The following is a 100,206-nucleotide window of genomic DNA, read 5'->3' as shown; positions in this document are numbered from 1 at the left end:
CTCCGGCCGGCCGGGCGCCGAGCGCGACGAGGATAGCGTCCGCCGTACGCCGGCCGATCCCCGGCACCTCGACGATCTCCTCCACCGTCGCGGCCTTGAGCCGCTTGACGGAGCCGAAGTGGCGCAGCAGCGCCTTCCGGCGCACGTCGCCGAGGCCGGGCACCGAGTCCAGGTCTGACACGGTCATCCGCTTGGAGCGCTTCTGCCGGTGGTACGTGATGGCGAAGCGGTGGGCCTCGTCACGTACCCGCTGGAGCAGGTAGAGCCCCTCCGAGGTACGCGGCAGTACGAGCGGGTACTCGTCGTCGGGCACCCAGACCTCTTCGAGCCGCTTGGCCAGCCCGCAGACCGCCACATCGGTGACGCCGAGGTCGGCCATCACCCGGGCGGCCGCGTTGACCTGCGGCTGACCGCCGTCGACCACGAGCAGGTGCGGCGGGTACGCGAACTTGCGCGGCCGGCCGGTCTCCGGATCGATGCCGGGGCGGGCCCCGGCCTCGGGGGCGACCGGCTCCGCTACGGTCACCTCCGTACCGGCCGACTCGGCGAGCGCCTGCTTGTACCGGCTGAACCGGCGGCGCAGCACCTCCGAGATGGCCGACACGTCGTCGGTGGCGCCGTTGATCGCGAACCGCCGGTACTCGCTCTTGCGCGCGAGCCCGTCCTCGAACACGACCATGCTCGCCACCACGTCGGTGCCCTGGATCTGGGACACGTCGTAGCACTCGATCCGCAGCGGCGCGGTGTCCAACCCGAGCGCGTCGGCGATCTCCTCGAGGGCGCGGCTGCGGGTGGTCAGATCGCCGGCACGGCGCAGCTTGTGCTGGGTCAGCGCCTGCTGCGCGTTGCGCGCGACGGTCTCCTGGAGGGACTTCTTGTCGCCCCGCTGCGGTACCCGGATGGTGACCCGGCTGCCACGCAGCCCGGACAGCCAGTCGGCGAGGGCGTCGACGTCGGCGGGTAGCTCCGGTACCAGCAGCTCACGCGGGATCTCGCCGCCACCCGTACCGGTCTCGCTCTCCTCCCCGTACACCTGCGAGCAGAAGTGGTGGACGAGGTCGCCGGGGCTGAGGTCCTCGGTCTTCTCCACGACCCAGCCCCGCTGGCCGCGCACCCGGCCGCCACGCACGTGGAACACCTGCACCGCGGCCTCCAGCGGGTCGTCGGCGAACGCCACCACGTCGGCGTCGGTGCCGTCGCCGAAGACGACGGCCTGCTTCTCCATCGCCCGGCGCAGTGCCGTCAGGTCGTCTCGCAGGCGGGCGGCCCGCTCGAACTCCAACTCTGCCGAGGCGGCCTGCATCTCGCGCTCCAGCCGCTTGACCATCGAGTCGGTCCTGCCGGCCATGAAGTCGCAGAAGTCGAGCACGATCTGGCGGTGCTCGTCGGCGCTGACCCGGTCCACGCACGGCGCCGAGCACTTGCCGATGTCCCCGAGCAGGCACGGGCGCCCGATCCGGCTGGCCCGCTGGAACACGCCGGCCTTGCAGGTACGCGCCGGGAAGACCCGCAGCAGCAGGTCGAGGGTCTCCCGGATGGCCCAGGCGTGCGCGTAGGGCCCGAAGTAGCGCACCCCCTTGCGCTTGGCCCCGCGCATCACCTGCAGGCGCGGGTACTCCTCGTCGAGGGTCACCGCGAGGTACGGGTAGGTCTTGTCGTCGCGGTAGCGGACGTTGAACCGCGGGTCGTACTCCTTGATCCAGGCGTACTCGAGCTGGAGCGCCTCGACCTCGGTGCCGACGGTGACCCAGTCGACGGAGGCCGCGGTGGTGACCATCTGCTGGGTACGCGCGTGCAGCGTCCAGACGTCGGCGAAGTACGAGTTGAGCCGCTGCCGCAGGCTCTTGGCCTTGCCGACGTAGATCACCCGGCCGGACGGGTCACGGAACCGGTAGACACCGGGCTCTTCGGGAATCGATCCCGGGGCGGGGCGGTAAGTGGACGGATCCGGCACGCTAGTGAGCGTAGCCCGCGGGTACGTCAAGATCGCTGTCTGCGGGTGCCCGGCTTCCCGCAGGCGAGCCGGGCAGCCCGCGACAGGGATCCCTGCGACCGGGATCAGGCCAGGACGATGCTGTCACCCTGTACGTTGACCGGCTTGGCCGCGAGCGGTGCCTTCGCCGGGCCGCCCTTCACCGAACCGTCGGCCGCCGAGAACTTGCTGCCATGGCACGGGCAGTTGATGGTTCCGTTGGCGACGGTGGTGACCAGGCAGCCGGAGTGGGTGCAGACGGCGGTGAACGCCTTGTACTCGCCGGCGACCGGCTGGGTCACCACGAGCTTCTGGCTCTCGATGACCTTGCCACCGCCGACCGGGATCTCGTTCGTCTTCGCGAGCGCGGCGCCGGCCTGCTGGCCACCCTGCTGCTGGCCAGAAGCGGCGGGTGCGCTGGGTGCGCCGCCGCTGCTGTCGGTGCCCGTGTTCGGAGCCGGGCTGGAGGTGTCGCTGCCGCAGGCGGCCAGTACAGCCGCCGCACCGACACCGGCGGCACCGGCGATGACGCCACGCCTGGTGGTTTCGCTCATCTTGCTCCTCATGCTCGGGTGGGCCTCTGTCGTCCGTACCTACGCAGCCGCGTGCCGACCGGTTCACCGGGGCACGCGGCCGCCGTCAGGCTCTCACGCCTCCACAACGGCCCCGTCGCCGTTGTGGGGAGATCAGTGAGGCCACCCGGGACCACCCCGGTACGGGGGTGGGCCCCCTTACCGCGCGGCGGTCGCCCGCTTCGTGGCCTTGCGGACGGGCGCCTTGGCGACCTTGGTCGCCGTGGTCGCCGCCGCCTTGGTCGCCTTGGTCGCCTTGGTCGCCGCCGCCTTCCGGGCCGGGGCCTGGCCGGAGCCGTTGGCCTTGGCGGCGCGCTCCTGGGCGCTGCCGCCGGTCGGCTGGCCGTCGAGGTCCAGCACCTCGCGCAGGAACGCACCGGTGTGGCTCTCGGCGATCTCCGCGACCTCCTCGGGCGTACCCATCGCGACGACGGTGCCGCCCCGGTGGCCACCCTCCGGACCCATGTCGATCAGCCAGTCGGCCGTCTTGATCACGTCGAGGTTGTGCTCGATCACGATGACCGTGTTGCCCTTGTCGACCAGGCTCTCCAGGACCAGCAGCAGCTTGCGGATGTCCTCGAAGTGCAGGCCGGTGGTCGGCTCGTCCAACACGTACACGGTCCGGCCGGTCGAGCGCTTCTGCAACTCGGCGGCCAACTTGACACGCTGGGCCTCACCGCCGGAGAGCGTCGGCGCGGGCTGGCCGAGCCGGACGTACCCCAGGCCGACGTCGACGAGCGTCTTGAGGTGGCGGTGGATCGCCGGGATGGACTCGAAGAACTCGGCCGCCTCCTCGATCGGCATGTCCAGCACCTCGGAGATCGTGCGGCCCTTGTAGTGGACCTCGAGCGTCTCCCGGTTGTACCGGGCGCCCTTGCACACCTCGCACGGCACGTACACGTCGGGCAGGAAGTTCATCTCGATCTTGATGGTGCCGTCACCCGCGCAGGCCTCGCACCGGCCGCCCTTGACGTTGAACGAGAACCGTCCCGGGCCGTAGCCGCGCACCTTCGACTCGGTGGTCTCGGCGAACAGGCGCCGGATGTGGTCGAAGACCCCGGTGTACGTGGCCGCGTTCGACCGGGGGGTGCGCCCGATCGGCGACTGGTCCACGCCGACGACCTTGTCGACCTCGTCCAGACCGGTGACCCGGGTGTGCCGGCCGGGGACCATGCGGGCGCCGTTGATCTGGTTGGCGAGCACGGCGTGCAGGATGTCGTTGACCAGCGTCGACTTACCGGAGCCGGAGACGCCGGTGACCGCGACGAACTGGCCCAGCGGGAACGACACGGTCAGGTTGCGCAGGTTGTTCTCGCGCGCGCCGTGCACGGTCAACTCCCGGCCGGTCGTACGCGGCCGGCGGACCGTCGGCGTCGGGATGGCGCGCCGCCGCGACAGGTACGCCCCGGTCAGCGACTCCTCGTTGGTCAGCAGGTCGGCGAGGGCGCCGCTGTGCACGATCTTGCCGCCGTGCTCGCCCGCGCCGGGGCCGATGTCGACGATCCAGTCCGCGGTACGGATGGTGTCCTCGTCGTGCTCGACGACGATCAGGGTGTTGCCGAGCTTCTTCAGCCGGACCAGGGTCTCGATCAACCGGTGGTTGTCGCGCTGGTGCAGCCCGATACTGGGCTCGTCCAGCACGTAGAGCACGCCCACGAGGCCGGAGCCGATCTGGGTGGCCAGGCGGATGCGCTGCGCCTCGCCACCCGACAGGCTGCCGGCCGGCCGGTCCAGCGACAGATAGTCGAGCCCGACGTCGACCAGGAAGCGCAGCCGGGCGTTGATCTCCTTGAGCACCCGCTCGGCGATCAGCTTCTGCCGGCCGGTCAGCTTCATCCTGCCGAGGATGTCGGCGGCCTCGCCCACCGACAGGCCGCACAGCTCGGCGATGCTGCGCCCATCGAGGGTCACCGCGAGGATCTCGGGCTTGAGCCGGGCACCGCCGCACGCGCCGCACGGCACGTCGCGCATGTACCCCTCGTACTTCTCCCTCGACCACTCCGACTCGGTGTCACCGTGCCGGCGCTCGATCCACTGCACCACACCCTCGAAGCCGGTGTAGTAGGAGCGCTCCCGCCCGTACTTGTTCCGGTAGCGGACGTGCACCTGGTCGTCGGAGCCGTACATGATCGCCTTCTGCGCGCGGCTGGACAGCGCGCGCCACGGCGTGTCGAGGCTGAAGCCCTGCTCGGAGCCGAGCGCTTCGAGCAGACGCAGGAAGTACTCCAGGGTGTGGCCGCCCGACCAGGGCTGGATCGCCCCTTCCCGGAGGCTGCGCTCCGGGTCGGGGATGATCAGCTCCGGGTCGACCTCCTTCTTGGTGCCGATACCGGTGCACTCCGGGCAGGCGCCGAACGGCGAGTTGAACGAGAAGCTGCGCGGCTCGAGGTCGTCGATGGCGAGCGGGTGCTCGTTGGGGCACGCCAGGTGCTCGGAGAAGCGCCGCTCGCGATGCTCGTCGTCCTCGGCGAGATCGACGAACTCCAGGATGACCACGCCGCCGGCGAGCTTGAGGGCGGTCTCGACCGAGTCGGTCAGCCGCTGCTTGGCGCTGCTCTTCACGGCGAGGCGGTCGACGACCACCTCGATGGTGTGCTTCTCCTGCTTCTTGAGCTTCGGCGGCTCGGTCAGCGGGTACACCACGCCGTCGACCCGGGCCCGCGCGAAGCCCTTGGACTGCAGCTCCGCGAAGAGGTCGACGTACTCACCCTTACGCTCGCGCACCACCGGCGCGAGTACCTGGAAGCGGGTGCCCTGCTCCATGGCCAGGACCCGGTCGACGATCTGCTGCGGGGTCTGCTTGGCGATCGCCTCGCCGCAGACCGGGCAGTGCGGCTCGCCCACCCGGGCGTACAGCAGCCGCAGGTAGTCGTAGACCTCGGTGATCGTGCCGACCGTCGAGCGCGGGTTGCGCGAGGTCGACTTCTGGTCGATCGAGACCGCCGGGCTGAGGCCCTCGATGAAGTCCACGTCGGGCTTGTCCATCTGCCCGAGGAACTGCCGGGCGTACGACGACAGCGACTCGACGTAGCGGCGCTGGCCCTCGGCGAAGATCGTGTCGAAGGCAAGGCTGGACTTGCCCGAGCCGGAGAGCCCGGTGAAGACGATCAGTGCGTCCCGAGGAAGCTCAAGGCTGACATCGCGCAGGTTGTGCTCCCGCGCTCCGCGAATGATCAGTCGGTCGGCCACAGCCCGCCCATCAGTAGTTGATCTGTCCCGATTGACACCCATCCGGATGCCGCAGCAACTGTAGCCGCGGGGTATGACAATTTCCGTCTCACGCCGGCCAGCCGCTGTCCACCAGGGTACTGACCACCCGTCCGACTGAACCCCGGCCCTGAGAAGGCGTGCGCCCGGGATCTGTGCGGATCTCGGGGCGGCGACCTACGGGCGGGCCCGGCCGCGTCGCTCCTGCTTCGGCACCCACGCCCAGCTCGCCCCGGCCTCGGCCGCCAGCCGGTCCTGCCGGCGCCGGCTCTCGGCCGACTGCTCCCGCATCAGCTTGCGCCAGCTCGCCAACCGGCGCGGCGCCAGCTCACCGACCTCGATCGCGGCGCGGACGCCGCAGTCCGGCTCGGCGTCGTGCCGGCAGTCGCCGAACCGGCACCGCGCGGCCAGGGCCGCCACATCGGCGAAGGCGCGGTCGAGGCCGAAGCCGCCCCCGAGACCGGAGCCCGGGACGGAGTCACCGCCGATCATGCCGACCGCGCGTATCCCCGGTGTATCGATCACCACACCCCCGCCCGGCAGCGGGATCAAGGTACGGAAGGTGGTGGTGTGCCGGCCCCGTCCGTCGGCGCGCAGCGCCTGCGTCGTCAGGACCGTCGTCCCGGCGAGCGCGTTGACCAGGCTCGACTTGCCCGCCCCCGAGGGGCCGAGCAGGCCGAGCGTGCCGCCCTCCGGCAGGTACGACCGCAGCTGCGCCACGCCGTCACCGGTACGCGCGCTGACCGCGTGCACGGGTACGCCCGGGGCGACCGCCGCGAGCTGCGCCACCACGTCGTCGGGGCGCGGCACGAGGTCGGCCTTCGTCGCGATCACGATCGGCCGGGCGCCGGACGAGTACGCGAGGGCGAGCAGCCGCTCCATCCGACCGGGGTCGGGCTCCGGGTCGAGCGGCTCGACGACGGCCGCCACGTCGAGGTTGGCGGCCAGCACCTGGGCGTGGGAGGCGGCCCCGGCGCTGGCCCGGACCACGGCGGTGCGCCGGGGAAGCACCGACTCGACGGTCAACCGCCGGTCGGGCCAGGTGTGTACGACCACCCAGTCGCCCGCGCACGGGAGCACGACCGGGTCGGCCGCCGCGGCGGCGAGGATCGAGCCGGCCAGGCTGGCGCGGGCCGCGCCGGAATCGCCCAGGACGGTACAGACGCCACGATCGACCCGCAGAACTCTGGCCGGCCGCCGGCCTCGGCGGTCGTAGGCGGCGTAGGCGCCCGCGAAGTACGGGTCCCAACCGAGGGACCGCAGGTCGAACGTCATCGTCTTTCCTGTCTGTCATGGCTTTGCCGGTGCCCGGACGAGGCGGGGCGTGATGCCCCGTCCGGTGGGACGATGAACGCGTTCGCCACCGACGGTAGGTGCCGGCCGGGCCGAGCGAAACCGAATATCGCGGGCGGCGACGGTCGTCGAGAGCGCCCGACCGGGGCGGCTTACAGTGTGGAGATGACCGCCGACCCGCTCGTACTCCTCCCCGAGGTCGACCGGGCAACGGCCCGGCTGCTCGCGACGGTGCGCAAGCTCGACGACGCCGCCGTCGGGGAGCCCTCGCTGCTGCCCGGCTGGACCCGCGGGCACCTGCTGACCCACCTCGCGCGCAACGCCGAGGCCTGCGTCAACCTGCTGACCGGCGCCCGTACCGGTGTCGAGACCCCGATGTACCCCAGCGACCAGGCGCGCGAGGAGGCCATCCAGGCCGGCGCCGGCCGCCCGATCGCCGAGCACGTCGCCGACCTGAGCGCGTCGGCGGAGCGCCTGGACGAAGCGGTGGCGCAGATGCCGCCGGTGGCGTGGACCGCATCCGTACGCTGGCGCGGCGGCCACACCAGGCCCGCCGCCTACATCCCCTGGGCCCGGCTGTGCGAGGTGGAGATCCACCACGTCGACCTGGATGCCGGGTACCGCCCCGCGGACTGGCCGGACGCCTTCGTGCACCGGCTGCTGCACGACCTGGCCGCCGACCTCGCCGACTCGGTGGCCCCGGTGCGGCTGCACGCCGCCGACCTCGATCACGAGTTGACCATCGGAGCCGATCCCACCGTGACCGTGAACGGGACCGGGCACGCGATCGCCTCCTGGCTCAGCGGCCGCTCGGACGGCGCCGACCTCACGGTCACGCCCCCGGGGCCGCTGCCGACCGTACCGATCTGGAAATGAGGATGCGCACGTGACGTACACCGGTCAGGTCTCACCCGGCGGTCCGCCGGACGTCCGGGAACTCGCCGAGCTGACAATCGTCAAGGTGTCCGTCGGCCCGATGGACAACAACGCGTACCTGCTGCGCAGCGCGGGTGAGCAGTTGCTGATCGACGCGGCCAACGAGCCCGACCGGCTGCTGTCGCTGCTCGGCGCGGGCGGGCTGTCCACCGTGGTCACCACGCACCGGCACGGCGACCACTGGCAGGGCCTGGTGGACGTCGCGGGGATCACCGGCGCCGAGTCGCTGGCGCACGAGGCGGACGCGCCGGAGATCCCGGTCGTGACGCAGACGCTGACCGACGGCGACAGGGTACGGGTGGGAGACGCCGAGCTGGAGGTCATCCACCTCGTCGGCCACACACCCGGGTCGGTCGCGCTGCTCTACCGCGACCCGGGCGGGCACCCGCACCTGTTCACCGGAGACTCGCTGTTCCCGGGCGGCCCCGGACGCACCACCAACCCGCAGGACTTCGACTCGCTCATGACCGACCTGGAGAACAAGATCTTCGGCCGGCTGCCCGACGACACCTGGTTCTACCCGGGGCACGGCAACGACAGCACGCTCGGCAAGGAGCGGCCCTCGATCCCGGAGTGGCGCGCCCGCGGCTGGTGACGACGAGACGGCGGCGCCACCGAACGCATTCGGTGGCGCCGCCGAATCTTCCCCGCCGACGGGGGTAGGGCGGCGCTGCCGACGCGTCGTCACCAGCACTCCACGGGGCCGCGATGATCTATGGGTACCCCGACCACCCCACCGTGGTCGCCGGGGACCGCCTCACGCTGCGGGTGTCGACGGACGCGCCCCGGTTCCGGGTCGACTTCCACCGCTGGGGCGACCGCGTCCGGTTGCAGGGGCGGTCGCCGTGGTGGCCCGGGCGCCACGTGCCACCGCACCCCCCGTACCAGGACTGGGGACGGTCCGGCATCGGCCTGCACGGGGAGGAGCTAGCGGGCTGGCCGGCGTACCCGTTCACCGTTGCCCGTGACTGGCCGCCGGGGGTCTACCTCGCGTCCCTGGTGGAGAATGACGGGCGAGGTGTCCCCGGTCCGGACTCCCGCCATGCCAGGGCGCTCTTCGTGGTCCGGGCGCCCGGTGTCAAAGCCCGAATCCTGTACAAGCTGCCGCTGCTGACCTACCACGCGTACAACCAGGTGACCCCGCGGCCGTACGAGCCGGCGACGCGACGGGGCGGCTGGTCGCTGTACACCGTGCCGGGGCTGGACAAGCTGGCGCTACCGGTGCCGCCGTCGGTGTCGGTACGCCGCCCCGGCGGCGGTGTGGGCGGTACGCCCTGGGACATCGGGAACGTCGACCCGTACGACCCGACCCCCCGCCAGACCTTCGCGCACTGGGACGCGCCGTTCATCGCCTGGCTGGAGCGCACCGGACACCGCGTCGACTACTGCACCGACCTCGACCTCCACCGGTTCGGCGCCGACCTGCTGCGCCGGTACCGGCTGCTGCTCAGCGTCGGGCACGACGAGTACTACAGCGACGCCATGCGGGCCAACGTGGAGCGCTTCGTGCGCGGCGGCGGCAACGTCGCCTTCTTCGGCGGCAACACCTGCTGGTGGCGGATCACGTTCGACGACGACACCAGCTTCCGCCGGGAGAGCTTCTGGTGCGACGTACCGGACCCGGAGAACTCGCTGACGGGCGTCAGCTTCCGCAACGGCGGGGAGCGCGACGGCGACCGCCACCCGGTCCCGGTGGGCTACCGGGCCCAGCACACCGACCACTGGGTGTACGAGGGCACCGGTCTGCGCGACGGGGACACCTTCGGCGACCGGCCGGACGAGTACCTCGTCGGGTACGAGTGCGACGGGGCGCACTTCGACCGGGGACGGCTGCGGCGCGGCCTGCCGGTACGGCCGACCGGCGACGACGGTACCCCGGAGGACTTCACCATCCTCGGCGTCGGGGACGTGAGCGGCAGCGGGTGGGGGCGCGGGAACCGGGCGGCCACCATGGGGCTGCACGGCGGCAACGGGACCGTCTTCACCGCCGCCACCACCGACTGGGCCCGGCTGCTGGGCAGCGGGCGGTCGCCGGTGGTCGAACAGATCACCCGGAACGTGGTCGAGCGGCTGGCCGATGGGTCACCCCCATGACAGACGCTGCCCCGGACGCATCTCGATCATCTCGACGCCGGTCAGCCCGATCCCGTCCAGGGCCTCGCGGAACCGGGCCGGCACGGCCTGCGACCCGGGCGCGATGCCGTAGTGCATGGGCGCCACCCGGTCGACCCCGAGCAGGCGGGTGGCGACCGCGGCCTCCGCCGGGCCCATGGTGTGGTGGTCGCCCATCGGCAGCAGGGCCAACTCCGGCCGGTACACCTCGGAGATCAGCTCCATGCCGGGGAACGCGGCGGTGTCCCCGGCGTGGTAGATCCGGCTGCCGTCGGAGAACTCGAGGACGAAGCCGGCGGCGACGCCGACGTACGCCCCGGGGTCGGCGTCCACGCTCGAGCTGTGCTCGGCCGGCGTCATGGTGATCCGTACCCCCTCCAGGGTGACGATGCCGCCGACGTTCATGGTGCGGATGTTCCTGAGCCCCTTGGCGCTCAGCCAGTTACCCAGCTCCGCCACGGCGACGATCTTCGGTGTCCCGCGCCCGGCGACCCGGAACACGTCACCGAGGTGGTCGTGGTGGCCGTGCGTGATCAGGATGAGGTCGACCTCGCCCACGTCCTTGGCGTCGTCCGGGCAGAGCGGATTGCCGTAGGTCCACGGGTCGACCAGGACCACCTTCGACTCGGGGGTGACGAACCGGAACGTCGCGTGCCCCAGGCAGGTGATCTCGACGGCGTCCGTCATGGCGTCGGCGGCTCCACCCGTTTGCGGATGAGGAACGGCGGCATGGCCAGGGCGTGCATGGCGGTCCCCCGCAGGCACGCCAGGGCGTCCTGCGGCGTCTCGGCCAGCGGGTCGCCCTTGCCGTTGAGGGAGGTGTTGAGCAGCACCGGACAGCCGGTACGCGCGGCGAAGGCCCGCAGCAGCGCGTACAGGAAGGGGGTGTTCGTGGCGTCCACGGTCTGGAGCCGCGCCGTCCCGTCCACGTGCGTGATCGCCGGCAGCGCCGTGCGGTACTGCGGGCGGACGTCGGCGGCGTACTGCATGAACGGGGCCGGCCGGTCCACGTCGAAGATCGTGCTGGCGGCGTCGGCCAGCACGACAGGGGCCAGCGGGCGGAACCACTCCCGACCCTTGACCTGCGCGTTGATGAAGTCCCGCATGTCGGGGTGGCGGGCGTCGGCGATGATGCTCCGGTTGCCCAGCGCCCGCGGCCCCGACTCGCTGCGGCCCTGGTGCAGCCCGACCACCCGGCCGGAGTCGAGCAGGTCCACGATCCGGTCGACCAGGTCCGCCGGCTCCTCGACGACCAGCTCCGGGGGCGCGGCCCGCACCGCCCGCCGTACCGCAGCGGCGTCGGGGTCCGGGCCCAGGAAGTCGTTGGCCCAGCGGAAGCCGCTGGCGCCGCCGAGACAGTCGATCATCCCGTACAGGGCGGAGCCGAGCGCGGTACCGCCGTCGTGGGGGCTGGGTGGGATGAACAGGTCGCCGAACCGGCTCTCCCGCAGCAGCCGGCCGTTGGCCGAACAGTTCAGCGCGGTCCCGCCGGCGAAGCAGAGGTTGGCCGCGCCGGTCTCGCCGTGCAGCCATTCCGCGGCCCGCAGCACCGCGGTCTCGAACGCGCGCTGCCCCGCCGCCGCCAGGTCCGCACAGTCGTCGAACGACCCGGTCCCCTCCTGGAGGAACGCGAACCGGTCGCGCTGGGCGAACAGCTCCATCCACTCGTGCGGGATGGCGACCCGGTACTCGTCGATCTCCAGGTCGGGCAGGCCCAGCGCGTACGGGCGGCCGAACGGTGCCAGGCCCATCACCTTGCCCTCGTTGCCCTCGCCCGCCGGGAAGATGGTCCGCGTCAACAGGTAGTAGAAGCAGCCGAGCCCGGCCGGTTCGGCCCAGCGGCCGTGCCAGAGGTGCTTGCCGACGCACTCGACCCGCCCCCGCTCGCAGGTGTAGAACGACGCGACCTCCAGCAGCTCCGGGGTGGCGTCGACGGACGGGAAGGGCTCGGTGATGTCCTTGACCCGGCTGCCCTGGGCGTCCACCACCATGACGGCGGCCCGCTCGAACCCGGACGGATAGAAGGCGCTGTACAGGTGCGCGAGGTGGTGCGACACCGTGGCCACCCGTACCCCGTCGCGGAACGGCACGGTCCGGACGAGCTCCTCGCGGTAGGCGGGCAGGTGTTCGACCTCGTCGTCGGACGACCAGCACTCGACGACGAGGTCGACGGGCTCCCGCAGGCGCGGCAGCGCCGGCGCGTACAGGCTGCGCAGGTCGCCCCGGCGCCCCCAGTGGTGCTTGCGGCGGGACAGCCGCTCCTTCTGGAGGCTGTACACGGCCGACCCGCCGCTGACCAGGGCGATGGACGCGTCCTGGGTGCGGTTGATGCCGACAACAGTCGTCACTCGGGCCTCCCCTCGCGGACCTTCGGGTCGCCGGACCTACCCGGCGGGTACGGGACGCAAACCGGTGCTCAGGTGCGGTCGAGCCGAGGGAAGACGATCTCGTGGAGGACCAGCCGGACGACCGCCGCGATCGGAATGGCGATCAGGGCACCGACGATGCCGAGAGCGGCACCGCCGATCAGCACGGCGACCAGGGTGGCGGTCGCGGGCACGTCGACGGTGCGCCCGATGATCCGGGGCACCAGGAGGTAGTCCTCGGCGTGCTTGTAGACGACGAAGTAGACGGCCGTGGCGATCGCGACCGGTACCGAGACGATCAGCGACACGAGCGTGACGATGATTCCCGCGGTGACCGCGCCGACCACCGGAATCAGGTCGAACAGCCCGACCATGAGCGACAGCAGCAGCGGGTACGGGACGTGCCAGAAGACCAGCCAGGCGAACGCTAGGGCGGCGGCGATCAACGAGGTGATCAGGTTGCCCAGCACGTACCCGCCGATCTTGGCGAACGCCTCGTCGCCGAGCAGGATCGCGCGCGGGCGCCGCGACGCGGGTACCAGCCGGAAGAACAGCCGGCGGATCCGGGGCATGTCGGCCAGCAGGTAGACGGTCAGCACCAGCAGCGTCAGCGCGGAGACGAGAGCGTCGAACACGATGACGCCGGCGCCGAGCAGCCCGCCGAACAGCTTGGTGCCACCGGCGGCGCTGAACATCTGGGTCACGTGTTCGCGGACGTGGTAGTGGGTCTCCAGCCGCCCCAGCGTCGAGCTGTGGTTGTTCAACTGCTTCCAGTACGCCGGAAGCTCCTTGACGAACTGCTCGGTCTGGGCCACCAGCGGTGGAATCGCCGCGGCGAAGAACCCGAGGATCCCTCCGACCACGGCCAGACTCACGATGGTCACAGCGGCCCAGCGCGGCAGCCCCCGGCGCGTCAGCCACTGCACCGCGGGGTCGAGCCCTATCGCCAGGAACAGCGCGAGCACGATCAGCGCGATCACCCCGCCGGCCCGGAACAGGAACTGGAGGATGATGTACGTGGTCGCCACCCCGGCGGCGCCGAGCAGGCCGACCACGTACGGGGAGCGCCGGTTGATCGGCGGACCGGGCGGCCCCAGTTCGGGCGGGGGCTGTTCCCGGCGTAGCGCCCGCGCCTCGGCCTCGGCGGCCCGCTTCACCTCGACCTGATCGGTATCGGACAGTGCGGGGTCGCTCGCCGGGAGGGTGGTCTCCGCCACCCGGTCCGGACCGTCGCGTTCCCCCCGCTCTGCTGTGCCGTCGTGAGCTGGCACGGGACCCACCTCCGCGTTACCGCCCGGTGGTCTACCCGCTCATCGGCATCCGACACGCCAGTTTGCCGATCTCGGACTGCCCCTGGGGTTGAAGGGTTCCATTTGCGGTAGTAGTCGCCAGACGCGTCTCCGAGCCATCCGGCGTTTCCGAGCCGTCCCGCGTTTCCGAGCCAACCGAGGAGGCCGGCCATGACAACCCAGCGCCGCGACGACACCAGGCCCCAGTCGGTCAAGGAACGGCAACTCGACGCGCACCGGGTCGACCGGCGGGACAGTCACATGACGACCGACCAGGGCATCCCGGTCGAGGACACCGACAACTCACTCAAGGTCGGCGAGCGCGGGGCGAGCCTCCTGGAAGACTTCCACCTCCGGGAGAAGGTCACCCGGTTCGACCACGAGCGCATCCCGGAACGGGTCGTACACGCCCGCGGCTCCGGGGCGCACGGCTACTTCCAGGTGTACGACGACTCGCTGGCCGAGTACACGAGGGCGGAGTTCCTCCGTGATCCGGTGGCGGAGACGCCGGTCTTCGTCCGCTTCTCGACCGTGCAGGGCTCGCGCGGCTCGCCGGACACCGTCCGCGACGTCCGGGGCTTCGCCACGAAGTTCTACACCTCCCAGGGCAACTTCGACCTGGTCGCCAACAACTTCCCGGTCTTCTTCATCCAGGACGGCATCAAGTTCCCCGACGTGATCCACGCGGTCAAGCCGGAACCGCACAACGAGATCCCGACCGGCGCCTCGGCGCACGACACGTTCTGGGACTTCGTGTCGCTGCAGCCGGAGACCATGCACACCGTGATGTGGCTGATGTCCGACCGGGCCATCCCCCGCAGCTTCGCGATGATGCAGGGCTTCGGCGTACACACCTTCCGGCTCATCAACGACGACGGCCGGTCCACCTTCGTCAAGTTCCACTGGACCCCGAAGTCCGGCGTCAACTCGCTGGTCTGGGACGAGGCGCAGGAGATCGCCGGGCATGATCCGGACTTCAACCGCCGCGACCTGTGGGACCTGATCGAGGCCGGCCAGTTCCCCGAGTACGAGTTCGGGGTGCAGCTCATCCCGGAGAGCGACGCGGACCGGTTCGACTTCGACCTGCTCGACCCGACCAAGATCGTACCGGAGGAGGAGGTACCGGTACGGCCGGTCGGGCGGCTGGTGCTCAACCGCAACCCGGACAACTTCTTCGCCGAGACCGAGCAGGTGGCGTTCTGCGTGCAGAACGTGGTGCCGGGGATCGGCTTCACCGACGACCCGCTGATGCAGGCGCGGCTCTTCTCGTACCTCGACACGCAGCTGACCCGCCTGGGTGGCCCGAACTTCGCCTCGATCCCGATCAACCGGCCGATCGTGCCCGTGCGCCACACCGAGCAGGACGGGTTCCACTACGACGAGGTACCGCTGCGGCAGGCCAACTACGTGCCCAACTCGATCACCGACGGCTACCCGAAGCCGCTCGGCGAGAACGGGTACGTGCACTACCCCGAGCACGAGGAGGGGCCCAAGCTGCGCCGGCGCCCGGAGAGCTTCGCCGACCACTACAGCCAGGCGACCCTGTTCTGGAACAGCATGTCGCCCTGGGAGAAGAAGCACATCGTCGAGGCGTACCGCTTCGAGCTGGGCAAGGTGGCCCGCCGCTACATCCGGGAACGGGTCGTCGACCACCTCACCCACGTCGACCACGACCTGGCCGTCGCCGTCGCCGCCGGCATCGGGGTGGCCGAGCCGGCCAAGGCAGTCGACAACCACGGCCGCAGCTCACCGGCGCTCAGCCAGACCAACAAGACCGGGGACAACGGGATCAAGGGGCGCAAGGTGGCGTTCCTGGTCGCCGACGGGGTCGACCGGGCGAGCGTGATGGTGCTGCACGAGGCCCTCGAACGGGAGGACGCGGTGGGTGAGCTGCTCGCACCGGCGGACGGGGAGGTCCGGACGGCGGACGGCTCGCCGCTGGCCGTGGACCGGGCGATGAGCACCGTCGCCTCGGTGCTCTACGACGCCGTAGTGGTACCGGACGGGGCGGACGCCGTGGAGAAGCTCCGCACCAACGCGTACGCGCTGCACTTCGTCGCCGAGGCGTACAAGCACGCGAAGCCCCTGGCCGCGCTCGGTGCGGGTACCACGCTGTTCGAGACCGCCCACCTGCCGCCGTTCGCCAACGGGATCAACGGCAACGGGGCGGCCGCCGGCGTGATCGCCCGCGCGGAGTCCGGTGCGCCGACCGACGAGTTCGTGGCGGCGTTCATGAAGGCCCTCGCCGCACACCGGTTCCACGAACGCCCGGTCGAGACGGTCGTCGCCTAGCTCTCGGCCGTGGCCACCCGGCGCCGCTGGGTGTCCACGGCCGCCGGGGTGTGGCAGGGTTGCCGGCGTGCCGAGCCGCCCCTCCCCCGCCGACCTCGCCGCCGCAGCCGGGCGGGTGATCCCCGACGTCATCGCCCCGGACCTTGACGTCCTGTTCTGCGGCATCAACCCCGGACTGTGGTCGGCCGCGACCGGGCACCACTTCGCCCGGCCCGGCAACCGGTTCTGGCCGGCCCTGCACCGGGGCGGCTTCACGCCGCACCAACTACGCCCCGACGAGCAGGAACAGCTGCTCGGGTACGGGTTGGGCATCACCAACCTGGTCGAGCGGGGTTCGGCCCGGGCCGACGAGCTGACCTCCGAGGAACTGGTCACCGGCGGCGCGGCGCTGGAGGCGAAGGTCCGCGAATACCGGCCACGCTGTCTCGCCGTACTGGGGACCGGCGCGTACCGGGTGGCGTTCGGCGACCGCCGGGCGAAGGTCGGGCCGCAGCCGGCGCGGATCGGCGGAACGCCGGTGTGGGTCCTGCCGAACCCGAGCGGCCTGAACGCGCACTACTCGCTCGACGCGCTGGCGTCCGAGTTCGCCAAGCTACGCGAGGCGAGCCTCGCCGATCGGGGAGATCCGCGCTCTGGCGATGGCGCGTTAGGGCACCCTAAGGCATAAGCTGAACGGGTGACTGAGCAGCTGGACGAGGCAACCCTCGCGTTCGCGCACCGCATGTTCGACCTGGCCCGCTCCGGGCACACCGAAGAACTCGCCGCGCAGGTCGACGCCGGTCTGCCGGTCAACCTCACGAACGACAGCGGCGACACCCTGCTGATCCTCGCGGCCTACCACGCCCACCCCGACACCGTCGCCGCCCTGGTACAGCGGGGGGCTGACGTGAACCGCGTCAACGACCGGGGCCAGACGGCGCTGGGCGCCGGGGTGTTCCGCCAGAACCGGGAGATCGTGACGACGCTGCTGGCAGCGGGTGCCGACCCGGACGCCGGCCGCCAGTCGGCGATCGCCACCGCCTCCTTCTTCGACCTTCCGGAGATGCTCGGGCTGCTGCGCGGCACGCCTGCCTGATCAGTACCGGACGGCGACGCCGCCGTGGTGCGAGCAGGTGCCTCGGCGGCCGCGGGTACGCCAGCCGCCACTGTGGACAGCCGCCGGCTTCGTGGCGCCGGTGATTCCGATCATCCGATGTGAACGGCCGCGCCGTCACGACCAGCCCATCGGCGTTTGCGACCGCGTGAATCGGGACAACTACCCGCCATGACCGACATCGAAAGGCTCGTCCACGAGGAGTGGACCGCCGTCGAAGCCGACCGCCGCATCACCATCTCCGATCCGGCCGACGGCTGCGAGCTCTTCGCCGTGCCGGTGGCCAGGCCGGCCTCGGTGGACGCGGCGGTCGGCGCGGCGCGCTCGGCCGCGGCAGCGTGGGCGCGCACCCCGGCGGGCGAGCGGGCGGCGGCCGTACACCGGGCCGCCGACGCGGTCGCGGCCCGCGCCGACGATCTGGCCCGGCTGACCACCCTGGAGATGGGCAAGCCGCTGGGCGACGCCCGCGGCGGGGTCGACGCGGGCGTGGGGACGCTGCGGCAGTACGCCGAACTGGGCCCGGTGCACCGGGGCCGGTCGCTCAACGGCGAAGTGGGGGCCACCGACCTGATGGTGTACGAGTCGAGGGGCGTCGTCGCGGCGATCACCCCGTGGAACGACCCGGTCGCCGTCTCCTGCGGGCTGATCGGCGCGGCGCTGGTCACCGGGAACACCGTGGTGTACAAGCCGAGCGAGCGCACCCCGGCCACCGGCTGGCTGCTGGCACGCATCCTGTCCGAGCACCTGCCCGAGGGTGTGCTCACCCTGTTGCTCGGCGACGGCGAGGTCGGCGCCCGACTGGTCGACGCCGGGGTCGACGTGGTCGCCCATGTCGGTTCGACCGCGACCGGGCGGGCCATCGCCCGCGCCTGTGCCGGTACCGGTACCAAGGTGCTGCTGGAGAACGGGGGTAACGACCCGCTCATCATCGACGCCGACGTCGACCCTGAGTGGGCGGCGGAGCAGGCGGCGCTCGGGGCGTTCGCCAACGCCGGACAGATCTGTGTCGCGGTGGAGCGGATCTACGTGCACGAGGCCGTCGCCGAGCCGTTCCTCGCCGCCCTGGTCGCCAGGGCGCGGTCGTTGCGGACGGGGCCGGGAACGGAGCCGGCGACCCAGCTCGGGCCGCTGGTCGACCGGCGGATGCGCGACCACGTACACGGGCACGTAGCGCAGGCGGTCGCGGCGGGCGCGAAGCTGCTCACCGGCGGTGAGGTACCGGAGGGGCCCGGCTCGTTCTACCCGGCCACCGTGCTCACCCACTGCACCGACGACATGGCGGTACTGCGGGAGGAGACGTTCGGGCCCGTCGCCCCGGTCGCGGTGGTCGCTACGTTCGACGAGGCGCTCGAGCGGGCCTGCCAGGGCGAGTACGGCCTGGCCGCGAGCGTCCTCACCCGCGACCTGGCGCACGCCACCCGAGCCTGGCGGGAGCTACCCGTCGGCACCGTGAAGGTCAACAACGTGTTCGGCGGGGCGCCCGGCGGCGCCGCCCATCCCCGCCGTGCCAGCGGCCAGGGGTACGGCTACGGTCCGGAACTGCTCGACGAGATGACCCAGACCAAGGTGGTCCACCTGGCGACCCCGCCGTCGTGACCCGAACGGCCCGCCGCGGTGACCTCGCCTGACGGAGGTCACCGCGGCGGGCGTTGTCAGCGCGGTCGCAGGTTGTTCACAGGTCCCGCAGTCGCTGCGGGTCGACCTCCCGCTCGGGAAAGCGCCGGAGGTACTCCCGCTCCAGCTCGGACGTGCGCCGGTCGTGGTTGGTCAGCGCGTCCTCCGACCCGTGGCGGAACGTCAGATGCCTGGTGTCGTGCAGCCTGCGCAGCTCCCGAAGCAGGTCGTCCGTGCTCAGTGCCGCGGGGTCGACCCCCAGCCCCGGCCGGGCCACATCGTCGGGCGTCTCGTGGTACCTCACATCCATCACTGTCCTCCCGTCACGGCAACTGACCATGACGTATACCCCGCCCGGGCCTGTCACATTCGGGGATTAGCGCACGCCACCACGGGGAAACATCAGGTAGTGCGCCGAGAGGAGCGACGATGACGGACGTGATCAACCGAGAGCGGGCAGCGCAGCGCGCCGATGGCCGCTCCACAGCCGAACTGGTGAAGTTGGCATCGGAACAGATTTCGCACCTGGTCCGCGATGAACTGCGACTGGCGCAGGCCGAGCTCACGGCCAAGGGCAAGCAGGCCGGGATCGGCGCGGGCATGCTCGGCGCCGCCGGCGTCGTGGCTCTGTACGGCGGGGCCGCGCTTCTGACAACGGTGGTGCTCCTGCTCGCCCTGGTGATGCCCGCCTGGCTGGCCACGCTGATCGTCGGGGTCGTACTGCTCTTCATCGCCGGTGGCATGGCGCTGGTCGGGCGTGCCCGGATCCGCAAGGCGACTCCGCCGGTGCCCAAGCGCACCGTGCACAGCCTGCGCGAGGACATCGACACCGTGACTGAGGCGGTCAAGGAGAGGGGACATCGATGACGACGCCGGGCGCGCGGGACGGCGCGGAGGTGTCGCACAACGGTCCGGCCGACGTGGACGAGTTGCGCGCGGACATCGCGCAGACCCGCGCCGAACTCGGCGAGACCGTCCAGGCTCTGGCAGCCAAGGTCGACGTGAAGGCCCGGCTGCAGGAGACCGCCGACGGCGCGAAGGCCCGGCTGCGGGAGGGGCTGGTGGAGGCGCCGGAGCGGGCGCAGCACCTGGTCACCCGTACCGGCACGGCGGTGCGCCGTAACCCGGTGCCGTACCTCGTGGCGGCCGGCGCAGCGGCGTTGATCGTACTGCTGGTGCAGTGGAGGAGGAGCAGTCGTTGAACAAGGTCCTGTACAAGCCGCTCGGTCTGGCCTTCGGTGTGGCGGGTGGCGTCCTGGCCGGCATGGTGTTCAAGCAGGTCTGGAAGCTGGTCGCCGGGGAGGAGGACGCGCCCGACGCCACCTCCGAGGAGTACGGCTGGGCGGAGGTACTGGCCGCGGCCGCGATCCAGGGCGCGATCTTCGCCGTCGTGAAGGCCGCGGTTGACCGCGGCGGCGCGGCCGGCGTCCGCAAGCTGACCGGGGAATGGCCGGGCTGACGGTCCGTCGTCACTGTGAACGGGGTGGTGAACGGGGTTCACCACCCCGTTCGCACGCCTCCGACCGGCGGTAACGCAGGCGGAATAGCCTCATGATCGATGCTGTTCCGATTACAGTACGTCAACAGGCTACCGTTGACGCAGTCAGCGCGTTGTCCGCAACCGGTCCGGTGATCCTCCCCGCGGCCCGGACGGCGCAATCCGCCCCGGCGTCGGCCGGTGATCACACTCAGGACTATACGACCTATGCAGACCCGCTCCGATCTCCGCAACGTCGCAATCGTCGCCCACGTCGACCACGGTAAGACCACCCTGGTCGACGCCATGCTACGGCAGTCCGGCGCATGGCACTCCCGGGCCGAGATGGCCGACCGGGTCATGGACTCCATGGACCTGGAGCGGGAGAAGGGCATCACGATCCTCGCCAAGAACACCGCGGTCCGGTACCACCGGCCGGACGGCGAGGACGTCACCATCAACATCATCGACACCCCCGGCCACGCCGACTTCGGCGGCGAGGTCGAGCGTGGCCTCACCATGGTGGACGGCGTCATCCTGCTCGTCGACGCGAGCGAGGGCCCGCTCCCCCAGACCCGGTTCGTGCTGCGCAAGGCGCTCAAGGCCCGGCTGCCGATCATCCTCGTCATCAACAAGGTCGACCGTCCCGACGCCCGGATCAAAGAGGTCGTCGACGACACGTACGAGCTCTTCCTCGACCTTGACGCGGACGAGGCGCAGATCGACTTCCCCATCGTGTACGCCTGTGCGCGGGACGGACAGGCGTCGCTCAACCAGCCGGAGAACGGCGGCCAGCCGGACTCCGACAACCTGCAGCCGCTGTTCCAGACGCTGCTGGACACGATCCCGGCGCCCTCCCACCACGAGGGCTCGCCGCTGCAGGCCCACGTGACCAACCTGGACGCCTCGCCGTTCCTGGGCCGGCTCGCGCTGTGCCGGGTGCACGAGGGCACCATCCGCAAGGGCCAGACCGTGGCCTGGATGCGCGAGGACGGCGCAGTCGAGCGGGTACGCATCTCCGAGCTGCTCATGACCGAGGCTCTGGAGCGCAAGCCGGCCGAGGAGGCGGGGCCGGGCGACATCATCGCCGTCGCCGGCATCCCGGAGATCATGATCGGTGACACCCTCGCCGACCCGGAGAACCCGCAGGCGCTGCCGCGGATCACCGTCGACGAGCCGGCCATCTCCATGACCATCGGCACCAACACCTCGCCCCTCGCCGGCCGGGTCAAGGGCGCCAAGGTGACCGCGCGGCTGGTCAAGGACCGCCTCGACCGGGAGCTGATCGGCAACGTCTCGCTGCGCATCCTGCCGACCGAGCGCCCGGACGCCTGGGAGGTCCAGGGCCGTGGTGAGCTGGCGCTGGCCATCCTGGTCGAGCAGATGCGCCGCGAGGGCTACGAGCTGACCGTCGGCAAGCCGCAGGTCGTCACCCGCGAGATCGACGGCAAGACCTGCGAGCCGGTCGAGCGGCTGACCATCGACTCGCCCGAGGAGTACCTCGGCGCGATCACCCAACTGCTGGCCACCCGCAAGGGGCGCATGGAGCAGTTGATCAACCACGGCACCGGCTGGATCCGGATGGAGTGGCTGGTCCCGGCACGCGGCCTGATCGGCTTCCGTACCGAGTTCCTCACCGACACCCGTGGCACCGGCATCCTGCACCACGTCTTCGAGTCGTACGAGCCGTGGTTCGGCGAACTGCGCACCCGGGCGAACGGCTCGCTGGTCGCCGACCGGGCCGGGGTGGCCACCCCGTTCGCCATGATGAACCTCCAGGAGCGCGGCACGATGTTCGTCGAGCCGACCACCGAGGTGTACGAGGGCATGATCGTCGGCGAGAACTCCCGCGCCGACGACATGGACGTCAACATCACCAAGGAGAAGAAGCTCACCAACATGCGCGCGTCCACCAGCGACGAAACCGAGAAGCTGATCCCGCCGCGCAAGCTGTCGCTCGAGCAGGCCCTGGAGTTCTGCCGCGAGGACGAGTGCGTGGAGATCACCCCGGAGGCCGTGCGCATCCGCAAGGTGCACCTCGACCAGAAGGAGCGCGAGCGGATCTTCCGCCGCCAGCAGCGCTCCAACTGATCTTCGGTCCAGGCCGACTGATCCCAAGAAGCGGCCGGTGTCACCCCTTCCGGGTGGCGCCGGCCGTTTCGCGTCTGCGGCGCGGCGCCATTCGGCGCCGGTGGCGCAGCGCCCACACCGCCAGCGCGCCGAGGGCGGCCACCTCGACGACCGCGCCCGGCCAGCGGGTGACGATGGCGAGGTTCAGGCTGTTGGACAGCACCACGACGCTCAGCGCCGCCACGACCACCGCGGTGCCGCGCAGCAGTCTCGGGCCCGCTGCCGCGGCCAGCACCGCCGCCGGGGTCGCCGCGTACCAGGGGTAGACCACCGGCGCCAGGACGACCGTGGCGGCCAGCGCCACGCCGGCGCCGGTGACGGCGGCCCGGACCCCGCCCGCGCGGGCGGCCCGCCTCCACACCACGACGAACGCGGCGGGCAGCAGCGCGTAGAGCGCGACCGCCCGCGCCGCCTCGACCGTCGCGCCGATCGTGTCGTGCCGGGTGAAGAACGAAGCCGGCGCACCCAGGACCGCACCGACCGCACTCGGCGGCGACATCCAGGACACCGGCTGGTGGGAGACGGGCAGCGCGGTCGCCCAGCCGACGTCCAGGCCGGCGGCGAGCGTGACCGCGGCGAAGGTGGCTCCGGCCGCGGCGCCGACCGTGACGACGGCGCGCGGCCAGCGGCGCCCGGCCGCCACCCCCAGCAGGACGACGAACGGGAGTACGACGACGGCGGTGGCCTTCACCGCGACGGCCAGGCCGACGGCGGCGGCGCCGGCGACGATCCGGCCGCGGGCGGCGAGCGCGAGCCCGGCCACGACCAGGCCCGCCATCAGCGCGTCGTGGTGGGCACCGCCGATCAGGTGTACCAGTACCACCGGGTTGGCCAGCCCCAGCCAGAGCGCGGTGGCCGGGTCGGCGCCGCAGCGACGCGCGAGTACGGGCAGCCCCGCCGCGACCAGCGCCAGGCCGGCCACGGCGGCCAGTCGCAGCACCGCCAGGGCGGCCAGCAGCGAGCCGTACGCGGCGGCGGCCGCGCTGACCCCGACGGCGACCGGCCCGTACGGGGCCGGCTGGTCGCGCCAGATCGGCGGTACGGCGGTCAGCCACCGGCACGGCAGGCTCGCCGGCCCCACCCGGTACGGGTCGGCCCCGGCCAGGTAGGCCTGCCCCTGGCAGGCGTACGAGTACACGTCATGGCTGGCCAGCGGGGCCGCGAACAGCAGCGGCAGGGCCCAGAGGAGCGCGGTGAGGACCACCGCGCCGGGCCCCGTACGGCCCGCGCGCGCCTCCCGGCCCATCAGCCACCAGGCCGCCACCAGGACCGCCGCCGCGACCGCCCACAGCCCGAGCCCCAACCGGTGCCAGGCCGGCCCACTCACGAGCGGCGCCGCCGCCGCCAGTTGGCGCGGATGCTGCCAGGGCAGGGCACCGACGGTCCAGGACAGCAGCGCCATGAGCGTGGTGGCGGCCAGCCCGGCGTAGCGGGGCAGGCTCAGCCCGGCGCCCCGCCGTGGCGAGGGTACCGGGTGAGCCGGCGCGGTGGGGTCGGTGGCGGGTCGCGACGCAGGCATCCGGCCCAGCGTAGGCCGGGTGGCTACCGTCGGTGGCCGGGACCCGTCGCGGTCAGTCGGCGACGCGGTCGCGGTCGGGCTCCCGGTCGTGTGCCGCGGGTACGGGCTCCGGCGCGGCGGCGGCCCCGACGAGCGCCCGGCGGGCGACCCGGCGCGACTTCAGCAGGCTGGCGACCGTGGTGACGGCGAGCGTACCGAGGATGACCGCGAGCGACAGCTCGATCGAGATCTGCGGCGCCCACGCCACATGATGCCCGCCGTTGATGAACGGGACGTTGTTGTTGTGCAGCGCCTCCAGGACCAGCTTCACCCCGATGAAGCCGAGCACCAGCGACAGCCCCACCGACAGGTAGACGAGCCGGTTGAGCAGGCCGCCGAGCAGGAAGTACAGCTGCCGCAGCCCCATCAGCGCGAACACGTTCGCGGTGAAGACCAGGTAGGGCTCCTGGGTCAGACCGAAGATCGCCGGAATCGAGTCGAGCGCGAAGATCAGGTCGGTCGTGCCGATCGCGATCATCACGAGCAGGATCGGGGTGAGCAGCCGACGGCCGCCGACCACCATGGTCAGGTGGGCGTTGTTGTACCGGTCCGACATCGGCAGGACCCGGCGCGTCCACCGGATGACCGGGTTCTCCTTGAACTCGTCCTGGTCGTCGCCACCACCGGTCGCGAGTTTGACGGCGGTGTACACGAGGAATGCCCCGAACAGGTAGAAGACCCACTCGAACCGGCTGATCGCGGCGGCGCCGATCGCGATGAACACGCCTCGCATCAGCAGGGCCAGCACGATGCCGACGAGCAGCACCTTCTGCTGGGCGCTGCGCGGCACCGCGAACCGGGCCATGATGATCACGAAGACGAACAGGTTGTCGACCGAGAGGCTGTACTCGGTCACCCAGCCGGCGAAGAACTGCCCGGCGTACTCGGGGCCCACGACCGCCCACAGTCCCAGGCCGAACGCGGCCGCGAGGCCGACGTAGAACGTGATCCAGAGGGCGCATTCACGCAGCGAGGGCTCGTGTGGGCGGCGGCCGACGATCGCGAGGTCGAACAGCATCAGGGCGCCGAGGGCCACGAGAGTGATAGCCCAGACCGAGCCAGCGACGTTCATACGTATGTCCTCCGGTAGGCACACACACAGCGGCGCCACCGGGTGAACCCGGCGCGCGACGCTATGCAGTTGGTGTCTCCGGAGGTCTCTTCCGCCGCCGTTGGCCGGCGACCGGCGACGCCGGGCGCCCGATGGCCCGAAGACCGAGGCAGCCGTGTTGACGACGTCGTCGCGAGGGAATACTCCCCTCCTCGTGGACCCATTCTCCCCCACGAAGCCCCGCTACCGCGAGCGGGTCCCAAAAAGATCAGATCGGCGTGTCGCCGGCCGTCGTCCGCGAACGGCACCCCTCGTGGCAGGTGAGCAGGTCAGTCGGGCGGCGCACAGTACCTGCCCCGCCGTCAGCCCGTACCCCCGTGCGTGGCACGCTTGCCGGCATGGTGATCGAGGTCGGGTTGATCGACGTGCAGGAAGGCCGCGAGGACGAGTTCGCCGCGGCGTACGCGAAGGCCAGGCAGGTACTGGCGACCACGCCCGGCTGCCGGTCGGTGCGGATGACCCGGGGTATCGAGACGCCGACCCGCTTCGTGCTGCTCGTCGAGTGGGACTCGGTCGACGCGCACCTCGACAACTTCCGCGCCACCGAGCGCTTCACCCAGTGGCGCGGCCTGATCGGCCCGTACTTCGACGGCGCGCCCCGGGTGGAGCACTTCACCGACGTACCAGCCTGAGCCTCCCCTCGGGGGCGGTCAGCGAACTCCCGCGACGTCCATGCCCCGCAGCTCCTTCTTCAGCTCGCTGATCTCGTCACGGATGCGGGCGGCCAGCTCGAACTGAAGCTCGCGGGCCGCCCCCAGCATCTGGTCGTTGAGGTCCTGGATGAGCTGGGCGAGGTCGGCTCGGGCCATCCCCTCCCGCGACGGCGTCGCGGCCTTGCGGCGCGAACGGGTCTCGGGAACGGACGCCTTGCCCCGGCTCATCTGCCTTCCGCCACCGCCGACCAGCTCCTGGGCGTCCTCCGACTCCCGGTAGATGTCATCCAGGATGTCGTGGATCTTCTTGCGCAGCGGCTGCGGGTCGATGCCGTTGGCCTCGTTGTACGCGACCTGCTTGGCCCGCCGCCGATTGGTCTCGTCGATCGCGTGCGCCATCGACGGGGTCACCTTGTCGGCGTACATGATGACCTGGCCGGAGACGTTTCGCGCGGCGCGGCCGATGGTCTGCACCAGGCTGGTACCGGAGCGCAGGAAGCCCTCCTTGTCCGCGTCGAGGATCGCCACCAGGCTCACCTCGGGCAGGTCCAGGCCCTCCCGCAGCAGGTTGATGCCGACGAGGACGTCGTAGTCGCCGCGCCGCAGCTCCTTGAGCAGCTCGACGCGGCGCAGCGTGTCCACCTCGGAGTGCAGGTACCGTACCCGGATGCCGTGTTCGAGCAGGTAGTCGGTGAGGTCCTCGGCCATCTTCTTGGTCAGCGTGGTGACCAGGACCCGCTCGTCGCGCTCGGTCCTGACCGAGATCTCGTGCATCAGGTCGTCGATCTGGCCCTTGGTGGGTTTCACGACCACCTCGGGGTCGATCAGCCCGGTCGGTCGGATGACCTGCTCGACGTACTCCCCCTGGGTCTTGCCCAGCTCGTACGGGCCGGGCGTGGCCGACAGGTAGAGCACCTGGCCGACCCGGTCGGTGAACTCGTCGAACCGCAGCGGGCGGTTGTCCATCGCGCTGGGCAACCGGAACCCGTGCTCGACCAGGGTCCGCTTGCGCGAGGCATCCCCCTCGTACATCCCGCCGATCTGCGGCACGGTGTTGTGTGACTCGTCGATGACGGTCAGGAAGTCGTCCGGGAAGTAGTCGAGCAGACAGTGCGGGGCGCTGCCGGCGGCCCGACCGTCGATGTGCCGGGAGTAGTTCTCGATGCCGGAGCAGAACCCGACCTGGCGCATCATCTCGATGTCGTACGAGGTGCGCATCCTCAGCCGCTGGGCCTCCAGCAGGTTGCCCTGGCGCTCCAGCTCCTCCAGCCGCTCTGCCAGCTCCGCCTCGATGTCGCGGATCGCCCGCTCCATCCGCTCCGGGCCGGCCGCGTAGTGGGTGGCCGGGAAGATCAGCAGTTCGTCGGTCTGCCGCAGCTCGTCGCCGGTGAGCGGGTGCAGGTAGGACAGCCGCTCGATCTCGTCACCGAAGAACTCGATGCGGATCGCGAGCTCCTCGTACGCCGGGATGATCTCCAGCGTGTCACCGCGGACCCGGAACGTGCCCCGGTTGAACGCGAGGTCGTTGCGCTGGTACTGCACGTCGACGAGGCGGCGCAGCAGCTTGTCACGCTCGATCTCCTCGCCGACGCGGACCTTCACCGCCCGCTCCAGGTACTCCTGCGGCGTGCCCAGGCCGTAGATCGCGGACACGGTGGCGACCACGACGACGTCCCGTCGGGTCAGCAGGCTCATCGTGGCGGAGTGGCGCAGCCGCTCGACCTCCTCGTTGATCGAGGAGTCCTTCTCGATGTAGGTGTCGGTCTGCGGGATGTACGCCTCGGGCTGGTAGTAGTCGTAGTAACTGACGAAGTACTCCACCGCGTTGTGCGGCATCAGCTCCCGGAACTCCTTGGCCAGCTGGGCGCAGAGCGTCTTGTTGGGCGCAAGGATGAGCGTCGGCCGCTGCAGCCGCTCGATCAGCCACGCCGTCGTCGCGCTCTTGCCCGTGCCCGTCGCGCCGAGCAGGACCACGTGTCGATCACCTCGGCGCACCCAGCTCTCCAGCCCGTCGATCGCCGCGGGCTGATCGCCGGAGGGTCGGTATTCACTCACGACCTCGAAGCGACCATCGGAGCGGGGAATGTCGAGAGTCATGGCACAACGGTACGTCGGGGGTAGGACAAGATTTCGGGTTCGGCCCGCGGAGGCGGCCCGCCGTCCCGACCGGCGCCGACTCGCCGTCCCGACCGGCGTCGACCCGCCGCCCCGGCCGCTGTTCCCCCGGACCGGCGAGGGGCGTCGCGCCCGCCGTCCGAGCCGGGAAACCCTCGGCATTCGCGCGAATTCAGTATTGCGATTGTGTGCGGAAGATCACCAGGTTAACGTCGGTACGTAGGCCGCTCGCGGCGGCCGATCGGGACGCTGATGGGCCTCCAATAGGGTCCGTCCCCCGACGCACGGTCTGCAGCCCCGGCCCAGCCGGTGAGGCGCACCGATGCGGTCGCGCCCAGTGCGCTGACCGGCCGCCGCGAGCGCCGCACCGTGTGGACCGTGGACACGTGGCGGTGTCATGCGTCAGGTGCCCACATCGCGGGCGCTGCCGCCGTCACGCCGCTTTGAGGCGCTCCCGCCATACCGCGTCGACCTGGTCCCGCAGTTCGTCCAGGGTGCCGTCGTTGACGATGACCACGTCGGCGACCGCCCGCCGTTGCTCGTCGCTGGCCTGGGCGCGGATCCGGGCATGGGCCTCCTCCGGGGTCATCCCCCGGTCGGACACCAGCCGGGCGACCCGGGTCTCCTCGTCGGCGAGGACGACGATGACCACCTCGTACGCCCCGGCGAGCCCCGCCTCGACAAGCAGGGGTACGTCGTTGACCACGACCGCGTCCGGGGCCGCCGCGACGACCAGTTCCGCCGTCCGGGCCCGTACCCGGGGGTGAATGATCGCCTCCAGCGCCCGGCGCGCGGCGTCGTCGCCGAATACCCGGGCGGCGACCGCGGCGCGGTCCAGCGAGCCGTCGGCGGCCAGCACCTGCGACCCGAAGAGGTCGACGACCTCGGCCAGCCCCGCCGAGCCCGGGGCGACGGCCTCCCTGGCCAGCCGGTCGGCGTCGATCACGACCGCGCCGAGCTCCGCGAGGCGGCGGGCGACCGCGCTCTTGCCCGCGCCGATCCCACCGGTGAGTCCAACCATCAGCACCCGACAGAGAGTACGTGACTACTCATCGGCGTGGCATGAACACTGTCCGCTACATGGTCGCTAGGGTTTGATCAGGCGCCGACGAAAGGGTGAACGATGACAGCCGCGGGTACGTACCGGACTCATCCGATCGGCGTGGTCCACGCGCGGCCCCGAGTCGGCCGTCACCGACTGGGCCGCCCCGGACTGAAGTACTGCCGGCACCTACGCCCGGTACGCGCCCGGCTCATCCGTCGCGACGTGACCCGGCACGCGGCGCCGGTATCGCCGTTACGGCTGGGCGCCGAGGTCGCGATGCTGCTGGGGATCCTGATGGTCACCGGCACGGTCCTGGTCAGCGGGTGGTACGCCGCGTCCGGCGCCGCCGCGGTCGCCGGGATGGTCGGCCCCTGACCGGCGCAGCCGACCCGGCCCCGTAGAGCCACCGGCACGGCCGCCGTGAAGCCGCCCGGACCCGGTCACCCGGACCCCGGATGGTAGATACGAAGCGGCCCCGGACCGGCGAACCGGTCCGGGGCCGCTGACGTGACTTCAGTCGCGATCGCGCCCGAAGGTCAGCTCTTGCCGCCCGCGAGCTTCTCGCGCAGGGCCGCGAGCGCCTCGTCGGTGGCGAGGGTGCCGCTCGGCTCCTCGGCGGCCCGGGCCGGAGCCGGGGTCGTCGACGAGGCCGGGCCGGCGGGCGCCGCCTCGGCAGTGGCCTCGGCCTGGCGGGCCGTCTGCACCTGCTTGGTGTGGGCCTCCCAGCGCTGGCGGGCCTCGGCGTACTGCCGCTCCCACTCCTCGCGCTGCTTGTCGAAGCCCTCGAGCCACTCGCCCGTCTCCGGGTCGAAGCCCTCGGGGTAGATGTAGTTGCCCTGCTGGTCGTACGTGGCCGCCATGCCGTAGAGGGTCGGGTCGAAGTGCTCCTCGCCCTCGACGAAGCCCTCGTTGGCCTGCTTGAGCGACAGCGAGATCCGCCGGCGCTCCAGGTCGATGTCGATCACCTTGACCATGACCTCGGAGCCGACCTGCACGACCTGCTCGGGGATCTCGACGTGGCGCTCGGCCAGCTCGGAGATGTGCACCAGGCCCTCGATGCCGTCGTCGACGCGCACGAACGCACCGAACGGAACCAGCTTGGTGACCTTACCCGGGACGATCTGCTGGATCGCGTGGGTACGGGCGAACTGCCGCCACGGGTCCTCCTGCGTCGCCTTCAGCGACAGCGAGACCCGCTCGCGCTCCAGGTCGACGTCGAGCACCTCGACCTCGACCTCCTGGCCCACCTCGACGACCTCGGAGGGGTGGTCGATGTGCTTCCAGGACAGCTCGGAGACGTGCACCAGGCCGTCGACGCCGCCGAGGTCCACGAACGCACCGAAGTTGACGATCGAGGAGACGACGCCCTTGCGGACCTGTCCCTTCTGCAGCTTGTGCAGGAACTCGCTGCGAACCTCGGACTGGGTCTGCTCGAGGTAGGCCCGGCGGGACAGCACCACGTTGTTGCGGTTCTTGTCCAGCTCAATGATCTTCGCCTCGAGCTCACGCCCCACGTACGGCTGGAGGTCGCGGACCCGACGCATCTCGACCAGCGAGGCGGGCAGGAAGCCGCGCAGCCCGATGTCGAGGATGAGGCCACCCTTGACCACCTCGATGACGGAGCCGCGGACGACGCCGTCCTCTTCCTTGATCTTCTCGATCGTGCCCCACGCGCGCTCGTACTGCGCCCGCTTCTTCGAGAGGATCAGGCGGCCCTCCTTGTCCTCCTTCTGGAGAACCAGGGCCTCGATGTGATCACCGACCGTCACAACTTCGGCGGGGTCGACGTCGTGCTTGATCGACAACTCGCGCGAGGGGATGACGCCCTCGGTCTTGTAGCCGATGTCGAGCAGGACCTCGTCCCGATCGACCTTCACGACGGTGCCTTCGACAATGTCGCCGTCGTTGAAGTACTTGATGGTCTCGTCGATCGCGGCGAGGAAGGCTTCCTCCGAGCCGAGGTCGTCGATGGTGACCTTGGTGCCGCTGGTGGTAGCGGCGGGTGCGCTCGAGGTGGCCTCGATGCTGCTCGTCATGTGGGTTGTTGCTCCGGTCGGATGGGTGTCAGGCGGTGACCTGCGGTGCGCTCGAGGACCCGTCACCGACCACGACCCGGCCATCCAGAGGAAGGACCGGTTGTGTTGACGACTAGCGGGTCTGCTCCCTGCCGAGACACGCGGCCCACGAGTGCATCGAACAGCCTACCGTGCGCAATACCACATGGTCCAACGGTCCCCCGCACCCGCCGCAAGAATCTGCCCGATCTTTTTTGTTGAGCGCATAACCACGTACCGTGGTCGGCCGTGAGCGATGCGGGTGTGACCCGGCGGTCGGTGACCTCCGGCGAGAATCGAAGGGCCAATCGTGGCTGGTGGGACGCTGATGCGGACGCCTACCAGGCCGAACATGGCGAGTTCCTAGGCGACGTGGACTTCGTCTGGTGCCCCGAGGGGCTCCGTGAGGCCGACGCGCGCCTCCTGGGCGACGTCGCCGGCCGGCGGATCCTCGAGATCGGGTGCGGCGCGGCCGCGGCCGCGCGCTGGCTGGCGACGCAGGGCGCCCGGGTGGTGGCGGCCGACCTGTCCACCGGGATGCTGCGGCACGCCCGCCAGGCCGCCGAAAAATCGGGGGTACGGGTACCGCTGGTGCAGTGCGACGCCCTCGCCCTCCCGTTCGACTCCGAGGGTTTCGACACCGTATGCACCGCTTTCGGCGCGGTACCGTTCGTCGACGACTCGGCGCGGCTGATGGGCGAGGTGTTCCGCGTGCTTCGCCCCGGCGGCCGGTGGGTCTTCTCCGTCACCCACCCCATGCGTTGGATCTTCCTCGACGACCCGACCGAGGGCGGCCTGGTCGCGGTCCACTCGTACTTCAACCGCACGCCGTACGTGGAGTACGACGAGTCCGGCGCGGCGACCTACGTCGAGCACCACCGCACGCTCGGCGACCGGATCCGGGAGCTGGTCGCGGCCGGCTTCGTGCTCACCGACCTGATCGAGCCGGAGTGGCCCGAGGGGCACGAGCAGATCTGGGGCCAGTGGAGCCCGCTGCGGGGGCGCGTCTTCCCCGGTACGGCGATCTTCGTCGCGGAGAAGCCGTAGCGTTCTGGCCCCTCCCTTCTGGCCCCTCCCCGGACGCGGGATCCTGGGTAGCGTGACCGACATGAGCGCAGAGCCGATCGACCCGGGGGCGCGGTCGTGGTCCCCGGACCCGCTCCGGCAGCGGCTGGCCAACTTCACGATCGAAGACGTTCTCGCCCTCCCAGACGATGCCCCCCGCGTCGAACTCGTCGATGGAGTAATGGTCGTGGTCCCCTCGCCGTCGTTGGGTCATCAGACCATCGGCAACCTGCTGTGGGCCTGGCTACGCCAGCGCTGCCCGGACCGCCTCGACGTCGCCACCGCCGTCGGCGTCGCCGTGACGCCGAACAGAACCTGCGAGCCCGACGTCCTGCTGTACTCGGCGGAGGTCAGCCGGACCCACCACTTTCTGATGCCGCACGAGGTCATGCTGGTGGTCGAGGTCGTCTCACCGGGCACCCGGCGCCGCGACCGGCTGGAGAAGCCGGCCGTCTATGCCGAAGCGGGTATCCCCAACCTCTGGCGGGTGGAGCAGGATCCGGTCCACGTCTACGCGTACACACTCACGAACGGCGTATACAAGGAGTTGGCGAACAGCGCCGACGAACTGGTGCTCGACGAACCGTTCCCGATCCGGCTGCCGATCCGGGAAATCACCCCGTAGAGTGACGCCCGGCGGTCAGTGCTCGGCCTCCTGCCAGTCCCGGCCCACGCCGACCGAGACCTCGAGCGGCACGTCCAGCGGGTACGCCGTACCCATCTGGGTGCGTACGAGCGCTTCGAGCGCCTCCCGCTCCCCCGGCGCGACCTCGAACACCAGCTCGTCGTGCACCTGGAGCAGCATCCGCGACCGCAGGCCGGACTCGCGCAGCGCGGCGTCGACGTGCAGCATCGCCACCTTGATGATGTCGGCGGCCGAGCCTTGGATCGGTGCGTTGAGGGCCATCCGCTCGGCCATCTCCCGCCGCTGGCGGTTGTCGCTGTTGAGGTCGGGCAGGTACCGCCGTCGGCCCAGCACGGTCCCGGTGTACCCGTCGCGGCGGGCCTGGTCGACCACGGCGTGCAGGTAGTCGCGCACCCCGCCGAAGCGCTCGAAGTACTCCTCCATCAGCGTGGTCGCCTCGGCGGGGGTGATGCCGAGCTGCTGGGAGAGTCCGTAGGGCGACAGACCGTACGCGAGGCCGTAGTTCATCGCCTTGATCTTGCGGCGCTGGTCGGGGGTGACCTGGTCGACCGGGACCGAGAAGACCGACGACGCGGTGGCGGCGTGGAAGTCGAACCCCGAGTTGAACGCCTCGATGAGCGCCTCGTCCTTGGACAGGTGCGCCATGATCCGCATCTCGATCTGGCTGTAGTCCGCGGAGAGCAGGGACTCGAAGCCCTCACCCACCACGAAGGCACGCCGGATCCGCCGGCCCTCCTGCGTGCGGATGGGGATGTTCTGCAGGTTGGGGTCGGTGCTCGACAGCCGGCCGGTCGCCGCGACGGTCTGGTTGAACGTGGTGTGGATGCGCCCGTCCTCGCTGACCGACTTGAGCAGGCCGTCCACCGTGGACTTCAGCCGGGCCACGTCCCGGTGGCGCAGCAGGTGCTCCAGCAGCGGGTGCTGGGTCTGGACGAAGAGCCACTGCAGCGCGTCGGCGTCCGTCGTGTACCCGGTCTTGATTTTCTTGGTCTTGGGCAGCCCCAGCTCGTTGAAGAGGATCTCCTGCAGCTGCTTGGGCGAGCCGAGGTTGAACTCCCGGCCGACCACCTCGTACGCCGCCTGCGCAGCCGCCTTGACCTCGGCGGCGAACTGGGACTCCAGCTCCGACAGGTAGTGGGTGTCGGCCGCGATGCCGGCCTGCTCCATCCGGGCCAGGATCTCCGACAGCGGCAGCTCCACCTCGCGCTGCAGGCTCTGGTTGTGCTCGCCGCCGCGGATCGGGTCGGCGGCGATCGCGTCGGCCAGGTCGAGCGTGGCGCGCGCCTGCAGCATGAGCCCACGCTCGGCCGCGTCGTCGTCGCCGAGTCCGTCGAGGGTGAGCTGGCCGTCGCCGGGCTCCTCGACGCGCAGTTCGCGCTGGAGGTAGCGCAGCGCCAGGTCGGTCAGGTCGTAGGAGCGCTGGTCGGGCATGGCCAGGTAGGCCGCCAGCTTGGTGTCGGTGTTGACCCCGCTCAGCTCCCAGCCGCGCGCCGCGAACGCGAGCATCGCGGGCTTGACGTCGTGCAGCACCTTCGGCCGCTGCGGATCGGCCAGCCACAGCGCCACCGCCGGCTCGTCGGTCGCGTCGAGCCCGGCCGGGTCGAACCAGGCGGCCTCGCCGTCGGCGGTCGCGAGGGCCACCCCGGTCAGCTCGCCCGTACCCTTGCCGAACGCACCGGAGACGGCGACGCCCACCGGCGCGCCGACGCCGGCGTGCTCGTCCAGCCAGGCCTTCACCGCCCCGGGCCCGAGCACGGTACAGGCCAGCTCGAAGCCGGCCTCCGCCTCCGGCTCGACCGCCTCCAGGTACTGGTAGAGCCGGTCCCGGAGGATCCGGAACTCCAGCGTGTCGAAGAGCTGGTGCACCGCCTCGCGGTCCCAGCCGCGCCAGTGCAGGTCGTCGGGGCCGAGCGGCAACTCCAGGTCGTCGACCAGCCGGTTGAGCTCGTAGTTGCGCATCACGTCGGCCAGGTGGGCGCGCATGCTCTCCCCCACCTTGCCCTTGATCTCGTCGACGTGCGCGATGATGCCGTCGAGGTTGCCGTACTGGCCGATCCATTTCGTGGCGGTCTTCGGGCCGACCCCCGGCACGCCGATCAGGTTGTCGCTGGCCTCGCCGACGATGGCCGCGTAGTCGCGGTAGCAGTCCGGGCCCACCCCGTACCGCTCGGTGACCTTCTCCGCCGTCATCCGGTCCATCTCGGAGACGCCGCGCTTGAGGTAGAGCACGGTGATGGCGTCGTCGACGAGCTGGAACGCGTCCCGGTCGCCGGTGACCACGCCGACCTGCATCCCGGCGTCGCGGCCCCGGCGGGCCAGGGTCGCGATCACGTCGTCGGCCTCGTAGCCGGGCTTCTCCACGTACCGGATGCCCAGGGCGTCCAGGACCTCGCGGATCAGGCTCACCTGGGCGGTGAAGATGTCCGGGGTCTTGGCCCGGCCTGCCTTGTACTCGGCGTACTGCTCGGTGCGGAACGACTGCCGTGAGACGTCGAAGGCGACCCCGATGTGGGTCGGCTTCTCGTCGCGCAGCATGTTGATGAGCATGGACGTGAAGCCGAACACCGCGTTGGTCGTCTGCCCCGTCTTGGTGGCGAAGTTCTCCGCCGGCAGGGCGTAGAACGCCCGGTATGCGAGGGAGTGGCCGTCCAGCAGGAGGAGCCGCGGGGTGGTGTCAGCCGACGTAGGTGTCACGCCCTGCGACTCTAGTCCGCCCCTCCGACACGACCCGATATCGGCACGGCTTCACGACCGCGTCACACGTCCGGGGTCCTCCCGGGGGAGCTTGCGGCGCTGCAGCAGCGGCAGCACGTACCAGATCAGGACCAGCCATGCCCCGATCGCCCCGGCGACCACGGCGGCCACGCCGGTATCCACCACCACGTCGAAGACCAGGTACACCGATCCGACCACCGCGACGAGCAGGAACGCCAGACCCGCGATGGCCAGCCGGCTGCCCTCGTCGACCAGTTCGGGCTTGCGCCGGCGCCGGAAGAGCAGGCGGTGGCGGCTGACCGGGGCGATCAGGCAGGAGGTGGCCAGTGCGGTGGCGATCAGCGTGCCCAGGTACACCGTCCGCTGCTGCTCGGTGATCCTCGCGAAGTTCTGCGTGAATGGCAGGGTGAGCAGGAACGCGAACAGGATCTGTACCCCGGTCTGCGCCACCCGTAGCTCCTGGAGCAGCTCGTTGAAGTTGCGGTCGGCCCGCTCCGTGGGTGTCTCCGTCCGACCGTCGACCGCCGCGTCGCCCCCGGCATTGTCCGTGACCACCGCCGCTACCTCCCCATGGGCAACCTGGACGCTGATCGTCATTGATTGCCCTGGAGAGTTTCGATCAAAACACCGGTGCCGGGCCACGACACCGTCGGCGGAGCCACCCCTACCGCAGCTCCGCCGACGGCGGCCTGAGGGCGTCCGTGTCGACGTCGACGCCGCAGCGAGGCGGCAGCGTCGGGGTCGAGGGTACGGCGCCACCCCCGGGCCGGCGGTACCACCGCGGGTACCGCCGTTCCGGACGCCCGGCGATCATGGCCGGGACCTTCGGGTGCGCCGACCCGTCAAGCGGATGGTCCAACGGACCGTCAGAGGACCTTCTTCAGGAACGAACGGGTCCGCTCGTGCCGCGGATTGGCGATCACGTCGCGCGGTCCGCCGGACTCGACCACCACGCCGCCGTCCATGAAGACCAGCGAGTCCCCGACCTCCCGGGCGAACCCGATCTCGTGCGTGACGACGATCATGGTCATGCCCTCGGCGGCCAGGTCCTTCATCACGTCGAGGACCTCCCCCACCAGCTCGGGGTCGAGGGCGCTGGTCGGCTCGTCGAACAGCATCAGCTTCGGCCGCATCGCGAGCGCGCGGGCGATCGCCACCCGCTGCTGCTGACCGCCGGAGCACTGCCCCGGGTACGTGTCGACCTTGGCGGACAGCCCGACCCGGTCGAGCAGCCGCAGGGCCCGCTCCCGCACCTCCGCCTTGGACTCCCCGCGTACCCGCAGCGGCGCCTCCATGACGTTCTCCAGCACGGTCATGTGCGGGAACAGGTTGAACCGCTGGAAGACCATGCCGATCCCGCGTCGCTGGGCGGCGACGTCCTTCTCGCGCAGCTCGTACAGCTTGCCGCCGCGCTCGCGGTAGCCGATCAGGTCGCCGTCCACCCAGATCCGTCCGGCGTTGACCTTCTCCAGGTGGTTGATGCAGCGCAGGAACGTGGACTTGCCCGACCCGGAGGGGCCGATCACGCAGCACACCTCGCCCTGGCGTACCTCCAGGTCGATGCCCCGGAGCACCTCCAGGCGGCCGAAGGACTTGTGGACGTTCTCGGCCTTGACCATCGGCTGGCCGCTCACCCCGCCACCCCCTGTCCGCCGCCGCCCTGCTCGGCGGCGAGCCCGCGCAGCTTCAACCTGGCCCGCGCCGGCTGGCCGTACCCGCGAGAGAAGTGCCGCTCGAGGAAGTACTGCCCGACCAGCAGCACGCTGGTGAGCGCCAGGTACCACAGGCACGCCGCGACGAGCATCGGGAAGGTCTGGAACGTCCGCTTGCCGATCGCGTCCAACTGGAAGAACAGCTCGTAGATCACCGGTACGTTGATCAGCAGAGCGGTGTCCTTGAGCATCGCGATCGTCTCGTTGCCCGTCGGCGGCACGATGACGCGCATGGCCTGCGGCAGGACGATCCGGCGCAGGATCTGCCCCTTGCTCAACCCGAGCGCCGCGGCCGCCTCGCCCTGGCCCGGATCCACCGACTGGATACCGGCGCGCACGATCTCGGCCATGTAGGCCGCCTCGGACAGGAAGAGCGCCAGCAGACCGGCCAGGAACCCGGAGAGGAGGTCCCGCGAGTCCAGCCCGCCGATGCGCAGGTGCAGGTTGGAGAGGCCGAACAGCGTGCCGAGCTGGGTGTCGAACGGCACGCCGAGTTCCAGCCGGCTCCACAGGATGCCGAGGTTGCCGAACAGCACCAGCAGCACCACGCGGGGCACCGCGCGGAAGAACCAGGTGTAGAGCCAGGCGACCACCCGGAGGATCGGGTTGTCGGAGAGACGCATGACCGCGACGACGACCCCGAGCGTCACGCCGAGAAGCATCGCGCAGATCGTCATGCCGAGCGTGCCGCGCAGCACGCCGTCGATGATCGGCGGGTTGAACATGCTCGTGAACATGAACGACCACTGGAACGCCGGGTTCGTGACGAGCACGTGGACGAACATCGCGGCCAGTACGGCGAGGACGGCGACACTCACCCATCGGCCGGGGTGCCGCACGGGTACGGCCTTGATGGGTTCAGGCCGTGCCCGCACGTCGGTGATGTCAGTTGCCATGATCAGCTGCTGGCGCTGGGGCTGGGGGCCGCTCCCCCGTCGGCGCTCGGGTTCAGCTCGGGGTTCGAGATCGCCCCCGCCTGCACGTTCCACTGCTCCAGGATCTTCTTGTAGCTGCCGTCCGCGATGAGCGCCTTCACCGCGTCACGGACCGCCTCCGCGAAGGCGGTCTGGTCCTTCTTGATCACGTACCCGTAGGGCGCCGAGTCGTAGATGGCGCCGAGCGTCTCCAACTGGCCGTTGGTCTGCTTCACGGCGTACGCGATGACCGGCGAGTCGGCCAGCATCGCGTCGTCCTTGCCGGTGACCACGGCGTTCGTCGCCGAGTCCTGCGCCGGGTACGGGTCGATCGTGATCGCCGGCTTGCCGGCGTCCGTGCACGCCTTCGAGCGGGCGGTGATGTCGTCGACCTGCACCGTGTCCTTCTGGACCGCGATCTTCTTGCCGCAGGCCTCGTCGGGCTTGATGCCCGCCGGGTTGCCCTTCTTGGTCAGCCAGTGCGTACCGGCCGAGTAGTAGGTCACCATGTTGGCCTTGGCCAGCCGCTCGGGGTTGACAGTGAACGACGAGACGCCGATCTCGTACTTACCCGACTCGGTCACGCCCGGGATGATGTCGCCGAACGTCGCGGTCTGGAACTCGGCCTTGAGGCCGAGCTTCTCCGCCACGGCCTTGAACAGGTCGACGTCGAAGCCCTGGGCCGTCTTGCCGTCCGGGCCGAGGAACTCACTCGGCGCGTACGTGGTGTCGCTGCCGACGAGGATCTTGCCGTCAGCCTTGATCGCGGCCGGCACCTTGTCGGCCAGCGCCTTGTCGACGGTCGTGTTGGTCGTGCCGCCGGTACCGGAGCCACCACTGCCACCGCATGCCGCCATCGACAGCGTGACGGCGGCGGCCGCCAGCGTCAGGGCGGCACCCTTGCCGCGGTTGGGGAGAAACATCGTTTGCAAACCCTCCTGTACTGATGTGACTCGCTGGGGCAGCGCCGACCCGACCAGCGGGTACGGGTCGGCGCCACCCTACGCCACGCCGAGGTACGCCTCTTTGACGGCTGGGTCGTGGAGCAGTTCCGTACCGGTGCCGGAGCGCACGATGTTCCCGGTCTCCAACACGTACCCTCGGTGCGCGCGGGACAGTGCCTGCTGTGCGTTCTGCTCGACCAGGAGGATGGTGGTGCCCTGCTGGTTGATCTCGGTGATGATGTCGAAGATCTGCTGGATCAGCATCGGCGCCAGCCCCATCGACGGCTCGTCGAGCAGCAGCAGCTTCGGCCGGCTCATCAGGGCCCGGCCCACGGCGAGCATCTGCTGCTCACCGCCGGACAGCGTGCCGCCCGCCTGCTTGGCCCGCTCCTTCAGGCGCGGGAAGAGGGTCAGCACCCGCTCCAGGTCGGCGGCGATACCGGCCCGATCCTTGCGCGTGTAGGCGCCCATGTCGAGGTTGTCCAGGACAGACATGCCGGGGAAGACGCCCCGACCCTCGGGCGACTGGCACAGACCCCGCACCACCCGCAGGTCGGCACGCAGGCGCGTGATGTCCTCGCCGTTGAAGCGGATCGAGCCCGACGCGACGGGGCGCAGACCGGAGATGGCGCGCATCGTCGTGGTCTTGCCCGCGCCGTTGGCCCCGATGAGCGCCACGATCTCGCCCTCGTCGACCGTCAGGCTGATGCCGTGCAGGGCCTGGATCCGCCCGTACAGCAGCGTTACGTTGTCCAACTCAAGCAGCATCTGCCGGCACCCCCAGGTACGCCGCGATCACCTTGGGGTCGTCACGGACCTCCGCCGGCGTACCCTCCGCAATTTTCCTGCCGAACTCCAGCACCGCGATCCGGTCGGTGACGCCCATGACCAACCGCATGTCATGCTCGATGAGCAGCACCGTCACCCCGGTGTCCCGGACCCTGCGGATGAGCTGGAGCAGGTCCTCCTTCTCCGCGGGATTGAACCCGGCCGCCGGCTCGTCCAGGCACAGCAGCTTCGGGTCGGTGGCCAGCGCCCGGGCGATCTCCAGCCGGCGCTGTTCGCCGTAGGAGAGGTTGCGGGCGACGTGCCCGGCGCGGTGCCGGATACCGACGAACTCCAGCAGCCGCAGGGACTTCTCCCGGCCCTGGGCCTCCTCCCGGCGGTGGCGCGGCAGACGGAACAGCGCACCCAGCACGCTGGTCTTGTGGTGGGCGTCGGCGCCCACCATGACGTTCTCCAGCGCCGTCATCTCCGGGAAGAGCCGGATGTTCTGGAAGGTGCGCGCGATGCCCATGGAGGTGATCTCGTACTTGCGCAGGCCCGTCACCCGCTTCCCGGTGAACCGGATCTCGCCGTCCGTCGGCCGGTAGATGCCCGTCATCGCGTTGAAGCAGGTGGTCTTCCCCGCACCGTTGGGCCCGATCAGACCGAAGATCTCGCCTTGGCGGATGGTGAAGCTCACTCCGTCGAGGGCGGTGACGCCTCCGAACCGCAGCGTGACGTTGTCGACCTCCAGCAGCGCCGCGCCGCCCGGTACCGGCGCAGGGCCGGCGCCGGCCGAGGACCGCTCGTGCGGCACCCCGATCGTGGTCGGGATCGGCTCGTCGACCCGCTGCCGCGAGGTCTCGTCGTCCCACTCCGTCGACTCGGTATGAGGCTCGCTCATTGGGGTGCCACCTCCCTGGCGCGGTCCTTCAGCTCCAGTGCCCGGCGACGGCTCGGGATGAGCCCCTGCGGCCGGAAGATCATGATCAGGATGATGATCACACCGAAAAGCAGGTAGCGGTACTCGTACGCGTCCCGGTCCAGGATCTGGGTCCCCCGGAGGCGGTCGGGAATGTACGAGATGAGCGCGCCGCCCAGGATCGCGCCGGCCATGTTGCCGGATCCGCCCATCACCACACCGGCGAGCACCAGGATCGAGAGCTGCAACTGGAACATGGCCGAGTTGACGAAGCCGTTCTGACCGGCGAAGAGAACACCACCCAGACCGCCGACGCACGCGCCGATAGCGAACGCCCAGAGCTTGTACTTGACGGTGCGCACGCCCATCACCTCGGCGGCCTCCTCGTCCTCCCGGATCGCCAGCCAGGACCGCCCGACCCGGCTGCGCTCGAGGTTCCGCAGCGCGAGGACGACGATGATGATGATCGTGACGCCGAGCCAGAAGTACGGGGTGGCGTCGCGTACCCCGAAGACCGGTGTGCCGTCGCTGAACGTCCCCGGCGGATGCGGGATGCCCGTGAAGCCCTGGTCACCGCGCAGGAAGTCGGGAGTGCTGTCGGCCGTGATCCGGATGATCTCGGCGAAACCGAGCGTGACGATCGCCAGGTAGTCACCTCGTAGCCGAAGCGTCGGCCAGCCGAGGATGAGGCCGCTGAACAGGGCGATCGCGATCGCGATCGGGATAGTGGCCAGCCACGTCCACTTCGTACCGAACACGCTGTCGCCCGAGGCGAGCAGCGCCACCGTATAGGCACCGACGGCGTAGAACCCGACATAGCCCAGATCGAGCAGTCCGGCGAACCCGACGACCACGTTGAGGCCGAGGGCGAGCAGCACGAAGTACGAGACGTTGAACAGCGCGCTGGCCCAGTCGATCCCCTCGGTGACCAACTGTGGGCCGAGGACCGGCACGTCGGCGGCGTACGGCAGCAGGTACGCGCCGGCCACCAGGAGGGCGAGAACCGCCCAGCGCACCGGCTTCGGCAGGCTGTCGAGCCTGCCGCGCAGTCCCCCACCCGGCTTCCCTTGAGACGGGGCTGTGGCTTCTGGTGTCTGAGGAGTGTCCGCGGTGGTCGTCATGCCCTCGCCCTTCCGAGAGACTCACCCAGCAGGCCGGTCGGGCGGAACATGAGCAGCACCACCAGCAGGACGAAGGCGCCGACACTGTGCCACTGCGTACCGAACAGGCCCGAGACGTAGTTTTCGAAGACGCCGAGCACGAAGCCGCCGAGCAGGGCACCGCGCAGGTTACCGATGCCGCCGAGCACCGCCGCCGAGAACGCCTCGACGCCGAGGTACAGGCCGTTGTCGTAGCGCACGTTGCCGATCTTCAGCAGGTACATGATCGCGGCGACGCCGGCCATCAAGCCACCGAGCAGGAAGACCAGCGAGATCACCCGGTTCTTGTTGACGCCCATCAAGGCGGCACTGTCAGGGTTCTGCGAGACGGCGCGGATGCCGCGCCCCAGGCGCGTGCGGTTGATGAAGAAGTCCAGCCCGATCATCATCGCGAGGGCGACCACGACGATGAGGATCTGCAGGTTGGTCACCCTCCCGTCCGCGATCCGGAACACCGGCTCCTGGGTGAGCAGCCGCGGCACACCCTTGTTGTTGCGGTGAGTGAGCACGCCGACGAACTCGGAGATCGCGATGGAGGCGCCGATCGCCGTGATGAGGAACGCCAGCGGCGGCGCGTTGCGGCGGCGTAGCGGCCGGTAGGCGACGAGTTCGATGACGACCGCGGTGGCCGCGGACGCCGCCGCGGCCACCAGCAGACCGATCAACAGGTAGCCGACGAACCCACCCAGCCCAGGAGTGCGCGAATCCTGGTCGAGGCCGAAGGCGCCCCAGGTGAGCACGGCAGTGAACGCGCCGACCGTGAACACCTCGGAGTGGGCGAAGTTGATCAAACGGAGCACGCCGTAGACGAGCGTGTAGCCGAGGGCGAACAGCGCAATGATCGCCCCCTGGGCCAGCCCGGTGACGGTGAGCTCACCGAACTGGCTGAACAAATTCGAGAAATTCACGCGAAGGCTCCAAGGTGCGGATAAGGGCGGTGCGGCCGGAACTTCCGCTCCGGCCGCACCGATCCGTCGACTGACCTGCAGTACCGGCAATCAGCCGCTCACGCCTTGGGCGCCTCCTGGTCGGGGACGACCTCGCCGCCCGACACCTTGAAGGCCCAGACGATGAGCTTGGTCGGGTCCAGTTCACCCTTGTCGGTGAACTTGTAGGTGTTGGCGATACCGGTGTAGTTGACCGTCTTGAGGTACTCGTTCAACTTCTCCGTCGTGGTGTTGCCCTTGCTGATGCCCTCGAGGTAGATGTTGGCCGCGTCGTAGGCGACGTCGCTGTACGTACCGGCGTCGACATTCCAGCGGGCCTTGTAGTCGGTGACGAAGCTGCCCTTGGCCTTGGACGCCGGAGCGCAGGGGCAGGTGAGGATCGTGCCCTCAGCGGCTTCCTTGCCGGCGGCCTGGATGTAGCCCTTGTCGTTGACACCGTCGCCGGCGACCAGGGCGCCCGTCCACCCGGCCGCGGTCAGCTGCTTCCGGAAGAGGCCGGCGTTCTGGTAGTAGCCGCCGTAGAAGAGCGCGGTCGCCCCGCTGGCGACGACCTTGGTGACCGTGGCCGAGAAGTCGGTCTGCTTGCCCTCGCCGCCGACCTTGTCGCTGCCGACGACCGCCGAACCGAGGACGGCCTTGACCTGGTCGGCCAGGCCGACGCCGTAGGCGGACTGGTCGTCGACCACGAACGCCTTCTGCACCTTCATGACGCTCTTCATGTAGTTGCCCGCGGCCGGACCCTGGGCGCTGTCGTTGGCGACCGCCCGGTGGAAGTAGGTCCAGCCCTTCTCCGACAGCGTCGTGTTGGTCGCCGACGGGGTGATATTCGGGATCTTGGCGTCGTTGAGGATCGGGTTGGCCGCCTGCGACTCGCTGGAGAACGGGAGTCCGACGACGCCGATGATCTTCTTGTCCGCCACCAGTTGACGCGCCAGGCCGGGAGCTACGTCCGCGCTGCCCTGCGAGTCGAACTTCTTGATGGTGATGCAGTCCTTGCCGTTCTTCTTGTTGTACTGCTCGATCGCGAGCTCGGCACCCTGCTCGATGTTGACGCCAAGGTTCGCCGACGGACCGGTCAACGCCCCGAGGTAACCGATCGAGTAGCCGCAGTTCTTCCCGCCAGCCGAAGTTCCGCTGTCACTGCTGCCCTTGTTGCAAGCGGCCGTGCCGGCGACGAGCGCCACGATGGCCACCCCGCCCAGCGCGCGCGTCAGTCCCTGCCTCAACGCCACGATCCCTCCTCCATTCGATGGATCTCCGCGCAACCCGTGTGACCTGCTGGGATGTGACAGAGATCCCAAAAATCGCAGTCCAGTCTGGCCGGGGACTCTATTGCACCGGAGGAGGGGACCGTAAGTGGCCGGCAGAGGGATTGACTGAACCGTTACATCCGACCGTCACGATGCGCCGATCGGTGTAATACATCGCCTTCTATGCCGGCTTTGCGGAGGGGTTCGCGGGCGACTCGGCGAGGATCCGGTCGGCCACTTGGCGCATCGTCATGCGGTGGTCCATCGCGGTGCGCTGGATCCACTTGAACGCCTGGGGCTCGGTCATCTCGTACGCCGTCATCAGCATGCCCTTGGCGCGCTCGATGGCTTTGCGCGTCTCCAGCCGCTCGTGCAGCGTGGCGACCTCGGCCTCGAGCACCGCGGCCTCGGACCACCGGGACAGCGCGATCTCGACCGCCGGCACCAGGTCACTCTTCTGGAACGGTTTGACCAGGTAGGCCATTGCCCCGGCGGCGCGTGCCCGCTCCACGAGGTCGCGCTGGCTGAACGCCGTCAGGATGACGACCGGGGCGATCTTGGCAGTGGCGATCTTCTCGGCGGCGGCCAGGCCATCCATGATCGGCATCTTGATGTCGAGGATGACCAGGTCCGGGCGCAGGTCCTCGGCCAGGCGCACAGCGGTCTCGCCGTCGCCGGCCTCGCCGACGACGTCGTAGCCCTCCTCGACGAGCATCTCGCGCAGGTCCAAGCGGATGAGCGCCTCGTCCTCCGCGATCAGCACCCGACGGCTCGGTACGTCAGCCACTCGCGACACTCCGATCGACCTCGAAACCCAGACGGCGATTACCGCCCCGCTCAGAGTAGTCGGTACCCTATGACCGCGTGCTGGTCCCCGTATCCCAACCGGCAGAGGAACGGAGCTCAAACCTCCGACAGTGTGGGTTCGAATCCCACCGGGGGCACCGATACCCACGCGGCGCCGGGCAGCGCCAGCGTCGGGACCTCGTCCTGGTCGATGACCAAGATCACGGTAGCGAGGGACCCGAGGCGGCCAGGACCGCGACGGAGGCGACCGCCGCGACGAGCACCGCGAGGCTGGCGAGCTGCCCGACGGGTCTGCCCCGCATCAGCGCCCGGACGATCCACGTCGGCTCCTGAGCCGTGCCGTCCGGCCTGGCGGGCCGCCACCGCGGTACGACGATGGCCCCCACCTGTGCCGCGGCGAAACCGCCGCCGAACGCGAGCCCGACCCACCACGGAGCGAACTGGCCGGCGCACAGCGCCAGTAGCGCCCAGGTCGCGGCGGAGACGCGGAACGTGGTGACGGCGAGTCCGGTGTCGAGGCCCCACAGGAACGGGCCCCGGCGCGACCCGTACCGGTAGATCCAGTTTTTGGGTGTCTGCCGCCGCCAACTGAGCCGGCACAGCTTTCCGCCCCGGAGTGCGGCGATGTCGTACGCACACAGCACCACGCCGATGAGGGCGACGGCGACCGCGCGCCCGGTCTCCGGAATCAGCGGGGCACCGACCGCCCGCCCGACGCCGGTCGCCAGAGCGAAAACGGCGAACGAGGACAGCAGAAACCCGCCGACGAGCGACCCGACTGGGCGTACGTCGATCGCACGCCGTGACATCTCCCCCTCGCCGAGAGGGCCGTCAGGGACGCCCGGCCCCTTGGTGAGGGACCGGAGCATCCCGACGAACGAGGTGCCTCAAGGGCTGAACAACTGAGCGAACCCAGCGGTGACGGCGAGCGCCGGCACCGCCACGTTCATCACATCAGTTGCAGGCATTGTCGTCGAACCAGTACGAGCAGGCGAAGGTCCCGCTCCAGCATGAACTGGTACTGGTCGTGCACTCGGCGCAGACGATCGGCCGTACCCCGGCCATGCAGAACCAGGACTGCTTGCGGTAGCCGCTCGGGCAGGTCCAGTTCCAGCACCGTCCACCGCACTTCGTGCAGGACGCCAGGTGGCAGCATGGCGAGCCCTGGCAGTCCGCCGCGGCCGCCTTCGGCAGCGCGGCCGCGCCGGCCAGACCGCCGACGAGGGCCATCCCTCCGACACCCAGCATGCGCAGCAGACCTCGACGCTTCGCGGGCGTGCCCTCGAAGGCCGTCACCGACCCGGGCTCCGTTGCCGTCGTACTCATTCCTGGCCCCTCCCGTTCGACACAGGCGACAACATGGAACTGGATGCGGCCGACAGCGGTACCGACTCGGCCGGCTTCCTGGCACGGCCGGCCCGAACCGCGTCGAGCAGAGCCTCCAGGCTGCGCGAGGACGGCACGGTCGTACCGTGGGAGATGCGGCCGTCACGAATCACCAGGGCGGCCGGCGTGGTCCGCATTGCCAGCGTGGCGCTGAGCTCACGGGTACTGTCGATGACCAGGCGCTCTTCGGCTAGCCGGTAGGTCAGCGCGATGTCCGCGGTGGCCGTCGGATCCGCCGGGTCGAGCACCACCCAGAGATCGGGTGGCATCCGGCCGTCCAGCGTGGACGCGATGGAACGGCAGGTACCGCACTTGTCGGACAGGAACAGCACGACCGCGTTCTCGGCGCGGTCCAGTGCATCCGGCAGACCACGACTGGCCGGTGCCGCGCCCGCGTTGTCGCCGATCTCCAACGCCAACGGGTTGTCGACCAGACCGGCATATTCACGGAGCTGCGCAAGGCTGCGGTACATCTCGACCTGCGAACCCAACAGCAGAAGCACGAGGCCGCCGAGTACGACGACTGCGGCCGACAGGGCAATGGTCAACGTGTTCCCCTCACATCGACGATGGACGCCAGCTCTACGGTGGCCTCGGTCGTAGCGGCCCGATAGCCCGCCGCGGCCTGGGCAAGCCTGGCCACCTGAACACCCCGTACCGCCGCGACCGCGACCACCAGCGCGGCGAGATACTGCAGACCGGTCCGCCACTCCCACTGCCCGGGCCACTGCTGCAACCAGCCGGCGGCCACGATCCAGGCAGGCAGAAGCAGGATCTGACGCGCGCCGAGCCGGCCATCGTGCGTGACGCCCAGGCACGAGCACCGGACGGACTCCCCCGTCCTGAGCGCGAGCACACCCGCGGCGGCGAATACCAGGCCGAGAACGAACACCCCGATGCGCGGCCAGGCCTGGCCCGGGACGACGATCAATCCAGCCGCGACGACCAGTTCCGCGATCGGGACCAGGTATACACCGGCCGCCGACAACCACGACGGCAACCGAATCGCCGTCAGCGTCGCCGAAAACTCCCGGCGCGCCCGAAGTTTCTCCGCCGCGGCCCAGACCAGAAGCGCGGCCAAGGCAGCGGACAACACCCCCGTCAATACCGTCATAACCGTCGTCGCCGCTCAGGCGGCGGGGCGTAGGGCGAGGCACGAATACGTACCGCTCATGTCGTTCTTCACGCAGTACGCCTCGAACAACGGGCCGCGGCTGGCGCCGGTCACCGACCGGCTCTGCCGGATCGTCGCATCCGTGGTCCGCGCGCGCGTACCGGCGATCTCCACCCCGGCGGAGGTCTGGCCCTCCACGCGCCCGACGAGCCGGGTGACCAGCGGGGTGGCCGCGTTGGAGTAAACGGCGCGCTCACTGGTCAACATCACCAGGTCACCTTCACTGAGCTGCCAGCCGGGCGGGAAACCGCGGACCGGCGCGGTGACGGTCGCGCCGGCCGGCAGCAGCCCGGACACGACCGTCAGGACCGCGGAGTCCCCCTCATGGCGGACCACCCGGGCGATGCTTGAGTGAACCGGCGCGGCCGGTGCGGCCTGCGCCTCCCCGTTGAACATCAGCACTCCCGCCGCGGAGACACCGACCGTCGCGGCGGAGGTTTTGAGCAGCGTCCTACGAGCTAGGCGAACAACCATAGGGTCCCCCGTGGTTTCGATGAGGTTCGCTGACTTGACCATCAGAGGAGCAGTCTAGATCGATATTTCTCGATTGACTTTCGTCATGACGCCAATCGGACCGACCAAGAGACCCGGTCAGTTACAGGCATTGTCGTCAAACCAGTACGAGCAGGCGTACGGTCCGCTGCCGCACCCACCGGTGTTGTTCTTCACGCACTCGCCACACACGATTGGCCGTGTTCCGGCCATGCACCACCAGTAGGTCCGGTAGTAGCCGCTCGGGCAGGTCCAGCCCCAGCACCGTCCGCTGCACTTCGTGCAGGACGCCAGGTAGCAGCATGGCGAGCCCTGGCAGTCCGCCGCGGCCGCCTTGGGCAAGGCGGTCGCGCCGGCCAGCCCACCGACCAGGGCCATTCCGCCTACGCTCAGCATGCGCAGCAGGCCCCGACGCTTCACGGACGTACTCGGACCATCCGTCACCGTGGTACTCATTCCTGGTCCCTCCCGTTCGACACAGGCAACAACATGGAAGCGGACGCGGCCGACAGCAGTACCGACTCGGCCGACTTCCCGGCACGGTCGTGCCGTGAGAAACTCGGCCGCCGTGAATCACCAGGGCGACCGCGTCAGCAGCGCGGCCCTATCCGTCGCCGTTGGTCAGGCGGCGGTGGGGCGCAGGGAGAAGCACGTGTACGCGCCGGTCAGGTCGTTCTTCACGCACAGCGCCAAGAACTGCTGGCCGCGGCTGGCGCCGATGACCGGCTGGCTCTGCCGGAGCGTCGCCCCCGTGGTCCGCACCCGCGCCCCGGCGATGTCGATCTCGGTGGAGGTCTGGCCCTCCACGCGACCGATGAACCGGGTGACCAGCGGGGTGGCCGCGTCGGGGTCGAGGCCGCGGTCACCGTTCAACATCACCAGGTCACCCTCGTCCAGCCGCCAGCCGGGCGGAAAGCCGCGGACCGGTGCGGTGACGGTCGTACCGGCCGGAAGTCGCCCGGACACGACGTTCAGCACCGCGGAGTCCCCCTCATGGCGGACCACCCGGGCGATGCTTGAGTGAACCGGCGCGGCCGGTGCGGCCTGCGCCTCCCCGTTGAAGATGAGCACTCCCGCCGCGGAGACACCGACCGTCGCGGCGGAGGTTTTGAGCAGCGTCCTACGAGCCAGGCGAGCAACCATCGCGTCCCCCGTGGGTTGATTAGGTTCGCTGGATTGACCTCCACAAGACCACATCGCATTCGCGCCTGTCTATTGACATGCGCATGGTGCGAAACGAACCGCGCGCCCTTGGCGGACCTGCGTCCGTCAGCCGACGTGAATGCGGGGTCGGCGGTCGGCATCGGGTTCGCTCTGCCGGATGATTTCCCGGACCACCGGGGCGGTGTCGCCGCGGCCGAGGATCAGGTACCGCAGCAGGTGCACCAGCGGGCTGCCCTCGGCCCACTCGAAGTGGCAGTGTGGCGTCAGCCCGGTAGCGTCGCGCAGGGCCAGCAGGATCGCGGCGATGGCGTTCGGCGCGGCCGGGCTCTGCGCGCGCAGGATCCGGTAGCCGCCCACGTCGACCCCGCGTACGCACAGGGCGTCGCTGAACTCCGACGGGTCGACGACGTCGATCTCCAGGAAGAGCACGTCCGCGGTGCCGGGTACCGGGTTGATGCCGCGGACGTCTGCCTCCTTCGCCCGGTACTCGGCCACGTCGCCGGCCTGCCGGCGGTTGGCGATCAGGTTCAGGGCGCCGTCGTGTGCCAGCGAGTCGGTGACGAACCGGCGGGCCGCTTCGTCGAACTCGATGCACTCGGCGCGCAGTTCGGTGGTGCGCGACACCCGCGAGACGAGCGAGACCGCGATGATCCCGGCGATGAACATCCCGGAGATCGCGATCCCGTCGGGCTTCTCGCGAATGTTCTCCCCGAGGGCGTACAGCAGGACCAGGGTGAGCACCGCGAACCCCGCGGTGGCGGCGCGTTGCCGGCGGCGGAGGGTGGAGATCGTGACGGCCACCGCGCCGGAGACCATCATGGCGAGGATGCCGGTGGCGTACGCGCCGGCCTGCGCGTTGACGTCGGCGCGGAACGCGATGGTGATGGCGATGCTGATCGCGGTGTAGACGAGCACCACGGGGCGAACCGCCCGGCCCCACTCCGGCGCCATGCCGTAGCCGGGCAGGTACCGGGGGACGATATTGATCAGCCCGGCCATCGCGGACGCCCCGGCGAACCACAGGATCAGGACGCTGCTGAGGTCGTAGACGGTGCCGAACGCCTCACCCAGGTGTTCGTGGGCCAGATACGCCAGGGCCCGCCCGTTCGCCGCGCCACCCGGCTGGAACTCCTTCGCCGGGATGAGCACGGTGGTGACGAAGCTCGTCGCGATCAGATAGACCGACATGATGGCCGCGGCAGCCGTCAGCAGCTTGCGGGTGTTGTGGATGCGCGAGCGCAGTCGCTGCTCGTCGTCGCGGCCGTCGGTGGCGACCAGCGGCATCATGCTCACGCCGGTCTCGAACCCGGACAGGCCCAGGACGAGCAGCGGGAACGCGAGGACGGCGGGCCCGACGAGGCCACCGAACCCACCGTGGCCGGTCGTGAGGGCGGAGGTCCAGGTCGACAGCGCGCCGCCGGTGGTGAAGACCTCGACCAGGCCGACGACGACGATGACCGCGTTGAGCCCGAGGAAGGCGGCCACCAGCGGGATGGCCACCCCGACGGCCTCGCTGAAGCCGAGCAGGAACACCCCACCCAGGACCAGCAGCAGCACGACGGTGATCGCGACGGCGTGGTCGTGCAGCAAGCCGGGCGTGACCGGGTTCTCGATCAGGTGCACGCTCGCGTCCGCCGCCGACAGGGTGATCGTGATGATCCACGAGGTGGCGACGAACCCGAGCAGGACGAGCACGAACAGCTTGCCGCGCCAGAACGGCAGCAGCCGCTCCAGCATAGCCACCGAGCCCTGGCCGTGCGGGCTCTCCTTGGCCACCCTGCGGTACATGGGCAGCATGCCCAGCAGCGTGAGCGCGACGATCAGCAGGGTCGCCAGCGGCGACAGCGCCCCGGCGGCGAGTGCGGCGATGCCCGGCAGGTACGACAGGGTCGAGAAGTAGTCGACGCCGGTCAGGCACATGACCTTCCACCACGCCTGCGGCTTCGCGTGCGCCTCGTCGGCGACCGGCCCGGCCGGCTGCACCCGGTGCTCGAGCAGCCAGCGACCCAGCGCGGTGCGGGGCCTCGTAGGACGCACCGGGCTGTCGACCCGCCGGGGGACAGCCAGCTCACGTGCTGTACTCATGTGCTCCTTCTTCGCGGACTCGCCAAGGCCGGCGACCTCGCTGATGCCCCCGATGGGGCAAGGTCGAGGTCGCCGGTGTACCGCTCTGAAGCCTTGCACACGCCTCCGAGCGGCCGGCGGCGAAGCCCTCAGCGAGCCGGCGAGTCACTGCCGGGCTGCGTCGGCGCGGCGTCACCGTCCGCGTTGCCGGGCGCCAGTACCGACCGGCTCCGGCTGTACGCGAAGTAGATGACCATGCCGATGACGAACCACACCGCGAAGCGCAGCCACGTCTCCGGCTTGAGGAACGTGATCAGCCAGATCGAGAACAGTGCGCCGACGATCGGCACAACCGGCATGCCGGGCGTGCGGAAGGTACGCGGCAGGTCGGGGCGACGGTACCGGAGCACGATCACCGCGACGCAGACGACGACGAAGGCCAGCAGGATGCCGATGTTGGTCAGCTCGGCGGCCGCGGCGATCGGCAGGAAGCCGGCGATGAGGGCGGACACCACACCGGTGATCCACGTGATCCGGGTGGGTACCCGGCGCACCGGGTGGGTCTTGGCGAACCAGCGCGGCAGTAGGCCGTCCCGGCTCATGGAGAACCAGATCCGGGTGGCGCCGAGCATGAAGGTGAACATCACGGTCAGGATGCCGACGACCGCGCCGGCCGCGATCACGGACGCCAGCCCGGACAGGCCCACCGAGGCGAACGCCGACGAGAAGCCGCTCTTGGGGTTGATGTCGTGGTACGACTGCATGCCGGTCAGCACCAGGCAGGCCAGCGCGTACAGCACCATCGAGATCACGAGCGAGTAGATGATCGCCTTGGGCATGTGCTTCCGGCCGTCCCTGGACTCCTCGGCGGCGGTCGACATCGCGTCGTACCCGAACACGGCGAAGAACACCGTGGCGGCGCCGGTGAGCGCGCCGCCCACGCCGAAGGGGAAGAACGGCGAGTAGTTGTCCGGCTTGATGTAGAAGACGCCGACCGCGATCACGATCAACACGATGACGATCTTGAGGCCGACGACGAGGGTCTCGAACCGGGCGGCCGTCCGGATGCCGCGGGTCAGCAGGAACGCGATCAGCAGGCACAGCAGCACGGCGAACAGGTCGACCTTGTAGCTGCCGGCCGCCACGCCGGGCGGCTCGGTGCCCGGTGCGCCGAGCATCCAGGGCGGCAGGTGGATGCCCAACTGGCCGACCAGGAAGCCGAAGTATCCGGAGATGCCGATCGCCACGACCGAGACCACCGCCGTGTACTCCAGCAGCAGGTCCCAGCCGATGAACCAGCCGACGATCTCGCCGAGCACCGCGTACCCGTAGGTGTAGGCCGAACCGGCCTTCGGGATCAGCCCCGCGAACTCCGCGTACGACAGCGCCGCCGCGCCGCTGGCGATGCCTGCGATGAGGAAGGAGATGAGGACGGCCGGGCCGGCCGTCCCGTTGGCCACCGCACCCGCGAGGGCGAAGATGCCCGCACCGATGATGCCGCCGACCCCGATCGCGGTCAGCTGCCACAGCCCCAACGACCGGGACAGGCCTCCCTCGGTCTCATCCGCGATCTGGTCGATCGGCTTGCGCCGGAAGACGCCGGACCCGCCGGCGAACTGCTCTCTGGTGATGCTCATCGCCCGCTCCTTCGGTCAACGTTGACCAATGACCGTAGTCGGGCGGGCATATGCGACGAAACCGTTGGCGCGCCACCATCGGGGTCGAGATAGGGCTGCCGCCGGTACGCGGCGCGTACCGGCGGCAGCGGCGGGCAGGTCAGCTGTGCAGCACCGCCCCGGTGTTCGGATCGAGGATGACCTTGTTGTCGTCGTGGCGGTTGAAGTCGAGCATGTTGGTCAGCGGGCCGGCCAGGGTGTCGAACGAGGAGTCACCGATCCGACCGGTCTTCCAGTTGTCCTCGATGAACCGCAGGATCGAGGTCTGGTCGGTGGTGGTGTGGTCGACGAAGTTGCTCTTCGCGTACGGCGAGACCACCAGCAGCGGCTGGCGCGGCCCGTACCCGCACCGGTTGGCGTAGCCGCCGAGCGGCGCGTGGTTGGCGCTGCCGCACGTGCCGGGACCGTTCAGCGCGTCGAGGTTCGTGTTCGAGGCGTTGAGGATCGGCGGCATCGCGTGGTCGTACCAGCCGTCCGAGTCGTCGTACGCGATGACCACTGCGGTGGACTTCCAGTCCTTGGACTTCTGTAGCGCGTTGATCGTGTTCACGACGAAGTGCTGCTCGTCGATCGGGTCGGAGTAGCCGGCGTGGCCGTCCTGGTAGTTGGCCGCCTTGAGGAAGCTGACCGCCGGCAGGTTGCCCTTGGCCAGCGCCGTGTCGAAGTCGGCCAGGTCGTACTGGTGCTTGGCCTGGTCGGTGTGGCCGATCGCGGCGGGCGACGACGGCGGCAGGTGGTGCGGGTTGGCCGTCGACTCGTAGTACTGGAACGGCTGGTGGTGCGGGTTGTAGTCGGTCTGCGTCGCGCCGCCGACGTTGGCGTGCTGGGAACCGCAGACCGCCTTGCCGTTCACCGTCGAGGTGGGCCGGAAGCCGCCCTGGAACCAGCCCCAGCTGACGTTCTTGGCGTTGAGCAGGTCACCGATGTTCTTGCCCTGCATCGCCAGGTGGTTGCGGGTGTTGGCGCAGTCATCGAAGGCCGGGTCCGGATCGTTGATCACCGTACCCACGCCGTTCGCGTCCGGGGACGCCACCACGTACGAGTCACTGGTCTTCGTACCGTCCGGCTTCACGGCGTACCCGCCGTGGGTCTGGCCGGAGACCAGGTTGATCGCACCGGGCGTGGACGGACCGAACACGGTACCGAAGGAGTTGTCGCTCATCGCGTAGTGCTGGGCGTAGTTCCACAGCCCGGTGACGGTGTTGCCGTCGTAGTAGTTCATGACCAGACCGGGCATGCTCTTGTCCGGCGCGGCGCAGGACTCGACGTCGGTGTGCTCGACGAACGCGTCCATCAGCCCACCGTCGAACGCCTGCTGCTCCTGGGTGTACCCGTGGCCCTGGTCGCAGGTCAGCGGCATGGTCGACGGGATCCGCTGCGGGTTTGCGGTGTTGGGGTTGGCGGTCAGCAGCGCACCCGTGAGGCCGTTGACGCTCGGAGTGCCGGGCTTGGCGGTGAAGCGGGTGCCGTCGGTGTTCGCCGCGTTGGGGTACGTGCCGAAGTAGTGGTCGAACGACACGTTCTCCTGGAAGATCACCACGACGTGCTGGACCGGCGTGGCGGTGGAGCCATCGGCGCGCTCCGGGTCGGCGGCGAAGCCGGGTGCCGCCGCGGCGAGCCCGACGCCGGCGACCGCCAGGCCGGCGAGCGCGGCGGCCCGGCGGCGCGGCCGCGGCCCCGACAGCCGGTTGGCAAGGTTTTTGGACACTGTTCCTCCAGTGCGGATGGTTTCCCTACACCTTTGTAGTAACAGTGATCCGGACTCTGATTGGCAAGTGGCCCGCGGGTGAACTTCGCGCGCCGACGCCTCAGGCCCGATCGTCCGGCGCGAGCGGCTGGACCGCGCGGTAGTACAGCTCGAGGCAGAGCAGGACCTCGGTACCGGCCACCCCGGTGAGGGTGCGGATCTCCGAGTCCACCAGCCGCATCAGGTCCAGCGAGTCGCGGCAGACCGCCTCGGCGAAGACGTCGAAGCGCCCGGCGCAGGCCACCACGTACTTGATCGACGGCAGCTTGGTCAGGGTCTGCGCGAGGTCGGTGATGCTGTGCCCCGGCGCGCACCTGATCCCCACCCACGCCTGCATGTTGAAGCCGAGGCTGCGCGGGTTGGCGATGGCCGAGATGCGGATCGTCTTCTCCTGGAGCATGCGGGTGACGCGCTTGCGTACCTGCGACTCGGAGATCCCGAGCCGCTCGCCGACGAGCCCGAACGGCAGCCGTCCGTCGGTGCTCAACTCGGCCACGATCCGCCGGTCCGTCGCGTCGAGCGGCTCGCGCTCCTCCGCCTGGCCGTGCTCGCCCTTGTGCTGGCCGACGTCCCAGGCCGGCTCCTGGTAGTGCAGTTGCAGGTACGGGAAGACCTCAGCCGACCGTACCCCCGGCGCGCGGACGATCGACTCGTCGACCACGGTCAACAGCTCCGCGGTGTCCCGGCACAGCACCTCGACCAGGGCGTCGTACCGGCCCGTGGTGATCACTGCGTAGTCGACCGACGGCAGCGTCGCCATCGACTCGACCAGCGGCTTGATGCCGCGCCTGCCGTCGACGCGCACCCCGACCATCGCGGCGACCTTGTACCCGAGCACCGCCGGGTCGGCCACCGTGGTGATCTGGATGACCCGGCTCTCCAGCAGCTCGTTCACCCGCCGGCGGATGGTCTTCTCCGGGACCCGCAGCTCGCGCGAGATGGCGGCGAAGGACTGCCGGCCGTCGAGCTGCAGCAGCCGGATCAGCGACCGGTCGAGCTCGGAGAGCCGCACGCCGCTGCCGGCGTCACCGGACGCCGCGAAGGTCGCACCCAGGAAGCCGGACACGAGGTACTCCGATCCGTGCATGGCAGTCAACATAGCCGCTGGGTGGTCGCGTACCGCTCTAGGCGCCGCGATGACCGGTCACCTCATCCAGCCGGTCGTGGACGGGGCGACCGCCGAGGAAGACCGCGTCGACCCGGACGTCGAGCAGTTCGTCGGTGGTGCAGGCGAACGGGTCCCGGTCCAGGACGATGACGTCCGCGTACTTGCCGGGTTCGAGCGACCCGTACCGGTCCCCCTCGCCCAGGGTGTGCGCGCCGTTGACGGTGTGCATCCGCAGCGCCTCGACGAGCGTGATCGTCTGGTCGGCGTCGAGGGTCTCACCCAGGAACGACTGCCGGCGCAGGCAGCACCAGATGCTGAAGAACGGGTTGGTGGCCTTCTCCTCCGAGCCGATCCACACGTCGGAGCTGCCGGTGATGGCCCAGCCCTCGTCCAGCAGCCGGCGCATCGGGAACCGACCCAGCTTTCCGTAGTCGCCGAGGTAGGTCGGGAAGAAGTCGCCGAACGTGTAGAGGAAGACCGGCTGGGGCACCGGGATGATGCCGGCGCGCCGCCACAGCTCGGTCGCCTCGGGCTCGGGCAGGAAGTTGCCGGCGTGCTCGACGCGGGGTGCGGGAGCACCGGGCTGCGGGCCGCCCGCCGCCTCGATGGCCGCGCACACCTCCTCCTGCGCCCGGTCGCCGTTGGCGTGGACCGCCAACTGGAGCCCGGCGGCGGCGGTCCGGCGCAGCGCGTCGCCGATCTGGTCGGCGGACAGCGCGACCTCGCCGCAGTGGTGGTGTCCATCGAGGACGTACGGCTGCTTCACCGCGGCGCTGGCCGCGGAGTAGCCGCCGTCGGAGAACATCTTGACCCCGTGGATGCGCATCAGCTCCTCGGGCACGGTCAGCCCCAGCCAGTCCCGGTGGGCGCACGCCTGGTCGAGGCTGACCGTGCCGGGCGCCCACAGGTAGACCCGTAGCCGCGCGCCGAGTTCGCCGTCGCGGTGCAGGCCGTCCATCTCGCGCAGGCCCTCGACGGTCTCCGAGATCTCGCCGATGGTGGTGACGCCGTTGGCGGTGAAGAGGTCGTGTACGCCCTCGCGGATGGCCGCGCGCAGCGCCGGGCCGGACAGCTTCGGCAGCGGAAGGAGGTTGTCCATCTCCTTCACCACGCCGGTCGGCTCGCCGTGCTCGTCGCGCTCGACCGTGGGCATGCCGGTGATGCTGTAGTCGGCCTCCTGGTAGGTCCGGTCGATGCCGGCCAGCTCCAGCGCGCGGGTGTTGAGCACGCTGACGTGGCCGCCCGCGCGGATCGCGATCGCGATCTCGGTGCTGACCGAGTCCAGTTCAGCGCGGGTCGGCAGCCGCTTCTCCGCCAGCTTCTGGTCGAAGAAGAGGTTGGACTGGCAGACAAGCCAGCCGTCCACGGCGTCTTGGAGGTGGGCGCGCAGCTTGTCCAGCACCGCCGGGATGTCGCGGCAGCTCGGAGCCCGGCAGTCGACGGTCTGGTACGCGGTCCGGGCGGCCACCTCCATGTGCGCGTGCACGTCGACGAAGCCCGGCATGATCGGCGAGTTCCCGACGTCGCGCAGGACGGTGCCGGCGCCGACGTACCGGTCGGCCTCCTCGCGGGGACCGGTGGCCACGATGACGCCGTCGCGCACGGCGACGAAGCCGGGCGTCACGGGGTCCCCGTCGGTCATCCAGATGACCCGGTTCGAGACCAACACGAGATCCGCGGCGCGTTCCATACCGGCTGTCCTCCTCGAGGTTCGCAACGAAAGGGGTCCGCCGGGGGCGTCGGCTCCCCACCTCGCCCCACGTACCGAACCTCCGGGTCACTCATGACCGTCCAGTGCGGGAATATGACGCTAACCGGCCAAGCATGCGCAGTCAATCACGAAATCCGGACGAAGGACGGTTTATGTCGACTGATTCCAGCCCTCTAGGAGGGTTGGCGGGCATCAGTTGGGTGATCTCCGGTCCGCCTGTCCGATATCCAGCCATCGAGAGACACGATCAGACGATTTCGGTCCTTGACAGGCGATCATCTGACTGTTTACGTTCTACCCCCGACGTTGGAGTGAGCGGGGTCTCACTTCTTGTCATCGGCTAAGCCGGACCGCGGCGCAGTCGCCGCAGTTCTCACCATGTCCCGGTCAGTGGAAGGGCGTTTCACATGCCATCTGAGGTGCGTCACGCAGAGGTCGCAGGCGGCGGCCTCGGCGGGTTGACCGTCGCTACCGCACTCGCGCAGCGCGGTTGGAGCGTGCGCCTCCACGAACGCGGCAGCGAGCTGCGCGAGATCGGCGCCGGCATCTTCATGTGGGAAAACGCGGTCCGCGTCCTCGAGCACATCGGCGCCTTCGACGAGGCGCTCGGTCGCGCCGAGCGCATCGAGAGCTGGCGGCTGTTCGACGAGCGCCAGCGCCCCATCCAGGACGACTGGATGAAGTCCGACGACGTCCGCCTCTACACCGTGCTGCGCACCGACCTGCACCGGGCGCTCGGCAACGCCGCGAAACGCGCGGGCGTCGAGATCGTCACGAACTCACTCGTCGCGGGCGCCTCCGAGGACGGCGAGCTGTTCCTGGAGAACGGCACCTCGCACAAGGCGGACCTGATCGTCGGCGCCGACGGCGTGGGCTCCGCGGTGCGGAACTCCGTCGGGCTGAACATCGTGGTCAAGGATCTGATGGACGGCTGCAGCCGGCACCTGGTCCCGAGGCTGCCGCACGACCCGGTCAACCACGCGCTGGAGTACTGGAACGGCGGCCGCCGCGTCGGCATCACGCCCGTCTCCGACGAGCAGGTCTACATCTACACCTGCTGCCCCGCGACCGACCTGGCCGGCCGCGAGCGCCCGTTCAACGTGGAGTCGTGGAGCGCGTCGTTCCCGCACCTGCGCCACTTCTTCGACCGCATCCCGAACGTCTCCCGCTGGGCGTCGTTCTCGGACGTGCGCTGCCACGGCTGGGTCAAGGGCCGGGTCGCGCTGATCGGTGACGCCGCGAGCGCGATGTCGCCCAACCTGGGCCAGGCCGCCTGCCTCGCGATGACCAACGGCTACACCCTCGCGATGATGCTCGAGGGCACCACCAACGTCGAGTCGGCCCTGCTGGGCTGGGAGGCGCGCCAGCGCCCCGTCACCGACGCGACGCAGAAGTACTCGCGCCTCTACGGCAAGGTCGGCACCCGCTGGCCGCGGCAGCTCGCCGACGTGCGCTCCGCACTGGTCTGGGCCGCCGGCAAGTCGCGGCCGTGGCAGGCGAAGGTCAACGTCGCCGCGCACCAGGGCGCCGAGCTGGTCGGCAAGGCCCCCCGCAAGAACACCGACTGAACCTCCCCTACCGATCGATGACTACTCCTGCCGCCAGGCGCAGGACCCGCATGATGGAGACAAGAATGCGCAACCGTAAGGCGAAGGCGTTAGCGGTACTGGCCGCGGCGTCCGCGCTCCTGCTCGGCGCCTGCAGCACCGGGCCGGACAGCGGCGGCGGGGGCAGCAAGTACGACCCCTCCAAGCCGATCCCGGGCTCGGACAAGGGCAGCTTCAAGGCATCCGCGGCGGAGATCCGGGAGTCGCTGAAGAGCGACGCCTGGTGGTACCCCACGCTGTTCGTGGACTGCAAGGACTCCGCGACCAAGGCCGAGGGCTGCAACGGGCAGCGGACCGAGGGCGTGTACAACGCGATCCCCTCCGACCTGGTCTCGAAGAAGTGGAAGATCTGCTTCGCGGTACCGCACGTGTCCGATCCGTACTGGGTGGCCGCCGACTTCGGCGCAGTCCAGGAGGCCAAGCGGCTCGGCGTCGACCTCGACGTGTACGAGGCCGGCGGCTACACCGAGCTGTCCAAGCAGCTCAACCAGATCGACGACTGCGTCTCCGCCGGCGCCGAGGCGATCGTGATCGGCGCGATCAGCTTCAACGGCCTGGACGCCAAGGTCCAGCAGCTGGTCGACCAGGGCATCGTCGTGATCGACGGGCTCAACGGCATCTCGAACCCGAAGGTCAGCGCCCGGGCCGTACTGAACTGGCGCGAGATGGGCGCCGCGGTCGGCGACTACCTCAAGAAGCAGAACAAGAGCGAGAAGATCGCCTGGTTCCCCGGCCCGCCCGGCGCCGGTTGGGCCGAGGACGCCAACAGCGGCTTCAAGGACGCGGTCAACGGCAGCCCGGCCAACATCGCGGCCACCAAGTACGGCGACACCTCGAAGGAGGTACAGCTCAAGCTCGTGGAGGACACCCTGCAGTCCGACCCGAGCATCACGGTGGTCGCCGGTACCGCCGTGACGGCCGACGCGGCCGTGGCCGGCAACGTGGGCGGCGGCAAGACCAAGATCTTCGCCGACTACCTGATCCCGTCGACGTTCGACGAGATCAAGAGCGGCAAGGTCACCTGTGGCGTCTCCGACCAGCCGGTCATCCAGGCCCGGATGGCCGTCGACATGGCCGTCCGCCTGCTGGAGAAGATCCCGCTGGACGACCAGAAGGGCCGGGCGTTCCCCGCGCCGATCCTGGTCTGCGGGCCGGCTGCCGGCCCCGACGCGAACCTCGACTCCTTCATCCCGGAGACGACCTTCGCGCCCGCCGACTTCAAGCCGGTCTTCCGCGTCAGCGGCAAGTGAGCGTCAAGAAGGAATGATGAGCGATCACGAGAAGGGCGTGGTTCTCCGCGCCGAACGGATCACGAAACGGTACCTGGGTGTCAAGGCACTCGACCAGGTCTCCTTCGACCTGCGCCGAGGCGAGATCCACGCCCTTCTCGGTGAGAACGGCGCCGGAAAGTCGACGCTGATCAAGACGATCTCCGGATCGGTACGCCAGGACGAGGGCAGCATCTTCATCGACGGTCGCGAGCTGGGGGCGTTGACCCCCACCAGCGCCGCCGCCCACGGCGTGGGCACGGTGTTCCAGGAGATGAGCCTGGTCGGCGCCCTGTCCATCGCCGAGAACATCTTCCTGGGCCACGAGCAGCGCCGGATGGGCCTGCTCGACAAGCGGCGGATGCTCGCCGGCGCGACCGAGGCGCTCAACCGCATCGGCGTCGACCTCGACCCGCGTACCCGGGTCGCCGGGCTGTCCCGGGCGCAGATGCAGCTGGTCGAGATCGCCCGGGTGCTGCACCGCAGGTCCGACATCCTGATCCTGGACGAGCCCACCGCGTCGCTGAGCGCCGGCGAGGCGCGGCGGCTCTTCGAGATCATCACGGGGCTGCGCGACCAGGGCATCGGCATCATCTACATCTCCCACCGGCTCGCCGAGATCAAGGAGCTGGCGGACCGGGTCACCGTGCTGCGCGACGGCCAGAAGATCGGCACGATCGCCGCCACCGGCGTCACCGACGACCGGCTCGTCGAGATGATGTCCGGCCGGACCCTGGAGAAGCTGTACCCGCGGATCTCCGCGCGGCCCGGCAAGGTGCGGCTGCGCGTCTCCGGGCTGCGCGGCCCCCTGCTCAAGGACGTGTCGTTCGAGGTGGCGGCCGGCGAGATCGTCGGCCTGGCCGGGCTGGTCGGATCGGGCAAGTCGGAGATCGGCCGCGCCTGCTTCGGCCTCGAGCCCCTCGACACCGGCACCGTGGAGATCGACGGCAAGGTGCTGGCCAAGCCGAGTCCGAAGCGGGCGATGGGCCACGGGATGATCTACTACCCCGCCGACCGGCACGCCGAAGGCCTGGTGACCACCGCGTCGCTGCGCGACAACATCACGCTGCCCTCGGTCGCCGCCGGCACGATGTCCCGGTTCGGCATCGTCAACCGGCGCGAGGGTACGGCGCGGACCAACGAGGTGGTCAAGGCGCTCTCCATCAAGCCGGCCGACCCGGGACGTTCGATCCTGGGCTTCTCGGGCGGGAACCAGCAGAAGGCGCTGCTGGCGCGGTCGTTCGCCAAGAGCTTCCCGGTACACGTCTTCGACGAGCCGACGGTCGGCATCGACATCGGCGCCAAGTCCGACGTGTACGAGTACATGAACAAGCTGTGCGAGCAGGGCGCCGCGGTGGTGCTCATCTCGTCGGACACCGAGGAGATCCTCGGCATGTCCCACCGGATTTACGCAGTTCGTGAGGGGCGGGTCGTGGCCGACCTGCGCGGTGACGAACTGAACGAGGAAAACGTTGTTCGCGCGTTCTTCGGTTCGCGCGACGCTTCTGTCACTTCAGGGAGTGTGGACCGTGACCAGTCCGCTTGATCTGGACGCGCGGTCGTCCAAGCCGGGAGACGGGGCGGTGGTCGGCAAGCCGGCCGAGGCCGCCGGGCGGTCGGGGCCGTCGCGGATCGTCAGCGCGCTGCTGCGCGTCGGCCTGCTCCCCGTCCTGCTCATCGCCGGGGTCGTGGTCTTCGCGTCGATCGAGCCGCGGTTCCTGACCCCGCTCAACGGCACGAACATCGGACGGCAGCTGTCGTTCCTACTCATCATCACGATGGCGCAGATGCTCGTCCTCGTCGTCGCCGAGATCGACATGTCGGTCGGCTCGACCATCGCGTTGACGAGCGTCGTCTCCAGCACCGTGATGGTGAAGGTCGGCGGTGACGGGTTCACCCCGGTCCTCGCCGGCATGCTCGCCGGCCTCGCGCTCGGCCTCGTGATCGGGCTGGTCAACGGCGTCGTCGTGGCGAAGTTCCGGGTACCGTCCTTCATCGTCACCATCGGCAGCGGCGCGGTCGCCTTCGGCCTCGCGCTGATCATCTCCAGCGGAAGCCCGGTGACCGGCCTGCCCAGGGCCTTCACCACGGCGCTGGGTAACTCCAGCATCGGCACGGTGCCGCTCTCCCTGGTGATCGCGCTCGCCGTCTTCGGCGTGCTGTACCTGCTGCTGAACTGGACCACCCTCGGGCGGTACTTCTACGCCGTGGGCGGCGGTGAGAACGCGGCACGGCTGGTCGGCGTGCCGGTCTTCCGCAGCAAGGTGCTCGCCTTCGTGCTGTGCAGCACGCTGACGTCGCTGGCCGGCATCCTGCTCACCGCCCGGGTCTCGTCCGGCGAGCCGAACCTCGGTGGCCAGTACGTGATCCTCTCGATCGCGGCCGCGGTCCTGGGTGGCACCTCGTTCTTCGGCGGTGAGGGCCGCCTGAGCATGGTCGCCATCGGCGCGCTGTTCCTGGTGGTGCTCTCCAACGGGATGAACCTGATCCGGGTCTCCAGCTACACGCAGCAGGTCGTCCTCGGCGTGCTGCTGGTCGCGGCCGTCGTCATCGACCGGCTGCGGCGGCGGGCCACCCGCTGACCGACGACTGACCGGGCCGTGCACCAGCACCGGCCCGGTCAGTCGTGTTTTGGACCATGGAAGGAGGAGTCGCGAGGCGATGAGCGACGCACGCAGGTTCTGGGTGGCCGGGCGGCCCGCTACGGGCGAGCAGGCCTTCGAGGTGCGGCACCCGTACGACGGGCGGACGGTGGCGTCGGTGTCGGTGCCGACGGCCGCGCAGGTCGAGGAGGCGGTCACGGCGGCGCAGGCGGTGGCGGCCGAGGCCGCGGCGCTGCCCGCGTACGCCCGGGCCGAGGCCCTCGCGCACGTGGCGCGCCGGCTGGCCGAGCGGGCCGAGGAGGTCGCCCGGCTCATCACGGCGGAGAACGGCAAGCCGCTGACGTGGGCCCGCGGCGAGGTGGCCCGCGCGGTCTCCACCTTCCGCTGGGCCTCCGAGGAGGCGCGGCGCTGGTCCGGCGAGCTCCAGCGGCTGGACACCGACGCGGGCGCCGCCGGCCGGATCGCGGTCACCCGTCGCTTCCCGCGCGGGCCGGTACTGGCGATCGCGCCGTTCAACTTCCCGCTCAACCTCGTCGCCCACAAGGTCGCTCCGGCGATCGCCGTCGGCGCGCCGGTCCTCATCAAGCCCGCACCGAAGACGCCCCTGTCAGCGCTGCTGCTCGGCGAACTGCTCGCCGAGTGCGACCTGCCGGCGGGCATGTGGTCGGTGCTGCCCCTGCTCAACGAGGAGACCGCCGCGCTGGTGGCCGACCCCCGCCTGCCGGTGGTCTCGTTCACCGGCTCCGGCCCGGTCGGCTGGGGCATCAAGCAGGCGGTGCCGCACAAGCACGTCACGCTCGAGCTCGGCGGCAACGCGGCCGCCGTGGTCTGCCCGGACTGGTCGAGCGAAGCCGATCTCGACGTCGCCGCCGCCCGGATCGCCACGTTCGCCAACTACCAGGCCGGTCAGTCCTGCATCTCGGTACAGCGCGTCTTCGCCGACCGGTCCGTCTTCGACGCCCTCGCCGAGCGGATCACGACCGCCGTCGCCGGTGCGCGGACCGGTGACCCGTGGGACGACGCCACCGAGGTCGGCCCGCTCATCGACGAGGCCGCCGCGCGCCGGGTCGAGGAGTGGATCCGCGAGGCCGTCGCGGCCGGTGCGAAGGTCCTCACCGGCGGTACCCGGGACGGCGCCACCGTCGCGCCGACGGTGCTGGTCGACGTGCCGGCGGACGCCAAGGTCTCCTGCGAGGAGGTCTTCGGCCCGGTCCTGGTCCTCGACGCGGTGGACGGCGTCGACGAGGCGTTCGCGCGGGTCAACGCCTCCCGGTACGGGCTGCAGGCCGGGGTGTTCACCCGGGACCTGCCCACCGCGTTCCGCGCCCACCGCGAGCTCGAGGTGGGCGGCGTCGTCATCGGCGACGTCCCCAGCTTCCGCGCCGACCAGATGCCGTACGGCGGCGTGAAGGAGTCCGGCGTGGGCCGGGAGGGCGTGCGGTACGCGATGGAGGACTACACGTACGAGCGGGTCATGGTGCTGACCGGCCTCGACCTGTAGGCACTACCCGCGGTGCAGCCGCGCCACCACCGACGCCCCCGTGGTCGGCGGCGGCGCGGCCGACGGCCCGCTCCACCGGCCGGCGGTGGCCTGCCACACCAGGCCGCCGACGCGAACCTCCTCGACGCCGTGCTCCTGCGCGTGCGACACGATCCAGTACGCGTACCGCCAGGCGGCCACCGCGTCCGCCGGTCGCACGGTGAGCTCGGTCGCGGCCGGTCCGGCGGTCAGCCCCACCTCGCCCCAGTCGGCCCGCAGCGCGGCGGTGAGCGCGTCGACCGCCGCCGGACCGCGCGGCTGCGAACCGGCGGTGACCGTACAGGCGACGGCCCCGTCGCCCGCCCCGTACAGGGCGCGGGCCAGCACTCCCGACGATTCGACCCACTGGTCGTACGCGTCCGGGAAGGCGCTGCGCTGGACGGCCTGCGCCGCGTCGCCCATGTCCATCTGCTGCCAGCCGCGCAGCTTCACCAGCGCGCCGTAGAAGGCCCCGGCCGCGAAGCGGGGGTCGGCCAGCTGCTCGGGCCTGCCCCAACCCTGGCTCGGCCGCTGCTGGAACAGGCCGATCGAGTCGCGGTCACCGCCCGCGAGGTTGCGCAGGTGCGACTCCTGCATCGCGGTGGCGAGGGCGATCTGCACCGCGCGTACCGGCAGCCGGCGGCGCATCCCGACCGCCGCGATCGTCGCCGCGTTCGCCATCTGTTCGGGCTCGAGCCTCGCCTCACCGTCGGCCCGTGCCACGCACACGGGCTGCGGCGGTGACGGCTGCAGCGCCGCGGGCATGAGCAGGCGCAGCGCGCCGTAGCAGCCCAGCCCGATCACAACGACCGTGACGAGCAGGACCACGACGACCGTACGGATACGCAACGCCACCTCCCCTGCTCAGGCCACCTGACCGGGCGCCCCGACCGCGTACGGGCGGCGCGCCAGCGTGCCCCCCGCGCCGGAGGATCAGGTCAGCGCACGTCGAGCAGGTCGACGACGAAGATCAGGGTCTCCCCCGGCTTGATGACGCCACCGGCGCCGCGGTCGCCGTAGCCGAGCTGCGGCGGGATGGTCAGCTGACGGCGGCCGCCGACCCTCATGCCCTGTACGCCCTGGTCCCAGCCGGCGATGACCCGGCCGCCGCCGAGCGGGAAGGTGAACGGCGAGCCGCGGTCCCACGACGCGTCGAACTGCTCACCGGTCGAGTGGGCCACGCCCACGTAGTGCACCACCACCTGGTCGCCGGCCTTCGCTTCGGCGCCCTCGCCTTCGACGAGGTCCTTGATCTGCAGCTCGGTCGGGGCGTCGCCCTCGGGGAACTCGACGGTCGGTTTGCTTGCGGTCATACCGCCCACCCTAGATCACGAGCGCGTCGAACGCCGGCACCCGGGGGCGGGCGGGCGCCCGTCCTCCGGTTGCCGCCCCAGCCCGCAGGGCGCACCCTCGGAAGCATGGCCGTTTGCGAAGTCTGTCACAACGACTACCGGATGTCGTTCGAGATCCATGCAGCCGGCGCCGTCCACGTGTTCGACTCGTTCGAGTGCGCCATCCACCGGCTCGCGCCCGTCTGCGAGTACTGCCAGGTCAAGATCGTCGGGCACGGCGTCGAGGTCGACGGCCGGTTCTTCTGCTGCGCGAACTGCGCCCGCAACAGCGGGCTCGCAAAGGGCGATCAGGTCCGCGACGCCGTCGGAGCGCCGCCGGGCTGAGCCCGCGCGGTGCCGGCGAACCTCAGCTGAAGAGCGAGCGCCTGCCGGGGCCGGCCCGGCCCGCGTGCCGTCGCCGCAGCTGGATGACGACGACGTCGACGAGCGCGACGACCGCCAGTACGGCGGCGACCACGGCCAGGGCACGGGCGCCGACCACCGCCAGGCCGACCGCGAGCAGGGCACAGGTGACCAGGCCGAAGCCGGCGAACGCCAGACGCAGGTTCAACGCACTGTAGGGGTGCCCGACCGTTCCACGGGCTCCCCTGGGTTGCGCTCCGATAGGCATGGATGGCTCCGTACCCCGTGAGCGGGCGTTGACCCGCCCACGGGGTACGGAGCGCGGGTCACTCCGTGACGACCGCCCGCAGGATGTCGACCTTCGCGGCCCGGCGCGCCGGGAAGATCGCGGCGACGACGCCGGCCAGCGCCGCGATCACCGCGCACACCAGCGGCTGCACGATGGGCACGGCGACGGTGACGATGCCGATGGACGCCAGCGACCGCGAGAACGCCGCACCGAAGGCCAGGCCCAGCCCCAGCCCCAGGAGCGCGCCGACGGCCGCGATCAGTACCGCCTCCCAGCGGACCGCCGAGCGGACCTGCGTGCGGGTCATGCCGACGGCCCGCAGCAGGCCGAGCTCCCGGGTGCGCTCCAGCACCGACAGCGCGAGCGTGTTGACCACGCCGAGCAGGGCGATCACCACGGCCAGCAGGAGCATCACGTACACCATGCCGAGCAGCTGGTCGACGCTGTCGTTCTGGGTCTTCTTCAGTTCGGCGCTGTCGGAGATCGCGACGTTCGGGTACTCGGTCAGGGCCGCCTTCGCCGCCTGCTTGACCTGCTCCGTGGTGACGCCCTTGCGGGCGCCCACCAGTACCGCGATGTCGAGCCGCTCTGAGAAGTTGGCGTTGTAGGTGTCGAGGCTGACCAGGTAGCTGGAGCCGACCAGGGTCTTGTCGGTGAACGTGCCGGCCACCCGCAGCTTCCGGTCGCCGCTCTGCGCGAACTTCACCGGGAACGGCGAGCCCACCCGCAGGCCCTTGAGCGTCGCGACGTCGGTGTTGACCAGCACGCCGTCGGTACCGAGCGCGGCGAGCGAGCCCGACTCGACGCCGAGGTTGGCCATCCTGTCAACCGTGGCGGGGTCCACCCCGGCGACGTACGTCGTCGCGCCGTCGATCTGCGCCACCCCGAAGCGCATCTCCGACACCGTGCCCACCTCGGGCACCCTGCGCAGCTTGTCGGCGACCCCGGACGGGAAGCCCGGCGCGAACTGACTGGCGGACTTGAGGATCAGGTCCGCCTTGTTCGCCCGGTCGACCACGTCCCCGACCGACGCCTTGACCGACGACGCCACCACGGTGATGCCCACGACGAGCGCGAGCCCGATGACGAGCGCCGTCGCGGTGGAGGCGGTACGACGCGGGGAGCGCGCCGCGTTGAGCCGGCCCATGCCGCCGGTGACGCTGCCGGCGATCGGCGCGCCGAGTACCCGGACCAGTGGCCGGACCGCGACCGGGGCCAGCATCGTGAGCCCGAAGAAGGTGGCCAGCGCCCCGGCACCTGCCGCGGCCACCTGGGAGTCCGCGCTCATCGCCCGGATCAGCCCCGCGACCCCGCCGACGAACAGGAGGCCACCGACGGCCAGGCGCCAGCGCGACACCCCCTTCGCGGGGGTCGCCGCGTCGCGCAGCGCCGCGATCGGCGGCGTACGCGTGGCCTTCCACGCCGGCGCGAGCGCCGCCACCACCGTGATGCCGACGCCGACCGCGAAGGCGGCGACCACCGTACGGAGATGAAGCTGCAGGGACGCGCTCGGCAGCTCCATGCCGATCACGGACATCAGCCCGCGCAGGCCGCCCGCCACCGCCAGCCCGACGCCGAGGCCGAGGCCGGAGGCGACCAGGCCGACGACGACCGCCTCGGCCAGGACGCTGCCGAGGATCTGCCGGCGACCGGCGCCGATCGCGCGCAGCAACGCGTGCTCACGCGAGCGCTGGGTGACCAGGATCGAGAACGTGTTCCAGATGATGAACGAGCCGACCAGCAGCGAGACCGCCGCGAAGCCCAGGAAGATCTTGGTGAAGATGCTGAGCGCGTCGCTGACGGACTTGCTGGCCTCGCTGGACACGGTCTCGCTGGTCACCGCCTCCAGCCCGGTCGGCAGCACGCGCGCGATCCGCGAGCGCAGTTCGTCGGGCTTGATCCCGGTCTTGCCCCGCACGTCGATCGTGTCGAACTGGCCGCTCCGGCCGAGCAGTTCCTGGGCGGTCGACATCTGGAACGTGGCCAGGGTCGCACCGGCCAGGTTGTCGGCCTCACCGAAGCCGGCGATGCCGACGACCGTGAACTGCCGCTGACCGCCCGTCTCGAACATGATCTTGATCGGATCACCGGGGGTGAATCCCTGCTTGCGGGCGGTGCCCGCGTCGATGACCACCTCGGTCGGAGCCTCCGGGCCCCGACCCTTGCGCATGCTGAACCCGCCGGCCAGCTCCCGGTCGGTCTGAAAGCCGGCGGCGAGGGTCGGCGCGCCGCCGGGCTGGATCGGCTTGCCGGACTTGTCGAGCATCAGCGCGAACCCGGTCAGCGAGCCCTCGGCGGCGGCCACGCCGTCGACCTTGCGAATCTGGTCGACGACCTTGGCGTCGAACGGCTTGGGCGAGCCCATCGTGGCGGTGTCGGTGAACGCCGCCTTGGATCGCACGCTGACGTCGGTACCCTTGGTCAGCCCGGCGTAGAGCTGGTCGAACGCCGCGTTCACGGTGTCGGTGAGCACGAGGGAGCCGGTCACGAAGGCCACGCCGAGCATGACCGAGACCGCGGTGAGCAGCAGCCGCACCTTACGGGCGAGCAGCCCCTTGAGGGTGAGCCCGAACATCACTCACCGAGACCCTTCATCGCGTCGAGGATCCGGTCGGCGGTCGGCTCGGTCATCTCGTCGACCACCCGGCCGTCCCGGAGGAACAGCACCCGGTCGGCGTAGCCGGCGGCGACCGCGTCGTGGGTGACCATGACGATCGTCTGCCCGTACTCGTCCACCGCGTGGCGCAGGAACCGCAGCAGATCGGCGCTGGAGCGGGAGTCGAGCGCACCGGTGGGCTCGTCGGCGAAGACGATCTCGGGCCGGCTGATCAGCGCGCGGGCGGCGGCCACCCGCTGCTGCTGGCCGCCGGAGAGCTCGGCGGGCGTGTGGTGGAGCCGGTCGGCGAGCCCGACGGCGGTCACGACCTGGGCCAGCCACTGCGGGTCGGCCTTGCGGCCGCCGAGGCGCAGCGGCAGCACGATGTTCTCCTCGGCGGTCAGCGTCGGTACCAGGTTGTAGCTCTGGAAGATGAAGCCGAGCCGGTTGCGGCGCAGCAGCGTGAGGTCGGCGTCGTTGAGCCGGGAGACGTCGGTGTCGCCGATGAGGACCTGACCCTCGGTCAGCGTGTCGAGGCCCGCGAGGCAGTGCAGCAGGGTGGACTTGCCGGAGCCGGACGGCCCCATGATGGCGGTGAAGGCGGCACCCTGGAACTCCACGCTCACGTTGTCGAGCGCGCGTACCGCGGAGTCCGCCCGACCGTACAGCTTCGTGGCGTTGACCACCCGCGCCGCGGTGCGCACACCCGACGGGGACTTGACCATGGACATTTCAGCGCTACCCTTCAATTTATCTACAGCGTTATCTGATTGACGTACGCTGTTACCGATAACGAGTGGGGCAGTCGGGTAGACGTCATACGAACGAAGGAGTAAGAGGTGCCCAGACAGGCACGCCTTACCGAGCGGGCCATCGCCGCGGCCGCCCTCGCCGTCCTCGACGCCGCGGGGATCGAGGCACTCACGATGCGCCGCCTGGCCGCCGAGCTCGGCACGTCACCGATGGCGCTCTACAACCACTTCCCGGACAAGGAGGCGGTGCTGGAGGCGGTCACGCAGCTCATCCTGGCCGAGATCGAGGCGCCCCCGGCGGGTACGAGCTGGCAGGAGACGGCCCGTCGGATCATGCGCTCGGCCCGCGCGGTCGGGCTGCGCCACCCGCACGCCGCGCCGCTGATCGCCCGGTTCCCACCCCGTACGCCCGACTCACTGGCCTTCGTCGAGGCCGGCTTCCGGTCGTTCCGGGCCGCCGGGTTCGACCCGAAGACCACGGCGCAGGCGTACCGGACGCTCGTCGCGTACTCGCTCGGGACGGCGCAGATCGAGCTGGGCGACTACTTCGCGGCACATCCGGCGGCCGGCGCCACGCCAGCCACGCTGGACCACGTGACGACCGACCGGCTGCTGCCGTCCGTCGCCGAGGTCGGCCCGGAGCTGTCCAACCAGGACCCGGGGAACGAGTTCGAGGCCGGCCTGGACATCGTCCTGACCGGCCTCGAGGCGCTGCTGCCGCGCCGGTGAGGGGCACAGACGAAACCGCCGGCCAGCCCCCACGGGCTGGCCGGCGGTTTCGTTTTCGAGGGTTACTTCTGCGCGGCCGGGTCGGCCGGAGCCGGAGCCGGCTTCGGGGCCGACGAGCCCTTCTGGTCAGAGACGAACGCCGTGACCCAGGACAGCGGCGCGTTCCAGTTGATGGTCAGCTCGTTGCTCGCGAACGCCATGATGTCGTCCATGTAGCAGAACTGACCGACGCAGCCGGCGAGCTGCTTCTTCGCCAGGTCGTCCTCGTTGCCACCGTTGGGACCACCGGCGATGGTGCCCGCAGGCGGCGGCGGCAGCTTCTTGTCCAGCTGGTGTGCGTACCAACGGGAGTGCTGGTTGACCGAGTACGACGACCCGTACCCCGTCACGTACGACCGGTTCAGGACGTTGCGGCCGAGGATGTAGTCCATGCCCTGCAGCACGCCGTCGCGGTACTTGGTCTCGCCGGTGATGTCGAACGCGGTCGCCATCACCACCATGTTGTTGAGGATCAGGCTGTTGGAGCCCCAGTCGTACCGGTTGTCCGACGGGGAGTAGGGCATGCCCCACGGGTTCTTCTGCAGCGCGGCCAGGTACTTGTCGGCACCCGTCACGACCGACTCGCGGATCCGCTCCCGGTCGGGCAGGTTGCTGGGCACGGTGGCCAGGTCGAGCCGGCCGAGCGCGGCGACGCGGTCCCAGGAGAAGCCACGCTCGTTCCAGATGTCGTCCTTGTGCAGCGACGAATTCTGGATGTAGTCGGCGAACTCCTTGTCGCCGGTGGTCAGGTACAGCTCGGCGGCGGCCCAGTAGAACTCGTCGGCGAGGTTCCAGTCGCCGTAGCCACCACCGCCGGAGCCGCTGTCCCCCGACGCCATCATGTTCGGGTTGGCCTTGGCCGCGGCCCACGCCTTCTTCGCCGCGACGAGGTTCTTCTCGGCGAACTTCTTGTCGTAGGGGGCGAACACCCGGGCCGCCTGGGCACCGGTGGCGGCGAGGTTGAGCGTCGCGGCGGTCGACGGCGGGTGCAGCACCCGCTTCTTGGTGTCCTGGTGCGGCAGCGTCGGTAGCCCGGTCCAGCTCTCGTCGTGGATCTTGTGGTGGGCCATGCCGGCGTTGGTCTTGCCGTCCGGCACCTGCATGCTGAGCAGGAACTCCTGCTCCCAGCGCGCCTCGTCGAGGATGTCCGGCACCTTGTTGCGGCTCTCCGGGATGGCCAGCGTGCCGTCGCCCATCTTCTTGGCGTCGGCCGTCTTGGCCGTCTTCGAGCGCTCGAACTGGTTCATCAGCTGGAAGACCGAGATGCCGCCGTTGACCACGTACTTGCCCTGGTCGCCGGCGTCGTACCAACCGCCCTTGACGTTGAGCTTGTAGTCACAGCCGTTGTTGAGGCAGCCCACGGCGAGGTCGCCGGTCTCGTCCTGCGACACGTGGCCGGCCGGCCGGCCGTAGCCGGGCCGCAGCTTGTCGTCGACGGCGATGCCGCTGCGCTGGGTGTAGTAGAACTTCAGCGCGTCCTGGCGAAGGGTCTCGTACAGGTTGTCGCCGATGGCGAACGGGTGGCTCGCCTCACCGTCGACGACCAGCTTGTACCCCTTGCCGGGAGTCGCGTACTTGCTGAAGTCGATCGAGTGGACATTGTGCGCCGAGGCGCCGTCCAGGCCCCGCGGCGTGGTCGTGCCAGTGGCCACGACCTTGCCCTTGGCGTCCTTGAGCTGCCACGGCAGACCCGTCTCGGCGCCGGTGGTGAGGGTCGCGTTCTTCGGGCCGTTGGTCAGGTACCCGACCTGGTTGACACGGACCTTGGGACCGGTACCCGACTTGTACATCTCGGGCACCGCGCCGGGCTGCGCGTTCGCGCTGAGGCCGGACGGGTTGGTGGGCTCGGCCGCGAACGCGGTCGCGCCGGGTCCGATGGCGAGGAGTCCGGTTGCGGTGAGCGCGGTGGCCGCAGTCACCGCCGCGCGCATACGCGCCGACCAACGGCGCCTACTGATGATCACGTGCTCTCCTGGGGGTCGATGACGGGGGGTCGCCCATGGTAGCGCTCCCAGTTTCGAATCGACCACGGAGAGCTATATTTCCTGACGATCGGTAGGAGTTTGGGCCGATTTAGCCGCCCTAACCCTCACTGATAGCGATCATGACTAGCCCAGGATCTGACGTAGCTCGACACCGGCACTGCCGGGCAGGATGGGTGGGTGACCTTCGGAGAGATGAGCATCAACAGCCAGACGTATGCCGAGGCCATCTCCGACCTGCTCCCCCGCGTGATGCGGGAGCAGGCGCCCCAGGTGTCCAGGGCGGCCGACCTGATCACCGAGGCGATCCGGGCGGACGGGGTGGTGCACGCCTTCGGCTCGGGGCACTCGCAGGCACTCGCCATGGAGATCGCCGGTCGGGCCGGCGGGCTGGTGCCGACCAACCGGCTCTCGCTGCGCGACATCGTGCTGTACGGCGGCGAGCCGGCGAGCGTCCTGGACGACGTACGGCTGGAGCGCGACCCCTCGGTGGCGGAGCGCGTCCTCGCGCTCGCACCGGTCCGGGACGGCGACGTGTTCGTCATCGCCTCCAGCTCGGGGGTCAACGGCGTGGTCGTCGAGCTGGCCCGCCTGGTCAAGGAGCGTGGCCACGGCCTGATCGCGATCACGTCGCTGGACCACACCGGCCGGGTCGAGCCCCGCCACCCGTCCGGGAAGCGGCTGTGCGACCTGGCCGACGTCGTCGTCGACAACGGCGCGCCGTACGGGGATGCCGCGCTGCCCCTGCCGGGCGGCGGCGCCACCGGCGCGGTCTCCTCGGTCACCGGGGCCGCGCTGGCGCAGATGATCGTCACCGAGGTGGTCGGGCGCCTGATCGAGGCCGGCGAGGCGCCGCCGGTGTACCTGTCCATGAACGTCCCCGGCGGGGACGAGCACAACAACCAGCTCGAGGCGCGCTACGCTGGCCGGATCCGCCGAGGCGCCTGAGCGGGCGACCGGATCAGGGCCGCGGCCGACCTACACTGGCGACTATGAGCCGGCCGAACGAGGCCGTCGAGGCGCTGCTTCAGGAGTTCGCCGACCTGCTGTCGATCACGGACGGCGACCCCTACCGCATCCGCGCGTACGAGAACGCCGCCCGGACCATCGCCGGCTACCCCGCCGACGTGTCCCATCTCGACCTGGAGAGCCTCCGGGAGATCCCCAACGTGGGGCGGTCGATCGCCGAGAAGATCATCGAGCACTTCAGCACCGGCCGGGTCGCGTCGCTCGAGGAGCTGCGCGAGCAGATCCCGGCCGGGGTACGCGAGCTGACCACGATTCCGACGCTCGGGCCGAGACGGGCGATGACCCTCTACACCGACCTGGGGATCTCCTCGGTCGAGCAGCTGGAGGACGCGATCCACTCCGGCATGCTGGAGGAGCAGCACGGCTTCGGTCCCAAGACCGCCGCGAACCTGCTGCACGGCATCGAACTGCTGGCGCGGAGCCAGGGGCGGGCGCTGGTCAGCGACGCGATGGCGGTGGCCGAGGAGATCGTCCACGCCCTCTCCGCCGAACCCGGCTGCCTCACCTGCGCGTACGCCGGGTCGCTGCGCCGGATGCGGGAGACCGTCGGCGACGTGGACGTGCTCGCCGCCTCCAGCGCGCCGGTCCCGTTGATGCTCGCCTTCACCCGCCTTCCCCTCGTCACCGAGGTCATCGCGCACGGCCCGACCAAGACCTCGGTACGCACCACCGCCGGCCTCCAGGTCGACCTGCGCGTCGTGCCGCCGCAGTCGTGGGGCGCCGCGCTGCAGTACTTCACCGGCTCCAAGGAGCACAACATCCGGGTACGCGAGATCGCGGTCCGCAAGGGACTGAAGCTGTCGGAGTACGGGCTGTTCCGCGTCGAAGACAACTCGCTGGTCGTGTCCGAGACCGAGGAGGAGGTGTACGCGAGCCTGGACCTGGCGTGGATCCCGCCCACGCTGCGCGAGGACCGGGGCGAGCTCGAGGCGGCCCGCCGCGGCGACCTGCCGCAGCTGGTCACCATCGCCGACATCCGGGGTGACCTGCACACCCACACCGACCTCACCGACGGCACGGCGTCTCTTGTGGACATGCTCACCGCGGCGGTGGCGCGCGGCTACCACTACTACGCCGTCACCGACCACGCGAAGAACATGCCGATGCAGCGCATGACCGACGAGAAGATGCTCAACCAGCGCGAGCGGCTGCGCATGCTGGCCGGCACCGTCGAACTGGAGGTACTGCACGGCACCGAGCTCAACATCGACCCGGACGGCGAGGTCGACTGGGACGAGGAGTTCCTCGCCGGGTTCGACCTGCGGGTGGCCTCCGTCCACTCGCGCTTCGGCCAGCCACGCAAGGCGATGACCCGCCGGCTGGTACGCGCCTGCCACAACCCGTACGTGAACATCATCGGCCACCCGACGACCCGCAGGCTCAACCAGCGCCCGCCGGTCAACGCCGACTTCGACGCGGTGTTCGAGGCCGCCGCCCGCACCGGTACCGCGATGGAGGTCAACAGCTTCCCGGACCGGCTCGACCTGCCCGACGAGGAGATCCTGCGCGCCAAGCAGTACGGCGTGAAGTTCGCCATCAGCACCGACGCGCACGCGGTGGCGCACCTGGACAACCTCCGGTACGGCGTGGGTACGGCGCAGCGGGGCTGGTTGACCCCGGACGACGTCATCAACACCTGGCCGCTGGACCGGCTGCGGGAGTTCATCGAGGCCAAGCGGGAACGGCTGGTGCCCGCCGGTACGGCGGGGCGCCGCGCGGCACGGCGGCCCGGGGCGCGCCGGTAGGGCGGGAGGACGCCCTTGCCTGCTCGGTCAGCGGATGAAGCCCTGCTGCCGCATCCAGTTCTCGGCCACCGTGGAGGCCAGCTCACCCTTGACGTCGACCTCCTCGTTGAGCCGGCGCAGGGTGTCGTTGTCGAGCCTGGCAGCGACCGGGTCGAGCAGCTTCACCAGATCCGGGTACTTGGCCGCGGTCGCGCCGTTGATCGTGAGTGCCGGGTTGTAGATCGGGAAGAACTTGCGGTCGTCCTCCAGCGGGACCAGCTTGAGGTTGCTGATCCGGCCGTCGGTGGTGAACACCTCGCCGAAGTTGCAGGACGTGCCCTTCTTCGTCTCGGTGTAGACGACGCCGGTGTCGACGGTCCTGATGCTGCTCGGCGGCGCGTTCAGGCCGTACGCCTTGGCCATGCCGGGCCAGCCGTCGTTGCGGCTGGCGAACTCGCTCTCCAGGCAGAAGGTGGCCTCGGCCGGGTGGGTACGGGCGAACGCGGCCAGGTCGGACAGCGTCCGCAGGCCCCACTCCTTGGCCTTCTCCTCGCGGACCGCGAGGGCGTAGGTGTTGTTGGCCGGCGCCGGAGCCGCCCAGACCACGTTGTTGCGCTGCTTGTCTTCCGCGACCACCGCCTCGTACTGCTGGCGGGACTCGGGGATCGGATCGGTGTGGTTGAGGTAGGTGATCCAGGCCGTTCCGGTGTACTCCCAGGACACGTCGATGTCGCCGGAGACGAGCGCCTTGCGCGAGTTGACCGAGCCCTTGATGTTGATGCGGTTGTCGACCTTCGCGCCGGCCGCCTGGAGCGCGATCATCGTGAGGTGTCCGAGGAGGATGTTCTCGGTGAAGTCCTTGGAGCCGACCGCGATCGTGCGGCCGGCCAGCGCCGGGTTCCGCTTGATCGAGCCCGACCCGACGGCCACCTTGGCGGCGGCGTTCTCCGTCGTCACCGAACAACCCGCCAACAGCGCCGTGGCGACGATCGCGGCGCCGGCTACCAGTTTCCTGCCGAGCATGTACTTCCTCCTGGCTCAGTCGAGTCCGCGTGGCTGCAGCAGGTCCGAGACCACGCCGCCGAGCCAGTCCAGTACCAGCGCCAGCGCGGCGGTGAGGACGGCGCCGGTGACCAGCACCGAGGTCCGCTGCAGCTTGATGCCGGTCACGATCAGCTCACCGAGGCCGCCGACGTCGATGAACGCGGCCAGCGTCGCCACGCCCACCGCGAGGACCAGCGCGGTACGGATGCCGGCGAGGATGACCGGCACCGCCAGCGGTAGCTCTACGCGCACCAGGACGGCCAGCGGTGTCATGCCGATGCCCTTGCCTGCCTGCACGAGGCTCCGGTCGACCTGGTTGATGCCGACGATCGTGTTCTGCAGAACGGGCAGCACGGCGTACGCGATCAGCCCGATCACCGCCGTCGTGAAGCCGATGCCCAACCAGATGCTGAGCAGTACCAGCAGCCCGATGGCCGGGGTGGCCTGCCCGATGTTCGCCAGCGAGGTGGCGGCCGGGGCGAGCCAGCGCAGCGCCGGACGGGTCAGCAGGATCCCGGCGCCGACCGCGAGCACCACCACGACCACCGCGGTGACGGCGGTGAGTTCGAGGTGCCGGCCGAGTAGCCGCAGCAGGGTGTCGGCATTGAGGGAGCGTCGCTCGATGTCGTCCAACGGGCTGGACCGCACCCACAGGTAGGTGCCGAGCAGCGCCGCCGCGAGGACCACCGGCATGGCCGAGTGACGGCGCAGCAGGCCGCGCCCGCGCCGGCGCGGCGGCGCGGCGATGGACGCAGGGCCGCCCGCGACGGTACCCGCGCTCATCGCCGCCCCCTGACGGCCTGCGCGGGCGTGCCCGGCGACGCCTCGATCACGCCGCGGTCGCGCTCACGCGCCGCCTCCCGCATCTCGCTGATCGCGCGCATCAGGCACTCGATGTTCACCACACCGCAGTACCGGCCGTCGTCGTCGACCACGACGACTGAGCCGCAGTTCGACGTCAGCATCTGGTCCAGCGCGTCGTGCAGGGTCGCCCGCGACTCCACCACGGTGACCGGCAGGCCGATCCCCCGCAGGTCGGCCTGGTCCGGCCCCAGGTCGCGCACGCCGACCCAGCGCAGCGGCCGGCGCTGCCCGTCGACGGTGAGGACGGCGTCGGCGTCGCAGGAGTCCAGCCGTCGCAGCACCGCGGTGGGTGACTCCTCGACGCCCATCAGCTCGGCGTCGCCGCACTCGACCGAGTCGATCCGTCGCAGGTTGAGCCGCTTGAGGGCGGCGCCGGCGCCGATGAACTGGCCGACGGTCTCGTCGGCGGGAGCGGCCAGCAGCTGCTCCGGGGTGTCGAACTGGCGGATGCGCGACCGCTCTCCCAGGACCGCGATCCGCGTCCCCATCTTGATCGCCTCGTCGAAGTCGTGGGTGACGAACACGATCGTCTTCTGCAGCTTCTCCTGCAGGCGCAGGAACTCGTTCTGCAGCCGGTCGCGCGTCAGCGGGTCGGTGGCGCCGAACGGCTCGTCCATCAGCATCACCGGCGGATCGGCGGCCAGCGCCCGGGCAACGCCGACGCGCTGCTGCTGCCCGCCCGACAGCTGGCGGGGAAGCCGGTCGCGGTACTGGCCCGGCTCCAGGCCGACCAGGTGCAGCAGTTCGTCGACCCGTTCCTCGATCCGGCCCCGCTTCCACCCGAGCATCTTGGGTACCAGCCCGATGTTGGTCGCCACGCTCATGTGCGGGAACAGCCCGCCCTGCTGGATGACGTACCCGATGCGGCGGCGCAGCTGGGTGCCGTCGAGAGCGGTGACGTCCTCACCGTCGACCAGGATCCGACCGCCGCTCGGCTCGATCAGCCTGTTGATCATCTTCATGGTGGTCGTCTTGCCGCAGCCCGACGGGCCCACCAGCACCACGATCTCGCCCCGGTGGATCGTCATCGAGACGTTCTCCACGGCCGGCGCCTTCTGCCCCCGGTAGGTCTTGCTCACGTTCTCGAGGCTGATCATCACATCATCGGTCATCAGTGACCTCCCTGGGTGGTGGAGACAAGGGCAGCCGGCTCCGCGGAGACGGTCGGCGGCCGCGCACCCGACGCCCGGCGCGGCCGACCGGACGCGGTCGACCCGGCCGCACGCCCGGGTCGGGTCAGCACACCCAGAAGGGCCAGGCACCCGTCGAGGACGAGGGCGAGAACGACCACGCCGAGCGTGCCGACCAGCGCGTTGTTCAGCGAGTTGACCCCGCCGAGGTTGGCCAGGCCGGAGAAGATCTGGTTGCCCAGGCCCGGACCGCCGACGTACGCGGCGATCGCGGCGATCCCCACCGTCATCTGGGCGGAGATCCGGATCCCGGTGAGGATGACCGGCCAGGCCAGCGGTAGCTCCACGGTCGCCAGGGACCGCAGCCGGCCCATCCCGATCCCCCGGGCCGACTCGACCAGCCCCGGGTCGATCCCGGTCAGGCCGACGACCGTGTTGCGGATGATCGGCAGCAACGCGTACAGGCTCAGCGCCACCAGCGCGGGCAGGTACCCCAGGCCCAGCGGGGCGATCAAGAGGCCGAGCAGCGCGAACGACGGGATGGTCAGGATCGCCGCGGCGATCGCGACCGCGATGGCCCGGGCCCGTCGACGGCGGTACGTGGCGACGCCGATTCCGACCCCCACGACGGTCGCGAGCGCGACCGAGACCAGCACGATGTACGCGTGCTCCAGGGTCTGGGCCAGCAGCAGGTCGCGCCGGCTCTCCAGGTACTCGGGGAAGGTCATTATCACCCCTGTCGGCATCGGGTTACGCGCGGTTGATCACGGCTCGCGCCGTGGCCGGGGTGTACCCGACCGACAGAGATAGCAATCGTTGCGTACATCACATTTGGGCAGAAATCGAAATATGTAACATCACGACTGACCGGAATATACCGCTCAGATAGAAACAACTACCCTCGGAGGAAATATCGGTCTTTTTCATCGAGTACCGGATCCCCCGGTCGATTGGGAGGACAGGGGTGGGCCGCCGGAGACCCACCGGGCGCGAGGGAGATGCGGGGGATGTCGTCGCACGGACATGCCGGGGCCGCCCAGGGCCGGACCCGACGGGGCCCATTGAGCTGGTTCGCTGATCGGCGGATCGGCACCAAGATCCTGGCCGCCACGGCCACCGGCATCATCCTGTCCATCCTGGTCGGCACGCTCGCGCTCATCCGCATCGGTGATCTGCGCGAATACCGCCGGAGCGAGGTCGGTCAGGCGGTCCCGTACATCCTCGGGCTGAGCAACGCCGCCCTGGCGACCAAGGCCGCCGCAACCGACGAGCGCGGCTACCTCGCGGCCGGTGACGCCAAGTACAAGTCCGAGTTCCTGGGCCGTCAGCCGGTGGCCGACGCCGCCCTGCAACAGGCCCGTACATCGGCCAGGACACCGGCCGAGGTAGCCAAGGTCGACGAGATCCGCGGCAAGATCGACGGCTGGTTCGACGCGGTCAAGGCCGAGTTCGCCCTCTTCGACAGCGGCCGCCGGGCCGACGCGGTCAAGGCCGGGTACGGCCCCAATCGTGACCTGCGCAAGGCGTACGAGACGTTACTGACGGCCGAGATCGACCGCGCCAGCAAGGCGCTGGTAGCGGCCGAGGACTTCGAGACCATCGTCACCGGCGCGCAGGTCGACGTGCTGGTCCTGATCGGGATCGGCCTGGTGATCGCCCTGACGGTCGCGATCTACGTCGGCCGCCTGGTGGTTCTGCCGCTGCGGCGGGTCGCCCAGGTTCTGCGCGCCGTGGCCGACGGCGACCTGACCCAGACCGTCGTGGTACGTCAGCGCGACGAGGCCGGCGAGATGGCGACGGCGCTGGGCACGGCGACCGAGAGCCTGCGCGAGACGGTCCAGGCGCTCAGCGAGGCCAGCGGGGCGCTGGCAGCGTCGTCCGAGGAGCTGTCGATCACCAGCGCCAGCATCAACGACAGCGTGTCCGAAGCTGCGGAGCGCGCCGCCTCGGTCTCGCAGTCGAGCGAGGAAACCTCCCGCAATGTCACCGCCGTTTCGGCCGGCGCCGAGGAGATGGGCCTTTCGATCCGCGAGATCGGCCAGAACGTCAACCAGGCCGTCGACATCGCCGGCAAGGCGGTGACCGTGGCGGAATCCACCAACACCGTGGTCGCCCGTCTGGGCGAGTCCTCGGCCGAGATCGGCAACGTGGTCAAGCTGATCACCTCGATCGCGGAGCAGACCAACCTGCTCGCCCTCAACGCCACCATCGAGGCCGCCCGGGCCGGCGACGCCGGCAAGGGCTTCGCCGTCGTCGCCGGCGAGGTCAAGGACCTGGCCCAGGAGACCGCCCGCGCCACCGAGGACATCAGCCGGCGCGTCGAGGCCATTCAGAGCGACACCGCGAGCGCGGTCTCGGCGATCGCAGAGATCGCCCACATCATCAGCCAGATCAACGATTTCCAGACCATGGTCGCGTCGGCCGTCGAGGAGCAGACGGCCACGACCTCCGAGATGAGTCGCAACGTTCACGAGGCCGCGACCATCGGCAACGATGCCGCGGAGAGCATGGCCGGGCTGGCGACGGCGGTACAGACGGCCGCGGCCGGCGTCGGCGAGGCGAACGCCGCCGCCCGGAACCTCGCCGAGATGTCAGCGCACCTGCAGCGGGTCGTCAGCGCGTTCCGCTACTGAACGGTCCGCTCAGGCCAGGCGGACGAGCATCTTGCCGCGGTTCGCGCCACGCAGCATGCTGAGAAACGCCTCCGGGGCGTTCTCGATCCCCTCGACGACGGTCTCGTCGACCCGCAGCCGACCTTCGCGCAGCCACGCGCCGACCTCGGCCACGAAGTCCGGCATCCGGTCGGCGTGGTCGCCGACGAGGAAGCCGCGCAGCGTGAGCCGCTTGCCGACGGCCAGGAAGAGGTTGCGCGGCCCCGGGGCCGCCTCCTCGGCGTTGTACTGCGAGATCGCCCCGCACAGCGCGACCCTCCCGTGCAGGTTCAGCGAGTCGATCGCCGCCTCGAGGTGGTCGCCGCCCACGTTGTCGAAGTACACGTCGATGCCGTCCGGCGCGGCCGCCTTGAGCTGCTCGGCGACCGGGCCGTCGTGGTAGTTGAACGCCGCGTCGAAGCCGAGCTCGCGGGTGACGTACTCGACCTTGGCCGCCGAGCCGGCGCTGCCGATCACCCGGGGCGACCCGCGCAGCTTCGCGATCTGCCCCGCGATGCTGCCCACCGCGCCGGCCGCGCCGGAGACGAAGACCGTGTCGCGCGGTCGCATCGCGGCGATGTCGAGCAGCCCGACGTACGCGGTCAACCCCACCATGCCCAGCGCCCCGAGGTAGGCCGAGAGCGGCGCGGCGGTGGTGTCGACCTTGCGCGCCTTGTCCGCGTCGAGCCGCGCGTACTCGCGCCAGCCGAGGCCGTGCAGGACCGTGTCGCCGACGGCGAGGCCGGGGCTGGCCGAGGCGACCACCTCGCCGACGGCCCCGCCGTCCATGGCCTCCCCCACCCGGAAGGACGGGATGTACGACTCCCCGGCGTTCATCCGGCCCCGCATGTACGGGTCGACCGACATCACCCGGTTACGCACCACCACCTGACCCGGGCCTGGCTCGGGCACCGGCACCTCCACCAGCCGGAAGTTCTCGGCGGTGGGCCACCCCTCCGGGCGACTGGCGAGGTGGATCTCCCGGTTGGTCGGGGTGGTCATGGCGGCTCCAGGGTGCGCTCGGCGGCGGACGGCCGTCCCCTCTGTTCCACGGTAGGCGACGGGCCACCGCGGTGCCTGGCCGATCGTGCACATGCCTGCGTACCCACGATCAGTGGCGGGCGCCCGGCCGACCGGGCAGTCGCGCGATCACGTCCCGGAAGAGCCGCCGGGGAGCGCTACGGCGGGGAGCCTGCTGCCGCGCGATCGCCTGCCTCCTGAGCAGCCGGCGCCGGCCGGCCAGGGTGCCGATCCGGGTACTGGGCAGGATGGGCCGCAGCTCGACGGCCGCCTGCGCCGCCGCGTCCATGACCCGCCGTACCGCCTGCCGCTGGCGCTCCGGCTCCAGGTGGGGGCGCCACGGTACCCGCGCCGGCCGGACCGCCGACTGCACCTCGATCCGTACCCGGTCGATCGCCGCCAACAGCGCGCCGTGCTGCTGCCACGCCCCCTGGTCGGTGTGCGGATCGACCAGCAGCAGCTCACTGAGCCGGTGGCGCAGCCGGTGCAGCTCGGCCGTCTGCGCCGCGACCCGCGCGCGGGCCGCCTCCGCAGGGGTGGATCCGCAGGCCACCCCGACCACGCCGGTCAGCGCCTCGGCGGCCCGCTCCAACATGTCCGCGAGCACGGCGCGGGCCTCCGGACCGTACGGCTCCGCGTCCTCGGTGCCGGCGACCATGGTGGTGCGCTCGTACAGCCCCCGGGACAGCTGGCGCAGCGACACGTAGCAGTGCTCCAGGCCGGTCAACGCCGTCCGCAGCCGGGACAGCGCCTCCTGCGCCGCCCCGCCGCGCGGGTTGAGCCGGGCGCTCTGCTCGGCGCGGGCCAGTGACTGGTCGGCACGCAGCACCTCGGTGCCGAGCGCACGCGACTCGGCCAGCCAGTGCTCGGCCGCCTCCGGTGACCATCCCTCCCGCAGCTGCGCGGCGAGCCCGCACAGGTACCGGGCCATCCGGTCGGCCAGGTCGCCGATGGCGTCACTGGCCGGACGCACGTGCAGCGGCGGCACGATCAGTGCGTTGACCAGGATCCCCGCAGCTGCGCCGATGAGCGTCTCGTACACCCGCCCGAGCGCGGCCACCTCGGCGCCGCCGACTGCGAGGATCAACATCGCGGTGATCGGCACCTCCAACAGGTGGGGCCCGAGCCGTACCAGCTCGCCGACGATCAGCGACAGGGCGATCAGGGCACCCAGGCTCCACCAGGTGAGGCCGACGAAGGTGGCGACGGCGACGGCGACCAGCACACCCGCCACCACGCTCAGGACCCGCTCCAGCCCGTGCTCCACGGTCTCGTACATGGTCAGCTGGACCACCAGCAGCGCGGTCAGCGGCGCGAGCACCGGCTGCGGACTGGTGTGCAGGTAATCGGCCACGATGTACGACAACACCGCGGCCAGGGTCGTCTTCGCCGTCCGAAGCCCGAACTCCTGACCCCGCCTGACCAACCCGGCGGACGGGGCGCGGACCGGCCGAGCCCACCGCCGAGGCATCCAACCCATTCCGCTCCCGACCCATCCTCGGTAGCGCCGCCCACTTCGAAGGTAGCCACGGCGTACCGCGGTGCCCATCCAGGGGGTCGGGCGGCGCCACTGCGGCGCCGTTTAGACATTGATGACCGATGGGTATCAACCTGCCGCCCAGCGGAGGGTCCCCCGACCAACCGCCGGCACCCCCCACATCTGGATCTCGCGACCTGGAGGCATACGGTGCGTACCGGAGGCATAGGCGGAGTAATCGTCCTCATCTGGCTGCTCATCGGCGTTCTGGCGGCCGGTCAGCGCGGCTACTACAGCAGTTCCCAGGACAACTGCGCCAAGGCGGGCACCACCGCCGTCACGATCCTGGCCGGACCGCTCAACTACGCCGGCGTCAACCCGAAGATCAACTGTCAGGTGCCGCAGCCGTCCCAGTGACGGTCGGCCCGGCGACGCCACTTCCCGATGATCGTGAAGACGCGGGCTCTTCACGATCATGGGGGAGGCGGCCGCCGTACTTTCAGCCATTTCGACCCGTTGCCGGCGGGACGCCGCCGGCAAACGCCTGGATCTTGTGCGTTCACCTGCTACACAGGGAGTGGCCGACGGGAGACGGGCGAGGGATCATGAAACCACAACGGCGCGCTGCGCTGATCATGGCGCTGGTCGCCGTGTTCGCTCTGGCCGGCTGCAACGCGGCCGGCAACAGATTCGTCCAACCGGGCGCGTCGAAACCGGCCGGCCCCGTCCTGGCCGTGACCCCCGCGAAAGACGCCACCGACGTCCCCGTCTCCGCCGAGGTGGCGCTCCAGGGCGGCACCGACACGCTCACCCGCGTCAAGCTCACCGACGCCCACGACAAATCCGTCGGCGGCAAGCTCCGCGACGACGCCAGCTCATGGGTGCCCGACGAGCCGCTGGACTACGACACCGGCTACACGGTCACCGTCACCGCAAGGTCGGCCACGGGCAAGACGATCGACCAGACGACGAAGTTCACCACGATGAAGCGGCCGGCCAACCGTATGGACGCCCACCTGTACATGAGCGACCACGCGACGTACGGCCAGGCCATGCCGATCGTGATCGAATTCAAGCAGGGCGGCGTCGCGCCGGCCGACCGCGCCGCCGTCGAGCGTCGCCTCTTCGTCACCAGCGAGCCGGCGCAGCCCGGCGCGTGGCACTGGGACAGCAACAGTCAGGTCGAGTACCGGCCGAAGGAGTACTGGCAGCCGGGGACCAAGATTCACGGGCGCTTCGCGCTGGGCGGTCTGCCGGTCGGCGGCGGCCGGTACGGTCAGCAGGACATCACGATCGGCGCGACCATCGACAACACGAGGCGCGTCATCCGGGTCGACAACGCGACCAAGCAGCTGACCGCCCTCCAGGACGACCAGGTCGTCAAGACGATGCCGGTCAGCCTGGGCAGCCCTCAGCACCCCTCGTTCTACGGCACCATGGTGATCATGGAGCGGCTGGACAAGACCACGTTCGACTCCTCGACGTACGGGACCCCGGTCAACTCGCCCGAGGGGTACCGCACCGACGTGCAGTTCGCGGAGCGGCTGACCTGGGACGGGCAGTTCATCCATGCCGCGCCCTGGTCGGTGGCCCAGCAGGGGCACACCAACGTGTCGCACGGCTGCGTCAACGTCTCCACCGAGAACGGCCAGTGGATCTACAGCTGGGTCAAGGTGGGCGACCCGGTGGTCGTCAAGGGCACCGAGCACAACCTCTCGGCGGGCAACGGCTGGACCGCGTGGAACATGTCGTGGGACGACTTCGTGAAGGGCAGCGCGCTGCCGGCTCCCGGCGAGTCCCCCAGCCCGACGCCCGCGCCGTCGGCCTCCTGACCCCGCGCCCCGGCGTGACAGGCCCGCCCCGGCTCGCGTAATGGGCCCTTCCCGGCGGCGGGGGCACGCCACCGGGAAGGGCGGCGGCCGCGCCGGCCCGGGGATGCGGACCGGCGCGGGCGTCAACCAGAGGTACGTGGAGACGTCCGGAACGGTTCGACCGAGCGATCCCGGGTCGGCGACTGGTGCGATGATCCCTCAGTCCGACACACTGAAGGGTCCCCGGTACCGACGTGAGGTGGGCCCGACATGCCGAAGACAGCACGCGGCTGCTCCGCGAGGTCATCGACGCGCCACGGGTGGGCAAGTCGGCTCACCGCAGCCGCGGTCGTCGGCGGTGCCGCCGCCTGGGCGCTGCGCGACGTCCGGGCCGCCCTGGGGTCACCGCCGTCCGGCGAGCGGGCCGACCGGATACGGCGATCGCCGCAGTACCGCGAGGGCGTCTTCCACAACTCGGTCCCGGCCCGCGTGATGCCTCCCGGCGCGACCCGGAAGTTGCTGCGCGACCTGATGACGGACCGGCACCGGCGCCGACCGTCGATCCCGGTACCGCTGGTCACCCCGGGGGACGCGCAGCCGACCGCCGACGGGCTGCACGTGATCTGGTACGGCCACTCCTCCGCCCTGGTCGAGATCGAGGGTCAGCGGGTGCTGTTCGACCCGGTGTGGAGCGAGCGCTGCTCCCCGTCGCCGCGGGTAGGGCCGCTGCGGCTGCACCCGGCACCGGTACCGCTGGACCAGCTGCCCCGGCTGGACGCGATCGTCGCCTCCCACGACCACTACGACCACCTCGACATGGCCACGGTACGCGCGCTGACGCGTACCCAGTCCGCGCCGTTCGTGGTGCCCCTGGGCGTCGGCGCGCACCTCGAGCGCTGGGGCGTCCCTGCGGAGCGGATCGTCGAGCTGGACTGGGACGAGACGGTCACCGTCGGAGGCCTCCGACTCACCGCGGCCGCCGCCCGCCACTTCTCCGGACGCGCGTTCTCCCGGGACAAGAGCCTCTGGGCCTCGTGGGTACTGACCGGTCCGACCCGGCGGGTCTTCTACAGCGGCGACTCCGGGTACTTCGACGGCTACGCCGCCGTCGGCGCCGAGCACGGCCCCTTCGACGTGACGCTGATGCAGATCGGCGCGTACAGCGCCGCCTGGCCGGACATCCACATGACACCGGAAGAGGGCGTCACCGCCCACCTCGACCTGCGCGGGGACCTGCTCATCCCGCTGCACTGGGCCACCTTCAACCTCGCCTTCCACGACTGGGGCGAGCCGGCGGACCGCCTGTGGCGCGAGGCGAAGGCGCGCGGGGTCCGGCTGGCCGTACCCCGCCCGGGCGAGCGCGTCGACGTCGACGACCCGCCGAGCGTCGACGGCTGGTGGCAGACGATCGCCTGAGCATCGGATCAGCCGGGCGCCCGGGTGTGTCGCGGAACCGTCTCGATCAGGTCCGCGAACTCCGGCGGAAGCTGGGCCACGACGTCGCGGAACTCGCCGCCGCTGACCGCCTCGTGCAGGGTTGCGAACACCGCGCGGGTCCCGACCCTCGCCCGATCCGGGCCCACCCCGGCGCGTTCTGCCACCCGGCGGACGAACTCGTCGACCCCGAACGCTTCGGCCGGTCGGCTGCGCCGTCCGCGCAGCGGACCCTGTAGCGCCTTCGGCAACTCCGAGGACAGGTCGTGGGCCTCGTCGGCGGTCAGCCGTTCCGCCAGGGTCGCGAGTACGGCGACCGCGAGGACCGCGGCCTCGTCCTGCGATCCGCCCACGCGCCCGGCGACCGCCTCGATGAACTCGTTGTACTTCATGCCCGCCCCCTCCGGCCGCGTGCCGTCGCTACCCAGGCGCCCGCACCACAAACAGGCGCGCCGGGCCACTGAAACATGGGACGGTCGCGGCGCCGGGGCGGAGACTGGCGGTCATGGGGCTGACCGTGATGACCTACAACATCAAGAACGGCGGTCGGGGCGGCCGGCTGGACGCGATCGCCCGGATCATCAAGGAGCAGCGGCCAGACGTCCTGGCCCTCCAGGAACTTCAGCACCACCACCGCCACGGCGGGCGGCTGATCCGGCTGCTGGCCGAGGCCACCGGCGCGCGCGCCTTCCTCAGCCGGTCCCGGTTGGGCGGCCAGCCGGTCGCCGTCCTGGTCTCCGAGCCCGCCACGGTCATCTCCGCCCGGCACCTCCGCCGCCCGTTCCACCACGCGGCCGGCGAGGTGACCGTGCGCACCGACGCCGGCCCGCTCACGGTGATCGGCACCCACCTGTACCCGTTCTCCGGGGCACGCCGGCTGTGGGAGGCCCGCTGGCTGGCGAGCCGCGCCGACTCCCGACGCATGGTGCTGCTCATGGGCGACCTGAACTCGCTGGATCCGTGGACCGACCACACCGAGCGGATCCGCGCGCTGCCGGCGCACCACCGGTCGCGGCACCTGCGGTCCGGCGGTGAGGTGGACACGCGCGCGGTGCGGGCCCTCGCCGACGCCGGCTTCGTCGACCTGTACCGCCGTGCCGGGACGACCGGCCCGGACCACACCGTGCCGACCACGCACGGCAACGGCGGCGAGTTCTCCCGGATGCGGCTGGACTACATCCTCGGTACCGAACCCGTCGCGCGGCTCGTCCGGTCCTGCCGGGTCGTCCGCGGCGGCGATACGGAGTCCGCCTCCGACCACTACCCGGTCGTCGCGGAACTCGATCTCTCCGTCACATCCTGACGCCTCCGGGGTGACGTCCCTCACCATGATCATGGCCGGCCGTCGACTAGGGTTGGATCATGGATGTGCCGGCTGACCAGCGAGCCCTGCGCCTCTCGGGCGCGGGAATGATCGCAGCCGGAGACCTGGCCGCGAGCCCGTACCGGGTCGACCGGGACCGCATCGTCAGCTCGCCGCACTTCGCGCGGCTCGGCGGTGTCACGCAGGTGATCAGCCCGGGCGGGTCCGGCCTGCTGGTACACAACCGACTCACGCACAGCCTCAAGGTGGCGCAGGTGGCGCGCGTCATCGCGGAGCGGCTGACCGCCGATCCCCGGTACCGCGACCTGCTGGACAAGCTCGGCGGCTGCGACGCGGACGTCGTCGAGGCCGCGGCGCTCGCCCACGACCTCGGGCACCCGCCGTTCGGCCACCTCGGCGAGCGGGTCCTCGACACCCTTGCCCGCCAACGGTTCGCGCTTCCCGACGGGTTCGAGGGCAACGCGCAGTCGTACCGGATCGTGACCAGCAACCAGACCCGCGGCGAGACCATCGGGCTGGACCTCACCGCCGCCGTCCGCGCGGCCATGCTCAAGTACCCGTGGACGCGGCACACGTACCCCCAGCCCCACGTCCGGTACCTCGACCCGCCGCCGCGCGGAGCCGCCCCACCGCCCGCCGACCCGACCCGGGGATCGGTCAAGTTCGGCGCGTACGTGACGGAGCTGGACGACCTGCGGCAGGCGCGGGAGCCGTTCGCCGGGCGGGTGGACGACTGGCAGCAGACGGTCGAGGCGTCGGTCATGGACACCGCCGACGACATCGCGTACGCCATCCACGACCTGGAGGACTTCCACCGCGTCGGCGTCCTCCAGCAGGGGTCGGTCGCCACCGAGCTGATGGCCTGGCAGCGCGACGCCGACGCGCTGCGGTCGCTGCCCGCCGAGACCCTCGCCGCGACCGTCCGCCGACCCGGGCGGTCGGCCGAGCAGCTGCGCCGCGACCTGCACCGCAAGGACAGCTGGATCGCGTGCGACGACGCGTTCCGGGCGGCGGTGGAGCACGTCCGGCACGAGCTCGTGGACGGCCTGCTCGCCGCGCCGTTCGACGGGTCCGTCGAGGCGGAGCAGAGCGTGGCGCGATTCTCGGCGCGCTGGACGCGCCGCCTCATCGACGCGATCGAAGTGTGCCCCGACCCGCCGGTGCGCTCCGGCCACGTACTGCTGCGCCCACGCCAGTGGCACGAGGTACAGGTCCTCAAGTTCGTCCACCACAGGTTCGTGCTCGCCCGGCCGGACCTGGCCCTGCACCAGCGCGGTCAGGCCGCGCTGATCGGCACCCTGGTGGAGGCGCTGTACGACTGGATGGTCGACCCCGAAGAGACCGCGCGGCTGCCCCGCCGGGTGCACGACCTGGTGGAGCTGGCCGAGGCGGAGCTGGCCGGGCTGGCGGACGACCCGGCCACGCTCGGCCTGATCGCCCGGCCGACCCGGGCCGAGCTGGCCGCGATGGCGCGCGGCCGGGCCATCGTCGACTTCGTCGCCTCGCTGACCGACGGCCAGGCGGTGGCGCTGCTCGATGCGCTGTCCGGCCGCTCCGGTCAACTGTGGACGGACTCGTTCGTGCTCTGACCCGGTGACAGCGTGGCGAACACGATGACGTTGTCGAGGTACGCGTGCGCGCGGGCGTCGTACCGTCCGCCGCAGGTCACCAGGCGCAGGGCGGCCGTCGCGACCGGACCGGCCGGGCCGTAGACGAGCCCGGCCGGGAAGGCGGCCTTCGGGTACGCCTCGACGCCGTCCACTGTGAACCGCACGGTGGCCCCGTCCGCGCGGGTCACTTCGATCGTGTCCCCGGGCCGCAGTGCGCCGAGCCGGAAGAAGACGCCCGGACCGGTCCGGCGGGAGTCGACGTGCCCCACGATGACGGCGCTGCCGTCCTCCCCCGGGCTCGGGCCCGGCTCGTACCACCCCGCGAGCTGGGCCTGCGCCAACGGCGGCGCCTGCACCGCGCCGGCCCGGTCCAGCCCGACCGGCACGACCGGGGCCGCGACCCCGATCTTCGGGATCGTGATACGGGTCGGCTGCGACCGCGCGAGGCCGGGCTGCGGATCCGGCGTGCCCGCGGTCGGCGCGCTTCCCGCGGCCGGCGGGTGTGCGGCCGGCGTGGGCGAGGCCGGTTCCGGTGCCGGTACGGCCGCTGCCAGCCGCGCCGGCCGGGCCTGCGCGACGGGCTGCGGCGGCCGCGGCGGCGGCGCGTGGAAGGCGGCGACGAGCAGGCCGGTACCGACACCGGCCAGCACGACGACGAGGGCGGCCAGCATGACGCCGGTGGCCGGCCCGCCGCGGCCCTTTCCGGTCACGGCGACGGCGGTGCGTCGACCAGGTACCGCCGCGCCAGCACCGCACCGCCGACGGCGGCCGTGGCCAGCACGCCCGCGCCGGTCGCGGCCAGGGCCGGGTCCGTGCCGGCGGTCCCGCCGTCGCCGGCGGCGACCCCGCCGGACGGACCCACCTGGTACGGCCGCATCATGTCGTGGTCCTCGTGCGACATCATGTGGCAGTGCCACACGAACCGCCCGGCCTGGTCGAACCGCGCCTTCACCCGGGTGAGCTCGTTGGGCCACACCATGACCGTGTCCTTGAGGCCCTCCTCGCCCGGGTCCGGCGGCCCGTTGCCGTCGGCCCCGCGGCCGACGACCTGGAACTGGACCGCGTGGATGTGGACGGGGTGGGCGTCCCGGTTGGCGTTGTGGAACTCCCAGATCTCGGTCGCCCCCACCGCGGGGTTCTCGGTGACGGGGTCGTGCCAGGCCATCGGTACCGCGTTCCCGGCCGCGTCCACCGTGCCGAGCTCGTGCCCGATCGGCCCCAGGTTGGCCTTGAGGTGGTCGGTCAGCGACAGCCGGCGGGTGACGGACGCGGCGCCGAGCGGGGTGGCCGCGGGCAGGGCCAGGAACTGCGGCGGCAGGCTCATGTCGGCGCCGACCCGCTCGCCGACCACGAACTTCATCACCTGGCCGGTGGTGTTCGGGTCCGCCGGCGCGTAATCGGTGACCGGCTCGCCACGGTGGTTCGGCCCGTCCGCGCCCTCGTTGATGAGGTACAGCTCGGTGGACGCGGGCAGCCCGGTGAAGTCGACGATGACATCGGCGCGCTCCGCGTTGCCGAGGAACAACCGCTGCCGGCAGAGCGGTCGAGGAAGGAATCCGCCGTCGCCGCCGATCTGCCAGAACGGCAGCACCGGATTCGCCGGTCGGGTCTCGTCCGGCTTCGCGACGATCTTCAACAGCAGGAACCGGGAGTCGCACGCGTTGAGCAGGCGCAGCCGGTACCGTCGCGGCTCCACCTGCAGCACCGGCCAGGTCCGGCCGTTGACCACCATCGTCTTGCCGAAGAACCCTGGGTTCCACATGGGCGGCACGTCACTGTGCGGTATGACCGGGATCGGGGACCCGTTGGGGGCCACCCGGTTGTTCGGGTAGAACAGCGAGCCGTCCGCGTTGAACGTACGGTCCTGGATCAGCAGCGGGATCTCGTAGTACCGGGTGCCCGGCGGGTCGTTCAGGGCCGGTGCCGGCCCGGGCAGCACCCCCGGCGGCAGGTCGGACGGGCCGCCGCGCAGCAGATAGAACCCCGCCGGTCCGGCGTACACGTTGACCCGCGTCATCCCCAGCGTGTGGTCGTGGAACCACAGCGTGGTCGCCTGCTGGTGGTTGGGGTACTGGAAGACCGACGTACCCGGTGCCCACTGCACCCCACCGTGCCGGGCGGCGAACTCGTCCCGGAACCGGTCGTAGTACGAGCCGACCCTGGCGTAGCCGTCGGGGACGTTCTTCGCGTTCGGCAGGTACCACGCCTCCGGGTAGCCGTCGCTGTCCTCGCTCGTGTGCGCGCCGTGCAGGTGGGTGACGAACGGTACCGGCCCGGTGTACGGCCCCGGTGTCGCGGTGAACATCGGCATGGAGTCCCGGCCGGACGTCCCGCCCGGCGGGTTCGCCCAGTGCAGCGTCGGGTCGACCGGTACCAGGTGGGGCAGGTAGTTGCCGTCGGAGTCGACGAGCTCGTTGACCCAGGTGACCCCCACCGGACGGTCCACCTTGGCCTCCATGGTGAACGACGGATAGCTGAACGTCTCGGTGCGCCCCTGCACGCCGTACCCCCAGATGGCCGTCCTGGGCAGGCCGGAGGGCAGGATCTGCTGGCTGAACTGCCGGACGGCGATGACGTACCGGTCGACCGGCCGGGTCGACGAGCCCGCGACCGGCGGCATCACCGGCGGGACCACCAGCTCGGTGACGTACTTGGGGATCGCCGTTGGCTGAAGTGGAGCGGCGACGCGGCTGTGCGCCCAGCCTCGTCGGGTACCTTGTGGAAGCACCAGGGCAGCGGCCCCGACGGCCCCCGCTGTGAGGAGTTGCCTTCGCGTGACCATTTCTCCCGCCTTCTACCGCCTCGTCGGCGTCGGTGCCGTGACGTAGGTGCGGCGGCTGCTGCCCCGAGGCCGGCGGACGAAACAGAGAGCGGTGTGGGCGCTGTCCACTTCGGACGGTGCGGTACCCCGGTCATTGACGATCATCAGGAGACCTAAGCTGCGGGAATGGATTCCAGCGACGACGAACCGCGCCGGCTGCGCCGGGAGGACTTCCCCGTCCTGCGGGACCAGCCGACCCGGTGGTCGGACGAGGACGTCTACGGTCACGTCAACAACGTGGTCCACTACCTGATGTTCGACACCGCGGTCAACGGGTGGCTCATCGAAGCGACCGGCACCGACATCCGGCGGCTGCCGGCGGTCGGGCTCGTGGTCGAGACCTCCTGCCGGTACTTCTCGGAGCTACGCTTCCCCGACGTGGTGACCGCCGGGATCGCCCTGGAGCGGCTGGGCACGTCGAGCGTGGTCTACCGGCTGGCCCTGTTCGGGCCGGGCAGCGAGGAGCCGGCCGCCGTCGGCCGCTTCGTGCACGTGTACGTCGACGCGGCGACCCGCCGTCCGGTGCCCGTACCCGACGAGATCCGCAAGGCCCTGGAGGAGATCTCATGACCGCGGAGACGGTGTTCACGTACGGTACGCCCGACCTGAAGTTCGGCGCCGGCGCCGCCGACGAGATCGGCTTCGACCTGGGCCGGTACGGCGTGCGCCGGGTTCTGGTCGTCACCGACGCAGGCGTCGCGGCCACCGGGTCACCGCAGCGGGTCGCCGACGCGATCCGCGGGTACGGCATCGAGGCCGAGATCTTCACCGACGTCCACGTCGAGCCGACCGACGCCTCGCTGCGGCACGCCGTCGACGCCGCCCGGCAGAGCGGGCCGTGGGACGCGTTCGTGGCGGTCGGCGGCGGGTCCAGCATCGACACCGCGAAGGCGGTCAACCTGCTCACGACGAACCCGGGCGACCTGATGGACTACGTCAACGCGCCGGTCGGGGGCGGGCGGGGGCCGTCACAGCCACTGAAGCCGCTGGTCGCCGTACCGACCACCACCGGTACCGGCTCGGAGAGCACCACCATCTGCGTCCTCGACGTGCTCGACCTCAAGGTCAAGACCGGCATCAGCCATGTCCGGCTGCGGCCCACCCTCGCCGTCGTCGACCCGCTGCTGACCATGACCCAGCCGGCGATCGTCACGGCCGCGTGCGGCATGGACATCCTCTGCCACGCGCTCGAGAGCTACACGGCGATGCCCTACACCGCCTTCGAACGCAAGAGGCCGGAGCAGCGGGTGCCGTACTGCGGCGCGAACCCGGTCGCCGACATGTGGTCGGAGAAGGCCATCGAGCTGCTGGCCCGGTCGTTCCGGGCCGCGGTGGCAGACGGCGACGACGTGGCCGCGCGTACCGACATGGCGCTCGCGGCGACCTTCGCCGGCATGGGCTTCGGCAACGCGGGCGTGCACATCCCGCACGCCAACGCGTACCCCATCGCCGGCGGGGTACGCGAGTACCGCCCGGACGGCTACCCGGACGCCGAGCCGCTGGTGCCGCACGGCATGGCCGTCGCGCTGACCGCCCCGGAGGCGTTCCGGTTCACGTTCCCCGCCTGTCCCGACCGCCATGTCCGGGCCGCCGGGCTGCTGGCTCCGGGTATCCGGGCCGACGACCCGGCCGAGTCGCTGCCGACCGCGCTCATCGCGCTGATGCGCGACATCGGGATCCCGAACGGGGTGGGCGCGGTCGGCTACTCCGAGGCGGACGTGGACAACCTCGTCGCCGGCACGATGAAACAGCAGCGCCTGCTGGCGACCGCGCCCCGGCCGGCGACGGCCGACGACATCGCCGGGATTTTCGTACGGTCGCTCAGCCTCTGGTGACCCGGCCGTCCCCGTCCGGGTAGAAGACCGCGCGTACGCAGCCGTCCTTCTTGTGCTTGAACAGGTCGTAGCCGCGCGCGCCTTCGGACAGCGGCATCGGGTGGGTCATCAGGTGGGCGGTCTTGAACTCGCCCCGCGACATCCGCTCCAGCAGCATGGGGATGTAGCGCTCCCCGTGCTGCTGGGCCGAGCGCATGGTCAGGCCCTTGTTCATCAGCGCGCCCATCGGGAACTTGTCGATCCAGCCGGCGAACACGCCCAGCACGTACACCATGCCGCCCTTGCGGCAGACCATGATGGCCTGGCGCAGCGCGTGCGGCCGGTCGAGCTCCAGGACGCGGGTCTGCTGCTTGAGCTGTTCCCAGCGGTACGCCACCGGGTTGGGGGTGTGTGCCTCCATCCCGACCGCCTCGATGCAGACGTCGGGCCCGCGCCCGTCGCTGCGCTCGCGCAGTTCGCCGTCGATGTCGGTCTCCTCGTAGTTGAGGGTCTCGACGCCGAGGTGGTGCGCGGCCATGTCGAGCCGGTAGTCGAACCGGTCGATGACGATGACCCGCGCGGCGCCCTTGAGCATCGCCGACTGGGCGGCCATCTGGCCGACTCCCCCGGCGCCCCAGACCGCCACCACGTCGCCTGCCTTGACCTCACCGAGGTCGGCGCCCATGTAGCCGGTCGGCGCCGCGTCGGACGCGAACAGGGCGGTCGCGTCGTCGACCCCGTCCGGGACGGTGAACGCGCCTCGGTCGGCGTACGGCACCCGGACGTACTCCGCGTGGCTGCCCTTGAACCCGCCCATCGCGTGCGAGTACCCGAAGATGCCAGCAGGGCTCTGCCCCCACATCATTTCGGGGATACCGGGGTTGGTGTTGCCGTTGTCGCAGCAGGAGAAGAGCCCCTGTTCGCAGAACCAGCAGCGACCACAGGCGATGACCGAGCAGACCACCACCCGGTCGCCGACGCGGTGCTTACGGACCTCCGGTCCGGTCTCGACGACCTCGCCGAGGAACTCGTGGCCGATCACGTCGCCCGCGCGCATGGCCGGGATGTACCCGTCGACCAGGTGGAGGTCGGAGCCGCAGGTCGCACTGAGCTTGACCTTGATGATCATGTCTTGCTTGTTCTGGAGCTGCGGGTCGGGGACCTCCTCGACCGCCAGTTCGTTGACGCCTTCCCAGCAGAGTGCCCTCACAGTCGCCCCTCCCCGCGAGCTCGGCTGATCGCCAGGTCCAGTGGCTTGCCGGTGATCGTGTGCTTGACCGTCCCCGGCTTGTCGGGCTGGAGGATCTCGCCGGTCTCCAGCAGCATCTTCGACTCCCGCAGTGCGAGCCGGACCTGCTGGCGGGGATCGGTGCCGGCGACCCGCGCGGCGGTGCCGACGACCCCGGTCGGTTCGTGGCGCAGCCGGGCGGCCAGCGCCGTTCCGCGGTCACCCACCGCGCGGTTGACCTGTACCTCGACCTGGTCGCCGAGCTTGGCGAGGGGCTCGGGCAGCCTGCCGCCGGGTGCGACCTCCTCGGGTGGTCGGTTCACCGTGACGACGTGCCAGCGGGGCCTGCGCCCGTCCTGGGTGACGGTGGACATCGGCCAGAGGTTGCGTCGGCGTGCGGTCAGGATCCGGTTGACGACGACCCCGGCGACCGCTGCCCCGACCGCGGTGCCCATCGTGATCCGCCTCATGATTCACCTGCTTCTCGGGTGGGGTGTCCGGCGATGGGTGGAGCTTCCCGACATCTGTGCGCTCAAACCGGCGCGGGTACTCGCGCCCCGCCCGATTCCCGGCCTGCTCGTCAGGCGTGCGTGTGACCGGCCGAGCGCGAGTACGACCTGATCCGCGCGCTGGAGCGGCTGGGCGCGCCGTCGGTGGAGGTGGTCGGCGTGGTCTCCGACAGGACCGCCGCGGACTCCGAGCCCCTGGAGGCGCTGGGCCACCTGCAACCCTCGATCGACCAGTACGTGGTCTGCGAGCACGAACCGGAGCACCGGCTGCGCCGGCGGAACGGGCTCGGCCTCGACATGGCCGAGCCGGCGGTGTCGCTCGTGGACGGCGGCGAACGGTGCGTACGGTCCTGCCCCACCGGCCGGAGCGCCGTATTCGCCGCGACGGCCGACGAGAGATCGACGCCGCGCGACGGCGGCGCGCCTGCACTGTGATCCAGTTGCAGCGGGTCCACTTTGGATATCTGATCGAGTCCGAAAGTCCGGTACTCGACCGTCTCTTGGGGGGAAACTTTGATCAAGAATCGTGGACCCGGGACCTGGACGGCGATCGGCGTCACGGCCGCCGCCATGGTCGCCGCGGTCGGGGCCGCCACCGGTGGCCCGGCACTCGCCTCGCCGGTCGGCGCTGTCGGTCCGAGCGCCGTGGACGACCGGTTCGCGACCCGGCCGTTCAGCATGCTGTCCAAGGCCAGCAGCGGCTTCGTCACCGCCGAGAACGCCGGCGCCTCGCCGCTGGTCGCCAACCGCAGCCTGATCGGCCAGTGGGAGCTGTTCAAGCTCATCGACAACGACGACGGCACCACCAGCTTCCAGGCCAGGGCCGGCGGCGGGTTCGTCACCGCGGAGGACGGGGGCAACGCTCCGCTGATCGCCAACCGCACCGCGATCCGCCTGTGGGAGAAGTTCGACCTCGCCGCCGTACCGGGCGACCCCGGCGCCTTCAGCCTGAGGTCGAGGGCCAACAACAAGTTCGTCGCCTTCAACAGTGAAACCGGTCTGCTCGTGGCCAGCAACACCGACACCAGCAGCGCCACCACGCGGTTCTACCGGGCCGCTCAACCGGTGACGTCCGTCGTCACGTCGCGGGCGAACGACGAGAACGTCACCGTCTCCCCCGCCACCAGTCAACTGACCGCCACCGGCGGGACGGCGACCACCCGGTCGGAACAGTTCTCCCTGTTCGACGCCGGCAACGGACGGTACGCCCTGCGCGCCGCCAGTACGAAGTTCTTCGTCAGCGCCGAGAACGCGGGCGCCTCGCCACTAGTCGCCAACCGCACCGCGATCGGCCCCTGGGAGACGTTCGACCTCGTCACGAACGACGACAACAGCATCAGCCTGCGCGCCATCGTCAACAACCAGTGGGTGAGCAGCACCAGCCCCAACAACACCGGCCCGCTCATCGCCAACAGCGCCGGCAACGCGCCCTTCGGCCGCTCGCCGCAGCGGTTCGCCATGGTCGGCTTCCCGCGCACGCAGGCCGCCGGTCTGAGGTCGAACGCCAACGGCGGCTTCGTCACCCGCATCTTCCCCGACACACGCATGATCGCCAGCGGCACCACGGTCACCGGCCCGATCGGGCTCAGGCTCACGTTCACGGAGGCCGGGACGGTGACGTTGGTCGACACCCAGAACGTGCCGATCAACGGCCAGGCCGTCCCCGGCGGCGGTATCAGGCTGCTCCACGGCAACGGGGACACCAGCCTCGCCTTCCGGATCGTCAACCACATCGACGGCACCATCAGCCTGCTGTGCGTCAACAACGGGCTCTACGTCGGTCTGGCCAGCTCGGGTTCCGGCGGCGACGAGCTCGTCGCCCGCTCATCCACCATCGGCCAGACCGAGAAGTTCGGGTTCATCCAGCTGTCGTGATCGGGCCTACGCCACCCTCACCTCGCTCTTCTTCTCCAGCGGCGTCGCGTCACGCGGCCGGGCCGGCACCTACCACCAGGCGCCGGCCCGGCTCGCCCATCCGCGTACCTGTACGTCCTTATCGGTCCTCTTGGAGGGGGAATTTTGATCAAGCATCATGTGCCCAGAGCCTGGGCGGCGCTCGGCGTCACGGTCACCATGGCCGCCGCCGTCGGGGTCGCCGCCGCTGGCCCAGCGTCCGCCGAGGGCAGCGGGCCGCCGGCCGCCTTCGTCACCGATCCGGTCACGCCGTTCAGCCTCGTGTCGAAGGCCAACAGCGAATTCGTCACCGCCGACAACGCCGGCAGCTCGCAGCTGCTGTCCAACCGGACCCGGCTCGGCCCGTGGGAGCAGTTCACCCTCGTCGGCAACGCCGACGGCACCGTCAGCCTGAGGGCCAACGTCAACGGCAAGCTCGTCACCAACAACGGGGGCGCCAACCCGCTCATCGCCGACCGCACCGCCGTCGGGCTGTGGGAGGAGTTTCTCCTCGTCCCCAACGACGACGGCACGATCAGCCTCCAGGCCGTCGTCAACGGCCTGTTCGTCACCACCACCCAGGCCGGCGGCACCGGACCGCTGGTCGCGAACAACGCCGGTCACGCCACTGCCCAGACGCACTTCTACCGGGCCGCCATGCCGGTGGCGTCCATCCTCACCGCCCAGGCCAACGGCACCAACGTCACCGTCGACCGCAACACGCGCCGCATCTCCGCGACCGCGAACGACAACACCCGCCTGACCGAGCGATTCGTCCTCTTCGACGCGGGCGACGGCCTGTACGCGCTGCGGTCGGAGGGCAGCAAGGGCTTCGTCTCCGCGGACACCAACGGCAACGTGCCGCTGGTGGCCGACCGCAGCACGATCGGCCTGTGGGAGAAGTTCACACTCGTCTACAACGACGACGGCACGATCAGCCTGCGAGCGCTCGTCAACAACATGTACGTGACCGCCACCGGGCCCGGCAACATGGGCCCGCTGACCCCGAGCGGTCCGACGATCGCCGCGGGACCCAACTCACCACAGCGGTTCACCCTGCGCGGATTTCCGTCACCTCAGAACGCTGCACTGAAGTCCAACCTCAACGCCGGCTACGTCACGGCCGGTCCGCCCGGGTCGCCCCTGGCCGCCGACGGCACCTCCGCGGCGGGGGCACTAGGGCTCAGGTTCTCGTTCGCCACCGATGGAACCATGACGCTCACGGACGCCGCCGGTACGCCGGTCAACGGCGAGCCGGTCGCCGGCATCGGGCTCCGCCTGCGAAACGGCGGCGGCACCACTCCTCTCACGTTCACCCCCGTCCACAACACCGACGGCACGGTCAGCGTGCTGTGCCACCAGAACGGGCGCTACCTCGGTCTCGCGTCGCTCAGCGGATCCGGCGCGGACCTCGTCGCCGAGTCCGACACCATCGGCGCGGCAGAGAAGTTCGTCCTGATCAGCCAGGGCTGATCGGATCAACCCGGGCGGGTACCGCGGACCGGTGCCCGCCCGCCTACCGTGGCGCCACCTCCCGTGCCAGCAGCGCCCCGATCTCGCCCGCCGGCAGCGGCCGGACCAGGTGGTAACCCTGGCCCAGCCGGTAGCCCAGCGCGGCCATCCGGTCCGCGTGCTCGGCGTTCTCGATGCCCTCGGCCACCGCATCCAGCTCGAGGTCCTCCGCGATGCGCAGCACGGCCGACGCGACCGCCGCCTGCCGCCGCGCCTGGGTACCGGTGGTGGCGGCGGCCAGGACGAACGACTTGTCGAGCTTCAGGATGTGGACCGGGCAGGTGCGGATCAGGCGCAGCGACGACTGGCCGGTGCCGAAGTCGTCCAGCGCGATCTTCACCCCGAAGGCGCGCAGGGCGTGCAGCGTATCGAACGCCTGGCCGCCGGTGAGGACGGCGTTCTCGGTCACCTCCAGGACGAGGTGGTGCGGCTCCAGCCCGGCCTCGTGCACCGCGTCGGCGACTTCGTCGGCGAAGCCCGGCTGGAGCAACTGCCGCCCCGACACGTTGACCCCGATGGTCGACGGCGAGCTGTCCCCGTACGCCTCGCGCCACGCGGCCTTCTGCCGGCACGCCTCGCGCAGCACCCAGCGGCCGAGGGGCACGATGAGGCCGGTGCGCTCCGCCGTCGGGATGAAGTCACCCGGCGAAATCTCACCCCGTTCGGGGTGACGCCAGCGCACCAGCGCCTCCATGCCGATGATCCGGCGGTCCGCCAGTCGGACCACCGGCTGGTACCGCACCGTCAGTTGGCCGCCGTCGAGCGCCTGGCGAAGCTGGGCGCCGAGCTGGGCGTGGTCGAGGATGTCGGCACCCATGCCCGGCTGGTACCGGGCGAAGCTGTCCTTGCCGCTCTCCTTGGCCGCGTACATCGCGATGTCGGCCTTGCGCAGCAGCGACTCCGGGTCGTCGCCGGTGCCCGCCTCGGTGACCCCGATGCTGGCCTGTACCAGCAGCTCGTAGCCGTCCACGACGA

At 70.6% G+C, this 100,206-nt stretch carries 87 protein-coding genes, 1 tRNA gene and 1 pseudogene; 36 read left to right on the top strand and 53 right to left on the bottom strand.

Annotated features, from left to right (window positions below; all coding sequences use genetic code 11):
- The 4 genes from uvrC to rsgA all read right to left on the bottom strand — a co-directional run.
- The coding region (uvrC, locus tag Pme01_RS06405) for an excinuclease ABC subunit UvrC (RefSeq protein WP_203935465.1) at positions 1–1,954 on the bottom strand (1,954 nt) is incomplete at its 3' end.
- A gap of 104 nt (positions 1,955–2,058) precedes the next feature.
- Positions 2,059–2,526, bottom strand: a complete 468-nt coding sequence (locus tag Pme01_RS06400; protein ID WP_168114770.1) for a Rieske (2Fe-2S) protein — start codon at positions 2,524–2,526, stop codon at positions 2,059–2,061.
- A 177-nt stretch (positions 2,527–2,703) separates the two neighbouring features.
- Complete coding sequence (gene uvrA / locus Pme01_RS06395; protein ID WP_168114769.1) at positions 2,704–5,733, bottom strand: excinuclease ABC subunit UvrA; 3,030 nt, start codon at positions 5,731–5,733, stop codon at positions 2,704–2,706.
- A gap of 195 nt (positions 5,734–5,928) precedes the next feature.
- Complete coding sequence (gene rsgA / locus Pme01_RS06390) at positions 5,929–7,026, bottom strand: ribosome small subunit-dependent GTPase A (RefSeq protein WP_168114768.1); 1,098 nt, start codon at positions 7,024–7,026, stop codon at positions 5,929–5,931.
- Positions 7,027–7,209: 183 nt separating this feature from the next.
- Here rsgA and Pme01_RS06385 point away from each other — a divergent pair, with 183 nt between their 5' ends.
- The 3 genes from Pme01_RS06385 (at position 7,210) to Pme01_RS06375 (ending at position 10,074) form a co-directional block, all read left to right on the top strand.
- Complete coding sequence (locus tag Pme01_RS06385; RefSeq protein ID WP_168114767.1) at positions 7,210–7,920, top strand: maleylpyruvate isomerase family mycothiol-dependent enzyme; 711 nt, start codon at positions 7,210–7,212, stop codon at positions 7,918–7,920.
- Between the two features lie 10 nt (positions 7,921–7,930).
- Positions 7,931–8,575 carry an MBL fold metallo-hydrolase gene (locus Pme01_RS06380; protein WP_168114766.1) on the top strand — a complete coding sequence of 215 codons (645 nt, stop codon included), beginning with the start codon at positions 7,931–7,933 and terminating at the stop codon, positions 8,573–8,575.
- Positions 8,576–8,688: 113 nt separating this feature from the next.
- The gene (locus Pme01_RS06375; RefSeq protein ID WP_168114765.1) at positions 8,689–10,074 is read left to right on the top strand and encodes a N,N-dimethylformamidase beta subunit family domain-containing protein; all 1,386 of its coding nucleotides are present in this window, start codon (positions 8,689–8,691) and stop codon (positions 10,072–10,074) included.
- On the opposite strand, the gene Pme01_RS06370 is transcribed toward Pme01_RS06375, so the two are convergent.
- The 3 genes from Pme01_RS06370 to Pme01_RS06360 all read right to left on the bottom strand — a co-directional run bounded on the left by Pme01_RS06370 (position 10,063) and on the right by Pme01_RS06360 (position 13,729).
- A complete protein-coding gene (locus Pme01_RS06370) occupies positions 10,063–10,779 on the bottom strand; it encodes a metal-dependent hydrolase (protein ID WP_168114764.1) in 717 nt (238 codons plus the stop codon). The two genes, Pme01_RS06375 and Pme01_RS06370, sit on opposite strands and share 12 nt — an antisense overlap.
- On the bottom strand, positions 10,776–12,440 hold the full coding sequence (locus Pme01_RS06365) for a carbamoyltransferase family protein (RefSeq protein WP_168114763.1): 1,665 nt from the start codon (positions 12,438–12,440) through the stop codon (positions 10,776–10,778). Before Pme01_RS06365 ends, Pme01_RS06370 begins: the two co-directional genes overlap by 4 nt.
- Positions 12,441–12,508: 68 nt before the next feature.
- On the bottom strand, positions 12,509–13,729 hold the full coding sequence (locus tag Pme01_RS06360) for an AI-2E family transporter (protein WP_168114762.1): 1,221 nt from the start codon (positions 13,727–13,729) through the stop codon (positions 12,509–12,511).
- A gap of 189 nt (positions 13,730–13,918) precedes the next feature.
- Here Pme01_RS06360 and Pme01_RS06355 point away from each other — a divergent pair, with 189 nt between their 5' ends.
- The 4 genes from Pme01_RS06355 to Pme01_RS06340 all read left to right on the top strand — a co-directional run bounded on the left by Pme01_RS06355 (position 13,919) and on the right by Pme01_RS06340 (position 18,728).
- Positions 13,919–16,039, top strand: a complete 2,121-nt coding sequence (locus Pme01_RS06355; RefSeq protein WP_168114761.1) for a catalase — start codon at positions 13,919–13,921, stop codon at positions 16,037–16,039.
- Positions 16,040–16,106: 67 nt separating this feature from the next.
- Positions 16,107–16,706 (top strand): G/U mismatch-specific DNA glycosylase, encoded by a 600-nt coding sequence (gene mug / locus Pme01_RS06350; RefSeq protein WP_168114760.1) that lies wholly within the window; start codon positions 16,107–16,109, stop codon positions 16,704–16,706.
- A 9-nt stretch (positions 16,707–16,715) separates the two neighbouring features.
- The gene (locus tag Pme01_RS06345) at positions 16,716–17,114 is read left to right on the top strand and encodes an ankyrin repeat domain-containing protein (RefSeq protein WP_168114759.1); all 399 of its coding nucleotides are present in this window, start codon (positions 16,716–16,718) and stop codon (positions 17,112–17,114) included.
- 189 nt (positions 17,115–17,303) lie between these two features.
- Positions 17,304–18,728 carry an aldehyde dehydrogenase family protein gene (locus tag Pme01_RS06340; RefSeq protein ID WP_168114758.1) on the top strand — a complete coding sequence of 475 codons (1,425 nt, stop codon included), beginning with the start codon at positions 17,304–17,306 and terminating at the stop codon, positions 18,726–18,728.
- Positions 18,729–18,804: 76 nt separating this feature from the next.
- Here the strand turns inward: Pme01_RS06340 and Pme01_RS06335 are convergent, their stop codons facing one another.
- Positions 18,805–19,056, bottom strand: a complete 252-nt coding sequence (locus tag Pme01_RS06335) for a DUF6158 family protein (RefSeq protein ID WP_168114757.1) — start codon at positions 19,054–19,056, stop codon at positions 18,805–18,807.
- A 119-nt stretch (positions 19,057–19,175) separates the two neighbouring features.
- Between Pme01_RS06335 and Pme01_RS06330 the strand changes: the two genes are divergently transcribed.
- The 4 genes from Pme01_RS06330 to typA all read left to right on the top strand — a co-directional run bounded on the left by Pme01_RS06330 (position 19,176) and on the right by typA (position 22,314).
- Positions 19,176–19,613 (top strand): phage holin family protein, encoded by a 438-nt coding sequence (locus Pme01_RS06330; RefSeq protein ID WP_168114756.1) that lies wholly within the window; start codon positions 19,176–19,178, stop codon positions 19,611–19,613.
- Positions 19,610–19,948 (top strand): DUF3618 domain-containing protein, encoded by a 339-nt coding sequence (locus tag Pme01_RS06325; RefSeq protein WP_168114755.1) that lies wholly within the window; start codon positions 19,610–19,612, stop codon positions 19,946–19,948. Before Pme01_RS06330 ends, Pme01_RS06325 begins: the two co-directional genes overlap by 4 nt.
- Positions 19,945–20,205 (top strand): DUF4235 domain-containing protein, encoded by a 261-nt coding sequence (locus Pme01_RS06320; protein ID WP_168114754.1) that lies wholly within the window; start codon positions 19,945–19,947, stop codon positions 20,203–20,205. Before Pme01_RS06325 ends, Pme01_RS06320 begins: the two co-directional genes overlap by 4 nt.
- Positions 20,206–20,451: 246 nt before the next feature.
- A complete protein-coding gene (gene typA / locus Pme01_RS06315) occupies positions 20,452–22,314 on the top strand; it encodes a translational GTPase TypA (protein ID WP_168114753.1) in 1,863 nt (620 codons plus the stop codon).
- A gap of 40 nt (positions 22,315–22,354) precedes the next feature.
- Here the strand turns inward: typA and mptB are convergent, their stop codons facing one another.
- Positions 22,355–23,872: a polyprenol phosphomannose-dependent alpha 1,6 mannosyltransferase MptB gene (gene mptB / locus Pme01_RS06310; protein WP_168114752.1), complete on the bottom strand. Its 1,518-nt coding sequence runs from the start codon at positions 23,870–23,872 to the stop codon at positions 22,355–22,357.
- Between the two features lie 52 nt (positions 23,873–23,924).
- Positions 23,925–24,983 (bottom strand): TerC family protein, encoded by a 1,059-nt coding sequence (locus Pme01_RS06305; RefSeq protein ID WP_168114751.1) that lies wholly within the window; start codon positions 24,981–24,983, stop codon positions 23,925–23,927.
- A 377-nt stretch (positions 24,984–25,360) separates the two neighbouring features.
- Here Pme01_RS06305 and Pme01_RS06300 point away from each other — a divergent pair, with 377 nt between their 5' ends.
- On the top strand, positions 25,361–25,654 hold the full coding sequence (locus Pme01_RS06300) for an antibiotic biosynthesis monooxygenase family protein (RefSeq protein ID WP_168114750.1): 294 nt from the start codon (positions 25,361–25,363) through the stop codon (positions 25,652–25,654).
- 18 nt (positions 25,655–25,672) lie between these two features.
- Here the strand turns inward: Pme01_RS06300 and uvrB are convergent, their stop codons facing one another.
- Both uvrB and coaE read right to left on the bottom strand, forming a co-directional pair.
- Positions 25,673–27,772: an excinuclease ABC subunit UvrB gene (gene uvrB / locus Pme01_RS06295; RefSeq protein WP_168114749.1), complete on the bottom strand. Its 2,100-nt coding sequence runs from the start codon at positions 27,770–27,772 to the stop codon at positions 25,673–25,675.
- A gap of 463 nt (positions 27,773–28,235) precedes the next feature.
- Positions 28,236–28,817 (bottom strand): annotated as a pseudogene (gene coaE, locus Pme01_RS06290) (dephospho-CoA kinase); the annotation flags it as partial.
- 96 nt (positions 28,818–28,913) lie between these two features.
- On the opposite strand from coaE, the gene Pme01_RS06285 reads away from it, so the two are divergent.
- Positions 28,914–29,210, top strand: a complete 297-nt coding sequence (locus Pme01_RS06285; RefSeq protein WP_168114747.1) for a hypothetical protein — start codon at positions 28,914–28,916, stop codon at positions 29,208–29,210.
- 161 nt (positions 29,211–29,371) lie between these two features.
- Here Pme01_RS06285 and rpsA read toward each other — a convergent pair whose 3' ends face one another.
- Entirely contained in the window at positions 29,372–30,871 is a 1,500-nt protein-coding gene (gene rpsA, locus Pme01_RS06280) for a 30S ribosomal protein S1 (RefSeq protein ID WP_168114746.1), read from the bottom strand.
- A 267-nt stretch (positions 30,872–31,138) separates the two neighbouring features.
- Here rpsA and Pme01_RS06275 point away from each other — a divergent pair, with 267 nt between their 5' ends.
- A complete protein-coding gene (locus tag Pme01_RS06275) occupies positions 31,139–31,936 on the top strand; it encodes a class I SAM-dependent methyltransferase (RefSeq protein WP_168114745.1) in 798 nt (265 codons plus the stop codon).
- A gap of 61 nt (positions 31,937–31,997) precedes the next feature.
- Positions 31,998–32,579: a Uma2 family endonuclease gene (locus Pme01_RS06270; protein ID WP_168114744.1), complete on the top strand. Its 582-nt coding sequence runs from the start codon at positions 31,998–32,000 to the stop codon at positions 32,577–32,579.
- Between the two features lie 15 nt (positions 32,580–32,594).
- Here Pme01_RS06270 and polA read toward each other — a convergent pair whose 3' ends face one another.
- The 11 genes from polA to Pme01_RS06215 all read right to left on the bottom strand — a co-directional run bounded on the left by polA (position 32,595) and on the right by Pme01_RS06215 (position 44,716).
- Entirely contained in the window at positions 32,595–35,294 is a 2,700-nt protein-coding gene (polA, locus tag Pme01_RS06265; protein WP_168114743.1) for a DNA polymerase I, read from the bottom strand.
- Between the two features lie 51 nt (positions 35,295–35,345).
- Positions 35,346–35,870, bottom strand: a complete 525-nt coding sequence (locus Pme01_RS06260) for a DUF6328 family protein (RefSeq protein WP_168114742.1) — start codon at positions 35,868–35,870, stop codon at positions 35,346–35,348.
- A gap of 311 nt (positions 35,871–36,181) precedes the next feature.
- Positions 36,182–36,934 (bottom strand): amino acid ABC transporter ATP-binding protein, encoded by a 753-nt coding sequence (locus tag Pme01_RS06255; protein ID WP_168114868.1) that lies wholly within the window; start codon positions 36,932–36,934, stop codon positions 36,182–36,184.
- 11 nt (positions 36,935–36,945) lie between these two features.
- Positions 36,946–37,923, bottom strand: a complete 978-nt coding sequence (locus tag Pme01_RS06250; protein ID WP_168114741.1) for an amino acid ABC transporter permease — start codon at positions 37,921–37,923, stop codon at positions 36,946–36,948.
- 2 nt (positions 37,924–37,925) lie between these two features.
- A complete protein-coding gene (locus Pme01_RS06245) occupies positions 37,926–38,864 on the bottom strand; it encodes an ABC transporter substrate-binding protein (protein ID WP_168114740.1) in 939 nt (312 codons plus the stop codon).
- A 78-nt stretch (positions 38,865–38,942) separates the two neighbouring features.
- A complete protein-coding gene (locus tag Pme01_RS06240) occupies positions 38,943–39,653 on the bottom strand; it encodes an ABC transporter ATP-binding protein (RefSeq protein ID WP_168114739.1) in 711 nt (236 codons plus the stop codon).
- Positions 39,643–40,554 carry an ABC transporter ATP-binding protein gene (locus Pme01_RS06235; protein WP_168114738.1) on the bottom strand — a complete coding sequence of 304 codons (912 nt, stop codon included), beginning with the start codon at positions 40,552–40,554 and terminating at the stop codon, positions 39,643–39,645. The genes Pme01_RS06240 and Pme01_RS06235 overlap by 11 nt, the downstream gene beginning before the upstream one ends.
- Positions 40,551–41,621 carry a branched-chain amino acid ABC transporter permease gene (locus tag Pme01_RS06230; protein ID WP_373315460.1) on the bottom strand — a complete coding sequence of 357 codons (1,071 nt, stop codon included), beginning with the start codon at positions 41,619–41,621 and terminating at the stop codon, positions 40,551–40,553. The genes Pme01_RS06235 and Pme01_RS06230 overlap by 4 nt, the downstream gene beginning before the upstream one ends.
- A gap of 68 nt (positions 41,622–41,689) precedes the next feature.
- The gene (locus Pme01_RS06225; protein ID WP_168114736.1) at positions 41,690–42,640 is read right to left on the bottom strand and encodes a branched-chain amino acid ABC transporter permease; all 951 of its coding nucleotides are present in this window, start codon (positions 42,638–42,640) and stop codon (positions 41,690–41,692) included.
- Positions 42,641–42,738: 98 nt separating this feature from the next.
- The gene (locus Pme01_RS06220; protein WP_168114867.1) at positions 42,739–43,905 is read right to left on the bottom strand and encodes a branched-chain amino acid ABC transporter substrate-binding protein; all 1,167 of its coding nucleotides are present in this window, start codon (positions 43,903–43,905) and stop codon (positions 42,739–42,741) included.
- A gap of 205 nt (positions 43,906–44,110) precedes the next feature.
- Positions 44,111–44,716 carry an ANTAR domain-containing response regulator gene (locus Pme01_RS06215; protein ID WP_275408502.1) on the bottom strand — a complete coding sequence of 202 codons (606 nt, stop codon included), beginning with the start codon at positions 44,714–44,716 and terminating at the stop codon, positions 44,111–44,113.
- Positions 44,717–44,799: 83 nt separating this feature from the next.
- Here Pme01_RS06215 and Pme01_RS06210 point away from each other — a divergent pair.
- Positions 44,800–44,873 (top strand) — tRNA-Leu (locus Pme01_RS06210).
- 63 nt (positions 44,874–44,936) lie between these two features.
- Here the strand turns inward: Pme01_RS06210 and Pme01_RS06205 are convergent.
- From Pme01_RS06205 to Pme01_RS06155, 11 genes are all read right to left on the bottom strand, one after another.
- Entirely contained in the window at positions 44,937–45,545 is a 609-nt protein-coding gene (locus tag Pme01_RS06205; RefSeq protein WP_168114735.1) for a hypothetical protein, read from the bottom strand.
- 145 nt (positions 45,546–45,690) lie between these two features.
- Positions 45,691–46,062 (bottom strand): hypothetical protein, encoded by a 372-nt coding sequence (locus tag Pme01_RS06200; protein WP_168114734.1) that lies wholly within the window; start codon positions 46,060–46,062, stop codon positions 45,691–45,693.
- Positions 46,059–46,670 carry a hypothetical protein gene (locus Pme01_RS06195; RefSeq protein ID WP_203935463.1) on the bottom strand — a complete coding sequence of 204 codons (612 nt, stop codon included), beginning with the start codon at positions 46,668–46,670 and terminating at the stop codon, positions 46,059–46,061. The genes Pme01_RS06200 and Pme01_RS06195 overlap by 4 nt, the downstream gene beginning before the upstream one ends.
- Entirely contained in the window at positions 46,667–47,236 is a 570-nt protein-coding gene (locus Pme01_RS06190; RefSeq protein WP_168114733.1) for a MauE/DoxX family redox-associated membrane protein, read from the bottom strand. The genes Pme01_RS06195 and Pme01_RS06190 overlap by 4 nt, the downstream gene beginning before the upstream one ends.
- Before the next feature lie 15 nt (positions 47,237–47,251).
- Positions 47,252–47,692, bottom strand: a complete 441-nt coding sequence (locus Pme01_RS06185; RefSeq protein WP_168114732.1) for a hypothetical protein — start codon at positions 47,690–47,692, stop codon at positions 47,252–47,254.
- 717 nt (positions 47,693–48,409) lie between these two features.
- Complete coding sequence (locus Pme01_RS06180) at positions 48,410–48,931, bottom strand: hypothetical protein (protein WP_168114731.1); 522 nt, start codon at positions 48,929–48,931, stop codon at positions 48,410–48,412.
- 126 nt (positions 48,932–49,057) lie between these two features.
- Positions 49,058–51,037: an amino acid transporter gene (locus Pme01_RS06175; protein ID WP_168114730.1), complete on the bottom strand. Its 1,980-nt coding sequence runs from the start codon at positions 51,035–51,037 to the stop codon at positions 49,058–49,060.
- Between the two features lie 128 nt (positions 51,038–51,165).
- Positions 51,166–52,653, bottom strand: a complete 1,488-nt coding sequence (locus Pme01_RS06170) for an amino acid permease (protein WP_168114729.1) — start codon at positions 52,651–52,653, stop codon at positions 51,166–51,168.
- A gap of 139 nt (positions 52,654–52,792) precedes the next feature.
- On the bottom strand, positions 52,793–54,400 hold the full coding sequence (locus Pme01_RS06165) for a phospholipase C (RefSeq protein WP_168114728.1): 1,608 nt from the start codon (positions 54,398–54,400) through the stop codon (positions 52,793–52,795).
- Positions 54,401–54,500: 100 nt separating this feature from the next.
- Positions 54,501–55,526 (bottom strand): Lrp/AsnC family transcriptional regulator, encoded by a 1,026-nt coding sequence (locus Pme01_RS06160; protein WP_168114727.1) that lies wholly within the window; start codon positions 55,524–55,526, stop codon positions 54,501–54,503.
- Between the two features lie 37 nt (positions 55,527–55,563).
- Complete coding sequence (locus Pme01_RS06155; RefSeq protein ID WP_168114726.1) at positions 55,564–57,237, bottom strand: amidohydrolase; 1,674 nt, start codon at positions 57,235–57,237, stop codon at positions 55,564–55,566.
- 440 nt (positions 57,238–57,677) lie between these two features.
- Here Pme01_RS06155 and Pme01_RS06150 point away from each other — a divergent pair, with 440 nt between their 5' ends.
- The 5 genes from Pme01_RS06150 to Pme01_RS06130 all read left to right on the top strand — a co-directional run bounded on the left by Pme01_RS06150 (position 57,678) and on the right by Pme01_RS06130 (position 64,237).
- The gene (locus Pme01_RS06150; RefSeq protein WP_203935462.1) at positions 57,678–58,826 is read left to right on the top strand and encodes an FAD-dependent oxidoreductase; all 1,149 of its coding nucleotides are present in this window, start codon (positions 57,678–57,680) and stop codon (positions 58,824–58,826) included.
- A 65-nt stretch (positions 58,827–58,891) separates the two neighbouring features.
- On the top strand, positions 58,892–60,115 hold the full coding sequence (gene torT / locus Pme01_RS06145) for a TMAO reductase system periplasmic protein TorT (RefSeq protein ID WP_168114724.1): 1,224 nt from the start codon (positions 58,892–58,894) through the stop codon (positions 60,113–60,115).
- Positions 60,116–60,131: 16 nt separating this feature from the next.
- Positions 60,132–61,679 carry a sugar ABC transporter ATP-binding protein gene (locus Pme01_RS06140; protein WP_168114723.1) on the top strand — a complete coding sequence of 516 codons (1,548 nt, stop codon included), beginning with the start codon at positions 60,132–60,134 and terminating at the stop codon, positions 61,677–61,679.
- Positions 61,663–62,715: an ABC transporter permease gene (locus Pme01_RS06135; protein WP_168114722.1), complete on the top strand. Its 1,053-nt coding sequence runs from the start codon at positions 61,663–61,665 to the stop codon at positions 62,713–62,715. Before Pme01_RS06140 ends, Pme01_RS06135 begins: the two co-directional genes overlap by 17 nt.
- Before the next feature lie 79 nt (positions 62,716–62,794).
- Entirely contained in the window at positions 62,795–64,237 is a 1,443-nt protein-coding gene (locus Pme01_RS06130) for an aldehyde dehydrogenase family protein (RefSeq protein WP_168114721.1), read from the top strand.
- 3 nt (positions 64,238–64,240) lie between these two features.
- Here Pme01_RS06130 and Pme01_RS06125 read toward each other — a convergent pair whose 3' ends face one another.
- Both Pme01_RS06125 and Pme01_RS06120 read right to left on the bottom strand, forming a co-directional pair.
- Entirely contained in the window at positions 64,241–65,110 is an 870-nt protein-coding gene (locus Pme01_RS06125; RefSeq protein WP_373315457.1) for a hypothetical protein, read from the bottom strand.
- Between the two features lie 83 nt (positions 65,111–65,193).
- A complete protein-coding gene (locus Pme01_RS06120) occupies positions 65,194–65,568 on the bottom strand; it encodes an FKBP-type peptidyl-prolyl cis-trans isomerase (RefSeq protein WP_168114719.1) in 375 nt (124 codons plus the stop codon).
- Between the two features lie 105 nt (positions 65,569–65,673).
- Here Pme01_RS06120 and Pme01_RS06115 point away from each other — a divergent pair, with 105 nt between their 5' ends.
- Positions 65,674–65,931 carry a metallothionein gene (locus tag Pme01_RS06115; protein ID WP_168114718.1) on the top strand — a complete coding sequence of 86 codons (258 nt, stop codon included), beginning with the start codon at positions 65,674–65,676 and terminating at the stop codon, positions 65,929–65,931.
- A gap of 22 nt (positions 65,932–65,953) precedes the next feature.
- On the opposite strand, the gene Pme01_RS06110 is transcribed toward Pme01_RS06115, so the two are convergent.
- The 3 genes from Pme01_RS06110 to Pme01_RS06100 form a co-directional block, all read right to left on the bottom strand.
- Positions 65,954–66,157, bottom strand: a complete 204-nt coding sequence (locus tag Pme01_RS06110; protein ID WP_239088047.1) for a DUF6343 family protein — start codon at positions 66,155–66,157, stop codon at positions 65,954–65,956.
- Between the two features lie 118 nt (positions 66,158–66,275).
- Positions 66,276–68,813 (bottom strand): ABC transporter permease, encoded by a 2,538-nt coding sequence (locus Pme01_RS06105; protein ID WP_168114716.1) that lies wholly within the window; start codon positions 68,811–68,813, stop codon positions 66,276–66,278.
- Positions 68,813–69,565, bottom strand: coding sequence for an ABC transporter ATP-binding protein (locus Pme01_RS06100; RefSeq protein WP_203935461.1), 753 nt, complete (start codon positions 69,563–69,565; stop codon positions 68,813–68,815). Before Pme01_RS06100 ends, Pme01_RS06105 begins: the two co-directional genes overlap by 1 nt.
- A gap of 108 nt (positions 69,566–69,673) precedes the next feature.
- On the opposite strand from Pme01_RS06100, the gene Pme01_RS06095 reads away from it, so the two are divergent.
- A complete protein-coding gene (locus tag Pme01_RS06095) occupies positions 69,674–70,315 on the top strand; it encodes a TetR/AcrR family transcriptional regulator (RefSeq protein WP_168114715.1) in 642 nt (213 codons plus the stop codon).
- 62 nt (positions 70,316–70,377) lie between these two features.
- Here Pme01_RS06095 and Pme01_RS06090 read toward each other — a convergent pair whose 3' ends face one another.
- Positions 70,378–72,318, bottom strand: coding sequence for a glycoside hydrolase family 9 protein (locus Pme01_RS06090; RefSeq protein WP_275408501.1), 1,941 nt, complete (start codon positions 72,316–72,318; stop codon positions 70,378–70,380).
- A gap of 213 nt (positions 72,319–72,531) precedes the next feature.
- Here Pme01_RS06090 and Pme01_RS06085 point away from each other — a divergent pair, with 213 nt between their 5' ends.
- Together Pme01_RS06085 and polX are read left to right on the top strand one after the other, a co-directional pair.
- Entirely contained in the window at positions 72,532–73,284 is a 753-nt protein-coding gene (locus tag Pme01_RS06085) for a sugar isomerase domain-containing protein (protein WP_168114714.1), read from the top strand.
- A gap of 44 nt (positions 73,285–73,328) precedes the next feature.
- Positions 73,329–75,110, top strand: a complete 1,782-nt coding sequence (gene polX, locus Pme01_RS06080) for a DNA polymerase/3'-5' exonuclease PolX (protein ID WP_168114713.1) — start codon at positions 73,329–73,331, stop codon at positions 75,108–75,110.
- Positions 75,111–75,137: 27 nt separating this feature from the next.
- Here polX and Pme01_RS06075 read toward each other — a convergent pair whose 3' ends face one another.
- The 4 genes from Pme01_RS06075 to Pme01_RS06060 are packed head-to-tail and all read right to left on the bottom strand — an operon-like array spanning position 75,138 to position 78,855.
- On the bottom strand, positions 75,138–76,112 hold the full coding sequence (locus Pme01_RS06075) for a glycine betaine ABC transporter substrate-binding protein (protein ID WP_168114712.1): 975 nt from the start codon (positions 76,110–76,112) through the stop codon (positions 75,138–75,140).
- Positions 76,113–76,127: 15 nt separating this feature from the next.
- Positions 76,128–76,916 carry an ABC transporter permease gene (locus Pme01_RS06070; protein ID WP_168114711.1) on the bottom strand — a complete coding sequence of 263 codons (789 nt, stop codon included), beginning with the start codon at positions 76,914–76,916 and terminating at the stop codon, positions 76,128–76,130.
- Positions 76,913–78,109 carry an ABC transporter ATP-binding protein gene (locus Pme01_RS06065; protein WP_168114710.1) on the bottom strand — a complete coding sequence of 399 codons (1,197 nt, stop codon included), beginning with the start codon at positions 78,107–78,109 and terminating at the stop codon, positions 76,913–76,915. Before Pme01_RS06065 ends, Pme01_RS06070 begins: the two co-directional genes overlap by 4 nt.
- Positions 78,109–78,855, bottom strand: a complete 747-nt coding sequence (locus Pme01_RS06060) for an ABC transporter permease (RefSeq protein WP_168114709.1) — start codon at positions 78,853–78,855, stop codon at positions 78,109–78,111. Before Pme01_RS06060 ends, Pme01_RS06065 begins: the two co-directional genes overlap by 1 nt.
- Positions 78,856–79,188: 333 nt before the next feature.
- Between Pme01_RS06060 and Pme01_RS06055 the strand changes: the two genes are divergently transcribed.
- Positions 79,189–80,760, top strand: a complete 1,572-nt coding sequence (locus tag Pme01_RS06055) for a methyl-accepting chemotaxis protein (RefSeq protein ID WP_168114708.1) — start codon at positions 79,189–79,191, stop codon at positions 80,758–80,760.
- A gap of 9 nt (positions 80,761–80,769) precedes the next feature.
- Here the strand turns inward: Pme01_RS06055 and Pme01_RS06050 are convergent, their stop codons facing one another.
- Positions 80,770–81,780, bottom strand: coding sequence for an NADP-dependent oxidoreductase (locus Pme01_RS06050; protein ID WP_168114707.1), 1,011 nt, complete (start codon positions 81,778–81,780; stop codon positions 80,770–80,772).
- 109 nt (positions 81,781–81,889) lie between these two features.
- Positions 81,890–83,269: an FUSC family protein gene (locus tag Pme01_RS06045; RefSeq protein ID WP_275408500.1), complete on the bottom strand. Its 1,380-nt coding sequence runs from the start codon at positions 83,267–83,269 to the stop codon at positions 81,890–81,892.
- A gap of 216 nt (positions 83,270–83,485) precedes the next feature.
- On the opposite strand from Pme01_RS06045, the gene Pme01_RS06040 reads away from it, so the two are divergent.
- The 3 genes from Pme01_RS06040 (at position 83,486) to Pme01_RS06030 (ending at position 86,502) form a co-directional block, all read left to right on the top strand.
- On the top strand, positions 83,486–83,692 hold the full coding sequence (locus Pme01_RS06040; protein ID WP_168114705.1) for a hypothetical protein: 207 nt from the start codon (positions 83,486–83,488) through the stop codon (positions 83,690–83,692).
- 188 nt (positions 83,693–83,880) lie between these two features.
- A complete protein-coding gene (locus tag Pme01_RS06035; protein ID WP_168114704.1) occupies positions 83,881–85,107 on the top strand; it encodes a L,D-transpeptidase in 1,227 nt (408 codons plus the stop codon).
- Between the two features lie 249 nt (positions 85,108–85,356).
- Complete coding sequence (locus Pme01_RS06030; protein ID WP_168114703.1) at positions 85,357–86,502, top strand: MBL fold metallo-hydrolase; 1,146 nt, start codon at positions 85,357–85,359, stop codon at positions 86,500–86,502.
- Positions 86,503–86,510: 8 nt separating this feature from the next.
- On the opposite strand, the gene Pme01_RS06025 is transcribed toward Pme01_RS06030, so the two are convergent.
- Positions 86,511–86,912, bottom strand: coding sequence for a DUF2267 domain-containing protein (locus tag Pme01_RS06025; RefSeq protein WP_168114702.1), 402 nt, complete (start codon positions 86,910–86,912; stop codon positions 86,511–86,513).
- 113 nt (positions 86,913–87,025) lie between these two features.
- On the opposite strand from Pme01_RS06025, the gene Pme01_RS06020 reads away from it, so the two are divergent.
- Together Pme01_RS06020 and Pme01_RS06015 are read left to right on the top strand one after the other, a co-directional pair.
- Positions 87,026–87,823 carry an endonuclease/exonuclease/phosphatase family protein gene (locus Pme01_RS06020; RefSeq protein WP_168114701.1) on the top strand — a complete coding sequence of 266 codons (798 nt, stop codon included), beginning with the start codon at positions 87,026–87,028 and terminating at the stop codon, positions 87,821–87,823.
- Between the two features lie 59 nt (positions 87,824–87,882).
- Positions 87,883–89,433 carry a deoxyguanosinetriphosphate triphosphohydrolase family protein gene (locus Pme01_RS06015; protein ID WP_168114700.1) on the top strand — a complete coding sequence of 517 codons (1,551 nt, stop codon included), beginning with the start codon at positions 87,883–87,885 and terminating at the stop codon, positions 89,431–89,433.
- On the opposite strand, the gene Pme01_RS06010 is transcribed toward Pme01_RS06015, so the two are convergent.
- Both Pme01_RS06010 and Pme01_RS06005 read right to left on the bottom strand, forming a co-directional pair.
- Positions 89,403–90,125, bottom strand: coding sequence for a class F sortase (locus Pme01_RS06010; protein WP_168114863.1), 723 nt, complete (start codon positions 90,123–90,125; stop codon positions 89,403–89,405). The two genes, Pme01_RS06015 and Pme01_RS06010, sit on opposite strands and share 31 nt — an antisense overlap.
- A 35-nt stretch (positions 90,126–90,160) precedes the next feature.
- On the bottom strand, positions 90,161–92,236 hold the full coding sequence (locus Pme01_RS06005) for a multicopper oxidase family protein (RefSeq protein ID WP_168114699.1): 2,076 nt from the start codon (positions 92,234–92,236) through the stop codon (positions 90,161–90,163).
- A gap of 165 nt (positions 92,237–92,401) precedes the next feature.
- Between Pme01_RS06005 and Pme01_RS06000 the strand changes: the two genes are divergently transcribed.
- A complete protein-coding gene (locus Pme01_RS06000; RefSeq protein WP_168114698.1) occupies positions 92,402–92,845 on the top strand; it encodes an acyl-CoA thioesterase in 444 nt (147 codons plus the stop codon).
- Positions 92,842–94,110: a hydroxyacid-oxoacid transhydrogenase gene (locus Pme01_RS05995; RefSeq protein ID WP_168114697.1), complete on the top strand. Its 1,269-nt coding sequence runs from the start codon at positions 92,842–92,844 to the stop codon at positions 94,108–94,110. The genes Pme01_RS06000 and Pme01_RS05995 overlap by 4 nt, the downstream gene beginning before the upstream one ends.
- Here the strand turns inward: Pme01_RS05995 and Pme01_RS05990 are convergent.
- Together Pme01_RS05990 and Pme01_RS05985 are read right to left on the bottom strand one after the other, a co-directional pair.
- The gene (locus Pme01_RS05990) at positions 94,097–95,299 is read right to left on the bottom strand and encodes a zinc-dependent alcohol dehydrogenase (RefSeq protein ID WP_168114696.1); all 1,203 of its coding nucleotides are present in this window, start codon (positions 95,297–95,299) and stop codon (positions 94,097–94,099) included. The genes Pme01_RS05995 and Pme01_RS05990 overlap by 14 nt on opposite strands.
- A complete protein-coding gene (locus Pme01_RS05985) occupies positions 95,296–95,787 on the bottom strand; it encodes an SRPBCC family protein (RefSeq protein WP_203935460.1) in 492 nt (163 codons plus the stop codon). Before Pme01_RS05985 ends, Pme01_RS05990 begins: the two co-directional genes overlap by 4 nt.
- A gap of 198 nt (positions 95,788–95,985) precedes the next feature.
- On the opposite strand from Pme01_RS05985, the gene Pme01_RS05980 reads away from it, so the two are divergent.
- The 3 genes from Pme01_RS05980 (at position 95,986) to Pme01_RS05970 (ending at position 99,192) form a co-directional block, all read left to right on the top strand.
- Positions 95,986–96,261, top strand: coding sequence for a hypothetical protein (locus Pme01_RS05980; RefSeq protein ID WP_168114695.1), 276 nt, complete (start codon positions 95,986–95,988; stop codon positions 96,259–96,261).
- A gap of 78 nt (positions 96,262–96,339) precedes the next feature.
- Positions 96,340–97,701 carry a fascin domain-containing protein gene (locus Pme01_RS05975; RefSeq protein WP_168114694.1) on the top strand — a complete coding sequence of 454 codons (1,362 nt, stop codon included), beginning with the start codon at positions 96,340–96,342 and terminating at the stop codon, positions 97,699–97,701.
- A gap of 159 nt (positions 97,702–97,860) precedes the next feature.
- Positions 97,861–99,192 (top strand): fascin domain-containing protein, encoded by a 1,332-nt coding sequence (locus tag Pme01_RS05970; RefSeq protein ID WP_168114693.1) that lies wholly within the window; start codon positions 97,861–97,863, stop codon positions 99,190–99,192.
- 43 nt (positions 99,193–99,235) lie between these two features.
- Here the strand turns inward: Pme01_RS05970 and Pme01_RS05965 are convergent.
- The coding region (locus Pme01_RS05965; RefSeq protein ID WP_203935459.1) for a putative bifunctional diguanylate cyclase/phosphodiesterase at positions 99,236–100,206 on the bottom strand (971 nt) is incomplete at its 5' end.

Source organism: Planosporangium mesophilum, from assembly GCF_016863255.1.
In the GTDB taxonomy this organism is placed as follows: domain Bacteria; phylum Actinomycetota; class Actinomycetes; order Mycobacteriales; family Micromonosporaceae; genus Planosporangium; species Planosporangium mesophilum.
This window is presented reverse-complemented; position numbering and strand designations above follow the sequence as displayed.

What these genes read in the sequence shown, in the direction of transcription:
- Pme01_RS06140 (WP_168114723.1), top strand. Translation starts at nt 60,132, where the DNA reads ATGAGCGATCACGAGAAGGGCGTGGTTCTCCGCGCCGAACGGATCACG.
- Pme01_RS06005 (WP_168114699.1), bottom strand. Translation starts at nt 92,236, where the DNA reads ATGGTCACGCGAAGGCAACTCCTCACAGCGGGGGCCGTCGGGGCCGCT.
- Pme01_RS06120 (WP_168114719.1), bottom strand. Translation starts at nt 65,568, where the DNA reads ATGACCGCAAGCAAACCGACCGTCGAGTTCCCCGAGGGCGACGCCCCG.
- Pme01_RS06330 (WP_168114756.1), top strand. Translation starts at nt 19,176, where the DNA reads ATGACGGACGTGATCAACCGAGAGCGGGCAGCGCAGCGCGCCGATGGC.
- Pme01_RS06190 (WP_168114733.1), bottom strand. Translation starts at nt 47,236, where the DNA reads ATGACGGTATTGACGGGGGTGTTGTCCGCTGCCTTGGCCGCGCTTCTG.
- Pme01_RS06325 (WP_168114755.1), top strand. Translation starts at nt 19,610, where the DNA reads ATGACGACGCCGGGCGCGCGGGACGGCGCGGAGGTGTCGCACAACGGT.
- polX (WP_168114713.1), top strand. Translation starts at nt 73,329, where the DNA reads ATGAGCCGGCCGAACGAGGCCGTCGAGGCGCTGCTTCAGGAGTTCGCC.
- Pme01_RS06300 (WP_168114750.1), top strand. Translation starts at nt 25,361, where the DNA reads ATGGTGATCGAGGTCGGGTTGATCGACGTGCAGGAAGGCCGCGAGGAC.
- Pme01_RS06255 (WP_168114868.1), bottom strand. Translation starts at nt 36,934, where the DNA reads ATGGTCAAGGCCGAGAACGTCCACAAGTCCTTCGGCCGCCTGGAGGTG.
- torT (WP_168114724.1), top strand. Translation starts at nt 58,892, where the DNA reads ATGCGCAACCGTAAGGCGAAGGCGTTAGCGGTACTGGCCGCGGCGTCC.
- Pme01_RS05995 (WP_168114697.1), top strand. Translation starts at nt 92,842, where the DNA reads ATGACCGCGGAGACGGTGTTCACGTACGGTACGCCCGACCTGAAGTTC.
- Pme01_RS06340 (WP_168114758.1), top strand. Translation starts at nt 17,304, where the DNA reads ATGACCGACATCGAAAGGCTCGTCCACGAGGAGTGGACCGCCGTCGAA.
- Pme01_RS06060 (WP_168114709.1), bottom strand. Translation starts at nt 78,855, where the DNA reads ATGACCTTCCCCGAGTACCTGGAGAGCCGGCGCGACCTGCTGCTGGCC.
- Pme01_RS06155 (WP_168114726.1), bottom strand. Translation starts at nt 57,237, where the DNA reads ATGGAACGCGCCGCGGATCTCGTGTTGGTCTCGAACCGGGTCATCTGG.
- Pme01_RS06050 (WP_168114707.1), bottom strand. Translation starts at nt 81,780, where the DNA reads ATGACCACCCCGACCAACCGGGAGATCCACCTCGCCAGTCGCCCGGAG.
- Pme01_RS05985 (WP_203935460.1), bottom strand. Translation starts at nt 95,787, where the DNA reads ATGAGGCGGATCACGATGGGCACCGCGGTCGGGGCAGCGGTCGCCGGG.
- Pme01_RS06020 (WP_168114701.1), top strand. Translation starts at nt 87,026, where the DNA reads ATGGGGCTGACCGTGATGACCTACAACATCAAGAACGGCGGTCGGGGC.
- Pme01_RS06035 (WP_168114704.1), top strand. Translation starts at nt 83,881, where the DNA reads ATGAAACCACAACGGCGCGCTGCGCTGATCATGGCGCTGGTCGCCGTG.
- Pme01_RS06105 (WP_168114716.1), bottom strand. Translation starts at nt 68,813, where the DNA reads ATGTTCGGGCTCACCCTCAAGGGGCTGCTCGCCCGTAAGGTGCGGCTG.
- Pme01_RS06305 (WP_168114751.1), bottom strand. Translation starts at nt 24,983, where the DNA reads ATGAACGTCGCTGGCTCGGTCTGGGCTATCACTCTCGTGGCCCTCGGC.
- Pme01_RS06205 (WP_168114735.1), bottom strand. Translation starts at nt 45,545, where the DNA reads ATGTCACGGCGTGCGATCGACGTACGCCCAGTCGGGTCGCTCGTCGGC.
- Pme01_RS06000 (WP_168114698.1), top strand. Translation starts at nt 92,402, where the DNA reads ATGGATTCCAGCGACGACGAACCGCGCCGGCTGCGCCGGGAGGACTTC.
- Pme01_RS06010 (WP_168114863.1), bottom strand. Translation starts at nt 90,125, where the DNA reads ATGCTGGCCGCCCTCGTCGTCGTGCTGGCCGGTGTCGGTACCGGCCTG.
- Pme01_RS06235 (WP_168114738.1), bottom strand. Translation starts at nt 40,554, where the DNA reads ATGAGCGAGCCTCATACCGAGTCGACGGAGTGGGACGACGAGACCTCG.
- Pme01_RS06285 (WP_168114747.1), top strand. Translation starts at nt 28,914, where the DNA reads ATGACAGCCGCGGGTACGTACCGGACTCATCCGATCGGCGTGGTCCAC.
- Pme01_RS06065 (WP_168114710.1), bottom strand. Translation starts at nt 78,109, where the DNA reads ATGACCGATGATGTGATGATCAGCCTCGAGAACGTGAGCAAGACCTAC.
- Pme01_RS06045 (WP_275408500.1), bottom strand. Translation starts at nt 83,269, where the DNA reads ATGCCTCGGCGGTGGGCTCGGCCGGTCCGCGCCCCGTCCGCCGGGTTG.
- Pme01_RS06030 (WP_168114703.1), top strand. Translation starts at nt 85,357, where the DNA reads ATGCCGAAGACAGCACGCGGCTGCTCCGCGAGGTCATCGACGCGCCAC.
- Pme01_RS06115 (WP_168114718.1), top strand. Translation starts at nt 65,674, where the DNA reads ATGGCCGTTTGCGAAGTCTGTCACAACGACTACCGGATGTCGTTCGAG.
- Pme01_RS06175 (WP_168114730.1), bottom strand. Translation starts at nt 51,037, where the DNA reads ATGAGTACAGCACGTGAGCTGGCTGTCCCCCGGCGGGTCGACAGCCCG.
- Pme01_RS06400 (WP_168114770.1), bottom strand. Translation starts at nt 2,526, where the DNA reads ATGAGCGAAACCACCAGGCGTGGCGTCATCGCCGGTGCCGCCGGTGTC.
- Pme01_RS06270 (WP_168114744.1), top strand. Translation starts at nt 31,998, where the DNA reads ATGAGCGCAGAGCCGATCGACCCGGGGGCGCGGTCGTGGTCCCCGGAC.
- rpsA (WP_168114746.1), bottom strand. Translation starts at nt 30,871, where the DNA reads ATGACGAGCAGCATCGAGGCCACCTCGAGCGCACCCGCCGCTACCACC.
- Pme01_RS06240 (WP_168114739.1), bottom strand. Translation starts at nt 39,653, where the DNA reads ATGCTGCTTGAGTTGGACAACGTAACGCTGCTGTACGGGCGGATCCAG.
- Pme01_RS06075 (WP_168114712.1), bottom strand. Translation starts at nt 76,112, where the DNA reads ATGCTCGGCAGGAAACTGGTAGCCGGCGCCGCGATCGTCGCCACGGCG.
- mptB (WP_168114752.1), bottom strand. Translation starts at nt 23,872, where the DNA reads ATGCCTGCGTCGCGACCCGCCACCGACCCCACCGCGCCGGCTCACCCG.
- Pme01_RS06375 (WP_168114765.1), top strand. Translation starts at nt 8,689, where the DNA reads ATGATCTATGGGTACCCCGACCACCCCACCGTGGTCGCCGGGGACCGC.
- Pme01_RS06385 (WP_168114767.1), top strand. Translation starts at nt 7,210, where the DNA reads ATGACCGCCGACCCGCTCGTACTCCTCCCCGAGGTCGACCGGGCAACG.
- rsgA (WP_168114768.1), bottom strand. Translation starts at nt 7,026, where the DNA reads ATGACGTTCGACCTGCGGTCCCTCGGTTGGGACCCGTACTTCGCGGGC.
- Pme01_RS06025 (WP_168114702.1), bottom strand. Translation starts at nt 86,912, where the DNA reads ATGAAGTACAACGAGTTCATCGAGGCGGTCGCCGGGCGCGTGGGCGGA.
- Pme01_RS06370 (WP_168114764.1), bottom strand. Translation starts at nt 10,779, where the DNA reads ATGACGGACGCCGTCGAGATCACCTGCCTGGGGCACGCGACGTTCCGG.
- Pme01_RS06185 (WP_168114732.1), bottom strand. Translation starts at nt 47,692, where the DNA reads ATGTTCAACGGGGAGGCGCAGGCCGCACCGGCCGCGCCGGTTCACTCA.
- Pme01_RS06355 (WP_168114761.1), top strand. Translation starts at nt 13,919, where the DNA reads ATGACAACCCAGCGCCGCGACGACACCAGGCCCCAGTCGGTCAAGGAA.
- Pme01_RS06160 (WP_168114727.1), bottom strand. Translation starts at nt 55,526, where the DNA reads ATGCACGGATCGGAGTACCTCGTGTCCGGCTTCCTGGGTGCGACCTTC.
- Pme01_RS06085 (WP_168114714.1), top strand. Translation starts at nt 72,532, where the DNA reads ATGAGCATCAACAGCCAGACGTATGCCGAGGCCATCTCCGACCTGCTC.
- Pme01_RS06180 (WP_168114731.1), bottom strand. Translation starts at nt 48,931, where the DNA reads ATGGTTGCTCGCCTGGCTCGTAGGACGCTGCTCAAAACCTCCGCCGCG.
- Pme01_RS06170 (WP_168114729.1), bottom strand. Translation starts at nt 52,653, where the DNA reads ATGAGCATCACCAGAGAGCAGTTCGCCGGCGGGTCCGGCGTCTTCCGG.
- Pme01_RS06250 (WP_168114741.1), bottom strand. Translation starts at nt 37,923, where the DNA reads ATGGCAACTGACATCACCGACGTGCGGGCACGGCCTGAACCCATCAAG.
- Pme01_RS06245 (WP_168114740.1), bottom strand. Translation starts at nt 38,864, where the DNA reads ATGTTTCTCCCCAACCGCGGCAAGGGTGCCGCCCTGACGCTGGCGGCC.
- typA (WP_168114753.1), top strand. Translation starts at nt 20,452, where the DNA reads ATGCAGACCCGCTCCGATCTCCGCAACGTCGCAATCGTCGCCCACGTC.
- Pme01_RS06070 (WP_168114711.1), bottom strand. Translation starts at nt 76,916, where the DNA reads ATGAGCGCGGGTACCGTCGCGGGCGGCCCTGCGTCCATCGCCGCGCCG.
- uvrB (WP_168114749.1), bottom strand. Translation starts at nt 27,772, where the DNA reads ATGACTCTCGACATTCCCCGCTCCGATGGTCGCTTCGAGGTCGTGAGT.
- Pme01_RS06335 (WP_168114757.1), bottom strand. Translation starts at nt 19,056, where the DNA reads ATGGATGTGAGGTACCACGAGACGCCCGACGATGTGGCCCGGCCGGGG.
- Pme01_RS06015 (WP_168114700.1), top strand. Translation starts at nt 87,883, where the DNA reads ATGGATGTGCCGGCTGACCAGCGAGCCCTGCGCCTCTCGGGCGCGGGA.
- Pme01_RS06200 (WP_168114734.1), bottom strand. Translation starts at nt 46,062, where the DNA reads ATGAGTACGACGGCAACGGAGCCCGGGTCGGTGACGGCCTTCGAGGGC.
- Pme01_RS06130 (WP_168114721.1), top strand. Translation starts at nt 62,795, where the DNA reads ATGAGCGACGCACGCAGGTTCTGGGTGGCCGGGCGGCCCGCTACGGGC.
- Pme01_RS06100 (WP_203935461.1), bottom strand. Translation starts at nt 69,565, where the DNA reads ATGTCCATGGTCAAGTCCCCGTCGGGTGTGCGCACCGCGGCGCGGGTG.